A 115343-nucleotide genomic window follows, 5' to 3' on the forward strand; every position below is an offset into this window, starting at 1 on the left:
GGTATTCCTGCCATTATCGTTAGTGGTTATGGTGAGGATGTAGACATCCCGGATGAAATAAAGCACGTACCGGTGTTAACCAAGCCGGTCACCGGGCAGGATTTAATGACTACTCTGGCGCAAATCTTGTAAGACTGATTGACGCAGTCTTCATTCATGATTAAGAGTAATGTGTAACTTAGCGTCAACCGTCGTCTTCAGACTTATCCGGCGGTGATAACAGGAGTCGTGATGAGTTTACTGGAAAATAAGCGGGTGCTGGTGGTGGAAGATACCACTATTGCGGCAACGTATCTGGCCCGCGAACTTACTCATATGGGCGCTGAAGTCGTCGGGCTTGCCCGCTCAGAGTCGCAGGCCGTTGATATGGCTGAGGAACTCGAACCTGAACTTATTCTGATGGACATCCATCTGGCCGATGGTGGAAGTGGTATTGAAGCCGCGCGGATCATCGCCAGCAAAATTGTTGCGCCATTGATTTATACGACGTCGTTTTCTGACGACACTACATTGAGTCAGGCACTGGAAACGTCGCCATATGGCTACATTGTTAAACCATTCGATACTAAAACATTGAAAGTCAGTTGTGAAACTGCGTTAAAGCGGTTTGAACTGGAACAGAAAATCGTATTCAACACGGTGCTGCCTGAAATTCAGCGCGACACTGCGGCGCCTCTCAGTCGCGGTGAGGTTTTAACAAATGAAACAGAGAAGAGGCACCGACTTTCTGACGTGATCTTTGATCAGTTATCCGAAGGTGTCGCTATTATTGATGATGCCTTTATAGTCACAGAGGCAAACCGTTCACTGGCAACCTTGCTGACCGGTGATGTGTCTACCCTGAAAGGGCAGGACATCACCCGATATGGTTTTAACCATGATCTCTTTTCACGTTGTGATGAACTGGCACAGTCTGATCGTGTATACCGTCATAAATTATCACTGCGAAACGGCACGGAAGCGATGTTTCCCGCTTTTATTACCCTGTCATGCCTGGAAGCAGGAACGGACAGGCAGCAATACGTCCTGACAGTATCTGACATATCAGATTTGTCCCGTGCAGAGCGTAAGCTTGAGGAGCTGGCGTTCCGGGACCCGCTCACCGGAACGGGAAACCGCAATTATATGAAGCTGTTGCTGGATGAGGTGAAATTTTCGCGCTGCATCCAGTCTCTGATTTTTATTGATTTGGATGGTTTTAAGCAAATTAATGACCGCTACGGTCATGATATTGGCGATGCGTTGCTGGTAACCTGCGCTCAACGCCTGCAGTCTGAACTGAGAAACACAGATACATTAATCCGCCATGGTGGCGATGAATTTGTTGTGCTTGTTCAGGACAACGCTGACATATTAGCGCTGACACAAAAAATGCTGGTGTCTCTGGCCAAACCTTATCATTGTCACAGTGTGCCACTTTCTGTCACTGCCAGTATTGGTGTCGCTGATTTTGATATACAGGACAGCACAGAAGATTTGCTGAAACACGCTGATATCGCTATGTATGAGGCGAAAAAGCAGGGTAAGAACCAGACTGTGGTTTATTCCTCTGACCACGAAACGGCTATTGAATACCGTTTGCTGGTGGAAGAGAGTTTGCTCGCTGCTATTAAAAATCAGGATTTATACGCCAGTTTTCAGCCTATTGTTGACCGTGAAGGCAAGGTTGTCGCTCTTGAAGCCCTTTGCCGCTGGCGGGGGAAAGATGTAAAAGACATGCAGCCGGATACATTCATTCCTGTGGCCGAAGAAACGGGTTTGATCAATCCCTTAGGCTTAAAAATGTTGAGGGAAGTATGCATTGCAAGCGGAATGCTTGAAGCACAGGACTTAAGTCACATCAGGATCCACATTAACGTGTCGTTATTGCAGCTCAGTTCAACAGCGCTGGTGGATCAGTTTGTCACCTACTTTGCGGATTTCAATGTATCGCCGTCATCCGTGGTGATCGAGATTTCAGAGCGGGCTATAGTCGATGCCGGCGCTAAGCGTATTATCCGCGCGCTGGAAGATTATGGGTTTACTGTGGCGCTGGATGATTTCGGACATGGTCTTGTGGCCTTATCCGAATTAACGGATAACCGGGCGTCGGTGATAAAATTCGACGGTACCTGGCTTGTCAGACTGGAAGATGAACCAATGCGATTACTGGCGGCGTCGCTGGTGGATTTAAATAAGCGTTTGGGTAAATCAGTTATTTTTGAAGGCATAGAGTCTCCCGCACAGGCGGCATTTGCCAGAGAGGTAGGGGCAGATTTATTCCAGGGCTTTTTATATGCCCGGCCAAAGTCTCTGACGGAAATCCTCAGAATGCTTGCGCCTGAAGAGGCACGTGTTGCCTACTAAAGTGGTTATTCTAAAGGATTGATAGCTGCCAATGATTGCTGCGGAGATATTGTCGTATTTTGAATGCGGGGATAGCCGAAGCAATCGGGGCAGGGCATATCATGTAATGCTTTGAACAATGCCTGCTCGTGGCCGGTAGATATTGAAAATGTGCAGAATGACGGGTTGGTTTCCATCATAAACAGACAAAAATCTACCACAGGCTCATGTTGAATTAAGCTATTTTGCAGTTCCTTGAAGCAGACCAGTGCTGTGTTTATCAGTGTCTGAAACTGTAAATCAATATCGGAAAACGCATTCTCAGTGATGTCCAGCCAGGGAAATTGCACAGTAATAGTTTTCTGTGATGGTGCGCCGGCAGGGAGTGTTGCCCGGTACAAAATGAAAGCTCTTTCATTAAACGATATTCGGTGTAATGTCAGAAAGTCATCGGGCAGTAATGAACAAAACTGACTGTGTGGTGCTGTAATTTCCATTTTACTTTGTCTTACCGGTATTCGTCTTCTAAGTTCTGCTGGTGAACATACATGGAGATAGGAAATTTATCATAGATGTTGTTGTCGTCTTCATGCATTGAATGAACAACAAACAAGTTGTTTACCGGCACGTCGTTTGAACCGGCAAAAACATTAATAAATTCTTTTACCAGCACGTGGCTGCTAATTGTGGTCTCGTCTGTGATCTGCCTGGCCAGATCATTGATCCGGTCCAGGCATCCCATGAATTCGTCCAGTAACGAAACCAGCTCTATGCTTCGTGGCGTTTCTTTCAAAACCGACGCTCTGAAATCCGTGGGACCACCGAGAAAGTCACGGTCGATATACGCTTTGATTTCGTAGCGGCGGGCAGCGTCAGGTGAGTCAGATACAGGTTGCCCGCTTATTTCAATTTCGTGGACGCTGATCCCGTAATAAGACACATAGTCGTACAAACTGTCTACAAACCGGTAGGCGAAAGAGCGCTGATATTCAATTTCCATGCGCCGGGTGAGCCTGTTAATTTCGTAGCGGTCCTGGATGCAGGCCTGCACATGCCGTTTGATTTGTGCCGTGAACGTCCGGCCACTAAGAATATAATTATTCACCGCGGCGTTAAGGCGTGTCTTTGCGTCAATTAAGTGCTCAGGGTGAGCATTATCGAGATAGGCAGTCCCCACGGCTTTGAGCGCTTCTGTAATCAGGCCGTAATTAGTTCTGACCAGTTTAAATTTATGCCGGATAGCATAAGCTGAAGATAGACGTTTTCTTGCCCGTTTTAACTCCCGGAATTGCTCCTCATCAAGAGGCATTGAGGCTGCATGTGCCGGCGAAAGGATACAATAGGATGAGCTCATCAATACGTTACTCAGTTAACGCAGTCTTTAATCACAATTATGGAGATTAGCACGGAAAGGCGGGAGTTTATATTAGTTTCCCGGTCTCTCTGTGGGTATAATCCGCCGGAAATTATTTATGTGAGAAAATTATGTTCCCGGATACCGTATCTGAAACTTTACCTGAAATTGTACAAAGCCAGGCTGCATCCTTGTCACCGGAAGAACGTACCGCGTTGTTTCTTCAGTACTCTACCAAAGCACAGTCAGTGTGGCTGGTAAAAGGAGAGGAAGGCTTCGTGATGTTCGAAAATGACGGTGCGGTGGTGTTGCCCGTATGGCCCCATAAAGATTTGATCAATACATGGGAAGTGGCAGCACACACCACATTAACAGCGGAAAATGTGGCGCTGGACACGTTCATGGAAACCTGGCTGCCCGGCATGGCTGCTAACAATACCCATGTGTGTGTTTTCCCGCTTACCAGTGACGATGCCGGCATTATCATGACAGCTTCTGAACTGGCAGACAGCCTGCAAGAAGAGGCAAAATAAAATGACCCTGCCGCCGCTTGCCGTCGGGGTCAGTGAGGCCCGTGGTTGGGATAATGTTATGCGCCACATTATGCTGGCAGGCAAGCATTTACCGGTGTTGCCTGAATCTTTACGCTCTGCCGGCAACAAAATTGCCGGTTGTCAGAGTAATGTGTGGCTGGACGTAAATACTGAAGACGGCGCCTCGCCATTTCTGGCGTGGTCTGACTCGAAGGTGATAAGAGGCTTGTTGGCGGTAATGCTTGAAAAAGCTGCTTTAAGCGGGCCGCTGACCGTTGCTGAATGGCAGGAATTCTTGCAGCAGGCAGGTCTTGAACGCTATCTCAGTGAGTCACGCACCAGTGGTTTGCGCTATGTCATTGCCGCGCTTGCTGATCTTAAATGACACGATTGTCCCGGATGCGTTCTAACACGCCGTTAAAACAATCAATATCCGGCTCGTTAACATCGCACTGAAAGGGCAGTTGCCGCGAAATGCGTTTTACCTGTTCAGTGTCATCTACATAACTATATACACAGGCATGTGTGAACAGAATTTCCGTCCATGCGGAAGGTAACGGTGAAGAGGAACGGATAAATGCATCAATGTAAGGCAATAAGTCGTATTCAGCCTCAGCAGACAAGCTGGCAATATATTTCACTGCGTCGTTGGCTTCATCTTTTAAACCGTACGCCCGCCCGTACTGGATGGAACTGACAGCTTCAGCCACTCCCTGACAAAAATATACATTGTCATCTTCCTGTGCACTGGCAGAGCAGGACAACAGGGTAAGTAGTAAGGTGCTGATCAGTGTTTTCATTCATCTTTCCTGAGAGGCTGACAAGTTAAGCATAGCAACTATTGTCCGTGATGTTTATTTTTTGCCTCTATCCATTGTGACATAAATTGTGAAGCCCGCAGTGACTGGTGCCATACCATCGCCTGCAAAAACCACTGCCGGCGATCGGCGTGAAGGCGGTTGCGACGGTCATCAACTTCATCAAGGAGCATTCGCTGGTGTTTTACTGAGTCAAAATGACTGGCCGCAAAACGTTTGCCATCTTCTGACGCTTTTAACCATAGATTTTCATCAGTATATAGTGTGACAGCAGATTCAACAAAGTCTTCGTTGGTATGTGTAACCATACCGGGCCAGGTTTTCTGCTCACCAATCCCTTCTGCACCGGTTGTTGTGGTTACAGAGGGCGTACCGCATTGCATGGCTTTCACCAGTTTTCCTTTCACGCCCGCGCCAAATCTTACGGGGGCCAGCATTATCCGGTGAGATGCAATGGTTTCATCTGCATTCTCAGCCCATCCCCTGACGTGAAATCCTCTGGCCGGATTATGTAAAGCCATTGCCTTCTTAGGAGGATACGCGCCGTATATATTCAGGTTAATGCCCGGCAGGCGCTTTCTGACAGCCGGCCAGATCTGTTGTAGCTGAAGTACCGCATCCCAGTTCGGGGCATGCCGGAAATTACCGATAAAAACAAAATCTGAGCGGGCATGGAAGTCTGGCAGAGGTGTCCGGCACCCGGTCGTAAGCAGCGGCAGGTGCAGCAATTGCTCCCGGGGGATCGGGAAATTGCTTTGCAGCCAGTTCAACTCCTGGTCAGAAATGATCAGCGTCAGGTCACTGCGCAGAATGGCGGCCACTTCCCTGATAGTCATATCATTGAATGTGCTGGGAAAATTGTCTGATTTGTTGCCGCTTTTAACCTGCTCGTGACGCTGATGTCTGAGGCTGTGCAAGTCTTCCGTATTTAAAATGTGCATTGCGTCCGGGCAAGCGCCGCGCACTCTTGCACTGAACTGCTCTTCAGTCATAAAGCGGTCGAACACCACCACATCCGGCGAAATAGCGGCAATACGCTCATCGAAACTGCTGCAATTCAGTGCCACACTTTCTGTCGTCAACCCGTCTAAATCCAAATCAGCGCAATGCTCAGACGCATTGGCGGCAGTCATAAATACTACCCGCCAGCCATCACTCAGGAAGCCGGTGATAATACCCATCATGTTCTGTCCCGCTGCTGAAGAGTCAGGCTCAGGCCACACAAAACCGATAATCACAGCCACAGGCCGGGAAGATGAAAACGCAGTGCTCACAAGGTGTTCCGCTATCAAAAGACGGTATGTTACCAGACTCGGGGCAGGGTATGCATTTTAAGACTTATGTATCTGGTCATACGTCGTCTCTCTTATACCTTTACGTTAAACTTCAAATAATTCCCGGGCCCGTATTATTTAAGGCCTTAAACTGAAAAAGTGTGGCATGTTACGATTTCCTGGCCTATACATGTAAACAGCGAGCTGAAAAAAGGAACGCCTGCTGAACAAGGTCTACAGGATATTGCCGGAGTATTGTTGTGATGAATGCACAAGATATTGCAGAAAAAGCGAGTGGGGTGTTTGTACTGCCTGATGCAGTGACCCGGTTAAAAGAGTGTATGGATGACAACGCAGCCAGCATTGATGATATTGCTGAAATCATTGCTTTTGACCCGGGGCTTACCAGCCAGATGCTGAAAGTCGCTAACAGTGCGCTGTACCGCTTCCCCAATAAAATTGAAACCATCAGCCGTGCACTGCAAGTCATCGGAACACGATCAGCCTACGACCTTGCGCTAGCTTACGGTATTACCCACGCATTTAGTGATATCAACGCCAAAGTTATCGATTTGGACAAATTCTGGGAGCAGAGCGTCAGTTGCGGCTTGCTGGCAAAATATTTTGCTGAAAACAAACGTATCCGCGAACCTGAGAAACTGTTTGTGTGCGGTTTGCTGCATAACATCGGAGAGCTGGTGATAGCATCAGAGATGCCTCAGGAAGCGAAACGATGCCTGGCTTTCAATGCCAGAGTCAGTCCCGCTGAATTGCAAAAAGCCATTCTCGGCTTTACCTATGCTGAATTGTCGTCTGCACTGGTGCAGTGCTGGGGGATCCCTGAATCTATCTATCGTCCGGTATCGCTGATCCACGACGTCGACAGCGGAGTGGACGATTCCGATACCCTTATTCTGCAACTCAGTTACGTGCTGGCTCTGGATAACGTAAATCCTGAGGTGTATCCGAGCTATCACAACCTTTCGCCGGAGCTGCACGACAGACTGGCGTTGAAGCGGGAAGACCTGGAAGATGCGCTGGATATCACAAACCTGCAGTGTATCAGTGTGATGTCACTGTTTAATCCGAACTCATTTATTCTGTACTGACCGCCGGTTTTCTCCGGCGGCTTCCGTCTGCTAATCAAATACCGCCACTGTTTGCCTGCTAAGGGCAACAACATCATTATGACTGTTCCAGATGGTCGCTTCTGTGTGACCGTATCCGTCTGCAGCCTGACGGGTATGTACCTTATATGCGAACCAGTCTGTACCACTGACTTCGTGATGAGGATGAATAAATTCAAGATTCCAGCTCACAGTACTTGCCGGTGCAGGCCATCGCAGCATCTGCAGCAAAGTAGGTGGCCAGGCATCGATCATAGTGATCAAATGTGCATCACTGATGCTTTGAGGCGCTTTCTTAAAACGCATGAAACCATGGTAATGGCTGCCTGATTTTCCTGTGAAAGGCATACCACCATCGTCGATAGCCAAATCAAAATGCTGGAAAAATTTAGGCGTGACCTTAGGTATTTGCGGGATAAATTTTGCCTTTTGTGGCCACGGCATTTCGTGGGTTTCAACATTGTCTACCCGAATTTTTGAGGTCCGTGCCATGCCGAAGCATGCTTGTACAAACACACATGTCTGACCGTTTTGTATAATCTGACCCGTGTACTGGGATACGTTTTTTCCGGTTCGCAGGCAGGTGACCAGAATAGTAAAGGGCTCGTTAAGTAATAAAGGGCCGACAAAGTTAGTGGTGTAAGAGCGTAAAACACGGTCATCATGAACCTGTGTTGAAATGGCCTGATAGGCCATGCCGGCGGAGATGCCGCCAAATGCAGTGCGGCCCTGAGCCCAGTCCTTTGGTATGATTAATGGTTCACTCTGCCATTGATTTTCGGCGATAGCAGACATTCCCGGTACAGCAAGTAATTCATCTACGTGCATAATTCTTCTGGTCGGATGAGTTTTGTTGTATCCTAGCAGAGTTTTTACACTTCGCCAATTTAACGGTTTCATGAAGAGTCCGGACGACTTATGACAACAATTCATTTTGCCCATGCCAACGGGTTCCCGGCAGCAACATACAATACCCTGTTTTCAGCTTTACCGGCAGACTGGAACGTGCTGGCAAATCCTCTGTTTGGCCACAAGCCAGAATTTCCTGTAGCCGGTAACTGGCAAAAACAGGTTGATGAACTTGTCTGGTATCTGGATTCGCAGGAGCAATTCCGCCCTGTCTGGCTTGCCGGTCATTCATTCGGGGCTATGCTGTCTTATATGACCGCATGCCGTTATCCGCAAAGAGTAAAGGGGGTAATTATGCTGGATCCCCCGATGGTGTACGGGGCTAAACAATGGCTGGTGCGCGGGGCGAAGAAACTTAAATTGATGGATAGAATCACGCCGTCACGGCTTGCGAAAATTCGCCGGACGCACTGGCATAAGGATGATGATCTGGAAGGATACTTTGCCGGTAAAGCTCTGTTCAGAAATATGGATAAACGCTGTATCCGGGATTATGTGGCCGCCGGCACGGTGAAGGACGGAGAAAACCGCAGACTGACTTTTGACAGACAGGTAGAAGCCGAGATCTTCCGTCATTTTCCCCATAATCTGCACCAATTTTCAGGCAAATTGCAGTGCCCGGGGCTGATGGTTGCCGGTTCCGGATCGGATGTGGCAAAACCGTCAGACAGAGCCAGATTCGTTAAAGACAATGCTCTGGAATTCCGGATGTTCGATGGTGGTCATATGTTCCCCCTCGAACAACCGGAAAAAGTCGCTGAAATCATTACAACCACGATTCAGCGCTGGCAGGCGGGCTAACCCCCTAAACCACCAACAGGCATGCCCAGCATTTCGCGGGTTACCAGTACAACACCTTTATCAGACACACGGAAACCCCGGGCGCGGTCTGCCTCATGGTCGTAGCCGATAACAGTGCCTTCGGGCACCACACAACCCCGGTCAATGACGACTTTCTTCAGCCGGCAGTTACGCATAACTTCAACATCAGGCAGGATCACCGCTTCTTCAATGGTGCTGTAAGAGTGCAACCTGACATTTGAGAAGCACAGACTTCTGCGCAGCGTTGAACCGGAAATAATACAACCGCCTGACACGACGGAATTAATGGCTTCACCCCGTCTGCCGTCTTCATCCCAGACGAATTTCGCAGGGGGCAATTGCTCCTGGTACGTCCAGATTGGCCATAAACGATCGTACAGATTCAGTTGCGGCACCGGCGCAACCATTTCCATGTTGGCTTCCCAGAAAGAGTCAATAGTACCCACATCGCGCCAGTAAGCCTGCTCATCACCGGATGTTTCAAACGGGTAGGCAATTACCGTATGGTCTTTAATGATAGAAGGGATAATGTCTTTACCGAAATCACGTTGAGAGCCTTGTTTTTCAGCATCACGACGCAATTGCTCGAACAAAAACTCTGTATCGAAAATATAATTACCCATAGATGCCAGACAGCGAGTGCTGTCACCGGGCAGAGGAGTAGGGTGTTCAGGTTTTTCTTCAAAGCCCAGAATACGCATATTTTCGTCAACCGACATAACGCCAAATGCCCCGGCAGCTTCCTGAACCGGTACCGACATACAGGACACCGTCATTTTTGCGCCGCTTTCAACGTGGCGGGCAATCATCGGGCCGTAGTCCATACGATAAATATGGTCTCCGGAAAGGATCATCACATATTTGGGTAACTCATCGCGGATAATATCGATGTTCTGGAAAACTGCATCTGCAGTCCCTTCATACCAGCTATCGGAAAACCGCTGGGATGCTGGTAGAATCTCGACGGATTCGCCAAGTTCTTTTTTAAAGTGTCCCCAGCCCCGCACCAGGTGGCGGATGAGTGAGTGGGATTTGTACTGCGTTACCACACCAATCCGGCGGATACCGGAATTAACACAATTAGATAACGGAAAATCGATAATGCGAAATTTGCCGCCAAAATAAAGGGCAGGTTTTGCCCGCCAGGTAGTCAGTTCATGCAGTCTTGACCCCTTGCCGCCGGCAAGAATCAGCGCGTAAGTGTCCCGGGTCAAATTACTGATATAGCGTGAACTGTTATCAGCCATGTTGGTTCTCCATTTTATCAGCACGTTACGGCTGTGCCTGAAAGACAAAAGCAAAAAGTAACATTTGGACAACACTGTCACAAATGATTAACTCCATATTACACAAGATAAAACTTAACGCCAGATAAGGATTTTTATGCCGGCTAAATTAACCAGAACCCCGGTGATTTTCGATCACGACGGCGGTATCGACGATTTATTATCTCTGATGCTTTTACTGACAATGGACCATGTGGATCTGTTGGGTGTGACGATTACCCCGGCAGATTGCTATCCGGATGATGCACTGTTAAGTACCTTAAAAATTTTAACGCTTACCGGTAACGGGCATGTGCCGGTAGCCACCGGCAACATCCCGGGGCCAAATCCGTTTCCTCCTGAATGGCGGGCTCAACCGAGGGTTTGTCACAGCATGCCGGAAATGCTGCGGACACAGGAAATCACAGATAATGTGCAATCTGTCGCGGCTGATATCTGGATTGAGGAAACGTTAAAGCAGGCAGAATCACCGGTAACGGTGCTGATGACAGGGCCGTGTACGAACTTATCTGCAGTTTTGTCTCGCCAGCCAGCTTTACAATCCGCTGTCAAAGAAGTGATTTGGATGGGTGGTGCCATTGATGTGAAAGGAAATGTGGCAATGCACGACCACAATGGTACCGCAGAATGGAATGCTTACTGGGATCCCTGTGCCACCCGTACGTTAATTCAAAGTGGCGTTAATGTGTGTCTGGTTCCTCTGGACGCCACCAATGCGCTCCCGGTTGACCGGGCGTTCCTGGTCCAGCTTGCGCAATCACGCACCCCGGTGGCGGATCTGGCCGGGCAGTTCTGGGCCGCAACGGTCACTGCAATCCCATCTTACGAATTTACCTATTTCTTGTGGGACATACTGGCGACGTCCATCGCCGGATTACCAAAAACGGCTTTTTCAAAGACGTCAGGGTATGTTAACGCATCTGTATCGACCCCTGATGCAGGGCGCATTTTCAGATGTGAAGAAAGTGAAGGGCACAAAGTAAACTGGATTGACCGGGTTGACGCAGATGCCGTCAGAAAATATGTCGTTCAGCAATTTTCCGGGACGTTTGACACATTTCCTGCTGCAAATGTTAATTAAGTGTTATATATTTTGAGTGAATATCAACACGGAGATTGAAAATGGCGTGGCTGAAAAAAACGCTGGTGACAATAATAGTGCTCATTTTCGTGCTGACAGGCATCGGGTTTCTGTTACCTTCAGATTATCATGTCGAACGCAAAATCATGATCAATGCCGCGGCTGAAGACATTTATCCCAATGTGGTTAATTTAAAGGCATGGCCCCAGTGGGCAGTGTGGTTTATGCGTGACCCTGCGATGCAGGTTTCGTTCAGCGGCCCTGACCGGGCCATCGGCATGCAAACGGCCTGGCTCAGTGAAACTCAGGGCGACGGTGAGATGGAGATTACCGGTTTGCAACATAACCGCGTGATGACCTACCGGCTCTATTTTCCTGATTACGAAATGGGGTCGACCGGTGAATTTACACTGGAGTCTGTTGAAGGAGGCACGCTGGTTACCTGGAGCGACAGCGGGGATATGGGCATGAACCCGGTAAACAGGTATATGGGATTGATGATGGATGGCATGATCGGACCTGACTTTGAACTGGGGCTCGAAAACCTGAAAACCGTTGTGGAAAATCAGAGTTAGTCCGGAAACCTGAGTATATAAACTGATCCGACAACCGGAAGAATGGCGTTCATGGCGGTTATTACATGCGATATAGTGAATGTTACGACCGCCACGGAGTCTTACTGCGTTGTACCCGAAAAATAAAATCCTCGTCATCGCCTCACTGGCTGCTAACAAACTGGCGGATTTGCTGATATCCGCTAAAACAACGCTGCCTGCATTACTTTTGTCATTGTCTGCGCCTGTATGGATGATTAGCTGGCTGGTACCTGTGAGAGAATCCGGTGCTTTACTTCCACAGGCATTTATCGGTGTTTTACTGCGGCGTTATCCTGCAAGGCATCAGGTATGGCGTGCCGGCATGATCGTGCAGGCGCTTTCAGTGACCGCAATGCTACTCAGTGCGCTGTATCTCGAAGGCGTCGTGGCCGGTTCGGTGGTACTGGGCAGCCTGATACTGTTGAGCCTTGGACGGGCTGCCTGCTCACTGACCATGAAAGACATCCAGGCGGACGTCGCTGATAAAGGAGAGCGGGGCGATTTACTGGGGATAGCTTCCACTGTGTCAGGTGTACTGACACTTTGTCTTGCTGTACCGCTAATTTATTTCAAATCAGCACTGGGACAAACCGTTGTTCTGATGATTATTGCACTGGCTCTTGCCGGGTTTGTCGCAGCGTTGTTCATTCTGTTGCCGGTGAAAACCCGGGTCAGTGTCGAAAACAATCAACAGGACAGCTCCGGTTTTTCTTTTTCTCAGTTTGATAGTGTGGTGTACCGTTTCATCGCAGTCAGAGGCCTCTTTGTACATTCAGCGTTAGTCGCGCCGTTTTTTATGCTGGAAGGCGATGCTGACAGTCAGTCGCTGTTACCGATTTATCTGGCTGCTCAGGCTGCTGCAACCATGCTGTCCTCGCTGGTTTGGGGCAGGGTGGCAGATAAAAGTGCCAGACTCACCCTTCAACTGGCAGGAATACTGGCTATCCTTGCCTGTGCTGGTCTGCTCATGTTCAGCATTGACAGTCTGTGGTGGCCAGCCGGCCTATTTTTTTTGCTATCCATTGCCCACACCGGCGTGCGTACAGGCCGGAAAACCTACAGTCTGGATGTGAAGGAGGGGCAGCAACGCACGGAACTGGTGGCCTTCTCGAATACCGCTATTGGTATTATATTGCTGCTATTCGGGGCCACTTATGCTGCACTGGGAGAAGTCCTGCCTTTCAGTGTCGTTTACATCATGGCCGGTTTTCTGATTGCCGGTGTAGTGACGACACTGATTTTACCGCAGGAAAAAGCGCCGGACTGAGTCATAGTTCCGGCACTTCAGAATGTAGTGCTGCTGCAACTTTGCTTTGTGCTTTTCTGTTGACGATAAGGCTTACAGAGCGACTTGCTTTCAGCAATGCGGTCATATCCACGCCGGTATCAATGCCCATGCCATTGAGCATATACAGTACGTCTTCTGTAGCAACATTGCCGCTGGCGCCTTTGGCGTAAGGACATCCCCCCAGCCCCGCAACGGCACTGTCAATGATACTGACACCCTGCTGCAGAGCCACAAGTATGTTTGCCAGAGCCTGTCCGTAGGTGTCATGAAAATGCACTGCCAGTTGTGGTAGCGGTACTACCTTTTTAACTGCTTCCAGCATTGCTGCTGTTGCCAGCGGCGTACCGGTTCCGATGGTATCGCCAAGGGATATCTCATCACATCCCATTGCGATGAGTGCTGAAGCCAGCCGCGCAGTGGCAGCAGGGGCAATGTACCCTTCATAGGGACAACCCAGTACACAGGATACATAGCCCCTGACTTTCAACCCCTTTGCCTTCGCTTTACTGACAACCGGTTCAAATCTGGCAAGACTTTCATCAATGCTACAGTTGATGTTTTTTTGTGAGAAGGATTCTGATGCTGAACCAAAAACAGCTACTTCTTTTACATTTGCCGCCAGCGCCCCATCCAGCCCCTTTTCGTTGGGTGTCAGCGCACTGTAGGTGACGCCGTTAACTTCAGGCAGTCCGGCAAACACCGCGGCGGTGTCTGCCATTTGCGGTACCCACCGTGGGGAAACAAAGCTGCCTGCTTCAAGGCGTGTCAATCCGGCCTCAGTGAGCATACTAAGCAAAGCTATTTTCTGTTCAGTGGTCACCGGTGCGGACTCATTTTGCAGTCCGTCTCTTATCCCTACCTCAACCAGCGTTACTTTGCGGGGGAGTTCATTCTTCATCAGGCGTAAACTCCAGCAAGACACTGCCGCCGTTAATCATGGTGCCCGGAGAGCAGAAAAGAGATACCAGCGTGCCATCGCAGGGCGCTTTGATACTGTGCTCCATTTTCATTGCTTCCATGATGACCAGAACGGTATCTTTTTTTACTCTGGTGCCGGCTTCTACAGGGCAGGCGACAATCGTGCCGTTCATCGGTGCAGTGAAGGTGTTTTCTGTGCCGCCTCCTTCATCAGAGCCCGTATCCGGTTTGATTTCATTAAAAGTCAGGCTGCCTTGTTGCGTGAAAATAGTGCGGGTTTCACCGTCCTCAGAAACGCGTATGGTTTGTAAATGATCGTTAATGTTTAACTGTAACGTGTCTTTCAGCCATTTACCGTTTGCACGCAGTGCGTTGCCATCAATGGTAATCAGCCAGTCGTCGTTTGCCTGTTCAGGCCAGCGGATGTCCACCGTGAAATTGTCCGTTCCGGTAACAGCCAGTTGCAGTGTTTTCTGACAGGTTTCGTTCATCCGCCATGATGAGGGTGTTTCCCATGGGGATGTAACGGCGGTCTCTTCCCGTGGCAACACGCAGATCAGTGCCATCATTGCCAATTGCTCGTCACTGACATTTTTGCTTTGCCGTAACGACGCTGTGTATTTGTCGATGAAAGTAGTTGTTAAGTTGGCTGCGATAAACTCAGGGTGAGTGGCCAGCCTGTGCAGATAATCCACATTGGTGGTCACTCCGGCAATATGATATTGCCGTAAGGCTGTCGCCAGGCGTCTGAGTGCCTGTTCCCGGTTTTCATCCCATACAATCAGTTTTGCGATCATCGGGTCGTAAAACACGGAGACTTCATCACCGCACCGGACACCGGTATCCACCCTGACATAACGGGAGGGTTGCGGCGGAGTATGCTCTGTGAGGATGCCGGTTTCCGGTAAAAAGCCGTTATCCGGGTCTTCAGCGTAGAGACGGGCTTCAAAAGCATGGCCGTTTACCGTAAGTTCCTGCTGTTTTTTCGGCAGTACTTCACCCTGTGCAACTTTAATTTGCCATTCCACCAGATCTTCACCGGTGATCATTTCCGTCACAGGATGTTCAACCTGCAAACGGGTGTTCATCTCCATGAAATAAAAACTGTCATCTTCATCAAGGAGAAACTCCACTGTGCCGGCACCTTCATAGGCAATGGCTCTGGCTGCCTGCAGTGCCGCTTCACCCATCTGAGTGCGCAGCGCTTCCGTCATGCCGGGAGCGGGAGCTTCTTCAATGATTTTCTGATGACGGCGCTGTAAGGAACAGTCACGCTCAAACAGGTAAACACCATTGCCGTGCTGATCGCAAAACACCTGGAACTCCACATGACGGGGGCGGGTGAGGTATTTTTCCACCAGCATAATATCGTCACTGAAGCTGGCCATAGCCTCCCGTCTGGCAGCACTCAGAGCGTCAGCGAATTCTTCATCTTTCCAGACCTGTCGCATGCCCTTACCGCCACCACCGGCTGCGGCTTTCAATAATACCGGATAGCCCATTTCTCTGGCAGCCTGAAGTAATACTGCATCCGCCTGGTCATCGCCGTGATAACCCGGCACCAGCGGAACACCGGCTTTTTCCATAATGGATTTGGCCGCTGATTTTGAACCCATCGCACGGATGGCCTCAGGCGGCGGACCAACGAAAATAATATTGTTGGCACGGCAGCTTTCGGCAAATGCTGCGTTTTCAGATAAAAAGCCGTAACCGGGATGGATGGCATCTGCACCGGTTTTCAGTGCAGTATCAATAATGACATCACCACGAAGGTAACTGTCTTTTGACGGGGCTTCGCCTATTTTTACCGCTTCATCAGCCATCGCAACATGCATGGCGTTTTCGTCGGCAGAGGAATAAACCGCCACCGTTGCTATGCCAAGTTTCTTAGCGGAGCGGATAACACGGCAGGCAATTTCACCGCGATTCGCAATCAGAAGTTTATTAATCATTACTGCTCTCCTGCCACTGCGCCGGGCGCTTTTCCAAAAAAGCGGTTAACCCTTCCTGGCCTTCATCAGATACGCGGATATCCGCGATTTCCTGACTGGTTTCCTGCATCAGGTTTTCGTCTACAGGGCGGAATGCCACATTGCGCACCAGAGCTTTAGCTCTGGCCATGGCCACGGGACCATTTTTAAGCAATTGAGAAACGAGAGTTTCTACCGTGTCATCCAGTTCGTCTTCGGTGACCACTTCACTGAGCAGGCCCAGTCGTCTGGCACGGCGGGCTGAAAATACTTCTGCGGTCTGGAAATAACGGCGGCATACACGGGCACCCATCGCTTCAATGACATAAGGGCTGATGGTGGCAGGTATAAGACCAATCCGGACCTCACTTAAGCAAAACTTGCTGAGTTTGGTACCCACGGCCATGTCACAACAGGCAATCAGACCTACTGCGCCACCGAAGGCTGCACCCTGAACTCTGGCAATAACCGGTTTTGGTAAGGTATTCAGTTTGTTAAGCAAACTGGCAAGGGCGAAAGCATCCTGCTGATTTTCCTCTACAGAATAACCAGCCATTTTTTTCATCCAGCCGGCATCTGCACCGGCACTGAAAGATTTACCTTCAGCCCGCAGGATCAAAACACGAACGTAATTGTCCTGAGCGGCGGTGTCTAAGTAATGAGATAACGCTGCAATAATGGTGTCATCAAACGCATTGTGCTTTTCCGGCCGGTTCAGTGTAATGCTGGCAACGCCGCGCTCATCAATATGGTACGTCACGAAATCGGTTACAGGTTCCATGATCCGGACTCCTTACATGCGGAACACGCCGAAGCGTGTTTCTTCAACGGGTTTATTCAGGGCGACTTTCAAACTCATTCCCAGCACTTTGCGGGTATCGGCAGGGTCAATCACACCGTCATCCCACAGGCGCGCGGAAGCATAGTAGGGGTGTCCCTGCTTTTCATAAGTATCGATAACCGGTTGCTTGAAGGCCTGCTCTTTATCGTCAGTCCAGCTTTCGTTATTACTTTCTTTCTGGTCACGTTTCACCTGCGCCAGAACGCCTGCAGCCTGTTCACCGCCCATCACTGATATGCGGGCATTCGGCCACATAAATAAAAATCGCGGATCATAAGCGCGTCCACACATGCCATAATTGCCGGCGCCGAACGAGCCACCAATGAGAACCGTGATTTTCGGCACTTTGGCGCATGCCACTGCGGTGACCATTTTCGCCCCGTGTTTAGCAATGCCGCCAGCTTCGTATTGTTTACCCACCATGAAACCGGTGATGTTCTGCAGAAAAATAAGCGGAGTCTTGCGTGTTGCGCATAACTGCACAAAGTGCGCGCCTTTCAGCGCACTTTCGCCGAACAGAATGCCATTATTGGCGACAATACCTACTTCCATACCGAAAATGCTGGCAAAACCGCAAACCAGTGTTGTGCCGTAGAGGGGTTTGAATTCATCAAACTCAGAGCCGTCTGTGATCCTGGCTATTATCTCTCTGACATCATAGGTTTTACGCGAGCCTTCCGGCACGATGCCGTAGATGTCTGATGCCGGATAGCGTGGCTCTTCCCAGTTTTGTTCTGCCACCTGATACCGGTTCTGCCGGTTCAGTCTACCGACAGCATTGCGTGCCAGCTCCAGTGCATGATGATCGTTATTAGCGAGCTGGTCGGCAACGCCTGAAGTACGGGTATGCACATCGCCGCCGCCCAGTTCTTCAGCACTGACCACTTCACCGGTTGCTGCTTTTACCAGCGGAGGACCGCCGAGAAAAATGGTGCCCTGTTCGCGTACAATAATACTTTCATCGGCCATGGCCGGTACGTACGCACCACCGGCGGTACAGGAGCCCATTACCACAGCGATTTGCGGAATATTTTGCGCTGACATATTGGCCTGATTGAAGAAGATCCGGCCAAAGTGTTCGCGGTCGGGAAATACTTCATCCTGACGGGGCAGGTTAGCGCCACCGGAATCTACCAGATAAATACAGGGCAAATGATTTTCTTCCGCGATGGTTTGCGCCCGTAAGTGTTTTTTGACTGTGAGCGGGTAATAGGTACCGCCCTTCACAGTGGCATCATTGGCAACAATCATGCACTCCAGGCCGGCCACGCGCCCGATCCCGGCGACTACGCCGGCGCAGGGTACGTAATCGTCGTACACTTCCCAGGCTGCAAACTGTCCGATTTCCAGAAACGGAGAGCCTTCATCCAGAAGAACGTTTATACGTTCACGGGCCAGTAGTTTCCCCCTGGCATGGTGTTTCTCCACGGCTTTTTCGCCGCCGCCCTGAGAAATCTGAGCGACTTTGGCTTTAAGATCGTCTGTCAGACGGCGCATACAGGCGGCATTATCTTTAAATTCTGCCGATGCAGAATTCACAGTAGAACGCAGAACGGGCATAACCCCTCCTTACTTATTCAGATTCTTTGAACAGTTCGCGGCCGATGAGCATCCGGCGGATTTCAGAGGTACCTGCGCCTATCTCATAAAGTTTCGCGTCGCGGAGTAAACGTCCCGTAGGGTACTCATTGATATAGCCGTTGCCACCCAGCAACTGGATGGCGTCCAGCGCCATACGGGTAGCCAGTTCCGCCGAGTACAAAATGGCACCTGCAGCATCTTTTCGTGTGGTTTCCCCGCGATCGCAGGATTTTGCAACGGTGTACACATAGGCCCTCGCGGCATTCATCTGCGTGTACATATCGGCAATTTTGCCCTGTACAAGCTGAAATTCACCGATAGACTGACCAAACTGCTTCCGGTCATGAATATAGGGTATGACGATGTCCATACAAGCCTGCATGATACCCAGCGGACCACCGGACAGCACAAGGCGCTCATAGTCCAGTCCGCTCATTAAAATACGGACGCCTTCGCCTTCTTTGCCCATCAGATTTTCTGCCGGCACTTCACAGTCTTCAAACACCAGTTCGCAGGTATCGGAAGAGCGCATACCCAGCTTGTCGAGTTTTTGTGCACGGCTGAATCCCGGGAAATCACGCTCAACAATGAAGGCTGAAATGCCCTTGGGGCCGGCCTGTGTGTCAGTCTTTGCATAGATAACAAAGGTATGGGCATCAGAACCATTTGTGATCCACATTTTATTGCCGTTGAGGATGTACTTGTCGCCTCGCTTTTCGGCCTTCAGCTTCATGGAAACCACATCAGAACCGGCGCCGGGTTCACTCATCGCCAGCGCCCCGATATGCTCGCCGCACACCAGTGCCGGTAAGTATTTTTCTTTTTGTGCCTCAGAACCGTTACGGAAAATTTGGTTTACACATAAGTTTGAGTGCGCCCCGTAACTTAAACCAATTCCGGCTGAAGCGCGGCTGATTTCTTCCATGGCGACAGTGTGTGCAAGATACCCCATGTTGGCACCGCCATAACTTTCATCCACCGTGACACCCAGTAACCCCATGTCACCAAATTTTGTCCATAACTGATTGGGAAAACAGCTTACTTCATCCGCTTCTTTCGCCAGCGGTGCAATCTCCTGCTGAGCAAACTGATGCACATGTTCTCTGAGCATGTCGATTTCTTCGCCCAGACCAAAATTCAATGTGGGGTAGGGTGTTATCATCTGTCGTGTCCTCGTTTTAATTCTGCCAGCTCTTCACGGCAGCGTGCTTCAACTTCATCAAGTTCACCCATCAGCATCTGAATGTCTTCGAGTTGCTGACGAAGTACCGCACGCTTTTGTTCCGTCATGCTGAGCATCGTTTCCAGCTGTATGGCTGAATCCGGATTTGTGTCGTAAAGTTCGAAAAGGTTGTTCACTTCCGCCAGCGAGAAGCCCAACCTCTTACCACGTAAAATTAGCTTTAACCTCACCCTGTCTTTGTTATTGTAGATGCGGTTCTGTCCGGTTCTTGAAGGTGTAATAAGTCCTTGTTCTTCATAGAAACGGATGGATCGGGGTGTTATATCAAACTCCTTTGCCAGTTCTCCGATGGTAAAAGTTTGCTCTTCTTTGCTGTTTGTCATGACTGCGCCTTGTCGGTGTCGTTAACCTGTATGACCGGCCCGTAACAGGCATGACGACTGAGAAACTGTCTTAATACAGGTTTACGTTAACGTAAATTGTAGTTAACGTTAAGGTAAAGTAATAAAATTGTGACGTCAATAAGTGCAAAGTTTCTGTTACGATTTCCGGTGATATATGATGTACTGAATATAATTTGTGCAGTACCTGAACTTCCTAAAATAAGTGAGGCAATACAACTATGAGCAATGAAGCGATAGTAATTGTGGCAGCAAAACGTACCCCTATGGGTGGATTCAATGGCAGTTTGTCTTCTGTGCCATCGACGGAGCTGGGTGCTGAAGCGATCAAGTCAATTTGTACAGATGTGGATTTGAGTCAGATTGATGAAGTCATTATGGGCTGTGTATTACCTGCCGGTCTGGGTCAGGCGCCGGCCAGACAAGCTGCATTGAAAGCAGGGCTGCCTTTGTCTGCCGGTGCAATTACCCTCAATAAAGTGTGCGGATCCGGACTCAAAGCCGTGATGCTGGCCCACGACCTGATCAAAGCCGGCAGCGCAGAAGTCGTCGTAGCCGGTGGCATGGAAAGTATGAGTAATGCACCGTACCTGTTGCCAAAAGCTCGCACAGGTTACCGTATGGGGCATGGTCAGGTACTTGATCATATGATGCTGGACGGACTTGAGAATGCATACGATGGCAAAGCCATGGGGTGCTTTGCGCAGGATACCGCTGACAGTGAAGGACTGACCCGTGGTCAGATGGATGAATACGCGTTAACTTCACTTTCCCGCGCGAACGAAGCTATCAACACCGGTGCGTTTGCTAATGAAATTTCTGCTATTACCATTTCTACCCGCAAGGGTGATGTGGTGGTTGATACTGACGAAGGACCGGGTTCTGCCCGTCCTGATAAGATTCCGTCATTGCGCCCTGCATTCAAAAAAGACGGTACGGTAACAGCAGCAAACTCCAGCTCGATTTCCGATGGTGCTGCAGCCCTGCTGGTGATGTCTGAATCTAAAGCCGCGTCACTTGGCCTGACGCCACTGGCCAAAGTGGTGGCGCACGCTACCAATGCCATTGAACCTGAAAACTTCACTGTTGCTCCAGTAGGTGCAATGGAAAAAGTGCTCGACAAGGCCGGTTGGTCTAAAGAAGACGTCGATCTTTGGGAAATCAATGAAGCGTTTGCCATGGTAACCATGCTGGCCATTCAAAAGCTGGGTCTGGATGCAGAGAAGGTGAACATTAATGGTGGTGCCTGTGCGTTAGGTCACCCTATTGGTGCATCCGGTGCCCGTATTCTGGTGACGCTTATCCATGCACTGGCTAACAAAGGAGCGAAGAAAGGTATTGCTTCTTTATGTATCGGTGGTGGCGAAGGCGTAGCACTTGCCGTTGAAATGTGCTGATGGTTGCGTACCTTAGTTACTGAAGATAAAGGCAGTGCACTCATGTACTGCCTTTTTTTATCTCTATGATTTGATTAATAAATAACCTTTTAAGCGTCAAGAAAATTTACAAATTAGCAACAGGTTATATATTCCTGCTTGATATATCTTATAAAGATCAGGAAGATAGAATACGTGGTGTGAATTTTGTATAAATATCAGACCTCCGATGACATGGAAGAAGTAAATAAACATCGGGGAATAATAATAAATGCAGTAAATCCAGAAAGCGGGTTCCACGTTTGTAAATGCGTCAACGCAGATTCAGGCAGGAATAATTCCCGATGCGGTAAAACTGATGTTTTATCTTCTGAAGGAAGCCGCAAAACAAAAAAGTGTCAATGGGAGACGCAATAAATGACATTTAAGAAAAAACTATTGGGAACAATGGTTTCTATGGCTGTTACGGCGGGTATGACTACCACAGTAACTGCTCAGCAGATTCCAGCCCAGGACCTGACGAAGTTTTCTGTTTCAGGAAACCAAGCTAATGTCAAAAAGGGTTCCGGTGTTTACATCATCCAGATGAAGCAGGCACCAGGTATCACCTACGCAGAGGAAATCGGGGAGCTCATCCCAAATAAACAACACGTCGCATCGAGGGGTAACCAATACGCCTCAGACACCAAACAAATCCGCAATTACACCAGCAAATTAAAACGCAACCAGCGTGCCGCAGCAGCCGCCGTGGGTAACGTTAAAATCATCCATAACTATGTTCACAGCTTTAACGGATTTTCAGCAAAGTTAACGCCTGCCCAGGCAAAAGCATTACGCGCTAATCCTGAAGTCGCCAGCGTCTGGGAAGACCAGATGGTGAAAGTAGACACGGCTAATACTCCTGAGTTCCTCGGCCTTACCGGCGCGGGTGGACAGCATACTCTGGGTATTAAAGGTGAAGATGTGATTGTCGGTATTCTTGACACGGGTATCACACCGGAAAACCCGAGTTTTGCTGATGACGGCTCTTACTCCGATCCGGCTGACATCGGTTGGCAGGGTGCCTGTGATACCGGTGAAGAAGCACAGGCAGGCACATTTGCCTGTAACAACAAACTTATCGGTGCACGTTTCTTCCCTGAGACTTTCCAGTCTGTTTATGACATTCAAACAGAGTTAGGTGAGTTTATGTCTCCCCGTGACGCAGACGGTCACGGTAGCCACACAGCCAGCACTGCTGCCGGTAACGAAGGCGTGTCTGCTGTAATGAACGGCACTGAAATTGGCGTAATGTCCGGTATCGCGCCGCGTGCCCGTGTTGCCATGTATAAAGTGTGCTGGAACTCTGACTACGTTAACCCGCAAGGCGGTGACGAAGCCGGCTGTTTCTACGGCGATAGTATGGCTGCAATTGAACAGGCTATTGTTGATGGTGTGGATGTACTCAACTATTCCATCGGTGGCAGTCTGACTGACCTGACCGTGCCTTCTACTGCAGCCATGTTACGTGCGGCACAGGCTGGTGTATTTGTTTCAGTTTCAGCCGGTAACTCTGGCCCTGCAGCATCTACCACCGGCACACCTGCTCCCTGGGTAACCACAGTGGGCGCCTCGACTTATGACGGTACAACTGTTGTAAATGGTCTTGAAGTCACCCAGTTCGATGAAACCAGTACGGTTGCATTTACCGAAGGTTCAATCACAAAACCACTGAGTGAAACAGGTCCTGTGACCGGTTCACTGGTTGTAGCTGAACCACTGCTGGCCTGTTTTGACGGTGCAGCATCTACGCCACTTGATAACGCTGCTGATATTTCAGGAAACATTGCGTTAATTCAGCGTGGTTCCTGTGCATTCTCGCAAAAAGTTAGCCGTGCTTTGGATTCAGGTGCGACTGCTGTCGTAGTCTATGACAATGGCGGCGGTGTGACCGTAATGGGCGGCGATTTTGTCGGCGGCATCCCCGGCGGTATGGTTACTGAAGCTGTGGGCAGCATGCTGAACTCTTCAGCGGTTGAAGGCGGCAATGTGACCGTGACAATGAGTGCCGGTACCTACGTTGAACAAGAGGAAACAGGCAATATCATGGCTGATTTCTCAAGCCGTGGCCCGAATGCCTCTACACTGGATGTTATTAAGCCGGATATCACAGCCCCGGGTGTTCGCATCCTGGCTGCAACCACTGACACGCCAATGTTCGGCGAGCAGGGTAAGCAAGTGGCTTACTTAAGCGGTACGTCAATGTCTTCCCCGCACATTGCCGGTATGGCAGCGCTGCTTATCGATCAGCATCCTGACTGGACTCCTGCTCAGGTTAAATCTGCACTTATGACTACTGCTTATCAGGATGTCACCAAAGAAGACGGCAGCACACCGGCTGATCCGTTTGATTTTGGTGCTGGTCATGCTGCACCGGTTTCTGCTATGGAACCCGGCTTAACCTTTGATGCTTCTTTCTTCGATTACATGGGCTTTATGTGTGGTCTGGACGAAGAATCATTTGTTATCAGCGAGTCAGGTTATGATTGTGCCACTTATGAGGCCAATTATTTCCCGACTGATCCAAGTCAGCTGAACTATCCGTCAATTGCTATCGGTGAATTGTCCGGTGCTGAAACTATCTACCGTTACGTTTCTGACGTAACTGGTGCAGACAGCACTTACACCATTTCAATTGAAGGTCTGGATTCACTGGATGTTTCTGTTCAGGGCTATAACAGCGACCTTACGCCGGTTCAGGGCGGTGTGGTAGAAGTTGCAGCAAACGGCACCTCAGCATTCGCACTGACAGTAGCGAAAACAGAAGAAACTGTTCTTGATGAATGGATCTTCGGTGCAGTGGTACTTGAGGGTGATAACGGTAAAGTTGTTCGCAGCCCGGTAGCAATTATGCCGGCAGCGGATGAGAACATTTCTGCACCTGAGAGCGTTTCTGTAGGTCTGAACTCCCGTGGCCGTGGTTTCTTCTCAGTGGGAATGAACTATACCGGTCGTGCAAGTATCGACTACGCAAGTCTGGTTGCACCTGAAGTAGTTACAAGCACCGTTGAGCAAGACCCTGACAGCTCGTTCGCATTCAACGAAGACGGTTTGTCTACTACCTTGTTCCACATCCCTGAAGGGACCACCATGGCCCGTTTCAGCTTACGTGACGAACTGGTAGAACAAAGCGGTACTGACCTTGACCTTTACGTTTACCGCTGTGAAGGCTGGTTATGTTCAGAAGTTGGTGCGTCTGCATTCGGTGGTTCTGATGAAGATGTTGTTCTGATGAATCCTGAGCCGGCAGCTAATGTTGGCGTTGGTGATGTCTATATCGTTTGGGTTCACGGTTGGGATCTGAATGGCGCAACGGAAACTGACTTCCAGATGCCTGTATGGGTAGCCGGTGGTAAAGACAGCAGCAGCCGTTTCAGCATGTCATCCCGTGCGGTTGACGGACGCCTTAATGACGTTCGTATCATTACCCGCGGTCTTGCGTCTGGCGTACCTTACATGGGTACCGTGACGTTCTTCGATGGTGATGGCCAGGAACAGGGCACCACAATCGTTGAAGCTGTAAAACAATAATCAGAGGAAACGGGTACAGTGATTTTCACTGTACCCACACATTAAAAAGGCAGAAGTAACATGAAAAAACTAAAAGCACTCTTTAGCGCAGCCGTACTGGCTTGTTGTTCAATGATGTTTGCAGCGCAAAGTCAGGCTGCAATTATCTCTCAGTCTGTATATGTTGGTGGTCTTGAAATCATTTCTTATGACCTCGAACTGGATAACAGCCTGATCAATTCAGGGATGGGTGCAATCAGCACTTATGATGGCCTGGCGTTTAACCTGGTTGATTTCTATATCCCTCTGGCAGACGGCTGGAACCCCGTTTTGAACGATTTCGAAGCTGTTGTCGATGTAGATAATATCTTCGCGGGCGTTGAATTTTTATATGTAGATGCAGAGGATGATTTCCCCTGGTACTACAGCGTTTATTACGATGCATTCTCCACAATTGATAATTACGTAGCTATTTTCTTTGCCGGCGATTATCAGTTAGAAGCATTTGAAGATGACGTAATGGTTGTTAACTCAGTAAGTCTGTCTGAACCTTCAGTGCTGGCACTGTTTGCTCTGGCATTCGGCGGCATGATGGTACGCCGTCGTCGCGCGTAAGCAGTTTACTGTTATGATTAAGGCCTTCCCGATGAAGGCCTTTTTTTATTCCTCATTAATTACATCCATTTTATCTGCTCAGTCAGATAAACAGGTCGGTCCGGCGCAACCGTTGCATCACTTGTAAATGCCGGGAGATACTATGATCTTTGTACCGGCACTTTCCTTATTAAGAATAAGTCGTTAACCTGTAGCCGTTGGCGTTCAGTGAGTTTGCCACCGGTAGTTTTCCATTTCCCCGAGGTTGTTTGTTTGTCAAAACGGTATTTATTCCTGTTTCTTGCGCTGGTTGCTTTAGCCGGCAAGGTGCCGGTGGCCGTTGCTGCCGGAGAACAGGTTGTCACGTACTGTATCGATCCCGACTGGATGCCTTATGAAGCCATGCGTAACGGCAAACATATTGGGATCTCCGCAGATTATCTCGATGTTATCAGTAAGCTCTCTCATCTCAGGTTCGAACTCATCCCCACGGAGAGCTGGCAGGATTCGCTTGCGGCTGTAGAGTCCGGCGCGTGTATGGTGACGACAATGATCAACCGTACACCCTCAAGAAGCCATTTTTTGGACTTTTCTACCCCGTATATAGAAGTACCTAACGTACTGGTAGGCCGTAACGGTACGCCTATGGTTCAAGGGTTTGAAGGTGTCGGCAATCGTATCGTCGGTGTGGTCAGCGGTTTCAGGCATGCGGAATACCTTGCCCGCTACTATCCTGATTTGCTTACGGAATATGTTGATTCTGAGGTGAGCGGGTTACAGAAGCTATCTAAAGGTGACATCGATTTAATGGTGGGGTCACTGATGGGCGTTTATTCTGCAATTAATGCTCACGACTTTTCAGATCTGCAAATTGTCGGTTTTGCCGAGCCCTTTGATATGCTTTCTTTCGGTGTGAATAAGAATCATGCCGAACTGGTTCCTTTACTGAATAAGGCGATTTCGTCTATACCTGAATCCCGTAAAGTTGATATTTATAAACGCTGGAATGCTGTTCGTCAGGTAAAGCAGAGCCGGTATGGGTTTGTGCTCGGTATCGTGTTTATCGCTATTGCACTTGTTGCTGTAGCCGCCTGGCGAAAACGGGTAATTAGCAGTTACCAGCGCCAAATCAGCCAGAAAAACGATGAAATTGAAAGCTTGCAGTCTTCGTTACTTGAAAAGAACCGTACACTGGAGTTTTTATCCACGCGGGATGAAGTAACCGGCTTATACAACCGCAATTATTTCATGCAAAAGGCTGAAGAAGAGATCTCAAGGCATTTGCGTTTCCAGACTCCCTGCACACTCATTGCAATTGAAATTACTGAGAACGGTAATAAACTCAGGGCAGGAGCACACACAGACAGTCTATGTAAACGACTCACCAGTGCTTGCTTGACCACAGTAAGAGATGTGGATATTACGGCAAGGTGCGAACCTGATAAGTTTATGATTTTATCACCGCAAACGAACCTTGCGGCAGGCGACAGCCTGGCGAACCGTTTACTTGAGTGTCTGAAAGCAGAAGCAGATCCTACAATCATTTTTATCACCGGAGTGGCTGAACTGCAGAGCGGCCAACGTTATTCCGAATGGAACGACGACCTTAACAGAGCTCTGAGTGCTTCCCGTCGTCAGGGCGGCAACGTAGTCGCGTTGGCAGAATAGGTTTTGGTAGAGTAAGGCCGGCAGAGGCTTAGCCGGAGGTATCCGGCTCATAGTGCCACTGATGGCCTTCATAGCGGATTTTGCAGCGTTCGTATTCCCGTTCTGAGCGCCAGTTACGGTTATTCAGTTTGGCTGATACGCCGGCGTAAATTCGTTTGTTAGCCTTTAACTGAATACGGTTTTCATATTGCGTTTTCAGCTTTTTCAATTCCGACGCTTTCAGTTCCAGCCAGTTTAATAACGCTGTTTCATTATTCAGAAGAGATTTTGCTTCGGTTATTTTGTGCTTTAAATCTTTATGGATGGTACGACCGGAGATGACCTCCAGTTTCTCGCGGTGGCGGGAGTTATTCTCCCGTAGCTGGCGTAGCAGTTCATCAATGGTTTCTTTACGCTCCATCAATGCACTCATCCCCGCAGTAAAATCAACTTTCAGTGTACTGCCTGAAATCGCGCCCAGTGTGCCGGCTTCAACTTTGTCTTCGCACACAATTTCACAGGCAAACAGATTACCCATTGGTTTGGATATGTTTCCTACAGTGACAGAACCACCGGCCTTCAGGCGGCTGTAGGCCATTTGTCTGCCCACGGTAATATTCTTACCGGCAATAATATCCAGCCCCTGGCCATGCTGAACGTGAATGCTGCCGCCTGCGATAAGCGTGCATGCATAACCTTCAGCGTTATCGGTAACCTTACCCATTGCACCTTCAGTGATGATGATATCGCCGCCGGCTTCAATGATTGCAGATTCAACAAAGCCGTTAATCGTGATGTCTTTGGTTGCTTTGATTTTCATTTTCTCTGCAACATCACCATTCACCAGAACAGCACCGTCATAGGTGACATGTCCGCTGCCCACATTGACACCATTGCAAATAAAGGTGTCGTCAATATTCATGCGATGTTCATGGTATTTCGGCATCCCGGAAATCGTCGCCACCAGCATGTTCTCATCTTCATTACTGACGGCGGTACCGGAACCCATTTTAAATTCCAGCCATTCACCGGGCTTGGGGTAAAGTACCGTGTCTTTAACGTCATAGCCTTTACGGCCTTGAGTCGGTGCTGTTCTGCGCACTACCGGTGTGCCGGTTTTCACACAGATGACGTCGCCAAGATTCCGGAGATCCGCTTTTTCGCCGTCACTGGCCTGAGGCTTGAGGACCCGCTCAAGTGCATTCGGGACCAGCGGAATAAATCTTGAACCCTTTCCGTTTCTGGGAGGGAGTCCCCTGGCCACTACAGCCTTGAGCACCTGGCCGGGTTCTGCTTTTTCCGCTTCTTTCAATAGCATATTGATGTGGCGCATGCCCACGCCACGGCGTATGCGCTGTTTCCAGGCGAGGTTACGGATAGTAATGGCATTAGGCATTCTGCCGCCGTAGGGAGCGGTAAGCCGCAAAGTGGCGTGCATGTTGTCTTCACTGACAACAAAGTCGACTTCTGCATGACGCAATTCAGCAATGTCTGCGGTAACCGGCGTCTTGTCGCCGGTTTTATGATAAAGGTTTGCTTTGTCACAGGCTGATTTCAGGGCTTTTTCTGACAGATAAAAATCGCTGTAAGCACCACTGGCTAATTCAGATTTAATGGTGCTCAGTTCTGCTTCCTTTTCCATTTCGGCAGGAAGTAAGCTAAGGGTGACAAACTGAGTATCGCTGTTGTAACTGAATGAAATACCTTTCATCTTCTGTTCCATGAGACTACGCCAATACCATATCGGCAAACTGCTACTACGTCTTTAGTCTACTTTATAGTGACAGTTGCGATGAGGTCAAAGGTTTTGAGCGTATTGATATAGCGCCCTGAGTATAGCTTGTCTGTTCGGATCGTTCTGATGCTCATGCGCCAGCGTTTCCAGTTCCATCATAAACAGTTCGAGGGTAACCGTGGCGGGCGAATCTTTATCAGTCAGCCTGTATTGTCTGTGTGCCTGCCAGCGGTGCATTTCATCAGCATTCAGCGTGTAAGGATAATTACGTGCACGATAACGGAACAGCAGGGTTTTTAAGGTCTGGTTCTGTGTTTGTGATGCCAGCCGGTCAAGCGCTTCCGGTGCGCTGGCATGCACCTGCTCACACCAGCGGCGTTCTTCGTCTGACAAAAATCCACCACTGTAAAGGGAATGATCAGCGTCGTTATCAACGTCATCATGAGGCGTGTTATACACATCAGACAACTTTTGTGTGATATCGCTGGCCGCTAACCGCTTGTAATTTTCCAGGCACTGCTCTCTGTTCAGCCCCAGCCGTTCAGCATTTTCTTCCGTCATGGCTTTTGCCGTTGTGACAAAAGGCGACCGGTTGATGTGAATAAGCTTTAGACCGGGACGGGGTTCATCCCCCAGCTCTGACGCTGGTGTATACAGCTTTTCCCGGATGGTATCTGCATCATCGTTTAACAGCGGTTCTATGGGCTGAGACAAATCGACGGCGATAATGGCATTACTGTTAACGGGGTGCATGGCAATTGGCATTACCCAGGTACAACAACCCTGACTGGCGGGAATTTTAGACGAAATATGCAATAGCACAGAAGGCTGCTGCATATTTATTTGTTTTAGCACGGCATGTTTGCTGCGCAATGAAAACGCATAGTCATAGAGTTTTGGCTGATGCTGCCGGATCAATTTTGCCAGTGCGATAGTTGCGCGGACATCAGAAAGTGCATCGTGAGCCTGACCATGTTCCAGTTCATTGGCTTTAGCCAGTTCTTCTAATTTGAATACCGGTGTGCCATCGTCTCTCAACGGCCAGTTAATACCCTCAGGACGCAGGGCATAGCAGGCTCTGGCGAGATCTATGATATCCCAGCGGGAATTGCCGTTTCGCCACTCTCTGCCATAAGGGTCATAAAAGTTGCGATAAAAGAGGGTGCGGCTGACTTCATCATCAAAGCGAATGCTGTTATAACCAACCACGCAGGTGTTAGGCTGGCTCATTTCTTCATGGATACGTCTGGCGAAATCAGCCTCAATCATACCGTCACGCAGCGATTGCTGTGGTGTGATGCCGGTGATCAGGCAAGCCTGAGGGTGGGGCAATGCATCATTGGCAATTTGCGCCATGATATTAACGGGCTTTCCAATAACATTTAATTCTGCATCGGTACGGATGGCAGCAAATTGAGAAGGGGTATCTTTGAGCGGGTTAGCGCCCCAGGTCTCGTAATCGTGCCATAGCATTGATGGCGCATATTGTGTCATTGGTAAATAAAATCCATTAGAAAAACGTTACGCGGGGCACTATACCAGCGCAGCAGGGTGCAAGCCAGTTTGCGGCTTATGAACTGATCCTCCGGACGATGTAAAACATGAACAATAACAAGGAAAAGAAATGAAAAAGTTTCTCGCGGCTGTGATGTGCAGCGCTCTGACATTAAGTTCGCAGGTAGTGGCGGCTGAAGATAAACCGGTGGCTATTGTTATCCACGGCGGCGCCGGAACCATTTTAAAGAAGAATTTCACGCCGGAACTGGAAAAAGCCTACAAAGATACCCTCAGCGAGGCGGCAAAAGCAGGCTACGCTTTGCTTGAGCAGGGCGAACCCGGTGAAAAGGCAGTAATTGCAGCCATCCAAATTCTGGAAACCTCACCGTTGTTTAATGCCGGCATCGGGGCTGTGTATACATGGGAAGGTGAACACGAACTGGATGCCTCATTAATGCACGGCGGCACTCATAACGCCGGTGCGGTGGCCGGAGTAAAAACCATCCGGAGTCCTATCGCTGCAGCATCGGCCGTCATGCACTTATCGCCCCATGTCATGCTATCCGGTGAAGGGGCAGAAGCTTTTGCAGAAGAGCAGGGGCTGACGCTGGTGGATAACCACATCTTTGACACTGAAAGACGCCTTGAATCACTCAAAAAAGTAAAAGCCCGTATGGAAAGTGCAGGTTTGTACGGCGGTCAGAAAGGCAATGAACGTTTCGGTACAGTGGGCGCGGTTGTGCTCGACAGCGAAGGCAATCTGGTAGCAGGCACTTCAACCGGCGGTATGACTGCCAAGCGATACGGCCGCATCGGCGATTCGCCCGTGATTGGTGCCGGAACCTGGGCTGACAACGAGAGTTGTGCGGTGTCGGCGACGGGGCATGGTGAGTTTTTCATCCGTTATCATGTTGCAGCAGATATTTGTACCCGTATGAAATATCAGGGCACAACGTTAAAAGAGGCGTCTGATACAGTTATTTTTGATGTGCTCAAACCGGTGGGCGGTGACGGCGGCATTATTGCCATTGATAAAGAAGGCAATATTGCAGCACCGTTTAACTCAGCGGGCATGTACAGAGCAAAAATTGACGGTAAAGGTGTTCTTTCCGTGGGCATTTTTGAGCGGTGGGAAATATTGTAAAAATTATGTACAAATCCGGCTGAATTTATTCGCGTCCGGGCCACGGAGGGTCTAGGCTGAAAGTAACGACACGTCATGGTGACGTACTGGAGGCTAAACATGGAATCTTTGCAAGTAAGCGATTATATGAATCATCATCCGGTGAAGTTGACCGAAGACATGACCGTTGCCGAAGCCGTTGAAAGACTGCTGGCAAATAACCAGACCGGTGGCGCTGTTCAAAATGCGCGGGGGCAGGTGACGGGGTTCTTATCCGAACAGGATTGTCTGAAGATGATGATTGAGTCGAGTTATTATCGTGAGCAAGTGTGTCGGGTGAAAGACATTATGCAAACTACCGTCAGTGCAGTGAAACCCTGGAATTCTGTACTGGAAGTGGCGCAACGACTGATTAACGAACGCCCGAGGGTTTTTCCTGTTATCGACGATGACGGTGTACTCGTTGGCGTGATAAACCGTGCCGCTGTTCTGAAAGCCATTGATAAGCAGCTTCAGTCGGGCTACGACAAAATGGCTGTTTAAGTTACCGCTTACACCGGCAGACATTAAAAAATAAACCCTTGCTATTAACTATAGCAAGGGCTCGTTCTCCGTTTTGCACAAATTCATTATTTTTGTCGGTGCTGGCGGATAAATTCTGCAAGCAATGAACCGGAAACCAGTTTGAAGTTTTGTTGCTGAGAGGGCATCACGTTGTGTCCATCCTGGACAACCAGCAAGCCATCAGGCAGGTTTTCGCCGAAGGGCAGAGACATGGTTTCCAGCCCGTCTGTTTCTGAAACCCCGTCGATGCCTTTTTTAAGATCAGGCACAATATCAAACGTGCCCAGCAAATGGTTATTCGTTGTGGCGTAAACGGCGTAGCGGTGATTGCCCTGACTGGACACTATCAGATAACGTTCCCCGTCCACATCAAACAGGCCCATACCTTCAATATCGTCTTTTACCGCACCTTCTGCTTTTGCAATCAGTGACGGCTCAGGGTTACTGATATCCAGACTGCGCTTCCATACGCCGGCATCTTCTTCGCCGTAATACAGCATGGCATTTTCATCATCTGCCACACAGCCCTCGGGCTGTGAAGGAACAGTAAACCGGTCGATTATCTTGCCCGTTACTTTGTCGTCTTCAAATGACAGGCGATGCCGCTCGTAACTGCCATCCGTATCGTTCACCAGCACATCAACACCGTTTGCGTGTTGATACAAACACAGACCATAAAGATCGTTTAATTGCGAGGGCAGCTTGCCGGCAGGTACAGCGTTTCTGGTTGCCGGGTCCAGCAGGAATATGTCCACCGTACGGGTAGTGCGGTTCGAGGCTGCAGCAATGGCAAGTTCCTGTCCGGCTACCGGCCAGCGGGACCGCACGTCGACGTTATTTAGCCTGCCTGCACTGAGATGTTGAAGTCGCTTGCCTGACAGATCAAACAAATCCAGCCCGGACTTTTTGTCTGTACCGATTATCACAGAGGATTCCGGTGCTTCGTCGTTGTACCAGATAGCCGGATCGTCAGCGGCATCACCAAAGCGGGCAACGGGATCGGTTTGGGCGAATGCGGTTAAATGCCCGTCTGCCGGTTGTGTGCGGCGGGTTGCCGTTTGCGGTGATGATACCGGTAATACAGCGGTAAACAGGCTTTCGCTGTCATCGTCATAAAGGCCAACAACAGTGTTGTTGTTAAACGGGGCAGCCCTGACTGCTTCCCATTTATGTTTTCCGTTTATTTTAAATTCACTGATGCTGTCATTCTTGAAAACATTCACCACCGGAGCGTCAGGGGAAACGAACACTGTCAGTCCGGCTGCCTGGCCTACTCCTTCAACGCCTTCGCTTGTTACGCCGTGCTGTTGCGTCATAATAAGTGAGCGGCCATCACCGGCTTCGGCGTGATGGTCGTATTGCCACAATCCGGTATTTTCATCAGCCAGATAGACGTAACCGTTTTGCACATCGGCCTGGCAACTTTTAATGCCCGGGCCGGTGTTAACGGTTCGTATTTCTACAAAGTGGTCGTCTGCCAGCCAGTGCTGCTTCATTTGTCCTGTGGCGTCTGCTGTGGTCAGTGTCAGATATTCACGGGAAACAGATAAACACAGCGCTTCAATATCAGCCAGATCTGCCTGTAGTGATTGCTGTTTTTTAAACTCTTCAGTACCGGTGTTGTAGTGGTACAGTTCAACACCATAGGTATCGTTGTTAAGCGCCGCAACGGTCAGGGTGCCGTTATGCTGCAGAATATCGGATTGACTGAAGTGACCGGGTAGTGTGCTGATTATTTTCTGATCTTTACCGGTCAGAATCAGGCCCCGGGTTTCGCTGGTAACCAGATAATGCAACTGATTGTTGATGACCAGCGGGGTTAACTGATTACCTTTAATTGAAAAGGCCTTTGCATCAATGGTGACAGGATCGGCCATTACCTTTCCCGGCGCACAAAGCAGAGAGGCAAACAGAAAGGCGAGGGGAGTATGTTGTTTTTTCACATTAAATCTCATTGAAATCGTTAGCAGTATGAGGGAAGAAAATCGAGGTGCAGCATCAGCCGCACCACGGTGCCTGCAGGTTACATTTGCCAGGTAAATCCAAGTTCAAATGTACGGCCGTATTCTTCGTACTGCGCATTGCGGTTTCGCTGGTCGAAATAGTGGTAGTAAGGCTCGTCGCTCAGGTTAATGCCGTTGAAATAAATCAACATGTCATCATTGATGTAATACTTGCCTGAGAAATCAAGCTGGTGGTGATCGTCTTCCATACGAAGCATATCGCCATCGATTTCTTCCAGGTTCTCGCTCTTGTACGTCATAGTAAGACGCAGGCTGACCAGGTTGTTTTCGTAGCCTAACGTAAGGTTACCCACCGTGTCTGACTGGTTGGGCAGGCTGGTTTCAAATGTTTCACCGTCAAGCAGGGTCGTTGCATCAGAGGACGAGAACGTACCGTTCGCTGACATTAAAAAGCCGTTATCAAAAGCTTTCACCCATGACAGCTCAAGGCCGTGTAAGCTGGCAGACTCACCATTCACAGGCTGTACCACTTCGTCATAGCCCTGCCAGTCTTCTGTACCGGCTACGTCTGCATATACGACAAAATTATCTATGTCTTTATAGAAGTAACCGGCAGAGAGCACACCGATTGCGCCGGGATAATACTCAACAGACAGGTCAATGTTGGTAGATTCATACGGTTTAAGTTGCGGGTTACCCACTTCGGCTTCCCGTTCAGTGACAAAGCTGTCGCCGTCTTCTTCTGTTTTACTCTCGATGATCTGGTAAGCCGCCACATCTTCAAACTTAGGTCTTGCGATAGTTTGTGTAAATGCGCCGCGCAACACGACTTTATCATTGAGGTCGTATCTGAGGTTCACACTTGGAAGCCAGTTGTCGTAGTCACGGTCCGCGTTCCAGGCGGTATTGATCACTTCTTCAACGTCCGTTTCTTCATTTTCAACCAGTTCAACCCGCATACCGTCAGTGCTGAAGTCCGTGCGCTCATAACGTAAACCGGCAACCACACGAAGGGCATCAATGTTGGCTGTTACCATAGCGTAGGCCGCGAAGATATCTTCATTGTTTACATAAGACGCCCCGTTAGACTCTACCTCAGAGTCCAGTTCGGCCAGTTCAAGACTATTGCGGTTACTGTTATAATTATTTCGCAATGCGTTTCTGTCCAGTCCGTCGCCAAAATCACCTATATTCCAATCCGGAGCAGCAGTTGCAAATCCTTCACCTGTGATGCCATCAAAGTCACCATCATAAATGGATATCTGGCTTGTATTTACTTTTTCACGGCTGCGGTACTTGCTACCAAATTTAAACTCGCCCTGATAATCGCCTAAGGTAATACCGCGGACAAAGTCAATTTTTGCACTTGTCTCGGTATCCTTCGTATAGTTATCTTCAAAACTGATTTCGTCTAAATCATAGTTGGCCAGTTGCATGGCTTCTGCATTCTGTGTGAGCTGCGGAATGCGGGTGTCGAGGTCAGCACTGATGCTGGCGTTATCCTGAACAAATGTGTAGTAAAGGGCATCAGGTTCGTCTTCCTCAGACTTTGCATAACCCAACTGCCAGTTGATATCCCAGGTATCCAGTTGATGTTCACCGCCGGCCGCAACGGTCATAATCGTTTGCGTCTCGTATCTGTCTTTGCTTTCTCTGGCAATTTCAGAGTCTTCGCCATCAAAGGTAAAAATATTCGCCTGACGATACTCGTTGTCAGAAAACTCGCTGTAAAGGGTTCGCAGGAAATACTGATTGTTGAAGTCAGGACGGAAATCGAAATTGACCGCAGCACCTAAACGCTCACGGGTGATGGTATAGTCACGCTGTTCCAGTTCATCGTCGCCGTTACTTTCAATATTGTCGGAACCAAAATCACGTTCGAACCATGAAAGCGCAGCGGCAACACCAAAGGATTCGTTAAACTTGTGTGTCAGGCTGCCAGACAATTTCGGACTGGTTTTATCTACCAGTTCATTGTGGCTGGCCTGCACTGTCAGTTTGGCCGTGTCCTGCTGGTAATCAAAGGCACTGACACTTTTCACTTCGATGGCACCACCGATAGCGTCACCATCCATATCTGCTGTGACCGATTTTGACACTTCAAGGGTCTGAATCAATTCTGACGGGATAACATCCAGTGCAACAGAGCGCACACCGGCCTCCGGAGAGGGAATGTTAAGTCCGTTGATGGTAACGTTATTTAAATTAGGATCGATACCGCGGATCCCGACAAAGCGACCTTCACCCTGGTCCCGTTCAATCGACAAACCCGGTAAACGTTGTAATGCTTCAGCGGCATTCTGATCAGGGAACTGACCAATGGCGTCGGCAGAGACAATGGATGAAATGCGATCAGATACCCGTTGCTGGTTAATGGCACTCGCCTGGCCGCTGCGTTGTCCTTTCACCAGAATATCTGCGATGGCTTTGCCATTATCAGACAGAGCAATAACAGGAGAAACAATGCCTGTTTCCGTTACATTTACCACTTCTGTGACAGGCTGCGCGCCCAGGTAGCTAACCTGAAGCGTGTAGGCACCTGCGGGCAGGGAAGGAAAGCGGAAGGTGCCGTCTCTGCGTGATTCGGTAACAAGGTTTAATTCTTTAAGTGTGATTTGAGCTCCCGCAAAAACACGGGAGTTGTCTTCGTTTGTTAGTTGTCCGGCAATTTCTCCGGCATTCACTGACAACGCAGCAGAAGAAAGGCTGAGCGCAGCTAAACAATGAGTGGTCAATTTTGAAAGACGAAGCATGAGTGCATTCCTGAATTTATAACGTTGTGTTAAGTGACTGGCCGCTACGCTAGAAAGAGTTAATGACAATTTTGTGACCGCATGATGACAGTGACTGTCATAAATACCTGATTTTATTATTTATTATTGTAAAAAATAAAATGGTGAGCCATTTTGACCCTCAGCTAACTCATTGAAGTTAATTGATTTTTTACAATGACGGGGAGTTTGACGCAGCAAATGATCACCGGACTGTCACATTGGTGAGCCAAAATGACCCTGTTATCACAGATATAAAACGGGTAAATCATCATTTCACCCGTCTGATTTAAGGTTTTTACAGGTTATGAATGCGGTTTATCGTTACCGGCAAAGTCATCTCATTGGTGCCAGTATTGGCGCTCAGTGCATTGCATTATATTTAAGTTTTTCCCATGGACAATTAAAGCCATTTGATGAGATTGCCTGGCTGGATGTCACCGGCGAGGGCAGCGTTATGCTGTTCGCATTTGCCTGGATTATTGCTGCTATTGCCAGCCGGCCACCCGGAAGGGTAACCACCTTGCTGGTGGCAGGCCTGAACTGTTTTGCATTTACCGCATTGCTCGATTTTCTTGATGAAATGTTCGCTTATTCCGCAGCTTCAGACTGGTTAAGCATGCTGGAGTCTATGCCGGCTGCCTTTGGTATGGTGATCATGACAGCCGGATTGCTGGGCTGGCACGACGAGCAGAAAGCCCTGAACAGGCAATTGCAGCGCAGAGAGTGGGCTTTACGTAATCATGGACAGATAGACAGCGTCACGCAACTCTATCTGGCGGATTACTGGCAGGAACGCCTCACAGACCTGAAGCAGCACGGCGGCATAGGCAGTGCCATTATGATAGATATAAATGGCTTCTCACGGTTTAACGAAGCCCACGGTTATGCCGAAGGTGACCGGTTTTTGCAGGAAATCGCCCGCTTGCTGGTGATGCATGTGCGTGAGTCAGATCTGGTTTGCCGTTATGCAGGAGACCGTTTCGTGATTTTAATGCCTGATACAGCACATCCGGATGCCCGCCGGATTGCCGGTGATATTCAAACGTCGGTACATTGTCTGGCATTTAAAAGCGGCGCCAATACAACGGCGTTGTTTCAGTCTGTCCGTACAGCTGTTGCAGAGTTTGATGCGCACCATGACAGCAACAGGTTGCTGTCAGACCTTCAGGACCAGTTAAATCACCAGGATACGCAGGCAGCATGAAACAGCCGGGTCATCAGTTATCTTCAGCGCCTTTGCTGAATCCGGAAGCCCGGTGTGTCAGCGCATCGCCGTTTTGCCAGACGCTGCTTAATGTGGCGTGTGCCAAAGGGGCAGATAAAAACAAGGTGCTTCGGGGAACCGGTATTTTCGATACAGACCTCACGCACGAGCGTGCTTTTTCGCCGTTACAGATAGCTGCCCTGGTGCTGAATGCAGATAAATACGCCGGCGTGCGGGATTTTGCCTTTCAGGCCGGACAGGCACTGGCAACATCACAATATAGTGGTGTCCTCAAAGCCATGGGATACAGTAAAAACCTGAGGCAGGCTTTACTGATTTTGCGTCGCTTTACATCTCACATATCGCCGTTAGTGTCGTTTGGCGTATACCCAAGGCCGCAGGGTATAGTGATCACGCTGCGGGACAGTGCCGGCAAACATAAAGCGTTCGATGCTGCATCACTCATGGTCTGTTCTGCCTTCATCGCGTTAACGAAGCAATGGTGCGGTCAGAGACTGCCTCTTAGTTTTCATTTTCCGTTTTCCCGCCCCCGACATATCGCTGAATTTGAAATGCACCTCGGACGGCGCCTGCATTTCGATTCTCCCTGTTTTTACATTGCGGTAGATAACGCCTCCTTACAGAAGCCTTTTTTGCATTACGATACCTATTTGCTGAAAGCATCGGTTTCTCACTATAAAAAGCACTTAATCAGCGGTGTACAGCTGCCGGATTTTATCCGTAATGCAGTTACGCGTAATCATCATCTTTGCGCCACAGACCTGGCGTCAGCGCTGGATATCAGCCCGGCCACACTGAAGCGAAGACTAAAAGCTTGTCACTGCACGTTTTCAGCGCTGGTTGATGATGTACGGCGGGAACAGGCTATATTTCTGTTACAAATTTGCCGGTTATCTAACGAAGAGAGTGCCTTGCGACTTGCCATTTCCGACCTTACAAACTTCCGGCGCGCAGTAAAACGCTGGACAGGTTTAACGCCCGGCGAGTTGCGAAGCCGTTAAACAACATAACGGCTTTATGGTAGACTCTTCCTCTTTTTCGATGTCCCAGAGTAGTAAGGAAAGAGTCTTGTCTTCTGAGCCAGCCGCGCCTTCTGTTTCTTCATTGTACGACCAGTTGTCATTGTGTATGCTGGCCGATCGTTTTCCTTTACGCCGTCGCATTCAAAAACTCAGCGGGTTGATTAAATCTCAGTCTGAACAGGCGGCTGACGCCATCAGTGATGTTATGCAGCGCATTGACGCGTCAAAAGTGAAACGTGCTTTGCGGGCGGAGAATTTGCCGGTCATTGAATATCCGCCGTTACCCGTCAGTGATAAAAAAGACGACATCAAACAGGCCATCGCTTCTCACCAGGTGGTCATTGTGGCGGGGGAAACAGGCTCAGGAAAAACCACCCAGCTTCCGAAGATTTGCCTGGAACTGGGCAGGGGCGTGGACGGCATGATTGCCCATACCCAGCCAAGACGACTGGCTGCCCGCAGCGTGGCAAGCCGTATTGCTGAAGAACTGAATACGCCGTTAGGTGAAAAGGTGGGTTTCAAAATCCGCTTTTCAGATCAGGTCAGCGACAGCAGCTACGTCAAGCTTATGACCGACGGTATGTTGCTGGCGGAGATGCAGCAGGATCGCTTCTTAAATCAGTACGACACCATCATTATTGATGAGGCTCACGAACGCAGTCTTAATATCGACTTCCTCCTCGGGTATTTACGTCAGTTATTGGATAAGCGCCCCGAACTTAAACTCATCATCACTTCGGCGACCATCGACCCGGAACGCTTCAGCAGACATTTTAATGATGCGCCTATTGTCGAAGTGAGCGGCAGAACCTATCCGGTAGAAATTCGTTATCATGATCCTGAAGAGCGGGAAGATGACAACGATCAGACTGATGCCATTGTCCGGGCCGTTGATGAACTTAAGCGCGAAGCGCCCGGTGACATTCTGGTGTTTTTAAGTGGTGAGCGGGATATCCGCGATACCCAGGATGCTCTCCAGAAGCAGCAATACCGGAACACTGAAATTGTGCCTTTGTACGCCAGATTGTCGGCAGCAGAACAAAACCGTATTTTCCAGTCTCACAGCGGCCAGCGCATAGTGCTGGCCACCAACGTGGCGGAAACCTCGTTAACGGTGCCGGGCATTAAATACGTTATTGACCCGGGTACCGCGCGTATTTCACGGTACAGCGCCCGCAGCAAAGTGCAGCGCTTACCCATTGAACCGGTATCTCAGGCGTCTGCGAATCAGCGGGCCGGACGATGCGGGCGGGTATCAGACGGGATCTGTATCCGCTTATACAGTGAAGAAGATTATCTTGGTCGTCCGGCGTTTACCGATCCGGAAATTCTGCGTACTAATCTCGCGTCCGTCATTCTGCAGATGCTGGCGCTGGGGTTGGGGGACATCGGCGCATTTCCGTTTGTTCAGCCACCGGACAGCCGCAATATAACCGATGGCTTCAGGTTGCTTGAAGAAATTCAGGCGATTAAACGGGGTAAAGGCCAGCCAAAGCTAACGGAAATGGGCCGCAAAATAGCCCGGTTACCGGTTGATCCCCGCTATGCCCGTATGGTCATCGAAGCCGGGCGCACGAATGCGGTGCGGGAAGTCATGGTGATTGCTGCCGGTTTATCTATTCAGGATCCCCGTGAGCGGCCACAGGAAAAACGTCAGCAGGCAGATGAAAAGCATAACGAATACCGTGACAAAGACTCAGACTTTATCAGTCTGTTTAATTTGTGGCAGTCATTCAGAGAACAGCAAGCTGCGCTGTCTAATAATCAGTTGCGCAAGTGGTGTAAAGCGCAGTTCATCAATTATCTGCGTATGCGTGAATGGCAGGACATTGTCAGCCAGCTAAAAAAATCTGTCGCGGAAATCGGTTTGGGGATCAGCAAGCAGGATGCTGATTTTCAGTCTGTGCATCAGGCGCTTTGCAGCGGTTTGTTGTCGCACCTGGGCATGAAAGACAAAGAGCGGGAGTATCTCGGCTCTCGTAATTCAAAATTTATGATCTTCCCGGGCTCCGGCCTGGCAAAATCACAACCTAAGTGGATCATGGCGGCAGAGCTGGTGGAAACGTCGCGCCTGTTTGCCCGCATGAATGCGAAGATTGACCCGGCATGGGTGGAGCCTCTGGCAAAGCATGTGACCCAGTCCAGTTATTCAGAGCCTCACTGGTCTAAAAAGCGCGGCGCTGTGGTGGCTTTTGAAAAGGTCACCCTGTTTGGCTTGCCCATCATCCCGAAGCGGGCTGTGGTTTACAGTCAGATTGATCCGCACGTGTCTCAGGATTTGTTTATCCGTCACGCGTTAATTGAAGGTGATACCAAACTGAATAACAGCGTGCTGGCAGATAACCAAGCATTGCTTGATCAGGTGGATGAACTCGAGCAGAAAACCCGCCGCCGGGACATCATGGTTGACGAAGAAGCGCTGGTGGCCTTTTATGCCCAGCGTTTACCGGTGGATGTTAATAACGAAGCCGCGTTTAAAAAGTGGTGGCAAAAACAATCCGACAAGAACATTCTCGCCTTCACCGAAGAGGATGTATACCGCCAGCAGCCTGGCGCGAAGACCGCCAACGCCTTTCCCGATGTCTGGAAGCAGGGCAATATTACGCTGCCTTTACGGTACCATTTCGAGCCCAATGCCGAAGATGACGGGGTAACAGCAACCATACCATTACCCATATTAAATCAGGTGGCTGATAAGGGGTTTGACTGGCTGGTGCCGGGTTTACAACACGAACTGATTGTCAGCCTGATTAAAAGCCTGCCTAAACGTTTACGCAAAAATTTTGTGCCTGCACCGAATTATGCAGAAGCCTGCCTTGAAGATATCAGCGCCTTTGACAAGCACGGTCAGCCGGTGCCGCTTTTACAGGCATTGTCTGACAAACTGCGCCGTATGACCGGCGTTATTGTGGAAGAAGAAGAGTGGCAGCTGTCTCAGCTTGAACGGCATCTCAAAATGCACTTTGCTGTGGTTAACGACAAAGGTGAGGTGATCGCCCGTGGTGATGCTCTGGAAGCATTGAAGAAGCAATGTCAGGGGCAGGTGAAAGCCACCTTTGAAAAGGCTGCAACGCCGGAACTTGAGCGCAAAGGGCTGGAAAGCTGGGATTTTGAACAGCTGCCGGAAACCTTTACGCAAAAGATGGGGGGCTTTGAAGTACAGGCGTTTCCCGCTTTGGTCCGCCGTGGTGACAAAGTTGATATTGTGCTGGTGGATGAGCCTGAAAAAGCGCAACAACAACATCAGGACGGCGTCAATGTGCTGATCCGTAATGCTATGCCGTCGCCGCTCAGCTATCTGCAAACTAAATTGCCGAACAAAGCAAAACTGGGTTTGTATTTTAATCCTTTCGGCCAGATCAAAGCGCTCATTGACGACTGTATACTGGCTGGTATTGATGATTTGGCCAACACCTTTAAACAATCACAAGGTGTTGAAATACGTGACGCTGAAACCTTTAAACAGTGCGTCGATTTTGTCAGAGCTGAAATTAATGATGTGGTGCTGGACATAGCCGGTCAGGTGGAAGAGGGGCTCACTCTCGCGCACCAGTGTCAAAAGCAAATGAAGGGCAATGTACCGCTCAACATGGTCAGTGCCCTTGGCGATGTGAAACAGCATCTGTCTACACTGGTTTATCCCGGTTTTGTCTCTGATTTAGGGCGCGGAAGACTACCGGACTGGAACCGCTATATTAAGGGACTGGCGCGACGCCTGGAAAAGCTGCCCATTGATCCGAATAAAGACCGCATGCATCAGCAAACTATTGAAAAAGCGGTGATTGCGTTTAATAAAGCCTGCAATAAATACCCGCAGGGTAAGGCACCTGCTGAGCTGCTTGAGGTCCGCTGGATGATTGAGGAACTGCGTGTTTCTCTGTTTGCCCAGCAACTGGGTACTGCCTACCCGGTATCAGCAAAAAGAGTTTTAAGTGCGCTGGAAAACTTTTAATAAAAAAGTCGCGTAAAGGTATGTGATATCGCGAAAAAGCGTGATGGATATACGCTGATATTACACCACATATCAAACTTTCGGTGACTCTTCGGCGATCTCAGTTGACATCGCCGGGGTGTCGTCCTATAAGTGATGAAGTATATTACGAGGTTGCTACCAGAGGTTGGGAGAAGTAAGACATGTTAGGATACGACGATAAACGTAATTTTTTCAGGATGATGGTTAACTCGCCTTGCCAGGTACAGATTAACGACGAAGAATCCAGCCGTACTCATCAGGCAGTATGTAAAGATATCAGTGCCACAGGCATGTCTCTGGAAGTTGAAGAGCCATCCATTGAAGTGGGTACGCAGGTTAACGTTTCTATCGACTCCAACAGCTCTCAGATCCCGTCCTTGTCTGCCATTGCAACCGTGGTTCGCTGTGTGCCTGAGACAGACGCCAGCTGTATTATTGGTGTAGAAATTTCAGAAATGAAGTAACTAACTCATGAAGTAACTGATTAAAGATCAGTTACTTCACACACCAGACCCTTCAGGTAATATCCTTCCGGATACGTGCCAATAACAGGGTGGTCTTTGGCCTGAGTCAGGCGTTCAACAATCTTAATGGTCTTGCCGGCATCCAGCGCGGCATCGGCCACAATCTTCTGAAATAAATCCGCCGGCATCAGGCCCGAACAACTGAATGTCAGCAGTAAACCGCCTGATTTCACCGCATGCATACCATACATGTTAATGTCTTTGTAGCCACGAGATGCGCGGCCCAGCGATGCTTTGCTGTCGACGAACTTAGGCGGATCGAGGATTACCATGTCAAACTGTCGTAGCTCTTCGTGATACTTACGCAGAACCTGAAACACATCACCGTTCACCATGTCACAACGGGCATTGTCGAGATGATTGATTTCAAGATGCTTTGCCGCTAGCTCAAGCGCCGGATCAGACACATCCACATTTGTGACATGTTTTGCGCCGCCCTGTAACGCGTAGCACGAAAACGTGCCGGTATAGCTGAAACAGTTCAGCACATCTTTATCTCTGGCATAGCGCCCGGCAGCTGCGCGGGCATCACGCTGATCAAGGTAAAAACCGGTTTTATGGCCGTTGCGAATATCTACCTGAATCTGAATACCATTTTCCAGGATTGTAACCACCGGTTCCGGATCGCCATGAAGCGTCTGCACCAGTGGCTTTAGTCCTTCTTTTGCACGCACATCCACATCGCTGCGTTCAAAAATGTCTTTCCCCGGCAGCACTTTTTTCAGTGCCCACACAATCTTGTCACGTTGCTTATCAGCACCGGCACTCAACAATTGCACGACAATCACCGTGTTGTACACGTCGATAGTCACGCCGGGCAATCCGTCAGATTCTGATGCGATGAGGCGATAGCTGTTAGTGTTGTCGTTTATCACCAGATTTTCACGGAGGGTGAGGGCAGTAGTAAGACGGCGAACAAAAAAGCCATTGTCTACCGGTTCATCTTTGTTAAAGGTCCACATGCGAACCCGTAACTGGGATTCAGGAGACCAGGCGCCACGGCCCAGCCAGTCGCCTTCTGCACTTACCACATCAACAGTGTCTCCGCTGCGGCAACGTCCGTTAACCGTGGCAACGGCGCTGGCAAAAACCCAGGGATGACGACGGCGCAGTGATTTATCACGTTGAGGTTGTAAGACGACGGTGGCAGACATTGTTATGATAACCCTTAGATGAAAGTGGCGCGCAGTATAGCTTTTCTCATTATCCGGCGCGACTTTTGAACCGAATATTTGTGACGACCATAGGTATCTTTGAATTCAGATCGTCAAACGAGGGAGTACAGCGATGCGATATATCGATTTTGACAAGGGCGCGGGGCCGGAATCTTTGAAGATCAGTGAAACGGATACGCCTGCTATCGCCAGTGGCCAGGTGCTCGTTAAAGTGCATGCATTCGGGGTAAACCGCGCCGACACCTTACAGCGTCAGGGAAAATATCCGCCACCGCCGGGTGAAAGCGACATTCTCGGACTGGAAGTTTCCGGGGTAGTGACTGACGTTGCAGATGATGTCACTCAATGGAAGACGGGTGATAAGGTGTGCGGATTGGTAGCGGGTGGCGGCTACGCTGAATATGTAGCAGTAAATGCCCGTCATCTGATGCCGGTACCAGAGAGTATGTCGTTGACACACGCAGCAGGGCTCACGGAGGTGTTTCTTACCGCCTGGCAGGCGCTGTTCACAATCGGTAACCTGCAAGCTCAGGATAAAGCCCTTATTCACGCCGGTGCCAGCGGTGTTGGATTAGCTGCGCTGCAACTGTGCAAACTGAAGGGCATTGCCACAGCCACCACCGCGTCTTCTGAAGATAAGTTAGCCCAGTGCCGTGATATGGGGGCAAACCTGACCATTAATTATAAAGAACGGGATTTTGCTGCCGTTTTGAAAGACACTTGGCCGGAAGGCGTAAACTTTGTGCTCGATTTTGTGGCAGGGGATTATCTGAACCGTAACCTGAAAGTACTCGCGCAAGACGGGCACATCGTTTATTTAGCCATGCTGGCAGGGCGTTTTGCAGACAAGTTAGACATGGCATTGATGTTGGGCAAACGCGCCCGCATTCAGGGATCAACGCTCAGAAACCGCAGCGACAATTATAAAGCGGATTTAATTCGTGATTTCTGCGAACACGGCTTGCCGGGCTTCGACGACAGCACGCTCACAGTGAACGTAGATACCGTGTTGCCAGTTGAAGATGTCGCTACTGCTCATGCCCGCCTTGAAGCCAACGATAGTCGCGGCAAAATCATTGTTGAGTGGTGATGAAGGCGAGGTTCACCTGACAGGTGTCTTTTAGTCAATTGCCGATGGCAGACACCCCGGCAAAATTGTATGACCCGTTTCGCATTATCGAGTGTTAGTTCGGCTTCATCACTGCACGCGACAAAGGACTGATAAAAATTCACAGTTCGCCATGCTATTTAACCTTCCTGGCTCAGCTATAACAATCCTGGTTTTACGATGACAAATGAGATCTTTCTGATATCAGGAAAGAAGATGGAACAAGATCGAAAAGGAACTTGGTAAGCTTCGTAGAGAATATGAACTGCGATTTTTCACAAAAGAAGCAACGTCTTTATGAATGAAAATTAATAGTGTAGGATGGATGAAATATTCATTTGATTTATGTTTAAGTGCAAAGGTAATGATTAAAAAAATATTTGGATCATTAAAAGGGCGTTTGTTTTCACTTATTTTTTTGGCAATTTTACCTTGCTACGGCTTGATCCTTGTTCATTTTAACACTGCGATAAATAATGAAATTGAAAAATTGCGTGGCAGGGCAGAATTCGTTACTGAGCAATCGGTGCGGAATCAGCAGAACATTGTAAACGGTACCAATATCTATTTGCGGCGGTTAGCTGAATCAGAAGCCGTTAAAGATGTTTTCTCAAACCGCTGTATTGAGTTTGTAAAAGAACAAAACCGGTTGAACATGCACGTTACGAATATAGTGGCTTTTTCTATAGACGGTCATTTAGCATGTGCGGCATCTGATAGCGAGTTTGTCTCAGGATTGGCTCAACAGCCTTTTTTTTCAAAAGCTATAAATACTAAGACCTATGTAACCAGTGAAATACAAGTTGACTCATCTACGGGCGAATTTGTTATGGCGTTTGCTTACCCAATTGTTAGTGAAAGTAACACAAATGAGGTGACTGGTATTGCGGTTGTTGTTGCATCAGTGGAATGGTGGGGACATTTTGTCAGGTCAATGGTGTTACCAAAAAATAGCGTCGCATATATTTTGGATCGTAATTATAAAGCGGTATTCAGTTTAAATGATGATCTTAGCTTTGAAGGGTATTCACAGATTAAAAATGGTGAAACGCGAATAGGGCCAAATGGAGTTCGTCGAATATTTTTCAGCCATCATTTAAGTGTTGAAGATCAAGATATATCGTTAACATTTGTGACGGGGATTAGTATTGATAGAGGTTTTAACTCAATACTTCGCTCATTTTATTATGAGCTATTGTTGTTTACTGCGTTTGTGGCAATTGTACTTATTATTTTGTGGCTTTTTTTCAGAAGTAATATTCGACGTCCACTAGACAACCTTTCAAGCTTCGCTGATGCTCTGGGTGAAGGTAAAGAGATCCAAAGTGACGAAGGTATTGGGATAGAGGAAATGGATTCCCTTCGACAGTCGTTGTTCAACATGGCTGACAAAAAGCATTCTGCCGAACAAAAGTTACGTAATCAGGCATCGCGGGATTCTCTTACTGGCTTGGCAAACCGATCGGCATTCAATGCGTTTGCGCAGCGGATTGTTGAAAAAGGCTATGCATCATATTCACCTAAATTTTCCGTAATTTATATCGACTTAGATAATTTCAAAGAAATTAATGACACCCGGGGGCATGAGGTCGGCGATAGAGTTTTGCATATATTGGCGGATAGGTTAAGCAAGCAGCTACCTGCGAACTGGTTTATTGCTCGTCAAGGAGGTGATGAATTCACAATTATTGTTGACCAATATCAAAAAAGCGAACGTGTTGTTACTGATTGTCAATCATTGCTTAAACTGATTAGTGAGCCCATTCAAGTCTCGCATTTTTCGATGTCGATAATGGCTAGTATTGGATTAGCATTTTATCCGGAAGATGCTGATTCTGTTTCCGATATTATGTCTGCGGCAGACCAGGCAATGTATGCAGCTAAATGTCAAGGTAAGAACAGGGTTTGCCGATTTGATCTCGAATTAAAAAACGCTTTGCTACGGCGTACTTCGCTAACTGAAGCTCTGGGGCTGGCAATTGAAAGAGATGAACTCACTCTGCACTTTCAACCTATTGTTAATAAGCAAAATCGTGTTGTGAAGTTTGAAGCATTATTGAGATGGACGCAGCATAATGGCGTTAAGGTATCTCCGGCGGAATTTATTCCGTTGGCTGAGCATTCAGGTTTGATTTTTGATATTGGGTATTGGGTTATTGAACAAGCATTGGCTGCACTTCCGAGCCTTCAACTGCGGTTTGGGAATGATATACAGGTGAGTGTCAATGTATCGCCGTTACAGTTATCAGGTCATCGGGGAGCATCTAATGATTTGTTGCAGCAACTTTTAGAAAATCACCGCCGGGATCAAAGTGCTAGACATGGAATAGTTATTGAAATTACTGAAAACCTGTTAATGTCTTCTGAGGATGCCACAAAAGAAGCGTTGCGCAAAATTCAGGAACATGGCATAGATATCGCTCTAGACGATTTCGGAACCGGCTATTCCTCTATGTCGTACATTCTGGATCATCGCATCGATTTACTAAAAATAGACAGGAGCTTTGTGCAACACATTACATCAAATAAGTCGTCGTATTTAATGTGTGAAGCAATGATACAGCTCAGCCAAAATTTGGGAATAAAGGTTGTCGCAGAAGGCGTAGAATCTAAAGCACAGGCCGATTTACTGTTTGAAATGGGATGCGATTTTCTTCAAGGTTTTTACGTTTCAAAACCACAACCTTTAGGCGTGGTTTTGAATGATTATGAACTTGTATAAATTTCGGACGTTATTTTTGAATAAAATTCACAGACCTTTATTTTTCCTTATTCAGGAGCGCTTATACGTGCCTGTTTGTTATAATTTTATACACTACTCTGCCAGGCAGTGACAGGTAAAGTGTTCAAAAAGCCGCAACGTATAGAAACGCTTACACAAAAAATAAAAACTTATTAATAAGCGCTCCCCCGCCAATCAGGAAGATAAATAACACCAGCCCCAGTATTAGTGGTTTCATGCCGGCCTGCCGCACTACTTTGAGATGGGTCTTTAATCCTAATGCCACCATCGCCATTGTCAGTAATACATTATCCAGTTCTAATAGTGGCGCAATTACGTTTGTGTCCGGTTTGCCCAGAGAATTCAGGGCAATGACCAGTAAAAAAACAATGGCAAACCAGGGCATCTGGGCCAGTGGAAAATTGTGTCTGCCTGCTGACAAGTTCTGTTGAGAGTCGTTAGTTGCCTGCGCGCGTTGTGCAGGCAGCATTGCCAGTACAATAAGAAAAGGCGCCAGTAACATCACCCGGATCATTTTTTCCAGCACCGCTACCTGTGCTGCGTCGGGGCTGACCGCACTGGCGGCGGCAACCACTTGCGCGACCTCATGAATGGTAGAGCCGGCATATATACCAAAAGCATGGTCAGATAACCCCAGATACGCACCGATAAACGGGTAAATGAACATACTGGTGGTACCAAAGATAACTACAGTGGCCACGGCAATAATAACGTTATCAGCTTTTGCCTTAATCACAGGGGCTGTCGCCAGTATGGCTGCAGCACCACAAATAGCCGAACCTGCACCTATAAGCAGGCTGGTGTGACTGTCCAGTTTAAGTAGTCCCCGACCAGTAATGTAGGCCACCGTGAATACACCCGACATAATAACCAGGTCGATCAATAAGCCACTCCACCCTAAACCAATAACTTCGCTGAACGTAAAGTGAAATCCAAATAGCACAATACCGGTTTTAAGAATCCGGCTTTTGGCAAACTCTACTCCGGTATCAATGTGCTTTAACAGGCCCGGCGCAATCAGGTTGCCCGCCAGCATACCTATCACTATGCCCAGCGTGAGCGGGCTGATACCGGCCTGTGAAAACCACTCCAGCCGGGCCAGACCTGTCGCGCCAACAGCGATGAGCAACACAATGATCAGGCCGCCCGCAAGATGGCGAGAATTGTCCGTGTTCGGATTGTCTGGGTGTATTGGTGATGGCATGGCGCTTTCCTGCAATAGCTGAAGTTGCATTTAATCTACGCCCGGCATTACTATTACTCAAATACACTATTTTCATTTTTGAGTAACTTTAGGTTATACAATGAATCTACATGGTTTGCGGGTATTTTATACAGTGGCTACCCAGCGTAGCTTTTCACTGGCAGCAGAGGCACTTTTTATTAGTCAGCCGGCAGTGTCAAAAGCGATCAGAGAGCTTGAGCACATTGCAGGCATGCCATTGCTTGAACGCGCCAGTAAAGGCAAAACGATTCGCCTGACCGAAGCAGGCCTTGCCTTGCTGGAACACGCTACGGGAATTTTTGCGATTGAAGCAGCCGCCGAGCAGGACTTAAAAGCCCGCGCCGGACTCACCCGCGGACAGCTCAATATCGGTGCCAGCACAACCGTCGCCAGTTACTGGTTAACTGACTTTCTGGCCCGTTTTCACCGTGACCATCCTGATATCGATATATCATTGAACGTGGCTAACTCTTCGCACATTGAACAGGCGCTTCTGCAAAATGATATTGAACTGGGTTATGTGGAAGGTGAAATTGTTCATCCACTTATTCATTGTGAACATTGGAAAAGCGAGCCGTTAAGTCTGTTCTGCGGTAGCACTGGCGCATCCCTTGAGAAAAAGATCCCGGCACTTGAGCAGGCCACCTGGCTGGTCAGGGAACCCGGCTCAGGAACGCGTAGTGTGAATGATCAGTATTTTACCGTACATCAGGTTACGCCGTTTCAGACCATCACGCTGGGCAGTAACGAAGCCATTATCCATGCGGTTGCCGCCGGGATGGGTATCGCGCTGCTGCCCGATGTGGTGGCTGCGCCACTATTAGCACTCAATAGCGTTCAGCGCGTGCCAGTTCAGGCACCACTTCAGCCGGAGCCGCGTTCTCTGTTTTGCCTGACCCACAACACCCGCCCCCGTTCACCTGCTGCCAGCGCTTTTTTAAGTCTGAGTCGGGCGTAAGTAATGCAGCATAAGGACTCGATTGGGTTGAACACTGCTTTAAATAAAACCCTATATTGCTTTACGGCAAACATTCTGTAAGTAGCACCCCAATCCCGCGGCTACCACCAGTGACTAAAACGATTTTTGAATCATCCATGAATTTACCCTGCGTTACTCAAAGTACGTGCCTGAGGTGTTGCGTTCAAAAGGATAATCATCTCTGTATCCGCGAGGTTTTCTTTGCACCGGTGAATTAACCGGAAAAGCCTGTATCGTCCTGCGTAGGACTGCCGGCAGCTTCACGGGCTAAATCATCAACCCGCTCATTTTCCGGATGGCCGGAGTGGCCCTTAACCCAGTGCCAGTCCACATCGTGCTTCTTCACTGCTTCGTCCAGACGCTTCCACAAATCTGCATTTTTTACCGGCTTTTTATCGGCGGTACGCCAGCCGTTTTTGCGCCAATTTTTGATCCACTGGTTTATGCCATTTTTTACGTACTGACTGTCGGTGGTAATGTCTACAATGCAGGGTTCTGTCAAACATTCCAGTGCGGCAGCGGGGGCCATCAGTTCCATGCGGTTATTGGTGGTTTGATTAAAACCCTCACTGATTTCTTTTTTGTGTTTTCCGAATATCAACAGTGCGCCATATCCGCCAGGTCCGGGGTTGCCTAAACAGGAACCATCGGTATATATCGCGATTTTTTTCTTTGCCATGAAGGGCCTTTTTTACGTCAGAAATGTGTTTCCGGGATAATGTCCTGGTATACTAAAGAACTGAAACCGCCTGTGCCAGCGAAAATCTGAAATTCGCGGGGCACCCGGCAACTATAAGATAAAACAAGGTGTTGCAGACATGCGTCAAATCGTGCTCGATACAGAAACCACGGGTATCGAACCTAAAGAAGGTCACCGTATCATTGAAATTGGCTGTGTTGAGGTTGTTAACCGCAAACTCACCGGCAATCATTTTCATGTATACATTAACCCTCAGCGAATTGTTGAACAGGAAGCGATTGAAGTTCACGGGATTACCAATGAATTTCTGGCAGACAAGCCGTTGTTTGCAGACGTGGCGCAGGACTTTATCGACTTTATCACCGGTGCCCAACTGGTAATTCATAACGCGGCCTTCGACGTCGGCTTTATGGATCACGAATTCGGTATGAATGCTCCCACTGCCGGGGTCAAAACTCACGATATCTGCTCTGTGCTCGACAGCTTATCTCTTGCCAGAAAGATGCACCCGGGGCAGAAAAATAACCTCGATGCATTGTGCCGGCGCTATGGTATAGACAACAGCCACCGTGAACTTCACGGCGCTTTGCTGGATGCCGAAATTCTTGCTGATGTTTATCTGCTGATGACCGGTGGCCAGACAAAATTGAATCTGGCCGGCCAGAACAGCGAAGGGAGCGGCGATACTCAGGGGCTCCGGCGTATTCAGCGAAACGGAAATAAATTAAAGGTTATCCGCGCCTCCGCCGATGAATTAGAACAACATGAAGCACGACTGGATATTGTGCAAAAGAGCGGTGGAAAGTGTTTGTGGCGAGCAACTCCCGAAAGTTAATTCCTTTTTTAACTTCTATCTGGCTATTCTTTATTGCCGGCAGTTTTTCGCTGTCAGCACAGCAGGCCGGTGATGAACCGGCCGTCGACACCAGTGCGTTAACCGCACTGGGTGATGATTATCAAAATTCTATTCTTTTGCTTCGTAACCGCTTCCGCATCGATCATGAAGTGGACGAAGTGACCATGGTTTTCTTCCGTGAATTTGGCTCTGCACCCGTGGTTCTGGTGCGTCCCGACGGCTCTAAGATATTTTCTTCTCAGGCTGAAAAAAATAATGTGGAATGGTATGACGATGATACCTTCGACATGATTAAGATAAAAAATCCGGTGCCGGGACCGTGGCAGGCTGTAGGGCAGGTGTTACCGGAAAGCCGGGTGATGGTACTTTCAGGCATTGAGCTTCATGCCGATCCTCTGCCGGCAGTTATATTCTCCGGTGAAGTGCTCAAACAAACCGCCTATCTGACTAATGGTGGCAAGCCCATTGATTATTCGGCTTTCCGTGAAGTGGTTGACTTGTCCATCGAGCTCAAAAGTACCAATAATCCTAATTTTGATAACTTTGGCGCGAAAGACGAACTTATCGCCACCTTTGAAGACAATGGCAGGGGCATGGACGAAGCGCCGGAAGATGGCGTATTCACCGGTCAGTTTAATCTGGCAATCCCTTCCGGTGAGTGGCGTCCTGTTTTCACCGTGGACACTCCCATGTTTTCCCGTGAACAAATTGATCCGGTTATCATGTTACACCCGAACCCCGTGGTATTGAGTGAAACACTGGATGACGGACAACAGGGTTACCACGATTTACATATTGATGTGGTGCGTGACCAGATTGATATTGAATCATTATTGATAGACGGAAAGGTCAGGTTTCCCAATGGCGATATTCAGAACTTTTCCATTACTGAACCTTCATCTGAAGCCCGCTTACACCGGATCCTCGCCTATGAAGACGGCTTGTTCAGAGTAAAGATCACTGCCTACGCGAGCACCATCGATGGCAGGGACGTGATCCTCGATGTGCCGGAATATACCTTTTTAGGCGAAACCGGTGGCGAAGAGAGTGACGAAGCGCCTGTGACAGGTGGAGCAGGGGATCTTGAAGCCGCATTGTTAAAAGACACGCAATCCATGCCGTCTGTACAACTGCCACCGGAAGAGCCCGGAATGGATGACGGCACAATGATCATGCTTATTGCAGTGGTAAACGGCTCGATAATACTGATTGGTGTGCTCATTGTAGGCTTTATTGTATGGAAGCGGAAAAAGGCTGCAAAACCTGCGGTTGCTCCGGCAGCGCCTCAGGCTACTACAGGCGCAGAAGATAAAGAGAAAAAGCCGGGTATGCTGGCTGGTTTACTGTCGAAATTTAAAAAGAAGAAGCCTGACAGCGAAGAAAAGTAGTCGGGCAGTGTGGTTTTCACCAGGTGACTTAAATGGCAGAAACACGGTTTGCAGGCCCTGCCAGCATGCTATACGGTGGTTATTACATCATTATGGCGAATAATCAGGCAAACGATGCATGTTGGCACATTTTATCTAAAAAAACCGTTGACTCGACCATAGGGAATACGTATTATCTGCGCCGCAGTCAGGGCAGAGACTTCAATAAAGAATCTGCAAGCTGCTGAAAAAATTGAAAAAAGTGGAGCGGTAGTTCAGTTGGTTAGAATACCGGCCTGTCACGCCGGGGGTCGCGGGTTCGAGTCCCGTCCGCTCCGCCACTTTCAATAGCAAAACTAATATGGTTCTTCGGAGCGGTAGTTCAGTTGGTTAGAATACCGGCCTGTCACGCCGGGGGTCGCGGGTTCGAGTCCCGTCCGCTCCGCCATTTAGTTTCGCGCCTTCTCTTGTGTGGAGCGGTAGTTCAGTTGGTTAGAATACCGGCCTGTCACGCCGGGGGTCGCGGGTTCGAGTCCCGTCCGCTCCGCCATTCAAGAGACACAATATCCCAGTGGAGCGGTAGTTCAGTTGGTTAGAATACCGGCCTGTCACGCCGGGGGTCGCGGGTTCGAGTCCCGTCCGCTCCGCCACTTTCCTCTAAAGTTATCTGTTTTTCAACGCTTTCTGTTGGTCATTTGCATCCCTCACGTTAGTATTCGCTCAGGTAGAATTACTTCCGGAAGCAAGATTTCATATGGATGCACTACTCGCGTGTCGCGGGATTTCAAAAACTTATCATGACGGCGAAACCGATACGCCGGTTCTTTCTGATGTGTCACTTACCGTACAGACTTCTGAACATGTCGCTATACTAGGCAGTTCGGGTTCAGGAAAAAGTACCTTACTGCATATTCTCGGCGGCCTGGACAAACCTGATGAAGGTGAAGTCTGGTTTCATGGCGAGTCCATGACAGGTATGAAACCATCTCAGTTGGCGGCACTGCGCAATCAGAAAATTGGTTTTATTTACCAGTTCCATCATCTTCTCCCTGAGTTTTCAGCACTGGAAAATGCAGCCATGCCTTTATTGATTGGCGGTATGCCGGAAAAAAAGGCAAAACAGGCGGCAACTGACATGCTGGAACAGGTGGGGTTAACGCACCGGTTGATGCATAAGCCATCCGCGTTATCAGGTGGTGAACGTCAAAGGGTGGCAATTGCCCGTGCGCTGGTAAATCGTCCCGCTCTGGTTCTGGCCGATGAGCCCACCGGAAACCTGGACAATAAAACCGGCGAGCAGGTCTACGGTTTACTGACATCTCTCAGTGAAAGCCTGGGCACCAGTTTTGTTGTCGTGACCCACGACAATGCGCTGGCCGCACGAATGAACCGTACTTTGCATATTAAAGACGGATTGCTTCACGGGGAGGCGGCAGGTTGAATCTGGCATGGCAGCTTGCTTCGCGTTTCCGGCGCGGCAAGCAAAAAAATGGCTACATTTCTTTTATCTCCTTCTCCTCCACGGTAGGGATTGGTCTGGGGTGTTTTGTGCTCATTGTTTTGCTGTCGGTAATGAACGGTTTCGAACGGGAATTGCTGAACCGAATACTTGCTGTTATCCCTCATGGCGAACTCTACGCCGTAAACGGTGAAGGCATTGAAAACTGGGAAGAAGAGATTGCCCGCCTTGAGCAGGATCCCAGAGTGGAGAGCATCGAGCCTTATACAAAAATTACCGGTATGTTGCAGCATAAGGGTAGCCTGAAAGCTGTCGAAATTACCGGTCTTGATATCAGCCGCGCCAGTCATGACCGCTGGCGGGATCAGGTGACGAAAGCCGGCTGGGAACAGTTTACCTCGGGCGATGATCAAATCTTGCTGGGGCAGGGACTGATGCAGAAATTGTCGTTATCGGCTGGTGACCGCATTGGTGTTCTTATCCCGACAGCGACAGACAATATGGCATTCAAAGCCCCCCATCTGATGCATCTTATTGTGGCGGGCAGTCTGAACGTAGGTGGTGAAATGGATAACTACCTGGCGATGATGCACCTGAACACCGCTTCAAAAGAATCCGGCGTAACCACCGGTGCCCAGGGCCTGCGTTTTATGTTGAAAGACCCTTACGATGCCTATGACACCATGCGCAGTATTGGTTATGATTTCAGCCAGGCGGTTTATATTTCCTACTGGATGCGTACCCAGGGACACCTCTATAACGACATTCAACTGGTGCGTGTTGTTGTGATGATTTCACTGACCCTGGTGATTGCTGTAGCCTGTTTTAACATTGTGTCCACTCTGGTGATGGCCGTCAGAGAAAAACAGGGAGCAATAGCAATCCTGAAAACCATGGGGGCAGGAGACAGTCTTATCCGCCGCACATTCATGATTCAGGGTCTTATCAACGGTGTGACCGGTATTGTTTGCGGCACCGTGGCAGCGGTATTCGTGGCGCCTAATCTTTCTGCCATTGTCGCTTTTATTGAAAAGCTGACAGGCATAACGGTGTTGTCCGGAGATATTTACTTTATCGATTTTCTGCCGTCAGAATTGCAGTGGCAGGACGTGGTTATTACTGTATCGACTGCCTTTGTATTGTGTTTGCTGGCAACATGGTATCCGGCTTCAAGGGCAGTAAAGGTTGATCCGGCAAGAGCACTGAACGGATAACAATAATTATGCGTGCTCTGTGAATATAAAAAAAGGTGGCCGCGGCCACCTTTTTTCTTTTAAGCATTTTTATCGAAGTGTTCGAAGTCCACCGTTTCTTCTTTTATGCCGGCATCCGGGTCATTATAAACCGCTTCATCCAGTTCGCCTTCACTCTTTGCCACCACACAGGAAACCATACAGTCACCGGTGATGTTAACGGCAGTACGGGTCATATCCAGTAAACGGTCGACACCGATAATCAAACCAATACCTTCCACAGGCAGATTCACCTGTTGCAGTACCATAGCAAGCATTATAAGGCCTACGCCCGGCACACCTGCCGTACCTACTGAAGCCAGTGTGGCGGTGAAGACCACCATGATGTAATCACCAAGTGTCAGATCCACACCATAAACCTGTGCGATAAACACGGTGGCTACACCCTGCATAATGGCAGTACCATCCATGTTGATGGTTGAACCCAGTGGAAGCGTGAAAGAAGAAACCGATTTGCCCACGCCCAGTTTGTTACGTGCAGTTTCCATGGTCACCGGTAAGGTGGCGCTGCTGCTGGATGTGGTGAAGGCAAACAGGGCGGCGTCGCGCATTTTCTTAATCAGGGTAAACGGGCTCAGACCGGTCATGGTTTTAAGAAGCACTGAATACACAATCGTACCATGTAGAATAAGCACGACTAATACGAGGAAAAAGTATTTCGCGAGACTGCCAAGCATATCACCACCGATGGTGCTGAACAGTTTGGCCATTAATACGAACACACCGTATGGCGCCAGATTCATAATAATGGTAACCAGCTTCATGATAATCGTATTTAAATCTTCAAATACCGCGCCCAGTCGTTTGCCGGCATCGCCGGTCATCGCCATAGCTACACCGAACAAGACGGCGAAGATAATAATTTGCAGCATGTTTCCTTCCGCCATGGATTTGATGGGGTTGGTAGGGAACATGTTAATAATAACCTGAGAGAAGGAAGGGGCTTCTTTAGCCACATAGCTTGCATCGGTAGGCATTAATACGTTACTGCCGGGGCTGACAACTAATCCCAGACTGATGGCCAGTGTAATTGCGATAGCTGTTGTGAGTATATATAACGATACGGATTTGAGGCCCAGACGACCCAGTTTTCCCGGGTCAGATAAACTGCACGTACCGCATACAAGTGAGATAAACACTAGCGGGACAACCAACATTTTCAGGCTGGCGATGAAGATAGCACCGATTGTGGAGAATATACCTTCTACCAAAAAGGTATACGTGGAAAATTCAAAGCCGAATATCGAAAAGCGAAAATCTCCGCTATTATCGAAAAGAAGCTGAAGTAACCAACCGGTAATGATTCCGGCGCCCATGCCGATAAAGATTCTGGCAGTGAGGCTAAGCTTATTAGCAGATTGAGACATGTGGGTTCCCTAACAACAATGTTATTGATTTTGTTATAGCTTTAGTGTGCCAGAATCTTATCAGATTGAAATGAAAAATATTTCAGTATTGTCATTTACTAGAGGTCCAGGAAGACAACTATGAAAACACTTTCCCAGTCTCTGACGCTGTTCAGTATGCTGTTCTTATTATTTGCCTGCGGAGGCGGCGGCTCGTTAGAGCGTGAATCCGACAGCAGTAGCGGCTCAGGAGACTCTGGCGACACTGACTCAACTTACACGGTTTCTCTTGCTCTCGTAAACCAGAATGATGAGACTGACCGTAATCTTGCGACAGATAACCCGCTCACACTGAACGCGACAGTGACTGACAATGACGGGGCGCCGCTGGCAGACACCTTAATTACCTTCACATTATCTAATGAAGAACTGGCTGTTTTCGGTAATGATACCGGCACAGCGCGTACAGATGATGCCGGTGTTGCCACTATTGATCTTACCGTTGGCACAGCGGCCGGTGATGGTCAGATCACAGCCACTTTACCTGATGGTACTGAAGGCACAACGACATTTACTTCGTCCGGCAGTAGTTCGGATGAAAACGCGGTCTACACAATTTCGCTGACACTGGTAAACCAGGCAGGTGAGGCTGACCGTAATCTTGCATCAGACAATGCACTGACCCTCAATGTCAGTGTGACCGATCAGTTCGATAATCCTCTTACCGATACTCTGATTGATTTCACGTTATCTGATGAAAATATTGCCACTTTCTCAAACGACACGGCTACCGCCCGCACTGATGATACCGGCGCGGCGACTATCGGCCTTGCTGTTGGCAGTGCCTCAGGTGACGGTGAAGTCACCGCTACATTACCTGACGGGACTACTGCTTCTACCACTTTTTCCTCTGAAGGCGCTTCTGTGATCACGGAAGTTCCGGCTGTTCTTGAGTTGTACACCACTTCGGTACAACTGGCTTCCAGCGGTTCAGATGACATTGAATTAATTGCACTGGTTAAAAATGCGCAGAGCGTATTAATGGAAGGGGTTGATGTGTCATTCTCTGCACCTTCTTCAGCCGGTGTAGAAATTCAGCAGGTTGACAGCCAGACACTGGAAAACGGTACGGCAACGGCCAGACTGACCAGCCAGAATAATGCTGCCAACCGCACTGTCACCGTGACTGCCGCCACCGGCGACCTGACGCAAACCATCGACATTGAGATTTCAGGTACTGAGGTCACTATTAACGGTGCCCGCTCAATTACTATTAATGATTCCACCACTCTGACGTTGCGGGTTCAGGACTCGGATGGCACAAATATTCCTAATCAGGCCATCGAACTGGCTGCAACATCCGGCGAATTATCAGCGTCATCTGTCACAACTGGCGCGAATGGTCAGGCTACCGTCCAATTTACCGGTACTGTATCAGGTTCGTCCACGGTCACAGCGTCTGCGTTGAATGCCATTGGCAGTTTCACAGTCACCGTGCAGGAAGATGACTTTTCCTTTACCACTGTGCCTGCGGAAGAAGTGGCTGTTGCACCGGATGACAGCTATGAAGAAGCGAATTACACCACACTGACAGTGAGCTGGAACAAAGACAATGCCCCTTTTGCCGGCGGAACAGTAACTTTTACTGCATCCCGTGGTGATATTCGCCCGGGCGATGAAAGCGGTACTACCGACGCTAACGGTGAGTTGTCTTTTGATATCGCGTCAACCAATGCCGGCTTATCTTCTGTCACTGCAACCGGCGTGGACGGTGACGGTAATGAAGTGAGTGCGACAGTTGATATTGAGTTTATTGCCACCGATGCTGACAGCCTTTATGTGGATGCGTCTCCTGATCAGATTGGCCCTGACGGACAAACCAGTACCATTACTGCGATAGTCCGTGACCCTGCGGGCAACCTGGTGAAAGGCAAAGTTGTCAGCTTTACAGTGAACGACACCAGTACCGGTTCCATTTCACCGTCACAGGCAACCACTGACAGTAACGGTATTGCTTCAACAGTATTCACATCCGGCGCAGTAACCAGCGAAGATGCGGTGATGGTAACAGCAACAGTGGTTGATGATGTCGCTGTAACCGGCGATGTAACACTGACTGTAGGAAACCGGGCATTTGACGTATCAATCGGTACCGGTAATGAAATTGAAAAACCCGATAGCACAACATACCTGAAAGAGTTTGCTGTGTTTGTAACGGATTCGGTGGGACAGCCAATTGAAGGGGTGTCGCTGACAGCATCGTCTACACCTGTAAAATATGCCGATGGTGGTGAATTCTACAAGGGATACTGGGTATGGGTTGACCCTGTATGGGTTATCCGTGATGTAGATTCTGACGGGAATATACTGGGTACCTATACTGCTGAATGTGTGAACGAAGACATTAACGGAAACGGTATTTTAGATTCAGGTAATTTTAATGCTCAGCGCCTGGCTTCGGATACTACAGACTTTTCCAATGGTGAAGACATTAACCGCGATACTTTCCTGACTCCCGGTATTGTTGGTTCACTGACATTCAAGGATGGTATCAACGAAACTGATGAAAATGGGCAGGCAACGCTGGAACTCCGTTATCCCAGAGAATATGCCGGATTTTACGAAGCTGAGATTTCTGTATTTGCACAGTCTACAGGTAGTGAAGCCAGTGCGAGTATGAAGTATCTGTTTGCAATCGCTGCAGATGATGCTTCGAATGAAAATATTCAGCCACCTTCCAGTCCGTTCGGAGTGAGTAGCCAATGTACAGATGCTGAGTGATTCAGCTCTCTGACAAAAAAGCCGTCACCTGAAGTGACGGCTTTTTCATATCTGCCTGTCCGTAAGATTAATTAAACCTGCTGGAAGGGGTAGACCGAACCGAGTTTCATGATTTGTGTCAGTTCATCCAGGGCGGTACGGCTTTCTGTGAGTAACTGCGGATCCCGTAAATCCTGCTCAGACAGGCGGTCACGGTAGTGTTTTTCCACCCACTGATTCAGACGGGCAAACAGGATGTCATTCATCAGCGTATGCGGGTTTGCGGCCTTTAATTCTTTCTCATTCATGGCTACGCGTAACCGTAAACAGGCCGGGCCACCGCCGTTTCGCATGCTCTGCTTAACATCAAAGTATTTCACTTCTTTTACCGGCGTGTCCATGGCTGTGAGGGTGTTTAAATAATCAGAAACTGCCGGGTTTTCCTGACATTCTGCCGGTGCAATAATTGCCATGTGACCCTGCGGCAGGGTGATGATTTGAGTATTAAACAAATAGGTACTGACCGCGTCCATTACAGAAACAGCACTGGTAGGTACTTCAATGAAGTGCAGCGGACTTTCACCAAATTTGCGGCGAATTTCTTTCAGTACGGAGCCGGTATTCAAAAAGGCTTGCTCATGATAGAAAAGGACGTTCTGGTTACCTACTGAAATCACGTCGTTGTGGAAGACTCCCTGATCAATCACATCCGGATTCTGCTGGATATACACCACTTTTTCATCTTTCAGACCGTGCAGGCGGGAAATAGCCTGTGAGGCTTCAAACGTTTGTCTTGCAGGGTAACGCACCGGTGCAGGTTTACTGTGGTTAAACGCATACCGGCCGTAAACGAACAACTCTACACCGGCTTTGCCGTATTCAGTACACAGCCTGGTATGGTTTGCCGCACCTTCGTCGCCGAAATGCTCGTTATCGGGCAGGTGAGTATGGTGAGCGAAGTATTTGTCATCATCGAAGGTTGCCTGCAAAATGGCACCGGTTACCGCCGGTTCAAGTGAACGGTGGAACTTATTGGTCAGATTGGCCGGGGTAAAATGAATTCTGCCGTCCAGTGTGTCAGCACCGGGTGAAACCGTTGCTGCATTGGCTGTCCACATGCTTGAGGCGGAGCAACAGGCAAGAAAGACCTGAGGCGCCTGCTTTGCAGCTTTATCAAGAACCTGTGCATCTGAACCGGAAAAGCCCAGACGTCTCAGCATGGCGATGTCAGGACGCTCCTGCGGCGCTAAAACACCTTGTTTCATTCCCATATCAGCCAGCGCTTTCATCTTCGCCAGACCTTGTTTTGCTGCCTCTTTAGGATTGCTGACAGCATTGGCATTATTTTGAGATGCAACGTTTCCGGTTGATAACCCTGCATAGTTATGGGTAGGGCCAACGAGTCCGTCAAAATTTACTTCAAATTGCTGCATGGAATTGCCTCTTGGAAATGGATCATGAATGACTGCCGGCCGTTGCTTGAATTTAGCGTAAGAACCCAAATAAAGCAGGGGAAGGCAGCAAATAAACCGTCTTTTTTGCTCACTGAATTGGCGGCATTATACGGTTTTTAATGGCCTTGCCAACGTGAGTGATTAAAAAGTGAACGGTTTGTGGCGGTATTTGAAGCAGGCGACAGAATAACTATTAAGAAGATCTTGTTTTCCATTCACTTTGTAGATATATGTTAAAAAAAGAAAGGGTAGTGCACCATCACTTCTTTATACCCTTTATTATTCAATGAGATGATCTAAATCTCTGATTACGAACAGGTTTAATCAATTTTTATGGCAAAATCACTGGTTATTGTCGAGTCACCAGCAAAAGCAAAAACGATAAATAAATATCTCGGTAAAAATTTTATCGTAAAATCTTCTGTTGGCCACGTGCGCGACTTGCCTACGAAGGCGGTCGGCAATGTTGAGCCCAAAAAACCGGCAAAAGAACTGAAAACGTTAAGCGATGATGCGCGGGAAGAATATCTGCGCAAATATGAATACCGTAAACTGGTAGATCGCATGGGCGTCGACCCTGAAGCAGACTGGAAAGCACATTATCAGGTGCTTCAGGGCAAAGAAAAAGTTGTCAATGAGCTGAAGAAGCTCGCAAAAGACGCTGACACCGTTTATCTCGCAACGGATTTGGACCGCGAAGGGGAAGCCATTGCATGGCACCTGCGGGAACTCCTTGGCGAGAAGAATAAAACTTATCAGCGCGTGGTGTTTAACGAAATCACCAAAAACGCCATTCAGGAAGCTTTCTCTCATCCCGGTGAGGTTAACACTGATCGCGTGAATGCCCAGCAGGCAAGACGTTTCCTTGACCGCGTTGTGGGTTTCATGGTGTCACCGCTGTTGTGGAAGAAAATTGCCCGCGGGTTGTCTGCCGGTCGTGTGCAGTCAGTAGCTGTACGTCTGGTTGTCGAGCGTGAGCGGGAAATTAAGGCTTTTGTACCGGAAGAATTCTGGGACGTACATGCAGATGTAACATCAGGTGCGAAACAGCAACTGCGTATGCTGGTTAACCGTTACCGCGATAAAGCGTTTAAACCGGTTAATAAGAAAGAAACCGATGCAGCGCTGGCCGAACTGGAAAAAGCGCAATACGTGGTTGAAAGCCGTGAGTCTAAACCCACGCAAAGTAAACCGTCAGCACCGTTTATTACATCTACTCTGCAGCAGGCGGCCAGTACCCGTCTTGGTTTTGGTGTTAAGAAAACTATGATGCTGGCTCAGCGATTGTACGAAGCTGGTCACATTACCTATATGCGTACAGACTCAACGAATCTGAGTCAGGAAGCGCTGGATAATTGCCGTGCTTACATCGACGATAATTTTGGTGGCAAGTATCTGCCGGATTCACCTATCCGTTACGGTAGCAAAGAAGGCGCTCAGGAAGCCCACGAAGCGATTCGTCCTTCAAACGTAAATGTGCAGGCAGCGTCGCTTAAAGAGATGGAGAGAGACGCACAGCGCCTGTATGAGCTGATCTGGCGTCAGTTTGTTGCATGTCAGATGACAAACGCAAAATATGATGCCACTACGATCCGTGTAACTGCCGGTGATTATGAACTGGTGGCGAAGGGCCGGGTACTGAAATTTGACGGTTGGACTAAGGTACAGCCACAAATCCGTAAGAAGGGTGATGAAGAACTGTTACTGCCGGACGTGAAGCAGGGCGAAGCCCTCGATTTGCAGGCCTTGGATCCTAAACAGCACTTTACTAAACCGGTGGCCCGTTTTAACGAAGCTTCACTGGTAAAAGAGCTTGAGAAACGTGGCATTGGCCGGCCTTCTACCTACGCCAGCATTATATCCACGATTCAGGATCGTGGTTATGTCCGGCTGGAAAATAAACGTTTCTATGCTGAAAAAATGGGTGAAATTGTTAATGATCGTCTGATGGAAAACTTCGACGACCTGATGAGTTATGATTTCACTGCTAATATGGAACAGCATCTCGATGACATTGCAGAAGGTAAGAAAAACTGGAAGCAGGTTCTCGACAGTTTCTACAACGATTTCTACGCCAAGTTACTGAAAGCAGAAAAGGACGCTGAAGAAGGTGGAATGCGCACCAATCAGGCGGTCCCGGCTGGTATTGAATGCGACAAGTGTGGCCGTGAAATGAACGTCCGTACCGCATCTACCGGTGTATTCTTAGGATGCTCAGGTTACAACCTGCCTCCGAAAGAGCGTTGCACCAACACCATGAACCTGACACCGGGTGACGAAGTGGTGAAAGTCGATAACGAAGAAGAGCTGGAAACCGAAGCCTTGCGGGCTAAGCGCCGTTGTGACGTATGTGGTACGGCAATGGACAGCTATCTGGTAGATGAAAAGCGTAAACTGCATGTGTGTGGTAACACGCCGACCTGTCCGGGGACTTACGTAGAAGCCGGTACATTTAAGATTAAAGGGTACGACGGTCCGGTTATCGAATGTGATAAGTGCGGCAGTGATATGGAGCTGAAGAACGGCCGGTTTGGTAAATACTTCGGTTGCACCAGCGAAGAATGTAAGAATACCCGTAAGCTGCTGCGTAACGGCGAAGCTGCGCCACCAAAAGAAGATCCGGTGGATTTACCTGAATTGCCCTGTGAGAAGTCTGATGCGCACTTTGTATTGCGTGACGGTGCCTCCGGTATATTCCTCGCAGCACATAATTTCCCTAAATCAAGGGAAACCCGTGCACCAAAGGTTGAGGAACTGGCCCGTTTCAGAGATCGTATTTCGCCTAAGTTTTACTATCTGGCGGATGCGCCGCAAAAGGATCCGGAAGGTAATCCGGCCATTGTGCGTTACAGCAGAAAAACTAAGCAGCAATACGTTATGTCTGAAAATGACAGCGGTAAATCAACAGGGTGGTCGTCCTGGTATCAGGATGGCAAATGGGTAACCCAGGACAAGAAAAAGAAGTAGGTGTCAGGTGGCTTCATTACAGGATCAACTCTTAAAGGCAGGTCTGGCCGATAAAAATTCGGCAAAGAACGCCCGGGCGGAAAAGCGCAAAAAGCAAAAGCTGAAAAATAAGAATCAGCAGGTGGAAGCTGATGCTGCCAAAATCGCTGCTGAACAGGCCGCTGCTGAGAAAAAAGAGCGGGACCGTCAGTTAAATGCTGAACAGCAACAGGAGCGTGAAAGGCGCTCTGTTGCTGCGCAAATCAAGCAACTTATCACGGTGAATAAACAAAGCCGTGACGGTGATACCTTACTGAACTTTACCCACGAAAATGTGGTTAAACGTATGTATGTTTCAGCCGCTGTCCATAAGCAGGTGACGAAAGGCCGTCTGGCTGTGGTTGCTCTCGACGGAGCGTATGAACTGGTGCCGTCACCGGTTGCTGATAAAATTGCCCAGCGTGATGAATCTGTAGTGGTTTACCGTGCCGACCTGGATACCAGCAACAACGAAGGTCAACAGGAAGACGAAGAGGACTGGTACGCCGACTACGAGATCCCGGACGACCTGACCTGGTAATTTTACCGGTTCAGTAGTGCGCCGGCAGGACTTCAGCTTTGTAGTCCCGTCAGTGCATTATTAGTGGAGTCTTGCAACGCGCGGTTAATTTTCACGTGTTCAGGGCTCCAGCCTGCAAGAAAGCGGTGGAAGTCGGCATTTGCCAAATCATAAAGCCCCCGCCATTCTGCCTCCGCAGCTTCTGCATCCGTTTGCGGACAGTGTTTAGCAAGAGAACCTTTTAACGCTGAGAAATAATGCCGTAGACAGGTTTCTTTACCGTTTCTCTGATCCTCATCACTCAGTGCACTTCCCATGAAATACACTACGTCTTTGATACCCGCCCCGTGACCACAGTACTGGAAATCAACTGCGGCACAATCGACAAATTGTTCATCAAAACAGAAGTTGGCCACTTTCGCGTCACCGTGAAGAAGGGTAGAAAAACGGGCATTTTTAAGGGCGACGTCAATCTGCACGGCAGCAGACTTTAACGGAGAGTCGGGCATGGCTGCCCATTCGTTTTGTCTTGTTCCCAGATGCCAGTAAGTGCCTTCCTTCCATACCTTTCCATCAGAACAATGCATAAAACGTCCGTGGAATTCGCCCAGCCAGCGTAATACGCATTTTGCCTGCGATAGCGTCAGCGAGCGTGTTGTCAGCGGGAATCCGCAGGCAGATAAGTCCTCCATGATAATCATTCTGTTATCGCCTTCAGCACTACCGCCCAGATAGTCAGGTACTTTACATGCTGAATCCGTAAGCGGAGCCAGTTCCTGATAAAAATAATGCTCAACTTCAAATGAGCGGAGCTTTCGCTGATGACTGTGGTTTGATTGCCAGCCACGGGGATGCGCTGTGCTGTTCGCGGGCCTGATACATTTCACCACTACAGGTTTACCCGTATCTTTGTTCACCGCTCTGAAACAGGCGCCGTAACCACTCCATAATGACTGGATGAGTGAAGCATCGGTGTATTGTGTTCCGGACACAGTGTTCAGCCAGCTGAGATACTGGCTTAGTGAAAGATCAGTCATTATTTTTACCATTAAAAAAGCCGTACTCAAGGTACGGCTTTGTTATCACGTGCAGGGATTGACAGCCTCAACAGGGCTGTCAGCCTCAGGCTTCTTCAGCAACTGCTGCTTCAGGTGCACTGGCCGGTAACGTCATAGCCGCAGATGCGGATGAAGTCGCCTGTGATACCGATGCTGCTTTACCTGACACCAGCAGTGCAGGACGGCTTTCATCTTTCATTGCGCCTGCTGTTACATCACTGAACACTGCTTCTACAACCGGTGGCAATGCCATCGGATGTGATGCTGATTTTTGTCCGGTGCTGCTTGTTGCTCTGAAAGTGGCTTTCGCAACCGCAGGTTTGGCAACAGGTGCTACGGCTTCAGATTTCACCTCTTTCTCTGCCGTGGCAGCTACAGGGGTTTCAGATACCGGTGCTGCTTTTTCAGCAACTTCAGCTACAGTTTCCGTAGATTTTGTTTCAGTTGTACTCTGTTCAGATACAGATTCAGTTGAACTCTGTGCTTCCTGAGTCGCATTTTCCGTTTCCTGAGGAGGATTCTGCTGTTCAGTTTCTGATTCTGCATGGGCAGCTAGATTAATCTCAACCTGCTCAGGAGAAGCCGGCACAGCGGTCAGCTGATCACCGTCAACACGTACACGGGGCTTCGCTGATTTTGGCTTTTTAGCCTGTGTATCTTCTTCAGGATGTGCAATATCAAATTGCAGTTCATCCTGCACTGCGCCGGTAGCTGCATCAGAATCCGCAACTTCAGAAGCCTCACTGACCTGCTGTGGTGCGTTGTCCTCTGCTGCGTCACCGGCGGGAGACTGCTCCTTCTTACGGCGTTGACCCGCTGCCCGTACATGACGCGGAGAACGACGTGAGCGGCCACGGCTTTCTCGCTTCTGACCATTTTCATCGCCGGAAGCATCCTGTTCAGACGCAGTACTGTCAGGTTGCTCTGCCGCTTCCGCAGAAGCAGGCACATCAATGTTCTGAGCTTTACTGGTGTTGCTCTGCTCAGCGTCAGCCTGAGTTCGCTCCGTGCTGTCTTGAGTCAGACCAGAGCCTTTTTGACTTTGCTCAGGGCTGCTGGCCGGTGCTTCTGTAGCAAACTGAGTATCCGAAGGTGCTACAGTCTGTACAGTCTCAGTAACGGCTTCTTTCACTTCAACCGCAGAATGTTTAGTGTCAGATTTGTCTGCCTGAGGCTGTTGTGTCGCTGGCTTATCTGCTGCGTCTTTATTTACACGAACGCTGCGGCGGTTGTCACGACGCTTACGACGCTCGGCAACCTGCTTCTTTCGGGCTGGCTGCGCTTCCTGATTGTCAGTTTGCGCTTCGGCCTCACGGTTTTGATTTTGCTGTTCCGGCTTGGCCTTTTTATCTTCCTGCGGCTTACGGCGGGACTTAGGACGGCTGTTACGCTTATCATCCTGGCGTTTCTGAGTCTGCTTACTCTCATCACGCTCATTGCTGTTCTCAGACTGCTTACCACGACGGTTACGGTTGTTGCGTGGTTTTCTGTTGCGGTTGTCATTATTGCGATTATTACGCGGACTACGCGTCTTCTCTTCAGTCTTTGTTTCTTCTTCTTTCTTGTCTTCACCGCCAAGTACAGAAGAAATCCATTTGCCCAGTTTGGTGAACAGGGTTTCAGTGGCTGCCGGTGCAGTTGCTTCTTTAGCTGCAAGCGCTGCTACAGGAGCAGGCGGAGCCTGAGTCGGCGCAACGAGACCTTTCAATGCAGGTTCTTCACGTTTTACCGGTGCTGCAGCAGGCTGATAGGCCTCTGTCTCGTCCTGCTCTTTCAGGGCAACGTTATAGCTTGCATCAGAAATGACTTCATCCGGACGGTGGCGAATAACTTCGTAATGCGGCGTGTCCAGGTGAGGGTTAGGGATCAACAGCAGTGAAACGTTATGGCGCTTCTCGATCACATTGATTGATTTACGCTTTTCATTCAGCAGATACGTAGCTACCGGTACCGGCAACTGAGCTTCAATCTGACCGGTATTATCTTTGATGCTTTCTTCTTCGATAATCCGCAGAATCGACAGCGCAAGGGATTCTGTACCACGGATCGTACCGTGACCGGAACAGCGCGGACATACATGGTGAGCTGACTCGCCAAGAGAAGGACGTAAACGCTGACGTGACATTTCCAGCAGGCCGAAACGTGAGATACGACCCAGCTGAACACGTGCACGGTCAGAGCGCACAGCATCCTGCATACGTTTTTCAACTTCGCGCTGGTGACGGACCGGTGTCATATCGATAAAGTCGATGACTACCAGACCACCTAAGTCGCGAAGACGCAACTGACGGGCAATCTCGTCGGCGGCTTCAAGGTTGGTATTCAGGGCTGTTTCTTCAATATCTCCGCCTTTTGTTGCGCGGGCAGAGTTAATGTCGATTGATGTCAGGGCTTCTGTCGGATCGATAACAATTGAACCGCCGGAAGGCAGACGGACTTCACGCTGGAAAGCTGATTCGATTTGACTTTCAATCTGGTAGTGACTGAACAGAGGTACGTCACCCTTGTACAGTTTTACACGGTTTGCAAAGTCCGGACGCACCAGTTCAATGTGCTGCAGGGCTTCTTCATAGATGCTGGTTTTATCAATCAGGATCTCACCGATATCACGGCGCAGATAGTCGCGGATGGCACGGACAATAACGTTACTTTCCTGATGGATAAGGAATGGCGCCGCACGGCTTTCAGCGACTTCTGAAATGGCTTCCCAGTGTTTCAGGAGTACTTTTAAATCCCATTCCAGTTCTTCGTAAGATTTACCTACACCAGCAGTACGGACAATCAGACCCATGCCGTCCGGTAATTCCAGGCGGGACAGGGCATCTTTCAGATCCGTTCGCTCATCACCTTCGATGCGGCGGGAAATACCACCTGCGCGGGGGTTATTCGGCATCAATACCAGGTAACTACCAGCCAGTGACAGGAAAGTAGTGAGGGCTGCGCCTTTCTGGCCACGCTCTTCTTTATCAATCTGAACAATAACTTCCTGGCCTTCTTTAATCACATCTTTGATGTTCGGGCGGCCTTCGAATTTATAACCTTTCGGGAAGTAAGTGCGGGCAATTTCTTTCAGAGGCAGGAAGCCATGACGGTCTGCGCCGTAGTCTACGAAAGCAGCTTCAAGGCTGGGTTCTACGCGGGTAATCTTACCTTTGTATATATTTGCCTTTTTTTGTTCGTGACCCGGGCTTTCAATATCAAGATCATACAGCCGTTGCCCGTCAACCAGGGCAACGCGCAACTCTTCTTGTTGAGTTGCGTTAATCAACATTCTTTTCATTGTATCTAACTCTGTTTTGTACAGCCGCTTAGACACAAAATCAAAATGACACGTGCAAATACGCGTCACCCAGCCTCACGGCTGTGTGCGGGATTTGTTGTTTAGTCGTATTACCCATAAATACCGGCATTTCAGTTAGCCGGACAATTAAATGCGGGGTGTCGGGAACGACGGCCCTTACTATCTTTTTTCATTTTCACCCCCGTCATTACAGGGGCAAAGGTCAATTTAATTCTGTTTGCTAAACGGCGAACTTTATTTTCATCAGTTTGTGCAACGTTCTAAAGGCTTTTGTGCTGCCTTTATAAACCGGACGAATGCGTTTATTCAGTTGTCCGCACAATATTATGGTTCATTAATTAAGTTCGAACCGGATTTTGCTTAAGCATGTTTACTGCAAAATCACACGCGATTATCTCACCAACGTTTCGGGTTTAGCAAGCAAAGTTAACTCCCTTTTGTACTAAAAAACGTCATATTCAGAAATTAATTACATAAAAGACAGGCCCGAACGTAAGAATGTCTGTTCTTTAACCAATCCGGCAGAACGGGAGGACCCTCAATTGTCTGTTGAAATGGTCCCGGTTTGCGCTATTTAGCTTTAGCGTATCCATACTTGCTCAGGTATACTCCCGCCCATGAAAGAAGATACCCCCCAACAAGTTCGTTTCGTTACCATCGAGCCAGATCTCGAAGGGCAGCGCATCGACAATTATTTGCGTACCCAGTTAAAGGGTGTGCCGAAAAGTATGATTTACCGGATTTTGCGTAAAGGTGAAGTGCGGGTAAATAAAGGCAGAGTAAAGCCGGAATATAAGCTTCAAGCTGATGATGTTATCCGCATTCCGCCGGTGCGGGTATCAGAACCCAAAGATACGCCGAATCCGAAACTGGATAAGGTGGCAGAACTTGAGCATTGTATATTGTTCGAGGATGACCGCATTCTGGTCATTAACAAACCTTCCGGCACTGCGGTGCATGGTGGCAGCGGCCTGAATTTCGGTTTGATTGAGGGCCTTAGGGCACTACGGCCCGATGCTCAGTTTATGGAACTGGTGCACCGTCTCGACCGGGACACTTCCGGCTGCATTATCATTGCTAAAAAACGTTCAGCACTGCGCCATCTGCATGCCCAGCTTCGTGACGGACAAATGGACAAGCGCTATCAGGCACTGGTCGCCGGTCAATGGCCTGAAAACCGGTTTAAAGTAAAAGCGCCGTTGTTGAAAAACGTACTGCAATCCGGCGAAAGGCTGGTGAGCGTGAATGAAAATGGTAAGCCGTCAGAAACCCGCTATCGCATTCTGACCCGCTATGAAGATGCCACCCTGGTAGAAGCATCTCCTATTACAGGCAGAACGCATCAAATACGTGTGCACTGTTTGCATGCCGGTCATCCTATTGCCTGCGATCCCAAATATGGCGATGAACAGTTCGATAACACTATGCGTAGCCGTGATTTAAAGCGTCTGTTTCTGCATGCTGCCAGCATTCAGTTCATACATCCTGGCAGCGGAGAGACAGTTCGTTTTCAGGCGCCCCTTGATGAACAACTAACCAGAGCGCTAAAGCAGTTAAATGAAGTATAAATTTGTTATTTTCGACTGGGACGGCACGTTGATGGATTCAGCGGCCAAAATTGTAAATTGCATGCAGCTTGCTGCACGTCAATGCGAAGTAGCGATCCCACCGGCTGAAGCTGTCGGGGGAATTATCGGTATCAGTCTGCGTCCGGCAATTCAAAAGCTGTTTAACATCACTGATGAAGCACTGACAGACCGGCTGTTTGAAGCCTATAAAAATGCGTTTATTGAACAGGACCAGACACCAAGCCCTATGTTTAACGGCACTGAGCAGATGCTCACTTCATTAAAAAATAGTGGACGAACGCTTGCTGTTGCTACCGGTAAAGCGAGAAGGGGACTTGACCGTGCCTGGAAGAACACAGATACCGGTCACTATTTCAGCTTTTCACGTTGTGCTGATGACGCAGAGTCCAAACCGTCGCCGGATATGATCCTGCAACTGCTCGCCGAAGCCGGAGTCGATAAGTCGGATGCGGTGATGATCGGGGATACCACCTTTGATATGCAAATGGCGCAGGACGCAGGTATTGCACGTATTGGTGTATCTTATGGGGTGCATGCACAGGTTCACCTGGAACGGTTTGCGCCGCTGGCGGTTGTGCACAGTATTGCAGAACTGGAATCATTATTACTCAGTCAATGAAGTGGCGAGTAACAATAAATCAATTCCGTAACCGGCAAGCATATCCCGCAAAAGCATAACCGGTAAGCCGATGAGGGCATTCGGATCACGGGATTCAATTCGTTCAAACAGCAAGGTACCTTTACCTTCAGACTTAAAGCTGCCGGCGCAGTCATAGGGTTTTTCGTCCTGCAGGTACTGTTCAATGTGTGTTTTGCTGAGTGAACGGAAATGCACTTTTGTTATTTCGGTAGCCGTTGTCTGCTCTTTTGTGGCAGCGTCAATAATGCTCAGGGCAGAATAGAATGTCACGCAGCGGTCGCTACATAATAAAAGCTGTTCCGTTGCAGCCTCATGAGTTCCGGGCTTGCCGAGTATAATTGTGGTGCCGGGACCGGTAGACAGGGAAGCTACCTGATCGCCGGCAATAACAATTCCGTTTTCCGTCCCGGTTGCTACTTTACCGGCTTTTGCTGCCGCCAGCCTTTCTGCCAGTGCCCCCGGCTGTTCATCCGGTAAGGGGCTTTCATCTATATCCGGTGCGATAATTGTGGCATTAACGCCGAGAGAAGCGAATTGTACCTGGCGGTAAACAGAAGACGTGGCCAGAATAAAGCGGGGGGATGGATACATGAATTCCTCTTTCGGTTATATAGCGTGCCGGGTAGTAGCGGGAGTAAGCCATAAATCCGCGATATTTTCGAGTCGCCGGCTGTTTTTATCCCGAATACCTGACAATCTGTCCGCCAACCGGTCGAATCCGTGCTAAAAGGCGATTAATCTTTTGACACTGAGATACCAAATCTATAATATGCGCGCCCTATGCAGAAAGTGAAATTACCTCATACCGTCGATCCGGTGAAAAGCGCTGTGAAACGTTCCGATTACCGGGGTGTTATCGCAAGTAAAGATCTGGAACGATTGAATGAAGCTGTTGTCAGCTGTGATGAATGGGTGAACGCAGAAGTACAGTTCGAAAAAGACGCGCAGGGTCTTACTGTCTTTCACGGTCACTTAAGCGCACAGGTAACACTTATCTGTCAGAGGTGTAATGGCGAGTTTCCACACTCACTTCATACCGAATTCTGTTTTAGTCCGGTGCAGGGACAAGATCAGGATGAGGCAGATGCATTACCCGAAGCCTATGAACCGGTAGAGGTCAACGACCACGGAGAAGTCGATTTACTTCAATTATTTGAAGACGAGTTGATTATCTCATTACCTATCGTAGCCCTTCATGCAGAGGAGGATTGCGGCCTTGGTAAAGATGATATGACATTTGGTAAAATCAGTCCGGAACATGAGCGACCAAACCCTTTCGCGGTTTTGAAAGAACTTAAGCGAGACCAGGAGTAAGTTATGGCAGTACAACAAAATCGTAAAACGCGCTCTAAGCGTGGTATGCGTCGTTCACACGATGCATTGACAGGCGCGACTTTGTCTGTCGATTCAACGTCGGGTGAAACACACCGTCGTCATCACGTAACCGCAGATGGTTACTATAAAGGCAAAAAAGTAATCGCCCGCTAATCAGTAGGTGACAACTTTTGTCTAAGCTAACCATTGCGTTAGATATCATGGGGGGCGATCATGGTCCCCCTGTTATCCTTTCCGCTACCCTCAAAGCCATCCGGCAACATCCAGATTTCAAATTTATCTTATGTGGCCAGCAGTCCGTCATTGAACCTGCTGTCGCCGATTTATTGCCAGAACAACGTGCAAGAGTCACCATCGAGCATTGCGACGATGTCGTTGATATGGGCGATGCGCCTGCCTTTGCATTGCGCAATAAAAAGCAATCTTCTATGCGCCGCATTATTGAACTGGTGGAATCCGGGGAGGCCGATGCCTGTGTCAGTGCCGGAAATACCGGCGCGTTGCTGGCAATGGCTTATTATCTCCTGAAAACATTGCACGGTATTGACCGGCCAGCCCTTGTATCAGCAATGCCGACAGCCAGTCACCATAAAGTGTTTCTGCTGGATCTTGGCGCAAACGTAAACTGTACGTCAGAAATACTGTTTCAATATGGTGTGATGGCCAGTGTACTTGCCCAGGAAGTGTCCGGTATTGAAAAGCCGAGAGTGGCGCTACTGAACGTAGGCGAAGAAGATATAAAAGGAAATGCGCAGGTAAAGATTGCCGATCAGTTGTTCAGAAATGCCAGCGCACTGAATTACATAGGTTATGTGGAAGGGGATGACATTTTTACTGATTATGCCGATGTAGTGGTGACCGACGGATTTACCGGCAATATTGCCCTTAAATCTACCGAAGGTTTAGCCAAACTGGTTATTAATGAAGTAAAACGACAATCCCAAATGAACCTTTTAAGCCGTTTGATGGCCAGAATAGCGTTGCCGCTGCTGAAAAGCATCTACAACAGGGTGAACCCCGACCAGTATAACGGGGCGAGTCTGATAGGATTGCGCGGCATTGTCATCAAGAGTCACGGAAACGCTTCCGCTGACGCTTTTTACTATGCGATTTATCAGGCAATGCAAGAAGCCAAAATGGGCATTCCTGAGAAAATAAAAAGTAAAATAGAAACGGTTTTGTTGGAGCAGCTTTGAGCAATTATTCACGAATTATCGGGACCGGAAGTTATTATCCCAGTGAAGTGCGTACTAATGCCGACCTGGAAAAAATGGTCGATACCAGTGACGAATGGATCACTGAACGTACCGGGATTAAAGAAAGACGAATTATCGGTGCTGACGAAACAGCCGCCACCATGGGATTTGAAGCCAGTAAGCATGCTATAGAAGCTGCCGGTATCGACCCGAAGTCCATCGACATGATTGTGTGTGCGACCACCAGTGGTGCCCATGCATTCCCCAGCACAGCGTGTGAAATTCAGGCGATGCTCGACATTAACGGCATTCCTGCGTTTGATGTCGCCGCTGCCTGTGCCGGTTATTGTTATGCCCTGAGTATTGCCGATCAGTACATCAAGTCTGGTATGGCTAAACGGGTGCTGGTTATTGGTACAGACTGTCTGACCCGCATGATGGATCCGACCGACCGCGGTACAATCATTCTGTTTGGCGACGGTGCAGGTGCAACGGTCATCGAAGCCAGTGAGGAACCGGGTATTTTGTCTACCCATATTCACGCAGACGGTTCTTACGGTGAATTACTCTATGCCGGTAATCCTCAACGGGGTGTAGCATCTTCCGTTGAAGAAAACTGGTGTGTTATGAAAGGCAATGAGACTTTCAAAGTGGCCGTCACTAAATTGTCTGAGACTGTAGAACAAACCCTTGCAGCCAATAATATGGCAAAATCTAATCTTGACTGGCTGGTACCGCACCAGGCAAACTTCCGCATTATTAAAGCGACTGCCAGAAAGCTGGACATGTCGTTAGATCAGGTTGTGCTGACCCTGGAAAAATACGGTAACACGTCTGCTGCAACCGTGCCCACAGCACTGGATACTGCTATCAGAGATGGCCGTATTAAACGTGGTCAGAATCTTCTTCTTGAAGCATTCGGCGGAGGCTTCGCCTGGGCTTCAGCTCTGGTAAGATATTAAGTCCGGTCTGCAGACCGGCACGATAAAGATAACAATAAGGAACAATAATGACTCGTACAGCTTGTGTATTTCCGGGACAAGGTTCCCAGTCTGTCGGCATGCTTAAAGAGCTGGCTGAAAGCCACCCTGTTGTAATTGATACATTTAAAGAAGCGTCAGACGCGTTGGGATATGACTTGTGGGATCTGGTGCAGAATGATGCCGACGGCAAGTTAAATGAGACTCACATCACGCAGCCTGCGCTGCTGACAGCCAGTGTTGCCATCTGGCGTATTCTTCAGGAAAAGCAGATCCAGGTAGATTACCTGGCCGGTCACAGTCTGGGTGAATATTCAGCGCTGGTTTGTGCCGGAGCCATTGAATTTAAAGACGCGGTGAAGCTGGTAGAAGCCCGTGGTCAGTTCATGCAACAGGCCGTACCGGCCGGAGCAGGGGCAATGTACGCCATTATCGGGCTGGATGATGAAACCATTGCTGAGTGTTGTCAGCAAACAGCTATTGCAACCGGTGAAGTTGTGTCTCCGGTTAACTTCAATTCGCCGGGCCAGGTGGTCATTGCCGGTGAAAAGGCTGCCGCAGAACAAGCTGCAACGGCATGTAAAGACGCCGGTGCAAAACGTGCGTTACCACTGGCTGTCAGTGTGCCGTCTCACTGCGAACTGATGCGTCCAGCTGCTGACCAGTTAGATGATGCACTGGCTGCAATCAACATTACTGCACCTGCGATTAACGTGGTGAACAATGTTGATGTAAGCGTAGAGTCTTCGGCTGAAGCCATTAAAGATGCGCTCGTACGTCAGTTATACTGTCCGGTGCAGTGGACCCGTACCGTCGAGTTCCTTGCCGCGAAGGGCGTAGAGAAAATTATTGAGGTGGGGCCGGGTAAAGTATTAACCGGTCTGACTAAACGAATTGATAAAGCATTAACCAGTGTTGCGGTAAATACGCCGGACACACTGGCTGATCTTTAATTACTCAGAATCAGGAAAATTATGAGTCAGTTATCAGGTAAAGTCGCCTTAGTAACAGGCGCAAGTCGCGGTATCGGTAAAGCTATTGCTGAAGCACTGTCTGCGCAGGGTGCAACCGTTGTGGGTACAGCAACCAGCGAAAACGGCGCTGCTGCTATTTCTGAATATTTAGCTGCATCAGGCGGTAAAGGCCTGCCATTAAATGTGACAGACAAAGCATCGGTGGAAACCGTGCTGAAGAACGTTACTGATGAATTTGGTGCTATTGATATTCTGATCAATAATGCCGGTATCACCCGTGATAATCTGTTAATGCGAATGAAAGATGACGAGTGGCAGGACATTATAGATACCAATCTGTCATCTATCTTTACGCTGTCTAAAGCCGTGTTACGCGGTATGATGAAGAAGCGTTATGGTCGTATCGTCAATGTTGGTTCAGTAGTGGGCAGTGCCGGTAATGCCGGACAGGCAAACTATGCTGCTGCAAAAGCCGGTGTGATTGGATTTTCCAAATCTATGGCACGTGAAGTGGCATCCCGCGGTATCACCATCAATGTGGTCGCTCCGGGCTTTATCGATACAGACATGACGAAAGCATTGACAGACGACCAGCGAGAAGCGATCTTTAAGGACATCCCGGCAAACAGACTGGGTGCACCGGAAGAAATTGCTTCAACTGTTGCTTTCTTAGTCAGTGATGGCGCTGCGTACATCACTGGTGAAACCATCCATGTAAATGGTGGAATGTATATGAATTAATGTTGCCATCTGGCAGCAATTTCGTGCCTGAGCCTTGTTTTGCTTGGGTGTTGGTGTTAAAAAATTGTAGAATTAATTGGTTGGTTGCTGGTTTGACCAGGATATTTACATCACTTGGTACTTGCAAGGATAGTCCTTGCAAAATAAACTAGCGGCACTTTTTTATCTAGTGACGTTAAGGGAAACCTAGAATTATGAGTAACATCGAAGAGCGCGTAAAAAAGATCATCGTAGAACAGCTGGGCGTTAAAGAAGAAGAAGTAAAAGCTGAAGCTTCCTTCGTTGATGATTTGGGCGCAGATTCACTCGACACTGTTGAGCTGGTTATGGCTTTAGAAGAAGAGTTCGATACTGAAATTCCTGATGAAGAAGCAGAGAAGATCACTACCGTTCAGTCTGCTATCGACTACATCAACGCAAATAAAGACGCGTAAGCGTTCCTGAGTTTTGCGAAAACGGCTCTGTTAAGAGCCGTTTTCGTATCTAACGTTAGTTCCAATACGAGGGCTTTTTGTGACAAAACGTCGCGTAGTAGTTACTGGTATGGGTATGCTTTCACCACTGGCTTCTAATGTTGAAGACACGTGGAGCCGCCTGTTAAAAGGTGAAAGTGGTATCGGTGACATCACCTTATTCGATTGCAGTAACTATTCCACTCGTTTTGCCGGTCAAGTCGATGATTTCGACCCGCAAGATTACATCGAAAAGAAAGAAGCAAAAAAGATGGACCGGTTTATCCAGCTCGGCATTGCCGCGGGTAAGCAGGCGCTTGCTGATTCCGGTCTGGCGATTACTGATGAGAATGCTCACCGTGTAGGTGTGGCTATCGGTTCTGGTATCGGCGGTCTTGAACAAATCGAGCAGAACCACGTTAAACTGATGAACAGCGGTCCTAAGCGCGTTTCACCGTTTTTTGTGCCTTCTACTATCACCAACATGATTTCCGGCTTCCTGTCTATCATGGAAGGGCTGAAAGGGCCGAACCTGAATATCGTGACGGCCTGTACAACCGGTGTGCACAATATTGGTGTGGCAGCGCGTACTATCGCTTACGGCGATGCTGACGCCATGCTTGCAGGTGGTGCTGAAGCCTCTATTACCCCGCTGGGTATCGCAGGTTTTGCGGCAGCCAGAGCGCTGTCCTCAAACAACGATGCGCCGCAGCAAGCCAGCCGTCCTTGGGATAAAGACCGTGATGGCTTTGTTATGGGTGAAGGTGCCGGTGTGATGATGCTGGAATCTTATGAATCTGCCGTTGCCCGTGGTGCCAAAATCTATGCTGAACTGACAGGCTTCGGAATGAGCGGTGATGCATATCACATGACTTCACCTCCTGCAGATGGTGAAGGCGCAGCCCGTTCTATGGAAAATGCCTTACTGGATGGCGGCGTTAACCGTGAAGATATTGGTTATATCAATGCTCATGGTACGTCCACACCAGCTGGAGACATTGCAGAAGTTGCAGCAGTAAAGCGGGTATTCGGTGAGCATGCTCATCATTTACTGGTCAGCTCGACTAAGTCAATGACCGGTCACCTGTTGGGTGCTGCCGGTTCGGTAGAAGCTATTTTCACCGTGCTTGCACTGCGTGACAAAATGGCGCCGCCTACTATCAACCTGGACAATCCGGGTGAAGGCTGTGATCTTGATTTTGTTGCACACAAAGCGAAATCATTCGATACGCCTTACGCCTTATGTAATTCATTCGGCTTCGGTGGTACTAACGGTTCATTAATCTTCAAACGTATTGACGGTTAATGTAATTGATTGCGAAAAGGCAGCATTACGCTGCCTTTTTTGTATCTGAAGTATAGTGACTAGTTATGCGTAACTCGCTTCCGGTTTTTGTAAGCCGCGTCTGCACACTGTAAATCCATGCATCTGCTGGTATACTTCCGCACTGAATTTTATCAATGACTCACACTCTTTATGTCTGAAGACATACATCAGGACCGCGCATTTCAATACGGTGATGGCATGTTTACCACTATGCATGTGGCTTGTGGCCGTGTTGCTCTGTGGTCTCTTCATAAACAGCGGTTACAAAACGACAGTGCCCGGTTGGGATTAACTGTAGATTTGGCCTTGCTAACTGAACAAGTGCATGCGGCAGCGGAAAAACTGGCTGATGGCGTGCTGAAAGTGCACATTTCTTCAGGTTGCGGCGGTCGTGGTTATCAGCGTCCGGCAGGGCAATCTGCTGTCTGGCGGTTATCTGACTTCTCTGTGCCGGCTCAGTATGCTTGCTGGCAGAAGCAGGGAATTGCTGCTGACATCAGCCCGGTGACGCTGGGTTTGCAACCTTTGCTCGCAGGTATCAAGCATATAAACCGGCTCGAACAGGTGCTGGTGAAAGAACAGATTACCCTCGATGATGCCATCGTGTGTGATATGCAGGGCTACGTGACAGAGGCGAGTGCCAGCAATGTGTTCTGGTATGCAGACGGTCAGTGGTATACGCCCTCACTGGATAACGCCGGCGTGGCCGGTGTTTACCGGGCGTTTATTCTTTCTACCCTTGAGCAGGCCGGCAAGCCTGTGATAACAGGAAAATTTACGATTTCAGATCTTAAAGAAGCCAGCGCGGTTTTTTTATGTAATGCGTTGATGCACATTGTACCGCTGAACCGTATTCAGTTTGATGATGCAGAGGTTCGCTTCGATTGCGGGCCGGTGTGGACGTTGCAGCAGCAAATGAATGAGGCTTATGAGAGGGAACATGAAACGCCTGATTAGTATCCTTGCAGTGCTTTTTGCCGGCTTTGCTTTCCTGGCCATCGCTTATTTCTGGTCTGTTAAACAACTCACAGCACCACTTTCGTTAGAAGATGACGTTTTGTATACCGTACCCCAGGGCAGTTCTGCGACTTCTGTTGTCCGCGATTTACTCGATAACGGCCTGGCGTCTTTTCCTCTCCTTACTGCAAAAGTGTGGTTGAAACTGGATCAGCAGGCCAGTGCTGTCAGAGCGGGTACCTATCAGTTAACGCCCGGGATGTCTGCAGTGGACGCCCTGTATCTGTTTGCCAGTGGTGATGAATATCAGTTTCAGATAAGTCTTGTGGAAGGGTTGACGCTCAGCCAGTGGCTGATTTTACTCAGAGCCGATATGAATCTGGTTCAGGATGTTACCGGAGATGATGCATTGTCCGGGCTGGCAGCCGCCGTTGAAGGTTATGATTCACAGGCCTGGCCGGAGGGTTTATTCCTGGCAGATACCTATCACTATACTGCCGGTACGTCTGTCTCTGATATCCTCAGACGCGCTGGTGAAGCATTGAGCCGCTATATTCAGCCACAATGGGATAACCGCCCGGGGACATTGCCCTATCAAACGCCTTACGATGTGCTGATCATGGCGTCAATTATTGAGAAAGAAACTGCCGTCGCCAGTGAGCGGCCTCTCATTGCCGGTGTATTTGTTAACCGGTTGGACAATGGTATGCGCCTGCAAACCGATCCCACCGTTATTTATGGTCTTGGCGATGAGTTTGACGGTAATCTGACCCGTCAGCACTTACGGGGTAAAACACCGTACAATACGTATACTATAAACGGTTTACCGCCCACTCCTATTGCTATGCCGGGTAAAGCGGCTATCGATGCGGCGCTGAATCCGTCGCTGACGGATGCGCTTTACTTTGTGTCCCGCGGTGACGGGACACATGTTTTTTCATCTACGCTGGAAGCCCACAATGAGGCCGTTAACCAGTATCAGCGGAATATCAAAAAAGAATAATATGTCAGGAAAATTCATTGTTATAGAGGGCCTTGAAGGAGCAGGTAAAAGCTCTGTTATTGAGGTAGTGAAACAGTTCATTGAAAGCCGCGGGCATTCCTGTGTTTGTACCCGTGAGCCGGGAGGTACGCCGATGGCTGAGGCTATCCGTGAATGTGTTAAAGGTGACTGGCAGGAGACGGTAGCAGAAGAAACGGAATTAATGCTGATGTATGCTGCCCGCCGTCAGTTGCTGGTTAACGTTGTCCATCCGGCCCTCGAAAGAGGAGAGTGGGTGCTGGGTGACCGTCATGATATGAGTTCACTTGCCTACCAGGGCGGCGGCAGGCAAATCCCTGAAGATAAGTTGATGGCGCTCCGGGAGTTGTGTCTGCAGGGCTTTGGTCCCGATCTCACCTTGTATCTTGATGTCGAGCCGGAAACCGGATTGCAACGGGCGCGGGGACGGGGAGAGTTAGATCGGATCGAACGTTCCGGGCTGGCTTTTTTTGAGCGCACCCGTGAAAAATATCTGTCACTGACAAATGAATCGCCAACGGCGTTTCTCATTGATGCCATGCAGCCTATGGAAAACGTACATCAGGATGTGTTGAGTACGCTGGAGGCTAACCTGCCATGACGCCCGGATGGCTGCGACCTCTGTTGCTGAATTTTACAGACAGACTCCGGTTGCGTAGTCTGCATCACGCATTATTGCTATCAGGTATTGCAGGTACCGGCAAACGCGTACTGGCTACAGCACTGGCAAAAACCTTACTGTGCAAACAGGTATCAGATGAAGGAAGTTGTGGTCAATGTCAGAGTTGTCTGCTTTTTGAAGCCGGTAACCATCCGGACTATCACCAGCTTGTCAGTGAAAAGCAACTCGGCGTTGATGCTGTACGGGGTGGCATACAAAAGTTAGCAGGGACTGCTCAGCTGGGTAATAATAAGGTACTGGTGATCCCCGACGCGGATACCATGACAGAAGCGGCCTCTAATGCGTTACTCAAAACGCTGGAAGAACCGACGGTAAATACTTATTTATTATTACTTACGAGTCGCAAAACGGCGCTGTTACCCACTATTCTGAGCCGGTGCGAAAAACATGATATTCCTTTGCCGGCTGAGCAGACCGTTATCGACTGGCTTGGCGCCCGGGGCATGCCTGACGTTACCCCGGCAACCTTAAAAGCCTACGGCTATGCGCCTTATACGGTACTGGACAGTTTGCAGGAAGGTGCTGAAGGGGTGTCGTTTAACGGCTATCAGCAGGGGATTGCGGATTTGATGGGGAATAAAGAATCTCCCCGCAGTCTGGCTGTGAAATGGCAGGAGCACGCTGTTCAGGTAGTAAAATGGCTGCAAAGCGATGCCCATGAAAAATATATCCGCACATTGCATTCCGACGATTACCGGGCGTCGTTAAAATGTCAGCAGGCGTCTGCACAACTGCAGCATCCCGGCGTAAATAAAGCGGTGATCCTCACCGGCGTACTGGCCGTTTTTTCTGTTAACCCGTTATAAATAAGGTACTGAATTTTGTTCGTAGATTCCCATTGCCATCTGGACCGTTTAAAAATGGACAAGGCCGGACTGGAAGAAACCCTGAAGTTTGCCCGTCAGCGGGGAGTTGAGCATTTCCTGTGCGTCTCTGTTTCTGTTAAAGACTACGATGACATGTATGAAGCAGTAAAAGACTTTCCTGATGTATCTGTGTCTTGCGGGGTACATCCCTTACATCAGGAAGATGCCTGTGATTACGACACCTTGCTTGAGAAAGCGTCTAATCCTGAAGTCGTTGCAATTGGTGAAACGGGTCTGGATTATTTTTACAGTGCTGACACGAAAGAAGTGCAGCTCGCTTCATTTGTAGACCATATCAAGGTTGCGAATGCCCTTAAAAAACCGCTGATCATTCATACCCGGGATGCCCGCGAAGACACGCTGTCTTTGCTTAAGGAACATAAAAATCCCGGGACAAAAGGGGTATTACATTGTTTTACCGAAAGTCTCGATATGGCCCTGGCTGCTATCGATATGGGCTTTTATGTTTCCATTTCTGGCATTGTGACGTTTAACTCAGCGGATGAACTCCGTGAAGTGGTAAAAGCGTTACCCCTTGAGCGCTTGCTGATAGAAACGGATTCTCCATGGCTGGCACCGGTTCCTCACAGGGGAAAACAAAATCAGCCTGGCTTTGTGGTCGAAGTGGCTGAATTTATTGCATCAGTAAAAGGGGTAACCGTGGAAGAACTGGCCAGACAGACCACTGAAAACTTTTACACCTTATTCAGTCATGTCAGACAATAAACCCCTTATCTGGACTGAGCGGCTTTTGAAAAGCTTACAGGCCGGTAAAGATTCACCTGAAAGCCGCTTCATGCAGGTTGCCACCTGCAATAAGGACGGCTTTCCTGAAAACCGCACGCTGGTTTTCCGGCAGCTCGATAGTGATGAAGGGATTATTTACGCGGTGTCTGATCTGAGAACTGCAAAAGCTGACGCGCTTAAAGCGAATGCCAATGCTGCTATTTGCTGGTACTTTACCGGCAGCAGAGAGCAATACCGTTTAAATTGCACTACTACAATTATCACTACGGATAACGCACCGGAAGATATTCACCGCGCATGGTGTGAAATGTCGGTACAGGGCAAAAAGCAATTTCTGTGGGGTGTACCGGGTTCTGTCAGACAACCGGCAAAGCCTCTCAAGGCGGAAGGTGATATGAATATAGCCCCGCCTCATTTCTGCAAGCTGGCTTTCAGGGCAGACTCAGTTGATTACCTGAACCTGAAAGGTAACCCTCAATATCGGGAATTCCAGACACGATGTGATAACGACTGGCAAATCCGGGCTGTTATTCCCTGAAAACCGGTAATCTCCATTTCATTAAATCGTCTTCACCGTTTCATTTAAGCATACAGACAGTACGCGGGATCAATAGGAAAATAAGCGTCAACACGATAGCAGTTTCTGTTTCCCGGAGTCTTTATGCAAAATCTTGCTCAGAATATTATTTATCTTTCTCACGGTGGCGGACCATTTCCGCTTCTTGGTGAGCCTTCTCACCAGGGCATGGTAGATCAACTAAGCGGGATCGCTGCCTCTCTGCCGGTACCGGAGCGCATTCTTCTGATCAGTGCGCACTGGGAGGAAAGTACCTTTAGCGTAACAGGGCATCCGTCACCCGGTTTAATTTATGATTATTATGGCTTTCCAGAAGAAGCTTACAGTATTACCTATCCGGCCCCCGGGGATCCCCAATTTGCCGGAGCATTACAAGAGTCTGTCAGAGCGGCCGGCATAAAATTATCAGTGTCACCGGAAAGAGGGTTTGATCACGGTATGTTCGTGCCGCTGAAAATCATGTTTCCTCAGGCTGATATTCCTGTCGTACAGTTATCGTTAAGCAAGTATCTCGATGCTGCTATGCATGTACGCATGGGTGAGGCACTGGCAAAATGTGATTTATCAAAAACGCTGGTGATAGGCTCAGGATTTTCCTTCCACAATATGAAAGCGTTCTTCAAACCGGTTGCCGGTGCAGATGAGATGAATGATGCTTTTCAGCTCTGGCTGAAAACACTGATGACTGATGTCGGTATCAGGGAAGGAGAGCGCTCACAGCAACTGATCAATTGGGAAACAATGGCGCCGAATGCCAGATTTTGCCATCCCCGTGAAGAACACTTATTGCCCTTACACGTATGTTACGGACTGGCAGGCAAACCGGCAAAGCACACCTTTCAAACGCACATTGCAGGAAAACTGGCGACAACATTTTTATGGTGACAATCGTGGGGTCGTTCAGGATGGTTTGATTACTGTCCTGAGCTGCACTTCCGTCAGGAACCTGTCTTTCGCTGGCAGCAAAGTTTGAATTTTTTACCGCTCTGACAGAAACAGGGATCGTTTCTGCTAATTTTTACGGTGCCGGTATCATCATGCAGTTTTCCGCTGTCATAGCGCCAGCAATTGTTTTCTTTCAGGAACAGTGATGTTTCATGGAGAACACCGGTTTTCCGACTCTCAGCATACCACGCTCTGAATTCCACATGGTTTGTATCTGTTTGCAATACATCAAGATGGAGCCAGGTTGTACCAGATGCACTTTCTTCAAGAGCACTGACAGTCAAATCTGCTCGCTTTGATGCTGAATAGGTTTTGAGTACGTATTCATAATTTTTGCTGACATACGCGGAGTATCTCGAACGCATCAGTTGTTCCGGTGTAGTCGCCTCTTGCTGGCCAGCCAGCAATGGCCCGCAACACTGATTTCTGTCTTTACCGCTATTGCAATAACACTGCATTATTTTACCCGTTTAACTTTTTCGGGGCAGTGTACCTTTGTACAGGGCTATCACCAAGGCCCGGTAACCACATTCTTCATTTCGCTGTTTTGTTCATCGTTGGTAACCCGCAGATTCACAACTGAAACGGCATAACGGCGACATAATTGTTGAATTACCACCCGTTGCTGATCGTCCAGAGCCAGATTCTCTACATATATCGTTTTGCACTGACCAGACATGATGAGCCTTGAAATCCATCCTGGTACATCTTCTTCCGAAGGTTTCTGCATACGGATACTGTGTGGCACATCTTTTTTAAAGGCTACCGATTCTGCAAGTAAGTACGACCAGCCACGGGGACGTGAAACTTCACGGGGCGCGCCATCAAAGGCAAAGCTGAGTTGAACGACGTTGTTTGAATGAGTCATGGTAATCCCTGTTCGTTTATACAGTGTATGGGTATACAGTATTTCAGGATGAAGACTTGTGCAAGTATTTTTTGCATAAAAAAGCAGCGCAACACAACAGATTTGGACAGCAAGCCAGCAGTGGCGTGGGCTGAAGTCGTTAACACTTTTAACATTGGTGCATCGAATGCATCTTAATAGGGCAACAGGTGTCCTGAGTTTGAGCAATAAACGAACTAAGGTTCACATATAAATAACATATTGTGGCCGGTTCAGCGGATTATCGTATTTTTTGACCGTTTAACCCTGCTCAGCTCAATCTGGTACTTACAGTGCAATATATGCGTATCTGTCGATATTTCATTAAGTACAAGGAGGGCAGTCGTTGAGCCGTCATAGTATGAGCCGCCGTGCATTATTAGGGTGGATTGGTAAAACAGCGGGCGCCGGCGCGATGTATCAGGCCATGAGCTCACTGGGTTTTGCGGCCGAATCTACAAAGCCCGGTACATTGAAATTAAGCGGTACGAAGAAAGGGGCATCTGTACTGGTGTTGGGTGCCGGTGTTGCGGGTATGACAGCGGCTTATGAGCTACGCAAAGCCGGCTACAAGGTGAAAATCCTTGAGTTTAATGGCAGAGCCGGTGGTCGTTGCTGGACGCTCCGTGGTGGCGATACTTATACAGAACTGGGTGGTGCGAGCCAGCAATGTCAGTTCGCTGAGGGGAATTACATCAATCCGGGTCCCTGGCGTGTGCCCTACCATCACCATCATGTGATGTCTTACATCAATGAGTTTAACGTAGCTATTGAGCCTTTTATTCAGGTTAACTACAACGCTTACGTGCATTCAACTAAAGCGTTTAACGGTAAACCCCAGCGTTACCGCGAAGTGCAGGCTGATTACCAGGGATATGCTGCTGAGTTATTGAGTAAAGTCATTAACCAGAATGCACTTGATGCTGAATTGAGCGGTGAAGACAGAGAGAAGCTTTTTGAGTCTCTTCGTCACTGGGGAGCACTTGATAAATCTTCTGCCTATAAAAAGTCCTATGAGACAAGTTTACGCCGTGGCTTTAAAGTACCACCGGGCGGCGGACTGTCACCCAAACCTGAACCCTCCGAATTGTTTGACCAAAGTGCTTTACTGCAGTCTGAACTGTGGAAATACATAGTGAATGGCCAGGACATCGAATTCCAGAGCAGTATTTTTCAGCCTGTTGGTGGTATGGACAGTATTGCGAAAGCCTTTGAGAAACGGGTTGGTGATCTTATCGAATACAACGCCAGAGTCACATCTGTTGATCAGAGCGACTCCGTTGTAACAGTGAAATACGACCAGCAGGGCACTGCCAAAGAGGCACAGGCTGACTGGTGTGTGTGCACAATTCCTCTCTCGATTCTTTCTCAGATCCCTGTCACAGCAAGCAATGCAATGAAAACCGCTATCCGCTCGGTGCCTTACGCAGCGTCAGTGAAAGTGGGCCTGGAATTTAAGCGCCGCTTCTGGGAGCAGGACGATGCAATTTATGGCGGTGTTTCATACACCAATCTGCCCATTACTAATATCAGTTATCCCAGTACAAAGTTTTGTGACAAAGGCAAAGGGGTGTTGCTGGGCGGCTATGTATGGGGGCCGAACGCTTTCGAATTTACCTCGTTGCCACCGGAGGAGAGAGTCAAAAAAGCCGTTCAATACGGCAAACAGATCCATCCGCAATACGAACAGGAGTTCGACAACGGCATTGCCGTTGGCTGGCACAGAGTGCCCTGGACACAAGGATGCTATGGCGTGTGGACTGAAGAAAAGCGGGAAGAACACTATGAAAACCTGTGTCAGGTAGATGGTCGTCTGGTACTGGCCGGTGAGCATGCTTCAAATCTGCCTGCATGGCAGGAAGGGGCTATAGCTTCGGCGCGGGACGCTATCGAACGGTTACATGCCAAAGCACTGACAACGGCTGCATGAAAGAGAGGACAGAACAATGAAATCATTAATTAACGTTGCCGGTACCGGTTTACTGCTTCTGAGCAGCTGTGCACTTGCTACTGATGATGCCGGTTTTTCTCAGGGTAAGAATTTTGAAGAAGTGTCCGGAGATGAGCTTTATCACGCTATTTGTCAGGGATGTCATATGCCTGATGCACAGGGCGCCAAAGGTGCAGGCGCATATCCTGCACTGGCAAACAATCCCAAACTGAGTGCTGCTCCCTATGTCACATTTATGGTCAGCAACGGTATGGGTGGTATGCCCGCATTAAAACAATATTTATCCGATGAACAAATCGCCGAAGTGGTGAATTATACACGTACCCACTTTGGTAACCATTTTACTGACACCGTGAGTGCAGAAGACGTTAAAACCATTGCCCGAAGATAAAAAGGAAAAACGTAAATGAAAAAGTTATTAGTTGCCCCGTTTCTACTGAGTGCTGTACTTGCAAATACAGGTTGCAGTGAAGCAGAAGCAACCTCCACCCCGAAAGAAACTGTTATACGTCACGGTTTAATTGGTTCAGATTTCCCCATACTGCGCGCCTCTGAAGTGCCGGCAACCAGTACCATTGTATTTTTAAGCGGGTCTGTACCCGGCGTAAGCAACCCTGACGCACCGGAAGGCAGCCGGGAGGCCTACGGTGATACAGAAATGCAAACCGTGAGCGTCATGAAACGTATCGACGAAAACTTGAAAAGTCTGGGGCTCACTATGGGCGATGTCATCAAGATGCAGGCATTTCTGGTCGGGGATCCTGAAATGGACGGGAAAATGGACTTTGCCGGCTTTATGCGAGGCTATACTCAGTTTTTCGGAACAGATGAACAGCCTAACTTGCCTTCACGGTCAGCTTTACAGGTTGCCGGTCTGGCGAACCCTAACTATCTGGTAGAGATTGAAGTGACTGCGGTTCGTCCTGAGTAATTCTCAAAGAGTATTGTGCCGGCGATACTATGCTTTCGCCGGTATTTTACTAAATACAGGGTATGTTACTCTCAGCTTTTCTTTCATCCCGCCAGTATCTGTCTACCTGACATAGCGTAAACTAAACAATATACCGGCAACAAGCCAGTAAAATACCGGTTCCTGCCAGCCTGTTTTGAGTGACCAGGTGTAATGCAAAATGGCCAGAAACAATGCCGCCCATACGGTGTTGTGAAGGGGTTGCCAGCGCTGTCTCATTTTTTTCCTGATGAACAACGGAGACGTGACCGTCAGTGCAAGCAGGACCAATAAGGCGGCGAAACCCACCAGTATATATGGCCTTTCGACGATCTCTGCGCCGGCCATCTGCCAGGCAAACTGCAGTTCAAACGCCAGCCAGGTAAGAAAATGCGCCAGTGCGTATACAAACACATAAACCCCTGCCATTCTTCTGAGTTTAATGATATCAGCGCAGGGCAGACGCCTTGCCATCTGTGACAACGCGAGGGTAAAAAGTAACAGGTTCACCGCCATAATCCCGCTGGCATGGAGTAGCGCTTTTACCGGATCGGCACCCAGCTGATCATTGATGCCGGCATAAAATAACAACGCCAGGTAACCCGATGCCAGGCCATGGATCACAAACTTAATACTGTTGACCTGAAATGATGTCAGCCTGACAGGGCGTGAAAACAACGTTTTCTTCATTGAAACCTAATAAAACTTAGATAAATCCATACCTGCATACAGTGATGCAACTTCTTCGTATCCGTTAAACGGGCGGGTAGGGATGCGGTTCTGATTAAACAAACCACCACTGGTGATCCGTCTTTCAGAAGCCTGACTCCACCTGGGATGATCAACCGCCGGGTTTACATTCGCATAAAAGCCGTATTCCCGGTGGGCCAGACGTTTCCAGGTTGTTGGCGGCTCTTTGTCTGTTAACGTGATACTGACGATGGATTTGATACTTTTGAAGCCGTACTTCCAGGGCACGACGAGTCTTACCGGCGCGCCGTTTTGTGGAGGCAGGCTTTTACCATAGACACCGGTTGCCAGCATAGTTAGCGGGTGCGTCGCCTCGTCAATACGCAAGCCTTCTACATACGGGTAATCAATGCCGCCTCCGGTGAAGCGGCTTCGCTGGCCGGGCATCTGCTCAGGATCATAAAGTGTTTTGAACGCCACATATTTAGCCGACGATAATGGTTTCGCCTCTGCAAGCAAGTGACTTAGCTGAAATCCCGTCCAGGGAATTACCATCGACCAGGCTTCGACACAGCGTAAACGGTAAATTCTCTCTTCAAGCGCAAGCCGGGTAAATAAATCATCGTAATTGAGAGTAAGAGGCTTTTCGACCAGACCGTCTACTTTCAACGTCCAGGGTTCGGTGCTGAATTGCTGTGCGTTATTTACAGGATCGCTTTTGTCTGTGCCGAATTCGTAAAAATTATTGTAGGACGTTACTTTTGCTTCCGGTGTGAGTGCTTCATCAGGTTTAAAGTTATCATTCACGGAAAAATCGAGAGGCCGTGTCCGGAACGTGTCTTTTTTCTCTTCATCATCAGTGAACCAGCCAAAGGCTGATGCAGGTTGCGACATGAGCGCACCCAGCCCGGCAAAGCCTAATGATTTGATCACATTGCGGCGGTCGCGGTAAACAGATTCATCAGTAACGTCACAATCTTTGAATGTCTGAGATGGTTTGAAGCGGTGAGCCATAACTACCCTTTTTATAAAAACACATCTGTAAGACCGGTGTCACAGTGATTTTATTTCAATTAAATATTGTTCATTTACAGGTTATAGGCTGCTGCAATTACGGGATTTCAACTGAAGCCGTCGAATTGTGCAGTTTGTTTGGGTAAAAACAAACTGGCATACAGCCTTGCGGCAAATTCATCTGTCATGCCTGATATGTAATCAGAAATGACTCTGTGACCGTTATCCTGTTCCTGCGCTTTCAGCCAGCGGCTGCGTGTATTATCCGGTAACAGCCGTTCCGGTTCTGAACTGAATGCTTCAAACAGTTCCATCACTGTTTGCTGACCTTTGTACTCCAGTAACTGAACTTCGGTTTTCCTGATGACCTTCTGAAATACAAAATCCTTAAATAAAGCCAGGGCGTTGAAATGCCGCTCAGGCATAACGGCCTGGTAACGGAGCAGGGGATGGCTGAATACAGGATTTTCTTCAATGACAATCGCGGTAATAAAGCTATTTACCAGTGCTCCGATGGCATTTTTCCGTTCGTGATGGCGCTCACTGAACAGGCGTTCTGTGAGAGATGTGATCTCTGCTGACAGCCACGGGACATCCATTTCTGCAAGAGGTTTGGTTACGGCTTCAGTAAAGGCGCTGACCGAGACCATTTTCATCACGATGGCATCTTCAAGATCATGGATCCCGTATGCGATATCATCCGCCAGTTCCATAATGGAACAATCAAAAGATTTGTAACGGGTTTTCCCGTGTCTGTCTTCATTGTGCTCATACGCCATGAACCGGTCTTTTTCGTCATCGCCCAGAGGGTCGAGCAGCCAGTCAAACAATGCTTCATCACAACGGTAAAGCCCTTTGGGAGGGTGCCAGTGCGAGGCCTGAAGCTGCCTCAATGAACCCGGCCGGGTACCGAGACAGGCAGGGTTTGTAAGGGTGTCGATAAAATTGGGGTATTTTACCAGTCCCAGAATACTGCGGCGGCAAAGGTTCATGCCGTGCTCTTCAGTATAGGGTTCCAGCTGGCATATAATGCGGAAGGTCTGTCCGTTTCCTTCAAAGCCGCCGTGATCATGCATCATATAATTCAGTGCAATTTCACCACCATGCCCGAAGGGAGGGTGACCGATGTCATGAGCCAGACAGAGGGTTTCAATCAGGCTGCTGTCGAGATGCAACTCGCGGGTTTCGCCGGGAAACTTGCCCTGTAACTGAGCGGTAATGCCGGTGCCGATTTGAGCTGCTTCCAGTGAGTGCGTAAGACGGGTGCGGTAAAAGTCGCTGAGTCCGGCCCCCAGCACCTGTGTTTTCGACTGCAACCGCCTGAAAGCGGCGGAATGCAGCACTCTGGCTTTGTCCCGTTGCCACGGGTTTCTGTGATCACCGTCCCGGGATTGACTGCGTGGCAAACGTCTTTCACACCACTTTGACGAAAAATCCGGCATACTGCAGTTACTCTCTCACATTTATGCGTGTTGATTCAGTGTTCAACATAGCATCAAACCCTTGAATTACAAAGGGCTGAGGGAGTCAGATATCCTGTTGTGACAGTTCATCAACGCTTACCAGACAATTGTCTGTGAAGGTGTCGAACAGATAACGGACTTCCGGCAGCTTTTCTTTAAAATGGGCAAGCATGCCGTCGAGGCGGTCACGGACGGGAATAAACTCGCGGTTACCGAAAGCAATTTCATCGCAGGCTTTTAACCAGGCCGAGATAAGATCGGCGGCTTTCACCAGCGTTTTATATTCAGGATCCACACTGGCCTGTACCACCAAATCTGAGAAATGCTTCTGTAATGCCAGAGGCAAAGAAGCGACACATTCTTTTTCAGAAGCGTCTTCTAATTTCTTAAATTCCCTTGTGATGCGGGGATTATGATATTTGGTGACATGATTAATATCTGACAGTTTCGTTTCAGAGACCTCATGGTAAAGCGCAATAGTCGCGGCACGTTCAGGGCTGAGCGTACCGCCAAAGTGTTCTTTACGGATGACTGCAAGCAGGTGAGCGATAACAGCAACCTGATGGGAATGTTCAGCAATGTTTTCCCCTTTGACGGTATGCATCAGAGACCAGCGTTTGATCAGGGGCATACGCAGGATCCAGGCTAAAAACGTGCTTTGCTTTGACATTATATGACTTCCGGTCCGTGCTGACGGTAATGTTTGAAGAACGAACCGATGCGGGTAAGTGCAGGTTTAAGGATGTCAGCATGGGGTAAAAATACCAGTCTGAAATAACAGCCTTCCTGAAGGTTAAATGCCCGGCCGTGGACAAGAAGAATTTTCTCTTCATTCAGCAAATCAAAAATCATCTGCTCGTCATTGCTGATATTGAATTTTTTCGCGTCGACCCGGGCGAAGCAATACATTGCCCCTTTAGGTTTAACACAGTGGATGCCGGGAATACTGTTCAGCATATCTGCAGCCACATCCCGCTGGATTTTGAGGCGACCACCATCGTAAACCAGATCGTTAATGCTCTGATACCCACCCAGCGCTGTCTGAATCGCGCTCTGGCAAGGCACATTGGCACACATCCGCATGGATGCAAGCATGTTGATCCCTTCTATATAGTCTTTAGCAATACGCTTGTTACCGCTGACTACCAGCCAGCCGGCACGGAAACCTGCCACACGGTAATTTTTAGACAAACCGCCCAGCGTCACACAGAACACTTCATCAGTCAGGGAAGCAATGCAGGTATGCTTGTGACCGTCGTAGAGAATTTTGTCATAGATCTCATCAGAGAAAATAACGAGGCCGTGTTCTTTGGCTACATCAACCACCTGTTGCAATAAGGTTTTGTCGTAGACCGCACCGGTAGGATTGTTCGGATTAATTAAGACGATTGCCCGTGTTCGGCTGGTGATTTTACTTTTAATATCGTCAATATCCGGAAACCAGTCTGCCTCTTCGTCACAACGATAATGCACAGGTGTTCCTGAAGACAGGCTTACTGCGGCTGTCCACAATGGATAATCAGGACTTGGAATCAACACTTCGTCGCCGGTATTAAGTAATGCCTGCATTGCCATCATGATCATTTCACTGACGCCATTGCCAATAAAGATGTCATTAATGCGGATGTCCGGAATGTTCATTTGCTGGTAGTACTGCATCACGGCAACACGGGCCGCATAGATACCTGCAGATTCTGAATACCCCTGGGAAGTGGGCAGATTATAAATAACATCTTTCAGAATATCGTCAGGCGCTTCAAAGCCGAAAGGCGCCGGATTCCCGATATTCAGTTTCAGAATTCGATGTCCCTCATCTTCCATCTTGCGTGCTTGCGCCGCAATAGGACCCCGGATGTCGTAACATACATTATCCAGTTTGTGAGAGCGTTCTACAGGTTTCATCAGGTCTTCTAATCTATCAGCGTAAAAGGGCTGACAGAGTATCGCATCGGCTGGGTGTCTGTTAAGAGGATTTTGTTATCTTTATCATCATTTTATGGTGATAAGGGAAGAAGTTATTCCGGTATTCACTATTAAATGAATGGTTTCTTCGTGATCCGTTGCATTCTTTTGGCTCATCTTATGATGAGTATTTTTTTAAAAGCACATGTTGCTACTGTATTTTTAGTGCCGGCTTTATACATTTTTATGCGCAAATAATGAGCACTTCTCCTGGCGTATGTAGTCAAAAGTAGGGGTTGAAATGTAATTTAATTACAGAATTTAGGCTTTTTTGGTCCGGCAAATCGTCTTTTACATGTGAAATTTTGTTAAACTTTCAGAAAAAGTGCTTTAAATCTCGCTGTTTCAAGCTCAATTTTTAGACTTATATCTCATTATATTGTTATTTGTTATTCTATTTCGAAATATGCTTTCAGGAATAATCAAATAAATACAATGATTTGCAAATGTAACAAAGCTGATTCATTGCCTTTTACCAAACTGTTACCCACCTGAAACAATAATACAACAGCATTTACGCGGATTTTGTAGGATAAATATATACGTCGACAGGGCACAGGGTCCTGAAGACAAAATATAAGTTCGCCAAACTTTGAGGAAATGAATTATGAAAGCTATCACTAAAACTCTTGCTGCTGTACTGAGCGTTGCTGCTGTTTCTGCACCTGCTTTTGCTGCTGATAAAGAATACCGTTTTATCGGTGACACTCAATTCGCCGGTTTCTGTAAAGCTGTTGCTACTGACGATGTACGTGCACTGCGTGTTAACCTGAGCCGTAACGTTGGTCGTATCGCTGCTACTGAGCGTGAAGTTCTGCGTATGCTGACTGCTGAAGACGGTTTGACTTGCAACGGTTCTACTCTGGTTGACTTCTCTGTACAACGTGAAGCATCAGACGTACATGAATTCCTGACTTCACGCAGCTAAGCGTGGGTTGGCTAAAGAGCAGGGTGGACGCCATAGCAATTATGGATGCTCCCACCCTGATCAATGGCTACCGTTATTCTCTTCCCGCCTGAAAACGACGATTCACTGATTCCCTGCTTTTCGTCATCATTTTTACCACGTTAAACCGCAATCTCAGTAAAGCCACGTAAGCCATAGGTACCAGTACCAGGCTGGTTAGTGTTGAGAATAGCAGTCCTCCGATTATCGCAATGGCCATAGGTGAATATGCCGGCCCGTCTCCGCCTATTTTTGTGCTGCCTGCAGCCAGAGGCACCAATCCCAGTACGGTTGTTGCCACGGTCATAAGCACCGGCCTGATGCGTGACATACACCCTTCTGTTACTGCACGGTACAACGGGACATTTTCATTTACCAGCTGATTGATCCTGTCGACCAGTACAATGCCATTGTTGACCACTATACCCATCAGGATCAGCATGCCTATCATCCCCATTACCGACATCGACGTACCGGTCACAAAAAACGCCCAGAATACGCCGGTGAACGAGAATAAGAGTGATGTGATCACTGCGGCAGGTAACAACAGTGATTCAAACAGGGCAGCCATGACGATATAAATCATGCAGACAGCCAGCAACATATTCATCTGCATGACCGCGAAAGCCTCATCCTGCCGGCGGAAACTGCCATCCAGAGTCCACTGGTAGCCTTCTGGTAAAGCAACATATGCCATGGCATTTTCTATCCGTTCTCTTGCCTGCTCCACGGTCACATCTTCAGCAAGGTTAGCTCCCACAGACAGTGCGGTCTGGCGGTAGAACCGGCGAATTTCGGACAACTGAGGTTTTACCGTAATACCGGCAATCATATCTAAGGTAACAGGGCGGTTATCAACATGACTCACAACCAGACTTTTGAGGGTTTGCAGTGATGCCTGTTCCGTTTCGCCATACAGCAGTCTCACACCGGTTTCGCCGGAATCACCGTAGCGGAACGTGCGCAGATTTATGCCCCGCAGCGCAGTGCCTACCAGGCCGGCAATGTCGTCAGGCTTGACTCCGGCCCGCCAGGCCTTTTCACGATCAATAGTGATCTGAAATTCCTGTTTTTCACTGCCCACATCGGCTTTTACGTCCTCCAGTCCGTCGATGCTGGCCAGAACCGGCACCAGTGCATCAGCGAGTTCCCGAAGGCGGGTAGACGACTCTCCCAGTAATGTCAGACGGACACCGCCACCGTTGCCGCTGTCCCACTGGAACGACGGACGGGCTCTGGCAAATTGTGGCATTTTTTCGCGGATAGCCTCTTTAATGTCTGACACCGGAACAGGTAGTTCATCATTCAATGTGATCCCTGATACCGCATGACCGGCTTCGAAATAGGTATAAACCTGTTTAATATGAAAAGCCTGCTGATTTTCATACAGAAATGCTTCCATTTTATTAACGGTAGATTCCACCTCTTCAAGGCTGTAATTTTGCGTAATGTGGTATTCAAGCCAGATACGCTCATTATCATTATTCCCTTCATCATCTCCGCTGATCTGACTCAGTGGTATGGCTGCGCTGAGTAATATCAGTAACGCCAGAAAACCGGTTGTTTTCTGATGTGCCAGTGACCAGTTAAGTAATCGTCCATAGCGGGTAATATAGCCGGGTTGGATTAACTTCTTTTCCACCGGTACTTTCACTTTTGAGACCAGCAAAGGGATCAACGTCTGCGACAGCAACAAAGAGGCAAACAGTGAAATGCAGATGGCAATGGCCACGTGCTCCAGAAATACCGTGATATCAATTTTGACGCCCACAATGTTAGGCAGAAACACGATGGCTGTTGTGGCCGTGCCGGCTATAACCGCAAGGCTTACTTTATTGATGCCAGTCTGTGTGGCACGCACCGCGTTGCTGTCATTCTGACGGGCCTGAAAAATACTTTCTGTGACAACCACCGCGTTATCCACCAGCATGCCCACCGCCAGCATCAGGCCCATCAGGGACAGGATATTCAGGGAATAGCCCATCAGGTACATGACGCCAAGGGTAATACAGATAGAGAAGGGCACCGAGAGGACAACAATGAAAGTGGTGGATAATTGACGTAAAAATACATAAAGCACAGCCACAGACAACAGCGCCCCAAGTAAACCTGCCATGATCAGATCGCCCAGCGACGAACTGACACTTTTCGCGGTATCATCCATCACAAACAGGTTGATTCCGTTAAACTCAGGGTCTGACTCTGCTTTTTTAATTACCGCCATGACTTTGTCTGCTACTTCAACCAGATTACTGCCTGATTCACGAAATACATTGAAGCCAACCGCGTAAGTACGGTCCAGATGACGACCTTCATTGCGTTCCGGACTTTCCCAACTCACGGTAGCAATGTCTTTTAGCCGGATCCCCGGTCTCACAATCAGATTTTCAAAGTCGGTAATATCAGTGAATTCTCCGGCCGGATTGATAATAATTTTATTTTCAGTACCAAGTGCTCCCGCCGACGCTGAAAAATTAGCTTGTCTCAGCCGCTGACTCAGTTTGGCTGTATCGATTTTAAGTGCACTGAGTTGTTGCGGATCTAAGCGGATGACAATCTGCTTTTTCAACACGCCGTAAAGTTCCACTTTCGAGACGCCCGGTACCCGTTCCAGCGGGCGCTTAAGGTTTCTTTCCAGTAAGTCATAAGCGTTACTTAAATCCCGTGCACTGGATACCCTTAACTGAAATACTGGCATGTCGTTGGTATTGAATTTGTAAACCAGTACCCGTTCAACATCATCCGGTAATTCGTGGCGGATAGCGTCGATTTTCTCTCTGGCTTCAATGCTCTTGGCTTTGATATTTTCATCCCAGTCAAACTCGATGAAAATTTGCGCCCGGTCTTCCATGGATGTGGCCTGCAGGCGTTTGATTCCTGACATGGTAGCGAGTACTTCTTCTACCGGACGGGTTATCATGCGCTCAACTTCAGATGGGGTGGCGTCACGGTATGGCACTTCAACCACTATCTCAGGAATATCGATTCCGGGAAATTTCTCCAGGGGTAATAACCGGGATGCCATAACGCCGAACAGCAACATGGACAAAAAGCACATGCAAACGGTAACCGGGTGGGTCAAAGCAAACCGTGCCAGACGGGCAGCACCGGCAGAAGCGTGATTATCCATAAGTGCGTTCTCCGTTTTCTTCCTCTGAAAGTGCCGGACGGGCCGCAAATTCTTTCGTATCAAATAAGCTGTACAGTACCGGGATAAGTACCAGTGTCAGCAGAGTGGCAAAGATTAATCCTGATATCACAGTGACCGCCATGGGCGTACGCACTTCTGCACCATCGCCGAAACCAATTGCCATGGGTAACAGGCCGAGAATAGTGGTAAGGGTTGTCATCACAATCGGGCGTAGACGGCTTTTCCCTGCATCGATAATCGCTGCATTTTTTTCCATGCCGGCAGCCCTGAGCTGATTAATGCGGTCGATAAGCACAATGGCATTATTCACAACAATCCCGCACAACATGATAAGACCGATAAATACCACTACAGAGATATGTGTGTCAGTGAGCCAGAGCCCGAACACAGAGCCTGCACCGGCAAGTGGCACGGCAAACAAAATAAGCAGGGGATGTAACAGTGATTCAAACTGAGACGCCATCACCAGATAGACCATAAAAACAGCAAGGGCTAAAGCAAACTGCAGTGACGCAAAGCTTTCCTGCATATCCTCGCTCTGCCCGGCCACTACCGCTTTTAATGACAGGGGGAAACGGATTGATGCCAGTGCTGCCTGCGCTTCTTCCACGGCTTCAGCCAGATCGCCGTAAGCAAGGTTAGCGTTAATAAGCACCACACGTTGCTGGTCTTCACGGGTAATCTCAGACGGTCCCGTACTCATAAACACATCAGCAACAGCGGATAGCGGTACAGGGAAATCACTGTCCGGATTGACGATAATTTGTTTGACGTCGTTAACATTATCCCGTTGTTGCAACTGATTACGTACCAGAATGTCGACCTTTCTGTCATCCATAGAGTATTGAGTTGCCACCTTACCGCCAACTTGTGCTGCAACAACATCCGAAACCTGCTTTGCGTCAAGGTCCAGTCTGGCAAGTGCGGCATTATTAAAGGCTATTTTAAGCTCGGGATTACCGGCCTGCAGTGTTGTGGTGATGTCAGTAAAGCGCCGGTTTTGCTCAAGCTTTGCCATAATCGCACGGCTGTATTGTTGTAACTGTTTTAAATCGTAGCCCTGCAATTGGATCTGCAACGGGGCTGCAAAACTGAATAACTCAGGTTCGCCAAACTGACTTTGTACGCCGGCCTGCGATGACAGAAATTGCCGCATGGCTGTTTTTACTTCTTCCATGTCATCAGTGCCTGCACCGGGCTTCATCACAACATTTAACTGACCCCAGTGATCACCACCCTGTCCCGGGGCTGCGCTGAGTAAACTGCCGGTTCCGGCCAGTGAATAGCTTCGTTCCACGCCGGCCCGGGCATTGGTGACCTCAGCCAGCCTGGCCAGTAAGGCGTCGGTATGCTGAACCCGGGTACCCGCCGGCAGGGTGACTTCGACGTAAAACTCTCCCTGAGTGAGTTTCGGAATAAGTTCCATTCCAAGGCGTGGCAATAACAGTACAGAACTGGCAGTAATGGCAAGGGCAATAACAAGGACCATGGCCCGTTGTGAGAGGGCACCGCGTATTGCTTTATCATAGCCTTTTTCCAGCAAACTGAAGCCTGCTGCTACCAGTGCGGTGAGCGGACGGAACAGCACGCCAAAGCATACTGATAAAGCCTTACACAGAGCAAAAATAACAGTGAATAATGCCTGAGGTAAGTAAATAAACAGCAACCGGAACGGAAATGTGAGGATTGCTTTAAGGCCGCGCAGTACAGGATGTGCAGATGAGGGCACGACGGGCTGGCTGAAAGTCTCCGTGTGAGCAGGTTCTGTGCGGCGGCTGCGTGCTGCAAGAGCAGGGATCAGTGTCAGAGCCACGACCAGAGAAGCCGCGAGGGCAAATGACACGGTCATCGCCTGATCACGGAACAACTGCCCGGCGATACCTTCAACAAATATCAGAGGCACAAACACCGCCATCGTGGTGAGTGTGGAGGCAATAATCGCACCGGTAACTTCTTCTGTACCGCGCTCTGCCGCCAGGGCTTTGTTACCGTTCGTGAGTTTGCGGTGTCTGTCGATATTCTCCAGCACCACAATGCTGTTATCCACAAGCAGACCTACTGCCAGCGCAATACCACCTAAACTCATGATATTCAGGCTGATGTCATTACCATACATCAGATTAAAGGTGGCTATGACGGAAACTGGAATGGAAACCGAGATGATTAGCGTAGTGCTGAAATCCCGCAGAAACAGGTAAATCACCAGCATTGCCAGCAAGCCGCCGATCATCGCTGACGTTTTAACATCGTCGATGGCCTGCTTAATAAAGGTGCTCTGGTTGTAAATGGTTTCAAGATGATATTGTGCGGGCAGCGCTCCGGACAACGCATCAATTTCGGTCAGAACCCGTGTAGCCACATCCACAGAGTTCGCATCACCTTCTTTATAGATGGCTATCTCTGTGCCTTCCGTGCCGTTAAAACGGGTGACAGCATCTCTTTCTTTGTACAGATTACTGACGCTGGCCACGTCTTTTAACTGAACATTTTTGCCTTCAAACCGGCTGATATACACATTTTCGATATCTTTCAGGGATTCAAATTCGTTGAGTGTGCGCACCAGAAATGCCTGCGTGCCGTCATCCAGCCGGCCTCCTGCGGCATTGACATTCTCTTCCTGTAAGCGGGTGATAATGGTGCTCATACTGACACCCAGCTGACTGGCTTTCCGGGGATCAACCAGTACCTGAATTTCGTTTTCAAGTCCGCCGCCCAGCCGTACAGAGGCAACACCTTCAACAGACTCCAGTTTGCGCTTTATCTGCTCTTCTGCAAATAAGCGCAGTGTCTTCATTTGTTCCGCTGCCAGGCGGGGATCACTTGAAAGGGCATCCGGTGTCAGCGACAGGCCCAGTTTCATCACCGGATCCATAGAGGGGTTAAACTTTAAAAGCCGGGGTTTGTCCACATCCAGTGGCAGTTGCAGAATATCCAGCTTTTCCCGTACTTCCAGGCTGGCAAAGTCCATGTCAGTACCCCAGGCAAACTGCAGTACCACATCAGACTGACCAGCTCTGGAAATTGATTTAACGCTTTTGACGCCTTTTACCACACCTACCGCTTCCTCTACCGGCTTACTCACCAGTTGTTCGAGTTCCGCAGGCGCAGCACCTTCGTAGTCAGTGCGGATTGTAAGTGTCGGGTAGGACAGTTCAGGTAACAGATTCACCGACAGTCTGCTCAGTGACACCATACCAAAAAGCAGAATGGCAGCAGTAAACATGGCGATGGCGACCGGACGTTTAACCGCTAATTTTACAATACTCATTGTCAGTTCCTTTGCGCGTAAAATCAGCTGTTAACAACGTCTACAGGGGTTTGATCTTTAAGATTCTGGTGGCCAACGGTGACAACGGTTTCGTTGCCGGTGAGGCCGCTGATAATTTCCACCATGCCGGCATCTTCAAAGCCCAGCGTCACAGGCACTTTTAATGCTTTTCCGTCACGGACAACAAATACATTGCTCTCGTTATCAATACTCACCAGTGCAGAGCGAGGCAGAAGCGGCGTATCACTGTGAGTGTCATAATTCAGGGCAACTTCACTGAACATACCGGCTTTCAGTCTTTCTTCGTCATTGGGTACGTTCAGAGTCACTTTAAATGTGCCGGTTGTGGCATCAATGACAGGGCTTATACGTGCTACGCGGGCAGTAACTTTGCGGTGGTTCAGTGCGGGGATAGTCAGTGTAGCCTGCTGATTATTGCGGATTTGAGAAAGTTCACTCTCGGGCAGATAGACAATACCTTGCAGGGATTTCTGCTGGACAATATGAAACATACGTTCGCGCTGGAAGGATTCAGTCAGGTTACCAACTTTGGCATTACGCTCTGCAATATAGCCACTGATAGGGGCGGTGATGGTCGTTTCTTTCAGATCCAGTTCGGCCAGTTCAACATTCGCCTGTACAGACTCAAACTGAGCGGTCAGCTTCTCAAACGCATCGTCACTGATCAGTTTGCGGGAATATACCTTATTCATTTTCGCCAGTTCCTGCTCAATACCGGCTAAGTCAGCTCTTGCTTTTTGCAGGTTCAGTTCATAACGTCGTTTATCAAGTTGCGCCAGGATCTGACCTTTTTCAACATAGTCACCTTCTTCAACCAGGATATGTTCGATGATGCCGGATGCTCTGGCGACAACGAACGCTTCTTCCTGCGCTTCTAAAATAGCGGTGGTTGCATAATTTGACGAAATTTCACCCCGCTGAATGGTTATCGCCTCAACAGGAATAGTAATGATAACGGCCTCTTCCTTTTCTTCATCCGTGGCGCCGGCATTGCCGCAACCGGCAAGGGTCGTGCTGAGTAAGCCAAGTGAAAAGGTTGCTGCGAGTAATAAAGGTGTTCTGGTTTCCATGGTCAAAGCCCGTAGTGAGTACTGTTATAAGTTATACCCCGTAACAGCATTGACCATGCCACTCTACAACTTTCGTATAATTGTTATTATATTCAACAGGTTAGTGTTTTTGGTGAGAGGAGGGGAGTTGGCGAGATACACAAGTATTAGTCAAAACCACTAATTACTGGTGTTAAAACCACTGTTAAGCAAAATAATTGAGAGGCTTCTGAGCGGACTGACATCAGGGCTTCAAAAAGGGAAGAATGAAGCCGGTCGTCAGCTCAACATCACACATATTGCAGCTATAGCAATAAGCACCAGGCCAGTCACTTCGTGACCTTTGACCGGTGTTTTCAGCATCACCGCCGAAATGACCATGGTGGTCAGCACTTCTATCTGTCCCAGTGTTTTTACATAGGCCACATACTGAATAGTCATAGCACTGAACCAGCAAACTGAACCAAAACAGCTGGTGGTACTGGCAGCCAGTGTCAGTGCCGGCTGACGGCGAAGTTGCCGGAACACGTAGGGCTCTTTTATAGAAATATAAACACAGAGGATCAGTGTCTGAATGCACAGAACCCACAGCAGTCCCCAGGCAGTATTCACCGGGAAGGGAACAGAAAGCTGATTGGCCGCCTCGCGGATAAACAGCGAGGTCAGTGCAAAGCTGCCTCCGCAGGCGAGACCGGTCAGTATGGTTTTCAGGCTGAGTTGGCCCTTACGGGTTGCACCACTGAGAACAAATACCGCAACCGCCCCGATTGTGATCCCCAGCCAGCCTAAAGAGGTCAACTGACTGCCGAAGAACAGGGTGCCTAATACCGCGGCAACCAGCGCTTCGCTTTTTGCCAGTCCGGCGCCCACAGCAAAATTTTTTTGCTTAAACAACACCACCATAAGGGATGTGGCCACAATTTGCATGACTGCGGACACCAGAATATAGGCGATAAAAGTGCCGTCAAATGCCGGTATGCCCACAGGATAAAACTGATAAAGCGTAATCAGATAGGCGAGAGCGATTGGCGGAGCAAAAAGAAAACGGGCCAGCGTCACACCTGAGGTGTTGACGTGCTGGCTAAGTTTACTTTGAAAGGCGTTTCTGAATGTTTGCAGTATTACCGCGCCGACGGTAAAGAATACCCAGGTCACAGAATTTCGAAGCGGGTTTCGATCTCTACATTACCTGCCAGCATTAACATCACTGAACAGTATTTTTCTGCTGACAGTTGTACGGCTCTGGCAACGGCTTTTTCAGATAAACCTTCGCCTTTTACTTTATAACAGGCAACAATTTTAGTGAAAACTCTGGGCGGGTTTTCTGCGCGCTCTGCTACCAGTTCACATTCACAATGGGAAATGTCGAACCGGCCTTTTTTCAAAATATCCACCACATCGATACTGGAGCAACTCCCGGCTGCAATCAGCACGGATTCCATGGGAGAGATGGCCTGTCCGTTGCCGTCCATCACGGTTTTGTAGCCGGAATCTGTGGTACCGGTAAAAGTGAGATCGTTATCCCATACAACTTTTGCTTTCATGTTATTCCTGTTAATTCAGTTTTACTGCATCTTTCGTGATGGTAATTTTGCGTTGTTTATATAACGCACCCAATGCTTTTTTATATGCCGCTTTACTGACATTAAAGTGGGCGTAAATATCTTCCGGTTTGCTTTTATCGGTTAAGATAGAAACACCGCCATGCGCTTCCAGATCTTCCAGAATAGCTTCTTCCAGTGTTTTCCGGCCGGTTTTGTCGGTACGTTGAAGGGCTACATCAATTTTGCCGTCCTCGCGGATGGTCTTAATGACAGCATCCAGTCGCTGACCGGTTTTTAATGGCTTAAATGCATCACTGTGAAAAATCAGTCCCAGTGCCTCACCATTTATGACGACTTTAAAACCCAGTTCCGTTTTTGAATACACCAGGCATTCAACCCCGTCGCCGGCTTTCAATGAATCTGACGACTCCTTAATGAAACGGTGAAGCCGGGTGGCACCCAGGATGCGACCGGTACTTTCATCGTGATAAATATGGACAACATAGCGCATGCCTTCATTGACCGGTCCGTCCTGCATGCCCGCAGGGACAAGCAGATCCCGTTGACCGCCCCAGTCAAAAAATGCACCGAAATTTGTTGCGCCGGTTGCTTTAAGCACCACGGTATCACCAGCCTGCGCTACCGGAGTTTGCGGCCAGGCTTCAAGATTTCCGGTTTCATCGATGCCGACAAAAATATCCAGCGTATCACCGGTTTTCACTTTTTCCGGCAGCGCGGCCATGTTTTCATGGGTTAGCAGTACCAGCGGATCGTTATCATCGCCACTGGAGAGGTGAAAGCCAAAAGGCAGTGATTCACCGACTTGAAGGGTATTGATTTTGCCAATGTGTATCATCAGGACTGACTGTGAAAGTAAATACAGGTAACATGATAACCAATTGTGAGAATGAGCTAAACCATTATGAAGTTGAATTGCGATCTTGGTGAAAGTTTCGGTGCCTGGCATATGCCTGTCGACGGCGACATTATGCAGTATATCGATCAGGCGAACATTGCCTGTGGCTTTCACGCCGGTGATCCGCTGGTAATGCGTAAAGCTGTCGCACTGGCTAAAGCAGCGGGTGTGGCCACGGGGGCTCATCCTTCTTATCCGGATCTGCAGGGCTTCGGCCGGCGCTCAATGAAAATGGCGGATGATGAGCTGACAGCCTGCCTGCAATACCAGATTGCAGCACTGAGCGGTGTTGCCCGAATTCAGCAGGTAGAGGTGTCCTACGTTAAACCTCACGGTGCGCTGTATAACGATTTAATGCAGGACAGGGGGCTGCGCCAGACCGTCATGAAAGCCGTGGCAGAAGCGGGGCAGGGAGCATTAAGTCTGATGATTCAGGCCCATCCTGACAGCGACAAACTTATTGCAGAAGCTGAGGTTTACGGGCTCCGGCTTCAATTTGAAGCCTTTGCTGATCGCCGGTACACCGACGACGGCTATTTAATGTCGAGGCAACACGCCGGTGCGGTGCTGAATCATGATCAGGCCACCGCGCAGGTACAGGGATTACTGGAACACGGTACGATTATAACCAGTGGCGGTAAAACGCTGTCGTTGCAGGTAGACACCCTTTGTGTGCACGGCGATTCACCCGGCGCAGTGGCGATGGCAAAATCATTCAGAGAAATGCTGAATCATGCAACCCTTTGACAATGTCCGTCACATTGCCTTTGCCGGCATGGACGGTCTCATATTGTACTTCGGTGGTAAAGATGTCACGCAAATGAACGCTGCGGTTTCCGCTTATCATCTTGCGTTGAAGGCGAATCCGCCAATCTGGTTAAAAGAAGCCATCCCGTCCTATGACTCCCTGCTAATTTTGTTCGATGCAAAGATAACTGACAGCCATGGTGTATATCGTTTATTGCGTCAACTGCAACCGCAGATGTCAGCCGGAAAAAGCCTTCGACGACACCGGATCCCTGTCTGGTATGGTGCCCCGGAAGCGAACGATCTCGATGAAGTCGCTTCTCACACCGGCCTGGCGGTCAGTGAGATAATTGCATTGCATACAGCAACCGTGTACCGCGTGTTTGCAGTGGGGTTTGCGCCCGGTTTCGCTTATCTGGGGGAAAGTCCGGAACGTCTGTCGGTACCGCGCCGCAAAACACCGAGGACAAAAGTGCCCGCCGGTGCGGTTGCACTGGCCGACCGTCAGGCTGCAGTGTATCCGCAAGTATCGCCCGGCGGCTGGCAGTTACTGGGACTCAGTCCGTTAACTTTATTTGATCCTGCCAGTGCGCAGCCGGCCCTGTTGCAGGCCGGCGACGAAGTAGAGTTCTATGAAATTGATGAGCGGGAATACCTGGAGCAGGTGAAGGCATGACAATATCCTTTACTATTATCAATCCCGGATTCATCAGTTTAATCGTTGATGCCGGCAGAACAGGGATGCAGGAGCAGGGTTTTAGCGGCTCAGGTCCTTTAGACGTCGAAGCTTTTAACTTTGCAAACTGGCTTTCTGGCAACCCTGAAGGCAATCCTTGCATTGAAATTGCCGGTGATGTACACATCAGATTTGAGCATTCAGCCACTATGGCTGTTTGCGGCCCTGCTGTTTCACTTGCCGTGAACGGTGAACCTGCTTCTGAACTGGCCACAGTTAACCTCAGCGCCGGAGATGAGCTTCAGGTTTCGCAGCAGCTTGCAGGTCAACGTTGCTATTTAGCCGTTCAGGGCGCCTGGCAGATACCTGAAATAGCCGGTTCTGTGTGCACCGTGATGCGGGAAAAGCTGGGCGGACTTGCCGGTGACGGAAGGCCTCTTCATGCCGGTGACACAATTCATGTTGTCCCTGCAGCACAGGAAAACATAAGCCGCAAATTGCCTGCTTCCATGCTTGCTCCCTATGCCAGTGATGCACCGGTTGATATTATTCCGGCTTATCAGCATGACATGTTCAGCAGCAGAGTCCGGGCAACTTTTTATTCCTCAGCCTACAGTGTGACACCGCAAAGTGACCGCATGGGTTATCGCCTGAGTGGTCCTGCCATATCGTCGGGGTTTGAAGCTATGCGCTCAGAAGGAATTAATTGCGGTTCTGTGCAGGTGCCTGCAGACGGTCAGCCGATTATAATGCTGGCTGACAGACAAACTCTGGGCGGCTATCCCAAAATCGGCGTAATAGCGCCATATGATCTTCCGAGGGTAGCGCAGTCTGTTCCCGGCACAACGTTAACGTTTAATCCGGTGGATCCGGAAAATGCCCGCGGAACATGGCTGTTAAGGCAAGCCCGTATTGACAATTTTTTCAGGAACAATTGATATCTGATGACAATCGCGTTTTTAAATGACCAGTTTTTACCCCTTGAAGAGGCACGTATTTCTCCGATGGACAGAGGTTTTCTGTTCGGCGACGGTATTTACGAGGTGATCCCTACCTTGCACGGTAAAGCTGTTGGTATGAACGCCCACCTCGACCGGTTACAAAACGGGCTCGATGAGCTGGCAATTACAAATCCGAAAACAAAGGCACAATGGACAGAGCTTGTAAGTGAACTGGTGACGAAAAATACACAAGCTCTGAATTCTGCGTCAGTGGGTGTGTATATTCAGGTATCACGGGGTACTGAGATGAAACGTGCCCATGGTTATCCTGACAATATTCCTCCCACTGTGTTCGCTTTTGCGTTTGCTACCGCCGCGCCGCCGGTGCCGGATAAAGCCGCAGTGGTAACCTTTGATGTCGCCAGTGGTGAAGATAAGCGCTGGCAGCGTTGTAACATCAAATCTACATCGCTGCTCGGCAATGTGATGCATTATCAGCAAGGCCGGCAGGCCGGTAAACAGGAAATCATTTTGTTGAACAGCCACGGGGAAGTGACTGAGGCCAGTTCATGCAACGTATTCGTTGTGAAAGAGGGTGTTATCATGACACCACCGCTGGATCATCAAATTTTGCCGGGAATTACCCGGAAGCTGGTCATTGAAAGTCTTGCAGCAGAAGGCGTTGAGGTGCAGGAAGTACCGGTTACAGCAGAAGTATTGTTCAGTGCTGATGAAGTGTGGCTAACCAGCTCCAGTAAGGAAATCAGCCCTGTTATCTCGGTGGATGATAAACCCGTGGGGAACGGGCAGGCCGGTGAGGTATGGCTTAAAGCCATCACAGCTTTCAACAAACACAAGTTTACGTTATAAAAAAACCTGCACGCTGTGCAGGTTTATTTAATCTTAACGACCGGCGACTCAGTCGTCGGTTTTATCACAGGTACCGTCTTTACATTCACCGTAAAGATACAGGCTGTGATGTGTCAGTTTGATGTTATTGCGTTCGGCAATTTCAATTTGACGTTGTTCAATCACGTCATCTTCAAACTCGATGACTTTGCCACATTTCAGACACACCAGATGGTCGTGGTGCTCTTTATGACTGATTTCAAATACTGACTTGCCACCTTCAAAATGGTGTCGGTTCAAAATACCAGCGTCATCGAACTGGTTAAGCACACGGTATACCGTCGCAAGACCAATTTCCTCACCCTGATCGATCAGAATTTTATACACATCTTCAGCACTGATATGCTGGTTGGCAGGTTCCTGCAGGATCTGCAGAATTTTTAAACGGGGAAGTGTAACTTTTAAACCCGCTTTTTTTAGTTCTTTATTTTGATCCATAAATAATCACTTCTGGAAGCTCTTCTGATTTAACGCTCATTATAGGTACTTTGCCAGGTTTTAAAAGTAAAAGCGCGGATATCTTCAACATTAATCTGCAGAGTAAATCATTGATCCCTGTCATTTATCCATACGTTTTTTAAGGACTTTGTGCAGCTAACCGGACCCTGCAGGCGGTATGCAGAGAGTTATTCAGGATTTACCCTCTCAACGAACTAAAGCATTGTTAAGTTTCTACCGATAAGTTCAATGAAAGCTATGCCTTTTTCGCTGCAAAATAGCGACTTTTCCGGGATGTTTTCAACATTATTTATCTTGCCGGCAATTACGGAACACTGTGCGCAGACATATTTCCTGGCCAAAAAACGGCAAGGCCGGAAAACTTATATTAAAATCAATGATAACCATGTTACGGAAATAAAACCGAAGATTGGGATAAGAAGATGCGCCTGACTGTTGTACAAAAAATAACCCTTGGTTTTGCCCTGTTCGGCTGTTTATTACTGATCACCAGTTTACTTGCTTATCTGGGACTCAGCGACATCCGCCGTTCTGCTGAAACGGTGGCCACCGAGAAAATGCCGGTTCAGACAAAAATGATGTCCCTGAAGTCAGATGCATTGTCTCTGGCGACCGTAACGGCAAACGGTTACTACATGGATGAGCTTTCAGCACTGAATAAAAACAAAGCTGAGTTTGAGGCACTGAGTGAAGTCTTTTCTGAAGATCTCGCTATTTTCGATACCACCTTTGGTAATCACACAGAATCAAAACAGGCCGTAGAGGCGGGTAATACATTTATTCGTGAGAGCGCGACGGTGTACGAAGCGCTTATCAGCAGCAAACAAATACAATTGTCTCTGGCAAAGCAGCGGGAAGAAGCTATCTCTCATATTGATGAAGCCGGAGCGCTGATGATGGATTTAAGCTTTCTGGATAACGGACAGCCCGGTATCGATGCGCTGGCCGGCCTCGGTGCGAATATTGACAATAAATTGCTCACTTTGAGTTCGGTCATCACCGAACTGGTTAAGTCTGAAGATCCTGAAGATTCACTGGTGATTCTGGATGACCTGGACTATCAGTTGAGCAATCTGGCGGTAGACACCGAATATCTGTTCCGGTCTGCCAGTGGCCTGAATACCGACGGTATCATCAGCAATTTTCAGCAGCAGTATGATGCCATGCTGGCTATTCTCACCGGTGAATCCGGTCTGATGGCCGGCCAGAAACAGAAGTTATCTCACATCGCCCATGCCACAGAAAGCCGTCAGCGTGCCAACACATCGCTGGCGCAGGCTACCTCGACAATCAATAACCTTTACGAAGAAGTCACTGAAGAAACCCTGAAAGGGCAAAACCTGATCCTGGACACTGTCCAGGACAGCCTTGTTGATACGCTGGTGGTGTCGTTTATTGGTCTGGTGGCTGCAGTTGCACTCACTCTCACTGTGCGTAAAAGCATTGCCGGGCCGCTGCAAAATATTACCCGTGGTCTCGGCCGGATCAGTGAAGGGGATTTATCGTATCGTCTGAAGACACAGGGCAATGATGAATTTGCCGATTTGTCGGTAAAGGTAAACAGTTTAACTGAAGCTCTCAGAGATCTTATCGGTAACATTCAGCAACAGGAACGAACGCTGCTGGATGTGGCCAGAGAAAGTGTGGAAATGGGTGAACGCAGTCTGGAGCAGGTGGCCCAACAACGTGACCGGGTCCGTAAAACCTCCTCAGATACTGCCAGTGTAAGAAGCACCAGTGAAAAAAACCTCGCGATGATTCAGCAATCGGTGGATGAACTTAACCGGGTCGCCAGTCAGACGCAGCAAACATCCGAACTGGTTGCACAAAACCGGCAACAGGTTTCAGAACAATCTGGCCAGGCATCGGCATCCGCCAGCATCATAAACCGGCTGGATGAGAACAGCCGCAGCATCGGCAGTATCCTTGACGTCATTAAAACCATCGCGGAACAAACAAACTTGCTGGCGCTCAATGCTGCAATAGAAGCTGCCCGTGCCGGTGATCAGGGCCGCGGATTTGCCGTTGTCGCCGACGAGGTCAGAACGCTGGCTAACCGCACGCATAACTCCACTGAAGAAATTGAATCGATGATTGGCAGTTTGCAACGAGATGCACAGCAAGCTGTGGAAGCCATCAACCTGAGTATGGAAAAGGCGGAGCAGGGCGTTGCTATCAGTGAAAAAGTCTATGAGCAGGTTAATGGGATCAGTGAGGTCATTGTGAAGCTGCAGGCGTTTAATGCCGGCTTTGTGAAAGACACTAAAGCTCAGGATAAAGTACTTGCGGGTATTGATGATAATCTTAACGCAATCGTGACGCTGGCTGATGCAAGTGCAGAGAGTACCCGTCTGGCAAATGAATCCAGTGCCAGGGTGGATGAGCAAATGGAAGGATTGCGGAAAGTGGTTGAGCGCTTCAGATTATAAAAAAAACGGGCTGAGCGCCCGTTTTCTTTAATTCTATATCAGGCAAGTTCTGCCAGACATAATTCTTCGTGTAACTGCTTACACCAGGCACGTACACGCTCTTCGGTTAATTCCGGCTGGCGGTCTTCGTCAATGCCCAGACCAACGAAGTGGTTATCATCAGCCATGCCTTTAGAGGCTTCAAAGTCGTAGCCGTCTGTAGACCATTGACCGACAAGAATTGCACCGCGGGGTTCTACGATATCGCGAACCATGCCCATGGCATCCAGGAAATATTCAGCGTAATCTTCCTGATCGCCGCAACCGAAAATTGCAACCAGCTTGTCATTGAAATCAATTTCTTCCAGTTCAGGGAAGAAGTCATCCCAGTCACATTGTGCTTCACCGTAGTACCAGGTAGGGATCCCGAATATCAGAAGATCAAATTCAGCGATCTGTTCTTTGGTACTCTTGGCAATGTCCTGTACATCAATCAGGTTTTTGCCTAATTCCTTTTGAATCATCTTTGCAACATGTTCGGTATTTCCTGTGTCACTACCGAAAAACAAGCCAACACTTGCCATAATAACCCTCTGTTCGATACATCTTCTGAAATTACACGCCGGTACTTAACCAAATAAGTTCTATCAATCCTTTGGCAATAAAACCCAGCGCTCCCATTCCGAGTACGCCATAGGCAACTACCCGTCCGATAAGCGGTACATCGTTACTTTTGAGAACATCATGTACGGCATAGCCCATCAGGACAAACAGGCCGGTAAGCCCAAGATAAAACATGATGGATTCAATGGTTTCGTAATTTTCAGCAAGCATAGTTTTACTTAGTCCAAAATCGGCGCAAACTATAGCACAGAAATCAGCTGCCTCGCAGTGAAAACCACGTAATTTTTTGTGCTATATCATGCCTGATGAGGGCGAAATATGTGTTTTTCAACCACGCGGTTGAAGGCGTCCGGCTTTTCTGCATGTAACCAGTGACCGGCTCCTTCAATAACATGGGCGCGGGCAGCAGGAAAATACTGCAATATTTCGCTCTGCATGGACGCCGTGATGTAATCGGAATTACCACCTTTGATGAAAAGTACAGGCTCAGAGAATTGAGCATCGCTGCTTTGCCATCCTTTAATCGCTTCGTAACTGTTTGCCAGACCATCCAGATTAAAGCGCCAGTGCCATTGTTTACCGGTATCCTGATATAAACTTTTTAACAGAAACTGGCGTACTCCGGCTTCCGGAATACCACTTTGTAAACTTTTATCCGCATCAGAACGGCTGTTGATGGAATTCAGGTCTACCGACTTTAATGCACTGATTATCGCATCATGGCGGGACGGATAACTTACCGGTGCAATATCCGCAACGATGAGATCATCAAGAAACTGCGGATGGGTGAGTGCGAGGCGCATAGCTACCTTTCCACCCAGCGAATGTCCAAGTATGCCTGTACGGGCTTTATTAAACTGTTTGACAAATGCGTATAACTGTTCTGCTGCTGCCTCTATGGAAAAATGCTCCAGATGGGGTGATTGACCGTGGTCCGGTAAATCTACACTGAGCACATTCACTTTGGGCGCGAAATGCCGCTTTACGACAGATAAATTGTCAGCTGTTCCGAATAAACCGTGAATAATAACAAGTAAATAATCAGAATCAGTATTTTCTGAAAAAGAATAATGTAACGTGGATTGCATGATTGACCTGAAAAAAAGGCGACTGATGTCGCCTTTGAATGGAATTTTTTAAATTGCGAAATCTTCCAGCGATTTGCCGCTGTCTAACGCATCTTTGTAGACTCGTGGCATTCTTCCGATACCTGTCCACTGGTGTACTTTACCTTCACCATCTTTCAATTCGTATTTTACCGGACGTTTTTTACCGGTAGATTTCTTTTCAACAGTCGTCGACTCCAGATCACTGACATCAAGACCGGCTTCTTCAAGTTGCTTTTGGATATCAGCAATTTTCTGCAGCTTTTCCTGTTTAGCCTTTTCTTCTTCGAGATCTTTTTCTTTTCTTTTCTCGATGATGTTGGCTAACTTTTCTTGTACAGATTCTAATTCAGCTGTGCTTAAATCCTTTACGGCACCTTGCAAACGTCTTCCATGCGTCAGTATTTCTAAAAAGTCGTTCATTCATCAACCTTGTGTTAGTTAAAAAACTGTGTATTTAAAAAGGATAGTCAAATTTTAATCTAAAAAAAAGCAGCTTAACACTGCTTTTTCTTAAAATTGTAATAAATAGCTAATTTACAGGATTTGGATCACATATTCGGATAATTCGGCCCGCCTGCACCTTCAGGGACAACCCATTGAATATTCTGTGACGGATCTTTAATGTCGCAGGTTTTACAGTGAATACAATTTTGCGCATTGATTTGAAATCGTAACGTGTTGTGTTCTTCTATAATTTCGTATACACCGGCCGGACAGTAACGCTGTGCGGGCTCATCGTACTTCGACAGATTAACCTTCAGTGGTATCTCAGGGTCTTTTAACTTCAGGTGGCAAGGCTGATTTTCTTCATGATTGGTGTTCGACAAAAAGACAGAAGAGAGTTTGTCGAAACTCAAAATACCATCGGGTTTTGGATACACCTTTTTAGTAGCATCTATCTTATCTTTTAATTGTAAATAATCTTTACGATCGTCTTTAATGGAGAAGGGTAATTTACCTTTGAATATTTTTTGGTCAACAGTATTGTAAACGCCGCCCCAAAACGTGCCGAACTGGTGAATAGCGGCGCCAAAATTTTTACTACTGTTCAGTTCAGAATATAACCAGGATGTTTTAAAAGCCTGATTAAAATTCGTTAATGCAGGATCAGGTGTTGCTGATTTTAATTCATTAATAATGCTGTCTGCCGCTAAAATGCCAGACTTCATCGCTGTGTGATTACCCTTGATTTTAGCGAAATTCAGTGTACCCGCATTACATCCTATGAGAATGCCTCCGGGAAAAGTCATGTCAGGTAATGAATTCAGTCCGCCTTTTGCTATTGCTCTGGCACCGTAGGAGACTCTTTTTCCATTTTCCAGATATTGCCTGAAAACCGGATGATGTTTCATTTGCTGAAATTCATCAAATGGACTTAAGTACGGGTTGTCGTAATTTAAATCGACAATAAGACCGGCAAATACCTGATTGTTTTCTGCATGGTAAAGAAAACCACCACCCGTTGAATCTGTCAGCGGCCAGCCGGCTGTGTGAACCACCAGACCGGGTTCATGCAGGGCAGGGTCAATATCCCAGATTTCTTTAAATCCGATGGCATAGTGTTGAGGAGCGCTATTTTCATCCAGATTAAATTTGGAAATTAGTCGTTTACCCAGATGTCCGCGACAACCTTCGGCGAATATTGTGTAACGGGCTTTTAAAATCATGCCCGGCATGTAGCCGTCTTTCTGGCTGCCGTCTTCTGCTACGCCCATGTCGCCGGTAATGACACCACCGGCTGAGCCGTCTTCGTTATAATAAACTTCAGAGGCTGCAAATCCGGGAAAAATCTCAACACCAAGGCTCTCCGCTTTTTCAGCCAGCCAGCGGCAAACATTGCCCATACTGACAATATAATTTCCATCGTTGTGCATGGTATCGGGAACCAGAGCCTGAGGAAGTTTACGGGCATGCTGACCGTCAGTCAGGTAATAAATGTCGTCCCTCAGCACAGGGGTATTCAGCGGTGCGCCTTCATTTTTCCAGTCCGGAAACAACTCATCCAGCGCAGTGGTTTCGAATACTGCGCCGGATAAAATATGTGCACCTACTTCAGAACCTTTTTCAACAACACAGACCATCAACTCGAGGGAAGCGGCCTGAGCCTGTTGCATTAGCCTGCATGCCGCTGACAGCCCGGCAGGGCCTGCACCGACAATCACTACATCAAATTCCATCGATTCACGTTCCATGAATGCCTCCGGTAAGTTTTGTCAATCAGGTTGACGTTTACGTCAACAGTAAGTAAATTGCATGGTAAGTTTACGTTAACGTAAAGATAAAGTCAGGTGTTAATTGTAACATTTTTGTAAACTGAGAAGTCTGGTGCTTTATTTAACAGGAGCATCGTCTCCGGTTTTTTGTTTTTAACACCGGCAATAAATGTTTAGACGTTATCTGTAATTAATCAAACTCTTATTCCCGGCCAACTGAGGTAAAGAATGAAAGTACTTGTCCCGGTAAAACGC

The 115343-nt window shown here is 48.5% G+C and carries 100 protein-coding genes and 4 tRNA genes (2 of these 104 only partly in view); 61 read left to right on the plus strand and 43 right to left on the minus strand.

Features of this window, described 5'->3' with window-relative positions:
• On the plus strand, nt 1-132 hold the 3' portion of the coding sequence (locus tag ACXAGR_RS16365) for an HWE histidine kinase domain-containing protein (RefSeq protein ID WP_474851310.1). Its footprint begins 2421 nt before the window's first position; only the last 132 of its 2553 coding nucleotides appear in the window; the start codon falls outside the window, past its left edge; the stop codon is at nt 130-132.
• A gap of 99 nt (nt 133-231) precedes the next feature.
• On the plus strand, nt 232-2346 hold the full coding sequence (locus ACXAGR_RS16370) for a two-component system response regulator (protein WP_474851312.1): 2115 nt from the start codon (nt 232-234) through the stop codon (nt 2344-2346).
• A 5-nt stretch (nt 2347-2351) separates the two neighbouring features.
• On the opposite strand, the gene ACXAGR_RS16375 is transcribed toward ACXAGR_RS16370, so the two are convergent.
• Together ACXAGR_RS16375 and ACXAGR_RS16380 are read right to left on the minus strand one after the other, a co-directional pair.
• Nucleotides 2352-2822 (minus strand): hypothetical protein, encoded by a 471-nt coding sequence (locus ACXAGR_RS16375; protein WP_474851314.1) that lies wholly within the window; start codon nt 2820-2822, stop codon nt 2352-2354.
• Between the two features lie 11 nt (nt 2823-2833).
• Entirely contained in the window at nt 2834-3679 is an 846-nt protein-coding gene (locus ACXAGR_RS16380) for a hypothetical protein (RefSeq protein ID WP_474851316.1), read from the minus strand.
• Nucleotides 3680-3810: 131 nt separating this feature from the next.
• Between ACXAGR_RS16380 and ACXAGR_RS16385 the strand changes: the two genes are divergently transcribed.
• Both ACXAGR_RS16385 and ACXAGR_RS16390 read left to right on the plus strand, forming a co-directional pair.
• On the plus strand, nt 3811-4212 hold the full coding sequence (locus ACXAGR_RS16385) for a DUF2750 domain-containing protein (RefSeq protein ID WP_474851318.1): 402 nt from the start codon (nt 3811-3813) through the stop codon (nt 4210-4212).
• A gap of 1 nt (nt 4213) precedes the next feature.
• Nucleotides 4214-4597: a SufE family protein gene (locus ACXAGR_RS16390; protein ID WP_474851320.1), complete on the plus strand. Its 384-nt coding sequence runs from the start codon at nt 4214-4216 to the stop codon at nt 4595-4597.
• Here ACXAGR_RS16390 and ACXAGR_RS16395 read toward each other — a convergent pair.
• Together ACXAGR_RS16395 and ACXAGR_RS16400 are read right to left on the minus strand one after the other, a co-directional pair.
• Nucleotides 4590-5012 carry a hypothetical protein gene (locus ACXAGR_RS16395; RefSeq protein WP_474851321.1) on the minus strand — a complete coding sequence of 141 codons (423 nt, stop codon included), beginning with the start codon at nt 5010-5012 and terminating at the stop codon, nt 4590-4592. The two genes, ACXAGR_RS16390 and ACXAGR_RS16395, sit on opposite strands and share 8 nt — an antisense overlap.
• A gap of 38 nt (nt 5013-5050) precedes the next feature.
• Entirely contained in the window at nt 5051-6304 is a 1254-nt protein-coding gene (locus ACXAGR_RS16400; RefSeq protein ID WP_474851323.1) for a glycosyltransferase, read from the minus strand.
• Between the two features lie 263 nt (nt 6305-6567).
• Between ACXAGR_RS16400 and ACXAGR_RS16405 the strand changes: the two genes are divergently transcribed.
• Nucleotides 6568-7413 (plus strand): HDOD domain-containing protein, encoded by an 846-nt coding sequence (locus ACXAGR_RS16405; RefSeq protein WP_119501574.1) that lies wholly within the window; start codon nt 6568-6570, stop codon nt 7411-7413.
• Between the two features lie 30 nt (nt 7414-7443).
• Here the strand turns inward: ACXAGR_RS16405 and ACXAGR_RS16410 are convergent, their stop codons facing one another.
• Nucleotides 7444-8259, minus strand: coding sequence for an acyl-CoA thioesterase (locus tag ACXAGR_RS16410; RefSeq protein ID WP_474844530.1), 816 nt, complete (start codon nt 8257-8259; stop codon nt 7444-7446).
• A 90-nt stretch (nt 8260-8349) separates the two neighbouring features.
• Between ACXAGR_RS16410 and ACXAGR_RS16415 the strand changes: the two genes are divergently transcribed.
• On the plus strand, nt 8350-9141 hold the full coding sequence (locus ACXAGR_RS16415; RefSeq protein WP_474844363.1) for an alpha/beta fold hydrolase: 792 nt from the start codon (nt 8350-8352) through the stop codon (nt 9139-9141).
• Here ACXAGR_RS16415 and glgC read toward each other — a convergent pair.
• Nucleotides 9138-10409: a glucose-1-phosphate adenylyltransferase gene (gene glgC / locus ACXAGR_RS16420; protein ID WP_119501571.1), complete on the minus strand. Its 1272-nt coding sequence runs from the start codon at nt 10407-10409 to the stop codon at nt 9138-9140. The genes ACXAGR_RS16415 and glgC overlap by 4 nt on opposite strands.
• 136 nt (nt 10410-10545) lie before the next feature.
• On the opposite strand from glgC, the gene ACXAGR_RS16425 reads away from it, so the two are divergent.
• From ACXAGR_RS16425 to ACXAGR_RS16435, 3 genes are all read left to right on the plus strand, one after another.
• Nucleotides 10546-11529 (plus strand): nucleoside hydrolase, encoded by a 984-nt coding sequence (locus ACXAGR_RS16425; protein WP_474844362.1) that lies wholly within the window; start codon nt 10546-10548, stop codon nt 11527-11529.
• 41 nt (nt 11530-11570) lie between these two features.
• Nucleotides 11571-12104 (plus strand): SRPBCC family protein, encoded by a 534-nt coding sequence (locus ACXAGR_RS16430; RefSeq protein WP_119501569.1) that lies wholly within the window; start codon nt 11571-11573, stop codon nt 12102-12104.
• Nucleotides 12105-12183: 79 nt separating this feature from the next.
• Nucleotides 12184-13392 carry an MFS transporter gene (locus ACXAGR_RS16435; protein ID WP_474851325.1) on the plus strand — a complete coding sequence of 403 codons (1209 nt, stop codon included), beginning with the start codon at nt 12184-12186 and terminating at the stop codon, nt 13390-13392.
• Nucleotide 13393: 1 nt separating this feature from the next.
• Here the strand turns inward: ACXAGR_RS16435 and ACXAGR_RS16440 are convergent, their stop codons facing one another.
• The 6 genes from ACXAGR_RS16440 to ACXAGR_RS16465 are packed head-to-tail and all read right to left on the minus strand — an operon-like array spanning nt 13394 to nt 20289.
• The gene (locus ACXAGR_RS16440; RefSeq protein WP_474851327.1) at nt 13394-14311 is read right to left on the minus strand and encodes a hydroxymethylglutaryl-CoA lyase; all 918 of its coding nucleotides are present in this window, start codon (nt 14309-14311) and stop codon (nt 13394-13396) included.
• Entirely contained in the window at nt 14301-16283 is a 1983-nt protein-coding gene (locus ACXAGR_RS16445; RefSeq protein ID WP_474851328.1) for an acetyl/propionyl/methylcrotonyl-CoA carboxylase subunit alpha, read from the minus strand. Before ACXAGR_RS16445 ends, ACXAGR_RS16440 begins: the two co-directional genes overlap by 11 nt.
• Nucleotides 16276-17082: an enoyl-CoA hydratase/isomerase family protein gene (locus ACXAGR_RS16450; protein ID WP_474851330.1), complete on the minus strand. Its 807-nt coding sequence runs from the start codon at nt 17080-17082 to the stop codon at nt 16276-16278. The genes ACXAGR_RS16445 and ACXAGR_RS16450 overlap by 8 nt, the downstream gene beginning before the upstream one ends.
• A 12-nt stretch (nt 17083-17094) precedes the next feature.
• Nucleotides 17095-18702 (minus strand): carboxyl transferase domain-containing protein, encoded by a 1608-nt coding sequence (locus ACXAGR_RS16455; protein WP_474851332.1) that lies wholly within the window; start codon nt 18700-18702, stop codon nt 17095-17097.
• Between the two features lie 13 nt (nt 18703-18715).
• Nucleotides 18716-19885, minus strand: coding sequence for an isovaleryl-CoA dehydrogenase (locus ACXAGR_RS16460; protein ID WP_474851334.1), 1170 nt, complete (start codon nt 19883-19885; stop codon nt 18716-18718).
• Nucleotides 19882-20289, minus strand: a complete 408-nt coding sequence (locus ACXAGR_RS16465; protein ID WP_119501562.1) for a MerR family transcriptional regulator — start codon at nt 20287-20289, stop codon at nt 19882-19884. The genes ACXAGR_RS16460 and ACXAGR_RS16465 overlap by 4 nt, the downstream gene beginning before the upstream one ends.
• A gap of 239 nt (nt 20290-20528) precedes the next feature.
• Between ACXAGR_RS16465 and ACXAGR_RS16470 the strand changes: the two genes are divergently transcribed.
• The 4 genes from ACXAGR_RS16470 to ACXAGR_RS16485 all read left to right on the plus strand — a co-directional run bounded on the left by ACXAGR_RS16470 (nt 20529) and on the right by ACXAGR_RS16485 (nt 27494).
• Nucleotides 20529-21704, plus strand: a complete 1176-nt coding sequence (locus ACXAGR_RS16470; protein WP_474851336.1) for a thiolase family protein — start codon at nt 20529-20531, stop codon at nt 21702-21704.
• Between the two features lie 453 nt (nt 21705-22157).
• Nucleotides 22158-25253 (plus strand): S8 family serine peptidase, encoded by a 3096-nt coding sequence (locus tag ACXAGR_RS16475; protein ID WP_474851650.1) that lies wholly within the window; start codon nt 22158-22160, stop codon nt 25251-25253.
• A gap of 60 nt (nt 25254-25313) precedes the next feature.
• Nucleotides 25314-25847, plus strand: coding sequence for a PEP-CTERM sorting domain-containing protein (locus ACXAGR_RS16480; RefSeq protein WP_474851337.1), 534 nt, complete (start codon nt 25314-25316; stop codon nt 25845-25847).
• Nucleotides 25848-26099: 252 nt separating this feature from the next.
• Nucleotides 26100-27494, plus strand: a complete 1395-nt coding sequence (locus tag ACXAGR_RS16485) for a transporter substrate-binding domain-containing protein (RefSeq protein ID WP_474851339.1) — start codon at nt 26100-26102, stop codon at nt 27492-27494.
• A gap of 28 nt (nt 27495-27522) precedes the next feature.
• Here ACXAGR_RS16485 and ACXAGR_RS16490 read toward each other — a convergent pair whose 3' ends face one another.
• Both ACXAGR_RS16490 and sbcB read right to left on the minus strand, forming a co-directional pair.
• Entirely contained in the window at nt 27523-29184 is a 1662-nt protein-coding gene (locus ACXAGR_RS16490) for a DUF342 domain-containing protein (RefSeq protein ID WP_474851341.1), read from the minus strand.
• 87 nt (nt 29185-29271) lie between these two features.
• A complete protein-coding gene (sbcB, locus tag ACXAGR_RS16495) occupies nt 29272-30702 on the minus strand; it encodes an exodeoxyribonuclease I (RefSeq protein WP_474851343.1) in 1431 nt (476 codons plus the stop codon).
• 130 nt (nt 30703-30832) lie between these two features.
• On the opposite strand from sbcB, the gene ACXAGR_RS16500 reads away from it, so the two are divergent.
• Nucleotides 30833-31849 carry an isoaspartyl peptidase/L-asparaginase family protein gene (locus tag ACXAGR_RS16500; protein WP_474851345.1) on the plus strand — a complete coding sequence of 339 codons (1017 nt, stop codon included), beginning with the start codon at nt 30833-30835 and terminating at the stop codon, nt 31847-31849.
• A gap of 99 nt (nt 31850-31948) precedes the next feature.
• The gene (locus tag ACXAGR_RS16505) at nt 31949-32371 is read left to right on the plus strand and encodes a CBS domain-containing protein (protein ID WP_474851347.1); all 423 of its coding nucleotides are present in this window, start codon (nt 31949-31951) and stop codon (nt 32369-32371) included.
• A gap of 86 nt (nt 32372-32457) precedes the next feature.
• Here ACXAGR_RS16505 and ACXAGR_RS16510 read toward each other — a convergent pair whose 3' ends face one another.
• Together ACXAGR_RS16510 and ACXAGR_RS16515 are read right to left on the minus strand one after the other, a co-directional pair.
• The gene (locus ACXAGR_RS16510) at nt 32458-34335 is read right to left on the minus strand and encodes a phytase (protein ID WP_474851349.1); all 1878 of its coding nucleotides are present in this window, start codon (nt 34333-34335) and stop codon (nt 32458-32460) included.
• 80 nt (nt 34336-34415) lie between these two features.
• Nucleotides 34416-37109, minus strand: a complete 2694-nt coding sequence (locus ACXAGR_RS16515; RefSeq protein ID WP_474851351.1) for a TonB-dependent receptor — start codon at nt 37107-37109, stop codon at nt 34416-34418.
• Nucleotides 37110-37434: 325 nt separating this feature from the next.
• On the opposite strand from ACXAGR_RS16515, the gene ACXAGR_RS16520 reads away from it, so the two are divergent.
• The 4 genes from ACXAGR_RS16520 (at nt 37435) to ACXAGR_RS16535 (ending at nt 43814) form a co-directional block, all read left to right on the plus strand.
• A complete protein-coding gene (locus ACXAGR_RS16520) occupies nt 37435-38334 on the plus strand; it encodes a GGDEF domain-containing protein (RefSeq protein WP_474851353.1) in 900 nt (299 codons plus the stop codon).
• A complete protein-coding gene (locus tag ACXAGR_RS16525; protein WP_474851355.1) occupies nt 38331-39356 on the plus strand; it encodes an AraC family transcriptional regulator ligand-binding domain-containing protein in 1026 nt (341 codons plus the stop codon). Before ACXAGR_RS16520 ends, ACXAGR_RS16525 begins: the two co-directional genes overlap by 4 nt.
• A gap of 40 nt (nt 39357-39396) precedes the next feature.
• The gene (hrpA, locus tag ACXAGR_RS16530; RefSeq protein ID WP_474851652.1) at nt 39397-43329 is read left to right on the plus strand and encodes an ATP-dependent RNA helicase HrpA; all 3933 of its coding nucleotides are present in this window, start codon (nt 39397-39399) and stop codon (nt 43327-43329) included.
• 182 nt (nt 43330-43511) lie between these two features.
• Nucleotides 43512-43814: a PilZ domain-containing protein gene (locus tag ACXAGR_RS16535; RefSeq protein ID WP_119501548.1), complete on the plus strand. Its 303-nt coding sequence runs from the start codon at nt 43512-43514 to the stop codon at nt 43812-43814.
• 20 nt (nt 43815-43834) lie between these two features.
• Here ACXAGR_RS16535 and ACXAGR_RS16540 read toward each other — a convergent pair whose 3' ends face one another.
• Nucleotides 43835-45028, minus strand: a complete 1194-nt coding sequence (locus ACXAGR_RS16540; protein ID WP_474851357.1) for a class I SAM-dependent rRNA methyltransferase — start codon at nt 45026-45028, stop codon at nt 43835-43837.
• A 133-nt stretch (nt 45029-45161) separates the two neighbouring features.
• On the opposite strand from ACXAGR_RS16540, the gene ACXAGR_RS16545 reads away from it, so the two are divergent.
• Together ACXAGR_RS16545 and ACXAGR_RS16550 are read left to right on the plus strand one after the other, a co-directional pair.
• On the plus strand, nt 45162-46139 hold the full coding sequence (locus tag ACXAGR_RS16545) for an NAD(P)H-quinone oxidoreductase (RefSeq protein WP_474851359.1): 978 nt from the start codon (nt 45162-45164) through the stop codon (nt 46137-46139).
• Between the two features lie 319 nt (nt 46140-46458).
• Nucleotides 46459-48879: a bifunctional diguanylate cyclase/phosphodiesterase gene (locus ACXAGR_RS16550; protein WP_474851361.1), complete on the plus strand. Its 2421-nt coding sequence runs from the start codon at nt 46459-46461 to the stop codon at nt 48877-48879.
• A 151-nt stretch (nt 48880-49030) separates the two neighbouring features.
• Here ACXAGR_RS16550 and ACXAGR_RS16555 read toward each other — a convergent pair whose 3' ends face one another.
• Nucleotides 49031-50104, minus strand: coding sequence for a YeiH family protein (locus ACXAGR_RS16555; RefSeq protein WP_474851363.1), 1074 nt, complete (start codon nt 50102-50104; stop codon nt 49031-49033).
• A 100-nt stretch (nt 50105-50204) separates the two neighbouring features.
• Here ACXAGR_RS16555 and ACXAGR_RS16560 point away from each other — a divergent pair, with 100 nt between their 5' ends.
• Nucleotides 50205-51083: a LysR family transcriptional regulator gene (locus tag ACXAGR_RS16560; protein ID WP_474851365.1), complete on the plus strand. Its 879-nt coding sequence runs from the start codon at nt 50205-50207 to the stop codon at nt 51081-51083.
• 235 nt (nt 51084-51318) lie between these two features.
• On the opposite strand, the gene rnhA is transcribed toward ACXAGR_RS16560, so the two are convergent.
• A complete protein-coding gene (gene rnhA / locus ACXAGR_RS16565) occupies nt 51319-51783 on the minus strand; it encodes a ribonuclease HI (protein WP_303573950.1) in 465 nt (154 codons plus the stop codon).
• Nucleotides 51784-51922: 139 nt separating this feature from the next.
• On the opposite strand from rnhA, the gene dnaQ reads away from it, so the two are divergent.
• The 9 genes from dnaQ to lolE all read left to right on the plus strand — a co-directional run bounded on the left by dnaQ (nt 51923) and on the right by lolE (nt 56700).
• Nucleotides 51923-52639 (plus strand): DNA polymerase III subunit epsilon, encoded by a 717-nt coding sequence (dnaQ, locus tag ACXAGR_RS16570; protein WP_474851367.1) that lies wholly within the window; start codon nt 51923-51925, stop codon nt 52637-52639.
• The gene (locus tag ACXAGR_RS16575; RefSeq protein WP_474851369.1) at nt 52615-54048 is read left to right on the plus strand and encodes a TIGR03503 family protein; all 1434 of its coding nucleotides are present in this window, start codon (nt 52615-52617) and stop codon (nt 54046-54048) included. Before dnaQ ends, ACXAGR_RS16575 begins: the two co-directional genes overlap by 25 nt.
• Before the next feature lie 32 nt (nt 54049-54080).
• On the plus strand, nt 54081-54275 hold the full coding sequence (locus tag ACXAGR_RS16580; protein ID WP_474844334.1) for a hypothetical protein: 195 nt from the start codon (nt 54081-54083) through the stop codon (nt 54273-54275).
• Between the two features lie 16 nt (nt 54276-54291).
• A tRNA-Asp gene (locus tag ACXAGR_RS16585) sits at nt 54292-54368 on the plus strand.
• A 30-nt stretch (nt 54369-54398) separates the two neighbouring features.
• A tRNA-Asp gene (locus tag ACXAGR_RS16590) sits at nt 54399-54475 on the plus strand.
• A 25-nt stretch (nt 54476-54500) separates the two neighbouring features.
• Nucleotides 54501-54577 (plus strand) — tRNA-Asp (locus tag ACXAGR_RS16595).
• Nucleotides 54578-54600: 23 nt separating this feature from the next.
• Nucleotides 54601-54677 (plus strand) — tRNA-Asp (locus ACXAGR_RS16600).
• A gap of 104 nt (nt 54678-54781) precedes the next feature.
• Nucleotides 54782-55468: a lipoprotein-releasing ABC transporter ATP-binding protein LolD gene (gene lolD, locus ACXAGR_RS16605; protein ID WP_474851371.1), complete on the plus strand. Its 687-nt coding sequence runs from the start codon at nt 54782-54784 to the stop codon at nt 55466-55468.
• Entirely contained in the window at nt 55465-56700 is a 1236-nt protein-coding gene (lolE, locus tag ACXAGR_RS16610; RefSeq protein ID WP_474851373.1) for a lipoprotein-releasing ABC transporter permease subunit LolE, read from the plus strand. Before lolD ends, lolE begins: the two co-directional genes overlap by 4 nt.
• Nucleotides 56701-56759: 59 nt before the next feature.
• Here the strand turns inward: lolE and ACXAGR_RS16615 are convergent, their stop codons facing one another.
• Nucleotides 56760-58106, minus strand: a complete 1347-nt coding sequence (locus tag ACXAGR_RS16615; protein ID WP_474851375.1) for a dicarboxylate/amino acid:cation symporter — start codon at nt 58104-58106, stop codon at nt 56760-56762.
• A 120-nt stretch (nt 58107-58226) separates the two neighbouring features.
• On the opposite strand from ACXAGR_RS16615, the gene ACXAGR_RS16620 reads away from it, so the two are divergent.
• Complete coding sequence (locus ACXAGR_RS16620) at nt 58227-60866, plus strand: Ig-like domain-containing protein (protein ID WP_474851377.1); 2640 nt, start codon at nt 58227-58229, stop codon at nt 60864-60866.
• A 71-nt stretch (nt 60867-60937) separates the two neighbouring features.
• Here the strand turns inward: ACXAGR_RS16620 and astB are convergent, their stop codons facing one another.
• The gene (gene astB / locus ACXAGR_RS16625) at nt 60938-62278 is read right to left on the minus strand and encodes an N-succinylarginine dihydrolase (protein WP_474844329.1); all 1341 of its coding nucleotides are present in this window, start codon (nt 62276-62278) and stop codon (nt 60938-60940) included.
• A 354-nt stretch (nt 62279-62632) separates the two neighbouring features.
• On the opposite strand from astB, the gene topA reads away from it, so the two are divergent.
• Together topA and ACXAGR_RS16635 are read left to right on the plus strand one after the other, a co-directional pair.
• Nucleotides 62633-65266 carry a type I DNA topoisomerase gene (topA, locus tag ACXAGR_RS16630; protein ID WP_474851379.1) on the plus strand — a complete coding sequence of 878 codons (2634 nt, stop codon included), beginning with the start codon at nt 62633-62635 and terminating at the stop codon, nt 65264-65266.
• Nucleotides 65267-65273: 7 nt separating this feature from the next.
• Nucleotides 65274-65825 carry a DUF2058 domain-containing protein gene (locus ACXAGR_RS16635; RefSeq protein WP_474851381.1) on the plus strand — a complete coding sequence of 184 codons (552 nt, stop codon included), beginning with the start codon at nt 65274-65276 and terminating at the stop codon, nt 65823-65825.
• Nucleotides 65826-65857: 32 nt separating this feature from the next.
• Here ACXAGR_RS16635 and ACXAGR_RS16640 read toward each other — a convergent pair whose 3' ends face one another.
• Both ACXAGR_RS16640 and rne read right to left on the minus strand, forming a co-directional pair.
• Nucleotides 65858-66841 carry a phosphotransferase gene (locus ACXAGR_RS16640; RefSeq protein WP_474851383.1) on the minus strand — a complete coding sequence of 328 codons (984 nt, stop codon included), beginning with the start codon at nt 66839-66841 and terminating at the stop codon, nt 65858-65860.
• Between the two features lie 85 nt (nt 66842-66926).
• On the minus strand, nt 66927-70142 hold the full coding sequence (gene rne, locus ACXAGR_RS16645; protein ID WP_474851385.1) for a ribonuclease E: 3216 nt from the start codon (nt 70140-70142) through the stop codon (nt 66927-66929).
• Nucleotides 70143-70780: 638 nt separating this feature from the next.
• On the opposite strand from rne, the gene rluC reads away from it, so the two are divergent.
• Both rluC and ACXAGR_RS16655 read left to right on the plus strand, forming a co-directional pair.
• Nucleotides 70781-71731: a 23S rRNA pseudouridine(955/2504/2580) synthase RluC gene (rluC, locus tag ACXAGR_RS16650; RefSeq protein ID WP_474851387.1), complete on the plus strand. Its 951-nt coding sequence runs from the start codon at nt 70781-70783 to the stop codon at nt 71729-71731.
• On the plus strand, nt 71721-72371 hold the full coding sequence (locus ACXAGR_RS16655) for an HAD-IA family hydrolase (RefSeq protein ID WP_474851389.1): 651 nt from the start codon (nt 71721-71723) through the stop codon (nt 72369-72371). The genes rluC and ACXAGR_RS16655 overlap by 11 nt, the downstream gene beginning before the upstream one ends.
• Here the strand turns inward: ACXAGR_RS16655 and ACXAGR_RS16660 are convergent.
• Nucleotides 72357-72983 carry a Maf family protein gene (locus ACXAGR_RS16660; RefSeq protein WP_474851391.1) on the minus strand — a complete coding sequence of 209 codons (627 nt, stop codon included), beginning with the start codon at nt 72981-72983 and terminating at the stop codon, nt 72357-72359. The two genes, ACXAGR_RS16655 and ACXAGR_RS16660, sit on opposite strands and share 15 nt — an antisense overlap.
• 189 nt (nt 72984-73172) lie before the next feature.
• Here ACXAGR_RS16660 and yceD point away from each other — a divergent pair, with 189 nt between their 5' ends.
• The 15 genes from yceD (at nt 73173) to ACXAGR_RS16735 (ending at nt 85132) form a co-directional block, all read left to right on the plus strand.
• Nucleotides 73173-73706: a 23S rRNA accumulation protein YceD gene (gene yceD, locus ACXAGR_RS16665; protein ID WP_474851393.1), complete on the plus strand. Its 534-nt coding sequence runs from the start codon at nt 73173-73175 to the stop codon at nt 73704-73706.
• Between the two features lie 3 nt (nt 73707-73709).
• Complete coding sequence (rpmF, locus tag ACXAGR_RS16670; protein WP_119501522.1) at nt 73710-73880, plus strand: 50S ribosomal protein L32; 171 nt, start codon at nt 73710-73712, stop codon at nt 73878-73880.
• A 17-nt stretch (nt 73881-73897) separates the two neighbouring features.
• Complete coding sequence (plsX, locus tag ACXAGR_RS16675; protein ID WP_474851395.1) at nt 73898-74923, plus strand: phosphate acyltransferase PlsX; 1026 nt, start codon at nt 73898-73900, stop codon at nt 74921-74923.
• The gene (locus tag ACXAGR_RS16680) at nt 74920-75885 is read left to right on the plus strand and encodes a beta-ketoacyl-ACP synthase III (protein ID WP_474851397.1); all 966 of its coding nucleotides are present in this window, start codon (nt 74920-74922) and stop codon (nt 75883-75885) included. The genes plsX and ACXAGR_RS16680 overlap by 4 nt, the downstream gene beginning before the upstream one ends.
• Nucleotides 75886-75932: 47 nt before the next feature.
• On the plus strand, nt 75933-76856 hold the full coding sequence (gene fabD / locus ACXAGR_RS16685; RefSeq protein WP_474851399.1) for an ACP S-malonyltransferase: 924 nt from the start codon (nt 75933-75935) through the stop codon (nt 76854-76856).
• A gap of 21 nt (nt 76857-76877) precedes the next feature.
• Nucleotides 76878-77618 carry a 3-oxoacyl-ACP reductase FabG gene (fabG, locus tag ACXAGR_RS16690; RefSeq protein WP_474844319.1) on the plus strand — a complete coding sequence of 247 codons (741 nt, stop codon included), beginning with the start codon at nt 76878-76880 and terminating at the stop codon, nt 77616-77618.
• Nucleotides 77619-77812: 194 nt separating this feature from the next.
• Nucleotides 77813-78052, plus strand: coding sequence for an acyl carrier protein (gene acpP, locus ACXAGR_RS16695; RefSeq protein WP_012518211.1), 240 nt, complete (start codon nt 77813-77815; stop codon nt 78050-78052).
• Nucleotides 78053-78131: 79 nt separating this feature from the next.
• Nucleotides 78132-79376, plus strand: coding sequence for a beta-ketoacyl-ACP synthase II (fabF, locus tag ACXAGR_RS16700; RefSeq protein ID WP_474844318.1), 1245 nt, complete (start codon nt 78132-78134; stop codon nt 79374-79376).
• 171 nt (nt 79377-79547) lie between these two features.
• Nucleotides 79548-80354: an aminodeoxychorismate lyase gene (gene pabC / locus ACXAGR_RS16705; protein ID WP_474851401.1), complete on the plus strand. Its 807-nt coding sequence runs from the start codon at nt 79548-79550 to the stop codon at nt 80352-80354.
• Complete coding sequence (gene mltG / locus ACXAGR_RS16710; protein WP_474844316.1) at nt 80338-81357, plus strand: endolytic transglycosylase MltG; 1020 nt, start codon at nt 80338-80340, stop codon at nt 81355-81357. The genes pabC and mltG overlap by 17 nt, the downstream gene beginning before the upstream one ends.
• Before the next feature lies 1 nt (nt 81358).
• Complete coding sequence (gene tmk / locus ACXAGR_RS16715) at nt 81359-81976, plus strand: dTMP kinase (protein ID WP_474844315.1); 618 nt, start codon at nt 81359-81361, stop codon at nt 81974-81976.
• Nucleotides 81973-82863: a DNA polymerase III subunit delta' gene (gene holB / locus ACXAGR_RS16720; RefSeq protein WP_474851403.1), complete on the plus strand. Its 891-nt coding sequence runs from the start codon at nt 81973-81975 to the stop codon at nt 82861-82863. The genes tmk and holB overlap by 4 nt, the downstream gene beginning before the upstream one ends.
• A 15-nt stretch (nt 82864-82878) precedes the next feature.
• Nucleotides 82879-83649, plus strand: a complete 771-nt coding sequence (locus ACXAGR_RS16725; protein ID WP_474851405.1) for a TatD family hydrolase — start codon at nt 82879-82881, stop codon at nt 83647-83649.
• The gene (locus ACXAGR_RS16730) at nt 83636-84208 is read left to right on the plus strand and encodes a pyridoxamine 5'-phosphate oxidase family protein (protein WP_474851407.1); all 573 of its coding nucleotides are present in this window, start codon (nt 83636-83638) and stop codon (nt 84206-84208) included. The genes ACXAGR_RS16725 and ACXAGR_RS16730 overlap by 14 nt, the downstream gene beginning before the upstream one ends.
• Nucleotides 84209-84331: 123 nt before the next feature.
• Nucleotides 84332-85132 carry a DODA-type extradiol aromatic ring-opening family dioxygenase gene (locus ACXAGR_RS16735; RefSeq protein ID WP_474851409.1) on the plus strand — a complete coding sequence of 267 codons (801 nt, stop codon included), beginning with the start codon at nt 84332-84334 and terminating at the stop codon, nt 85130-85132.
• Between the two features lie 53 nt (nt 85133-85185).
• On the opposite strand, the gene ACXAGR_RS16740 is transcribed toward ACXAGR_RS16735, so the two are convergent.
• Together ACXAGR_RS16740 and ACXAGR_RS16745 are read right to left on the minus strand one after the other, a co-directional pair.
• Nucleotides 85186-85650, minus strand: a complete 465-nt coding sequence (locus tag ACXAGR_RS16740; protein ID WP_474851411.1) for a YchJ family protein — start codon at nt 85648-85650, stop codon at nt 85186-85188.
• Between the two features lie 50 nt (nt 85651-85700).
• Complete coding sequence (locus tag ACXAGR_RS16745; RefSeq protein ID WP_232373349.1) at nt 85701-86060, minus strand: deoxyguanosinetriphosphate triphosphohydrolase; 360 nt, start codon at nt 86058-86060, stop codon at nt 85701-85703.
• Between the two features lie 364 nt (nt 86061-86424).
• On the opposite strand from ACXAGR_RS16745, the gene ACXAGR_RS16750 reads away from it, so the two are divergent.
• From ACXAGR_RS16750 to ACXAGR_RS16760, 3 genes are read left to right on the plus strand one after another with little or no spacing between them, the layout of a single operon-like run.
• Nucleotides 86425-88008, plus strand: coding sequence for a flavin monoamine oxidase family protein (locus ACXAGR_RS16750; protein ID WP_474851413.1), 1584 nt, complete (start codon nt 86425-86427; stop codon nt 88006-88008).
• A gap of 16 nt (nt 88009-88024) precedes the next feature.
• The gene (locus ACXAGR_RS16755; protein WP_474844307.1) at nt 88025-88420 is read left to right on the plus strand and encodes a c-type cytochrome; all 396 of its coding nucleotides are present in this window, start codon (nt 88025-88027) and stop codon (nt 88418-88420) included.
• A 15-nt stretch (nt 88421-88435) separates the two neighbouring features.
• Nucleotides 88436-88960 (plus strand): RidA family protein, encoded by a 525-nt coding sequence (locus ACXAGR_RS16760; RefSeq protein WP_474851415.1) that lies wholly within the window; start codon nt 88436-88438, stop codon nt 88958-88960.
• Between the two features lie 102 nt (nt 88961-89062).
• Here the strand turns inward: ACXAGR_RS16760 and ACXAGR_RS16765 are convergent, their stop codons facing one another.
• From ACXAGR_RS16765 to ACXAGR_RS16785, 5 genes are all read right to left on the minus strand, one after another.
• Nucleotides 89063-89668 (minus strand): protein-methionine-sulfoxide reductase heme-binding subunit MsrQ, encoded by a 606-nt coding sequence (locus tag ACXAGR_RS16765; RefSeq protein ID WP_474851417.1) that lies wholly within the window; start codon nt 89666-89668, stop codon nt 89063-89065.
• A gap of 6 nt (nt 89669-89674) precedes the next feature.
• On the minus strand, nt 89675-90682 hold the full coding sequence (gene msrP, locus ACXAGR_RS16770) for a protein-methionine-sulfoxide reductase catalytic subunit MsrP (RefSeq protein WP_474844303.1): 1008 nt from the start codon (nt 90680-90682) through the stop codon (nt 89675-89677).
• Nucleotides 90683-90789: 107 nt separating this feature from the next.
• The gene (locus tag ACXAGR_RS16775; RefSeq protein WP_474851419.1) at nt 90790-92124 is read right to left on the minus strand and encodes an anti-phage deoxyguanosine triphosphatase; all 1335 of its coding nucleotides are present in this window, start codon (nt 92122-92124) and stop codon (nt 90790-90792) included.
• Between the two features lie 85 nt (nt 92125-92209).
• The gene (gene yfbR, locus ACXAGR_RS16780; RefSeq protein ID WP_119501503.1) at nt 92210-92815 is read right to left on the minus strand and encodes a 5'-deoxynucleotidase; all 606 of its coding nucleotides are present in this window, start codon (nt 92813-92815) and stop codon (nt 92210-92212) included.
• Nucleotides 92815-94047, minus strand: a complete 1233-nt coding sequence (locus ACXAGR_RS16785; RefSeq protein ID WP_474844301.1) for a pyridoxal phosphate-dependent aminotransferase — start codon at nt 94045-94047, stop codon at nt 92815-92817. The genes yfbR and ACXAGR_RS16785 overlap by 1 nt, the downstream gene beginning before the upstream one ends.
• A gap of 667 nt (nt 94048-94714) precedes the next feature.
• Here ACXAGR_RS16785 and ACXAGR_RS16790 point away from each other — a divergent pair.
• Complete coding sequence (locus ACXAGR_RS16790; protein ID WP_349586916.1) at nt 94715-95035, plus strand: hypothetical protein; 321 nt, start codon at nt 94715-94717, stop codon at nt 95033-95035.
• Between the two features lie 73 nt (nt 95036-95108).
• Here the strand turns inward: ACXAGR_RS16790 and ACXAGR_RS16795 are convergent, their stop codons facing one another.
• From ACXAGR_RS16795 to ACXAGR_RS16820, 6 genes are all read right to left on the minus strand, one after another.
• Nucleotides 95109-98183 carry an efflux RND transporter permease subunit gene (locus tag ACXAGR_RS16795; protein WP_474851421.1) on the minus strand — a complete coding sequence of 1025 codons (3075 nt, stop codon included), beginning with the start codon at nt 98181-98183 and terminating at the stop codon, nt 95109-95111.
• Nucleotides 98176-101472 (minus strand): efflux RND transporter permease subunit, encoded by a 3297-nt coding sequence (locus ACXAGR_RS16800; protein WP_474851423.1) that lies wholly within the window; start codon nt 101470-101472, stop codon nt 98176-98178. The genes ACXAGR_RS16795 and ACXAGR_RS16800 overlap by 8 nt, the downstream gene beginning before the upstream one ends.
• Nucleotides 101473-101495: 23 nt before the next feature.
• The gene (locus ACXAGR_RS16805) at nt 101496-102563 is read right to left on the minus strand and encodes an efflux RND transporter periplasmic adaptor subunit (RefSeq protein ID WP_474844298.1); all 1068 of its coding nucleotides are present in this window, start codon (nt 102561-102563) and stop codon (nt 101496-101498) included.
• Between the two features lie 258 nt (nt 102564-102821).
• The gene (locus ACXAGR_RS16810; RefSeq protein WP_474851425.1) at nt 102822-103697 is read right to left on the minus strand and encodes an EamA family transporter; all 876 of its coding nucleotides are present in this window, start codon (nt 103695-103697) and stop codon (nt 102822-102824) included.
• Nucleotides 103694-104086, minus strand: coding sequence for an OsmC family protein (locus ACXAGR_RS16815; protein ID WP_474844296.1), 393 nt, complete (start codon nt 104084-104086; stop codon nt 103694-103696). The genes ACXAGR_RS16810 and ACXAGR_RS16815 overlap by 4 nt, the downstream gene beginning before the upstream one ends.
• Before the next feature lie 10 nt (nt 104087-104096).
• Complete coding sequence (locus ACXAGR_RS16820) at nt 104097-104942, minus strand: CvfB family protein (RefSeq protein ID WP_474851427.1); 846 nt, start codon at nt 104940-104942, stop codon at nt 104097-104099.
• A 66-nt stretch (nt 104943-105008) separates the two neighbouring features.
• Between ACXAGR_RS16820 and ACXAGR_RS16825 the strand changes: the two genes are divergently transcribed.
• The 4 genes from ACXAGR_RS16825 to ACXAGR_RS16840 are packed head-to-tail and all read left to right on the plus strand — an operon-like array spanning nt 105009 to nt 108236.
• On the plus strand, nt 105009-105749 hold the full coding sequence (locus ACXAGR_RS16825) for a 5-oxoprolinase subunit PxpA (protein ID WP_474851429.1): 741 nt from the start codon (nt 105009-105011) through the stop codon (nt 105747-105749).
• A complete protein-coding gene (gene pxpB / locus ACXAGR_RS16830) occupies nt 105736-106425 on the plus strand; it encodes a 5-oxoprolinase subunit PxpB (protein ID WP_474851431.1) in 690 nt (229 codons plus the stop codon). Before ACXAGR_RS16825 ends, pxpB begins: the two co-directional genes overlap by 14 nt.
• Nucleotides 106422-107363: a 5-oxoprolinase subunit C family protein gene (locus ACXAGR_RS16835; protein WP_474851433.1), complete on the plus strand. Its 942-nt coding sequence runs from the start codon at nt 106422-106424 to the stop codon at nt 107361-107363. Before pxpB ends, ACXAGR_RS16835 begins: the two co-directional genes overlap by 4 nt.
• Nucleotides 107364-107369: 6 nt before the next feature.
• Nucleotides 107370-108236, plus strand: a complete 867-nt coding sequence (locus ACXAGR_RS16840; RefSeq protein ID WP_474844291.1) for a D-amino acid aminotransferase — start codon at nt 107370-107372, stop codon at nt 108234-108236.
• Nucleotides 108237-108284: 48 nt separating this feature from the next.
• Here the strand turns inward: ACXAGR_RS16840 and fur are convergent, their stop codons facing one another.
• Nucleotides 108285-108713, minus strand: a complete 429-nt coding sequence (gene fur, locus ACXAGR_RS16845) for a ferric iron uptake transcriptional regulator (RefSeq protein WP_119501490.1) — start codon at nt 108711-108713, stop codon at nt 108285-108287.
• A 443-nt stretch (nt 108714-109156) separates the two neighbouring features.
• Here fur and ACXAGR_RS16850 point away from each other — a divergent pair, with 443 nt between their 5' ends.
• Complete coding sequence (locus tag ACXAGR_RS16850; protein ID WP_474851435.1) at nt 109157-111163, plus strand: HAMP domain-containing methyl-accepting chemotaxis protein; 2007 nt, start codon at nt 109157-109159, stop codon at nt 111161-111163.
• A gap of 38 nt (nt 111164-111201) precedes the next feature.
• Here ACXAGR_RS16850 and fldA read toward each other — a convergent pair whose 3' ends face one another.
• From fldA to ACXAGR_RS16875, 5 genes are all read right to left on the minus strand, one after another.
• Nucleotides 111202-111726 carry a flavodoxin FldA gene (fldA, locus tag ACXAGR_RS16855; RefSeq protein WP_119501488.1) on the minus strand — a complete coding sequence of 175 codons (525 nt, stop codon included), beginning with the start codon at nt 111724-111726 and terminating at the stop codon, nt 111202-111204.
• A gap of 31 nt (nt 111727-111757) precedes the next feature.
• Entirely contained in the window at nt 111758-111976 is a 219-nt protein-coding gene (locus ACXAGR_RS16860) for a DUF2788 domain-containing protein (RefSeq protein ID WP_119501487.1), read from the minus strand.
• 86 nt (nt 111977-112062) lie between these two features.
• Entirely contained in the window at nt 112063-112854 is a 792-nt protein-coding gene (locus tag ACXAGR_RS16865) for an alpha/beta fold hydrolase (RefSeq protein WP_474851437.1), read from the minus strand.
• 48 nt (nt 112855-112902) lie between these two features.
• Nucleotides 112903-113295, minus strand: coding sequence for an H-NS histone family protein (locus tag ACXAGR_RS16870; RefSeq protein WP_303574763.1), 393 nt, complete (start codon nt 113293-113295; stop codon nt 112903-112905).
• A gap of 128 nt (nt 113296-113423) precedes the next feature.
• Nucleotides 113424-115067 (minus strand): electron transfer flavoprotein-ubiquinone oxidoreductase, encoded by a 1644-nt coding sequence (locus ACXAGR_RS16875; protein WP_474851439.1) that lies wholly within the window; start codon nt 115065-115067, stop codon nt 113424-113426.
• Between the two features lie 249 nt (nt 115068-115316).
• On the opposite strand from ACXAGR_RS16875, the gene ACXAGR_RS16880 reads away from it, so the two are divergent.
• Nucleotides 115317-115343, plus strand: the 5' portion of a protein-coding gene (locus tag ACXAGR_RS16880; protein ID WP_474851441.1) for an electron transfer flavoprotein subunit beta/FixA family protein. The gene runs 726 nt beyond the window's last position; the window shows 27 of its 753 coding nt (coding positions 1-27); the start codon lies at nt 115317-115319; its stop codon lies beyond the right edge, outside the window.

The organism is Alteromonas sp. ABH4_457 (genome assembly GCF_056160625.1).

Bases quoted from the DNA above. Each gene is read 5' to 3' on its own strand.
- ACXAGR_RS16370 (WP_474851312.1), top strand. From the start codon at position 232: ATGAGTTTACTGGAAAATAAGCGGGTGCTGGTGGTGGAAGATACCACT.
- ACXAGR_RS16375 (WP_474851314.1), bottom strand. From the start codon at position 2,822: ATGGAAATTACAGCACCACACAGTCAGTTTTGTTCATTACTGCCCGAT.
- ACXAGR_RS16380 (WP_474851316.1), bottom strand. From the start codon at position 3,679: ATGAGCTCATCCTATTGTATCCTTTCGCCGGCACATGCAGCCTCAATG.
- ACXAGR_RS16385 (WP_474851318.1), top strand. From the start codon at position 3,811: ATGTTCCCGGATACCGTATCTGAAACTTTACCTGAAATTGTACAAAGC.
- ACXAGR_RS16390 (WP_474851320.1), top strand. From the start codon at position 4,214: ATGACCCTGCCGCCGCTTGCCGTCGGGGTCAGTGAGGCCCGTGGTTGG.
- ACXAGR_RS16395 (WP_474851321.1), bottom strand. From the start codon at position 5,012: ATGAAAACACTGATCAGCACCTTACTACTTACCCTGTTGTCCTGCTCT.
- ACXAGR_RS16405 (WP_119501574.1), top strand. From the start codon at position 6,568: ATGAATGCACAAGATATTGCAGAAAAAGCGAGTGGGGTGTTTGTACTG.
- ACXAGR_RS16410 (WP_474844530.1), bottom strand. From the start codon at position 8,259: ATGCACGTAGATGAATTACTTGCTGTACCGGGAATGTCTGCTATCGCC.
- ACXAGR_RS16415 (WP_474844363.1), top strand. From the start codon at position 8,350: ATGACAACAATTCATTTTGCCCATGCCAACGGGTTCCCGGCAGCAACA.
- glgC (WP_119501571.1), bottom strand. From the start codon at position 10,409: ATGGCTGATAACAGTTCACGCTATATCAGTAATTTGACCCGGGACACT.
- ACXAGR_RS16425 (WP_474844362.1), top strand. From the start codon at position 10,546: ATGCCGGCTAAATTAACCAGAACCCCGGTGATTTTCGATCACGACGGC.
- ACXAGR_RS16430 (WP_119501569.1), top strand. From the start codon at position 11,571: ATGGCGTGGCTGAAAAAAACGCTGGTGACAATAATAGTGCTCATTTTC.
- ACXAGR_RS16435 (WP_474851325.1), top strand. From the start codon at position 12,184: ATGTTACGACCGCCACGGAGTCTTACTGCGTTGTACCCGAAAAATAAA.
- ACXAGR_RS16440 (WP_474851327.1), bottom strand. From the start codon at position 14,311: ATGAAGAATGAACTCCCCCGCAAAGTAACGCTGGTTGAGGTAGGGATA.
- ACXAGR_RS16445 (WP_474851328.1), bottom strand. From the start codon at position 16,283: ATGATTAATAAACTTCTGATTGCGAATCGCGGTGAAATTGCCTGCCGT.
- ACXAGR_RS16450 (WP_474851330.1), bottom strand. From the start codon at position 17,082: ATGGAACCTGTAACCGATTTCGTGACGTACCATATTGATGAGCGCGGC.
- ACXAGR_RS16455 (WP_474851332.1), bottom strand. From the start codon at position 18,702: ATGCCCGTTCTGCGTTCTACTGTGAATTCTGCATCGGCAGAATTTAAA.
- ACXAGR_RS16460 (WP_474851334.1), bottom strand. From the start codon at position 19,885: ATGATAACACCCTACCCCACATTGAATTTTGGTCTGGGCGAAGAAATC.
- ACXAGR_RS16465 (WP_119501562.1), bottom strand. From the start codon at position 20,289: ATGACAAACAGCAAAGAAGAGCAAACTTTTACCATCGGAGAACTGGCA.
- ACXAGR_RS16470 (WP_474851336.1), top strand. From the start codon at position 20,529: ATGAGCAATGAAGCGATAGTAATTGTGGCAGCAAAACGTACCCCTATG.
- ACXAGR_RS16475 (WP_474851650.1), top strand. From the start codon at position 22,158: ATGACTACCACAGTAACTGCTCAGCAGATTCCAGCCCAGGACCTGACG.
- ACXAGR_RS16480 (WP_474851337.1), top strand. From the start codon at position 25,314: ATGAAAAAACTAAAAGCACTCTTTAGCGCAGCCGTACTGGCTTGTTGT.
- ACXAGR_RS16490 (WP_474851341.1), bottom strand. From the start codon at position 29,184: ATGAAAGGTATTTCATTCAGTTACAACAGCGATACTCAGTTTGTCACC.
- sbcB (WP_474851343.1), bottom strand. From the start codon at position 30,702: ATGACACAATATGCGCCATCAATGCTATGGCACGATTACGAGACCTGG.
- ACXAGR_RS16500 (WP_474851345.1), top strand. From the start codon at position 30,833: ATGAAAAAGTTTCTCGCGGCTGTGATGTGCAGCGCTCTGACATTAAGT.
- ACXAGR_RS16505 (WP_474851347.1), top strand. From the start codon at position 31,949: ATGGAATCTTTGCAAGTAAGCGATTATATGAATCATCATCCGGTGAAG.
- ACXAGR_RS16515 (WP_474851351.1), bottom strand. From the start codon at position 37,109: ATGCTTCGTCTTTCAAAATTGACCACTCATTGTTTAGCTGCGCTCAGC.
- ACXAGR_RS16520 (WP_474851353.1), top strand. From the start codon at position 37,435: ATGAATGCGGTTTATCGTTACCGGCAAAGTCATCTCATTGGTGCCAGT.
- ACXAGR_RS16525 (WP_474851355.1), top strand. From the start codon at position 38,331: ATGAAACAGCCGGGTCATCAGTTATCTTCAGCGCCTTTGCTGAATCCG.
- hrpA (WP_474851652.1), top strand. From the start codon at position 39,397: ATGTCCCAGAGTAGTAAGGAAAGAGTCTTGTCTTCTGAGCCAGCCGCG.
- ACXAGR_RS16535 (WP_119501548.1), top strand. From the start codon at position 43,512: ATGTTAGGATACGACGATAAACGTAATTTTTTCAGGATGATGGTTAAC.
- ACXAGR_RS16540 (WP_474851357.1), bottom strand. From the start codon at position 45,028: ATGTCTGCCACCGTCGTCTTACAACCTCAACGTGATAAATCACTGCGC.
- ACXAGR_RS16545 (WP_474851359.1), top strand. From the start codon at position 45,162: ATGCGATATATCGATTTTGACAAGGGCGCGGGGCCGGAATCTTTGAAG.
- ACXAGR_RS16550 (WP_474851361.1), top strand. From the start codon at position 46,459: ATGAAAATTAATAGTGTAGGATGGATGAAATATTCATTTGATTTATGT.
- ACXAGR_RS16555 (WP_474851363.1), bottom strand. From the start codon at position 50,104: ATGCCATCACCAATACACCCAGACAATCCGAACACGGACAATTCTCGC.
- ACXAGR_RS16560 (WP_474851365.1), top strand. From the start codon at position 50,205: ATGAATCTACATGGTTTGCGGGTATTTTATACAGTGGCTACCCAGCGT.
- rnhA (WP_303573950.1), bottom strand. From the start codon at position 51,783: ATGGCAAAGAAAAAAATCGCGATATATACCGATGGTTCCTGTTTAGGC.
- dnaQ (WP_474851367.1), top strand. From the start codon at position 51,923: ATGCGTCAAATCGTGCTCGATACAGAAACCACGGGTATCGAACCTAAA.
- ACXAGR_RS16580 (WP_474844334.1), top strand. From the start codon at position 54,081: ATGGCAGAAACACGGTTTGCAGGCCCTGCCAGCATGCTATACGGTGGT.
- lolD (WP_474851371.1), top strand. From the start codon at position 54,782: ATGGATGCACTACTCGCGTGTCGCGGGATTTCAAAAACTTATCATGAC.
- ACXAGR_RS16615 (WP_474851375.1), bottom strand. From the start codon at position 58,106: ATGTCTCAATCTGCTAATAAGCTTAGCCTCACTGCCAGAATCTTTATC.
- ACXAGR_RS16620 (WP_474851377.1), top strand. From the start codon at position 58,227: ATGAAAACACTTTCCCAGTCTCTGACGCTGTTCAGTATGCTGTTCTTA.
- astB (WP_474844329.1), bottom strand. From the start codon at position 62,278: ATGCAGCAATTTGAAGTAAATTTTGACGGACTCGTTGGCCCTACCCAT.
- topA (WP_474851379.1), top strand. From the start codon at position 62,633: ATGGCAAAATCACTGGTTATTGTCGAGTCACCAGCAAAAGCAAAAACG.
- ACXAGR_RS16640 (WP_474851383.1), bottom strand. From the start codon at position 66,841: ATGACTGATCTTTCACTAAGCCAGTATCTCAGCTGGCTGAACACTGTG.
- rne (WP_474851385.1), bottom strand. From the start codon at position 70,142: ATGAAAAGAATGTTGATTAACGCAACTCAACAAGAAGAGTTGCGCGTT.
- rluC (WP_474851387.1), top strand. From the start codon at position 70,781: ATGAAAGAAGATACCCCCCAACAAGTTCGTTTCGTTACCATCGAGCCA.
- ACXAGR_RS16655 (WP_474851389.1), top strand. From the start codon at position 71,721: ATGAAGTATAAATTTGTTATTTTCGACTGGGACGGCACGTTGATGGAT.
- ACXAGR_RS16660 (WP_474851391.1), bottom strand. From the start codon at position 72,983: ATGTATCCATCCCCCCGCTTTATTCTGGCCACGTCTTCTGTTTACCGC.
- yceD (WP_474851393.1), top strand. From the start codon at position 73,173: ATGCAGAAAGTGAAATTACCTCATACCGTCGATCCGGTGAAAAGCGCT.
- rpmF (WP_119501522.1), top strand. From the start codon at position 73,710: ATGGCAGTACAACAAAATCGTAAAACGCGCTCTAAGCGTGGTATGCGT.
- fabD (WP_474851399.1), top strand. From the start codon at position 75,933: ATGACTCGTACAGCTTGTGTATTTCCGGGACAAGGTTCCCAGTCTGTC.
- fabG (WP_474844319.1), top strand. From the start codon at position 76,878: ATGAGTCAGTTATCAGGTAAAGTCGCCTTAGTAACAGGCGCAAGTCGC.
- acpP (WP_012518211.1), top strand. From the start codon at position 77,813: ATGAGTAACATCGAAGAGCGCGTAAAAAAGATCATCGTAGAACAGCTG.
- pabC (WP_474851401.1), top strand. From the start codon at position 79,548: ATGTCTGAAGACATACATCAGGACCGCGCATTTCAATACGGTGATGGC.
- mltG (WP_474844316.1), top strand. From the start codon at position 80,338: ATGAAACGCCTGATTAGTATCCTTGCAGTGCTTTTTGCCGGCTTTGCT.
- tmk (WP_474844315.1), top strand. From the start codon at position 81,359: ATGTCAGGAAAATTCATTGTTATAGAGGGCCTTGAAGGAGCAGGTAAA.
- holB (WP_474851403.1), top strand. From the start codon at position 81,973: ATGACGCCCGGATGGCTGCGACCTCTGTTGCTGAATTTTACAGACAGA.
- ACXAGR_RS16730 (WP_474851407.1), top strand. From the start codon at position 83,636: ATGTCAGACAATAAACCCCTTATCTGGACTGAGCGGCTTTTGAAAAGC.
- ACXAGR_RS16735 (WP_474851409.1), top strand. From the start codon at position 84,332: ATGCAAAATCTTGCTCAGAATATTATTTATCTTTCTCACGGTGGCGGA.
- ACXAGR_RS16740 (WP_474851411.1), bottom strand. From the start codon at position 85,650: ATGCAGTGTTATTGCAATAGCGGTAAAGACAGAAATCAGTGTTGCGGG.
- ACXAGR_RS16745 (WP_232373349.1), bottom strand. From the start codon at position 86,060: ATGACTCATTCAAACAACGTCGTTCAACTCAGCTTTGCCTTTGATGGC.
- ACXAGR_RS16755 (WP_474844307.1), top strand. From the start codon at position 88,025: ATGAAATCATTAATTAACGTTGCCGGTACCGGTTTACTGCTTCTGAGC.
- ACXAGR_RS16760 (WP_474851415.1), top strand. From the start codon at position 88,436: ATGAAAAAGTTATTAGTTGCCCCGTTTCTACTGAGTGCTGTACTTGCA.
- ACXAGR_RS16765 (WP_474851417.1), bottom strand. From the start codon at position 89,668: ATGAAGAAAACGTTGTTTTCACGCCCTGTCAGGCTGACATCATTTCAG.
- msrP (WP_474844303.1), bottom strand. From the start codon at position 90,682: ATGGCTCACCGCTTCAAACCATCTCAGACATTCAAAGATTGTGACGTT.
- ACXAGR_RS16775 (WP_474851419.1), bottom strand. From the start codon at position 92,124: ATGCCGGATTTTTCGTCAAAGTGGTGTGAAAGACGTTTGCCACGCAGT.
- yfbR (WP_119501503.1), bottom strand. From the start codon at position 92,815: ATGTCAAAGCAAAGCACGTTTTTAGCCTGGATCCTGCGTATGCCCCTG.
- ACXAGR_RS16785 (WP_474844301.1), bottom strand. From the start codon at position 94,047: ATGAAACCTGTAGAACGCTCTCACAAACTGGATAATGTATGTTACGAC.
- ACXAGR_RS16790 (WP_349586916.1), top strand. From the start codon at position 94,715: ATGAAAGCTATCACTAAAACTCTTGCTGCTGTACTGAGCGTTGCTGCT.
- ACXAGR_RS16795 (WP_474851421.1), bottom strand. From the start codon at position 98,183: ATGGATAATCACGCTTCTGCCGGTGCTGCCCGTCTGGCACGGTTTGCT.
- ACXAGR_RS16800 (WP_474851423.1), bottom strand. From the start codon at position 101,472: ATGAGTATTGTAAAATTAGCGGTTAAACGTCCGGTCGCCATCGCCATG.
- ACXAGR_RS16805 (WP_474844298.1), bottom strand. From the start codon at position 102,563: ATGGAAACCAGAACACCTTTATTACTCGCAGCAACCTTTTCACTTGGC.
- ACXAGR_RS16815 (WP_474844296.1), bottom strand. From the start codon at position 104,086: ATGAAAGCAAAAGTTGTATGGGATAACGATCTCACTTTTACCGGTACC.
- ACXAGR_RS16820 (WP_474851427.1), bottom strand. From the start codon at position 104,942: ATGATACACATTGGCAAAATCAATACCCTTCAAGTCGGTGAATCACTG.
- ACXAGR_RS16825 (WP_474851429.1), top strand. From the start codon at position 105,009: ATGAAGTTGAATTGCGATCTTGGTGAAAGTTTCGGTGCCTGGCATATG.
- pxpB (WP_474851431.1), top strand. From the start codon at position 105,736: ATGCAACCCTTTGACAATGTCCGTCACATTGCCTTTGCCGGCATGGAC.
- ACXAGR_RS16835 (WP_474851433.1), top strand. From the start codon at position 106,422: ATGACAATATCCTTTACTATTATCAATCCCGGATTCATCAGTTTAATC.
- ACXAGR_RS16840 (WP_474844291.1), top strand. From the start codon at position 107,370: ATGACAATCGCGTTTTTAAATGACCAGTTTTTACCCCTTGAAGAGGCA.
- fur (WP_119501490.1), bottom strand. From the start codon at position 108,713: ATGGATCAAAATAAAGAACTAAAAAAAGCGGGTTTAAAAGTTACACTT.
- ACXAGR_RS16850 (WP_474851435.1), top strand. From the start codon at position 109,157: ATGCGCCTGACTGTTGTACAAAAAATAACCCTTGGTTTTGCCCTGTTC.
- fldA (WP_119501488.1), bottom strand. From the start codon at position 111,726: ATGGCAAGTGTTGGCTTGTTTTTCGGTAGTGACACAGGAAATACCGAA.
- ACXAGR_RS16860 (WP_119501487.1), bottom strand. From the start codon at position 111,976: ATGCTTGCTGAAAATTACGAAACCATTGAATCCATCATGTTTTATCTT.
- ACXAGR_RS16865 (WP_474851437.1), bottom strand. From the start codon at position 112,854: ATGCAATCCACGTTACATTATTCTTTTTCAGAAAATACTGATTCTGAT.
- ACXAGR_RS16870 (WP_303574763.1), bottom strand. From the start codon at position 113,295: ATGAACGACTTTTTAGAAATACTGACGCATGGAAGACGTTTGCAAGGT.
- ACXAGR_RS16875 (WP_474851439.1), bottom strand. From the start codon at position 115,067: ATGGAACGTGAATCGATGGAATTTGATGTAGTGATTGTCGGTGCAGGC.